Consider the following 83,372-nt stretch of genomic DNA (forward strand, 5'->3'; position numbering starts at 1 on the left):
ACAATGCCTTGTTGAAACAATCCCAGCACACACTCAACAACCCAAAGGTCGGAGCGTGATACTCAAAGAAACCACCAACCACCATCTCCGAAGAGACAACTGGTCAGGGGCATAAAAGAACACTAACCAAAACAGTCCACTGTTGAGTTCTCAAAGAACACACCCACACCATCGCCACAACCCATTCTCAGGGCCGTGAACTCCGGGGAGTCATTTCCTCGTTCGCGCTTTCGCTGCAGTGAAGACTAGCAGGCCCTTTTTTCGGTCTCACCGGGGGGGTTAACCCTTATCCGGTGCCGCCGAATTCGGCTCGCTATTCTGCCCGGCAGCTTACCAAGCGCTATTTTCAATCAAAGAACAGGGTGGAAAACCGCGTCCGCATCCCCAAGCCGATTGGCTTGCTTTTACTTTCTCGATTTCCCGGTCGGGGCGCCCACTCTACCATCCGGAGACAGGAGCTTGGTTCGCAACCCCGCATCAGGCCCGGCCCGGTCTTCCCGGCCCGTGTCGCTCTGACTTGGAATAAGTTACACGGTCCGTTTCGCGGGGGTCAAACCGGGGGGTGTTAAAGCGAAACGGGGCGCGAACCCGCAGGTCAGCGCCCCGTTCCAGTGCTCGTGTCAGCTCAGGACCTCGGCCCCCGCGGTGTGGCGCTTGCCGCGACGGACGACCAGCCAGCGACCGTGCAGCAGGTCCTCCTGGCTCGGAGCCCAGTCCTCGTCCGCGATCTTGACGTTGTTGACGTACGCGCCGCCCTCCTTGATGGTGCGTCGCGCAGCGCCCTTGCCGTTGACCAGACCGGTTTCGACGAGCAGGTCGACGATCGTGGGCCCGTCCGCCAGGCGCAGCTCGGCCTGCGGGACGGCGGCCATGGCGGAGTCCAGGGTCGCCTCGTCGAGCTCGGCGATCTCCCCGCGCCCGAACAGCGCCTGGCTGGCGGCGATCACCTTGCGGGTCTGGTCCTCGCCGTGCACCAGCGTGGTCAGCTCCTCAGCGAGCCGCTTCTGCCCCGCGCGCAGCTGCGGGCGCTCGGCCGTGGTCTTCTCCAGCTCCTCGATCTCCTCGCGGTCGAGGAAGGTGAACAGCCGCAGGTAGTTGGGCACGTCGGCATCGGCGGCGTTCACGAAGTACTGGTACCAGGCGTAGGGCGAGGTCAGCGACGGGTCGAGCCAGACGTTCCCGCCACCCGTGGACTTGCCGAACTTGCGGCCCTCGGAGTCGGTGACCAGCGGCAGCGTCAGCGCGTGCGCCGCCGCGCTCTCCTGCTTCCGGATCAGGTCCACCCCGGCGATGATGTTGCCCCACTGGTCGGACCCGCCGAGCTGCAACCTGGTGCCGTGCTTGCGGTAGAGCTGCACGAAGTCGTTGGCCTGCAACAGCATGTAGCTGAACTCGGTGTAGGAGATGCCGTCGGTCTCCAGCCGGCGCCTGACCGTCTCCCGCGCCAGCATCGTGTTCACCGAGAAGTGCTTGCCGACGTCGCGCAGGAACGCGGTGACCGACAGGTCAGCGGTCCAGTCCGCGTTGTTGGCCATGACCGCGCCGGTCGGCGAGTCGTCGAAGTCGACGAACGTCGACAGCTGGCCGTGGATCTTCCCGGTCCACTCGGCGACCGTGCTCTCGTCGTGCAGGTTGCGCTCGCCGACGTCGCGCGGATCACCGATCAGACCGGTCGCCCCGCCCGCCAGCACGACGGGCCGGTGGCCCGCCTGCTGGAACCGGCGCAACGTCAGCATCGGGATCAGGTGGCCGGCGTGCAGGCTCGGCGCGGTCGGGTCGAAACCCGCATAGAGAGTGAGCGGCCCGGTGTCCAGGTCTCGGCGCAGCGCGTCGAGGTCGGTGGATTGCGCGATCAGTCCGCGCCAGGCCAGCTCGTCAAGGATGTGCTCACTCACGCAGTCCAGTTTCGCTCATCCCCGCAAACCGGTTTACGTCCGGGCTCGGGTCCGGCGTCGGCCGCCACGCCGGTAGGCGCTGACGGACTCCGAACCGTCGACCCACGAGCGCCACGGCAGGTCCATGGCGGCGGCGACGCCGACGCGGGGTCCGCTGCGGATGTCGTCCTCGGCGACCTGCGTGCCGTTGTAGAGGCGGACCGGCGAATCCGGCGAGGTCAGGTCGACGCCGTTGTGCTCGCGGGTGATGCCCAGAACGCCCGCGAGCCGGGCCGGACCGCTGGCCAGCTGGGCGTCCTTGCGAGCGGCGGGCTTTCGGCTGCGAGCGAGCTCGCCGCCGGTGGTGATCTCCCCGGCGCGCAGCAGAACCGCGCCGGGGACACCGTCTGTCATGCACACCACGTTGATGCAGAAGTGCATCCCGTAGACGAAGTAGACGTAGAGGTGGCCGGCGGGGCCGAACATGACCGAGTTGCGCTCGGTCCGGCCCCGGTAGCAGTGCGACGCCGGATCGTCGGTGCCCCGGTAGGCCTCCACCTCGACCAGGCGCACGCCGACCTCGCCCTCGGGGCTGCTGGACCGCAGTTCGCAGCCCAGCAGCCGACGCGCGACCCACAGCGGGTCGCGTGCCAGCTCGTCGCTCGTCACCTGGTCCACGTTCAGCACCCTACCGGGCGTGCGCTGCCGTTGATCACTCCGACAGCCACCCGCGGTGCTCGTCGACGGCCGCCACGACCTGCTTGCGCTGCTCGGCTACCCGGCTCGGCGCGGTCCCGCCGTGCGAATCGCGGGACTCGATGGAGCCCGAGACCGTCAGCACCTCGCGGACCTGCGGGGTCAGCGCCGGGTGAGCTGCGGTCAGTTCGGCGTCGGTGAGCTCGTCCAGGCCGACTCCGCGGGTCTCGGCGGTGCGCACGCACTCCCCCGACGCCTCGTGGGCGACGCGGAACGGGACTCCCTGGCGCACCAGCCACTCCGCGATGTCGGTGGCGAGGGTGAACCCGGCGGGCGCGAGCTCGGCCATCCGCTCGGTGTGGAAGGTCAGCGTGCCGAGCATGCCGCTCATCGCCGGCAGCAGCAGGTCCAGCTGCTCGACGGAGTCGAAGACCGGCTCCTTGTCCTCCTGCAGATCCCTGTTGTACGCCAGCGGGAGGGCCTTGAGGGTGCTCAGCAGGCCCGAGAGGTTGCCGATGAGCCGACCGGACTTGCCCCGGGCGAGCTCGGCGACGTCGGGGTTCTTCTTCTGCGGCATGATCGAGCTGCCGGTGGCCCAGGCGTCGTCGAGGGTGATGTAGCCGAACTCGGCGGTGTTCCAGATGATCACCTCTTCGGCGATCCGGGAGAGGTTGACCCCCAGCATGGCCAGGCAGAACGCGGCCTCGGCGGCGAAGTCGCGGGACGCGGTGCCGTCGATGGAGTTGTCGGTGGCGCCGCGGAAGCCCAGGTCGGTGGCGATGGCCTGCGGGTCCAGGCTCAGCGAGGACCCGGCCAGCGCACCCGAGCCGTAGGGCGAGTAGGCGGTGCGGGCGTCCCAGTCGCGGATGCGGGAGACGTCGCGCAGCAGCGCCTGGCAGTGCGCGAGCAGGTGGTGCCCGAGCAGCACCGGCTGGGCGTGCTGCAGGTGGGTGCGGCCCGGCAGCACCGCGTCCGGGTGCGCGGCGGCCTGCCCGGCGAGCGCGTCGACGACGTCGAGGACGCCTGCGGCGATGCGCCGGCTGGCGTCGCGCAGCCACATCCGGAACAGGGTGGCGACCTGGTCGTTGCGGGAGCGACCGGCGCGCAGCTTGCCGCCGAGGTCGGCGCCGACGCGTTCCAGCAGGCCGCGTTCGAGGGCGGTGTGCACGTCCTCGTCGTCGATGACCGGGGTGAAGGCTCCGGATTCGACGTCGGCGGCGAGGGTGTCGAGCCCGGCGAGCATCGCGTCGAGCTCGTCCTGGGTCAGCAGCCCGGCGCGGTGGAGGACGCGGGCGTGGGCGCGCGATCCGGCGATGTCGTAGGGCGCCAGTCGCCAGTCGAAGTGCGTCGACAGGCTCAGTGCGGCCATCGCCTCGGCCGGGCCGGAGGCGAACCGGCCGCCCCAGAGCTTCGTGGGCTCACTGCCTTGCTGCGTCACGTTCGGTTCCTCGGTGCTTTCTCGGTTGGCTTCCGGGCGGCTCTCCTGCCGAACCGCCCGCGTTCGATGTCCCTCGTGCCCGGACAGCTCGGACCAGACTGCCCTACGCCTCATCCTCGACGTGGAGGCCGCCCGCTGCCATCGCGGTGAAGCGCTCGGCGAGCTCGTGCCCGGTCAGCGGCTCGCGGGCGACGATCATGACCGTGTCGTCGCCCGCTATCGAGCCCACGACCTCGGTGAGCGCCGCGCGATCGATGGCGCTGGCCAGGAACTGGGCAGCGCCCGGCGGGGTGCGCAGGACGGTGAGGTTGCCCGCTCCGTCGGCACCGGCCAGCAGCTCGCCGAGCAGCCGGCTCAGGCGCGAGGTGCCGCCCTGGACACCTCGGACCGGGCTGCCGTCCTCCGGGATGACGTAGACCGCCGCCCCGCCGTCCGGGCCGCGCAGCTTGACGGCGCCGAGCTCGTCGAGGTCCCTGGACAGCGTGGCCTGGGTGACCTCGATGCCAGCGTCGCCGAGCAGCTTGGCCAGCTCGGTCTGGCTGCGGATGTCCATCGAGGACACGAGTTCGACGATGCGCGCCTGCCGCGCGACCCGGGTCGTGCTCACGATCGTCGCACCAGCCAGGACAGCAGGGCCTTCTGGGCGTGCAGCCGGTTCTCGGCCTCGTCGAACACCGCGCTGGCGGGTCCGTCGAGCACCTCGTCGGTGATCTCCAGGCCGCGGTGCGCGGGCAGGCAGTGCAGCACGCTCGTGTCGGACTTGCCGGTGGCGCCCAGCAGCTCGGCGTTGACCTGGTACGGGCGGAACGGGCTCACCCGGTCCTTGCCGTCGTTCTCCTGGCCCATCGAGGTCCACGCGTCGGTGACGAGCACGTCGGCGCCCTCGACGGAGCCCTGCGGGGTGTTGTGCAGCTCGACGGAACCGCCGGTCTCGGCTGCGCGCTTGCGGGCCGCTTCCAGCACCCACTCGGCGGGCCGGAAGCCCTCGGGGGCGCCGATCCGCACGTGCATGCCCGCGGTGACGCCACCGACCAGCAGCGAGTGCGCCATGTTGTTGGCGCCATCGCCGAGGTAGGTCAGGGTCAGCCCGGCGAGCTTGCCGTGGCGTTCGCGGATGGTCTGCAGGTCGGCGAGCACCTGGCAGGGGTGGAACTCGTCGGTGAGCGCGTTGATCACCGGTCCGCGCGAGACCGAGGCCATGGCGTCGATGCGCGCCTGGGCGAAGGTCCGCCACACGACGGCGTCGACGTAGCGGGACAGCACGCGCGAGGTGTCCTCGATGGTCTCCTCGCGACCGAGCTGCATCATCCGCCCGTCCACCACGATCGGCTGTCCGCCGAGCTGGTGGATGCCGACCTCGAAGGAGAGGCGGGTCCGGGTGGAGTTCTTCTCGAAGAGCACCGCGATCGACTTGCCCTTGAGCACGTCGGAGCCGAGCGGATCGGCCTTGAGCTCGTCGGCGAGGTCGAGGACCTCGGCCTGCTCGTCGGGCGTGAGGTCGTCGTCGCGGAGGAAGTGCCGGGACATCTCAGTTCTCCTTGGCAGCGTTGAGCAGTTCGGGGAGGTCGGTGAGCAGTCGCTGCACCTGCTCACCGCGCACCACCAGCGGCGGGCACAGCCGGATGGCGTCCGGCTGGATGGGGTTGACCAGGTATCCGCGTTCCTGCGCGGCGGCCGCGACCTTGGCGGCGACGGCTTCGGTGAGCCCGATGGCGACCAGCAGCCCGGCCCCGCGGACCTCGCGGACCAGCGGGTGGCCGAGCCCCTGCACACCGCTGACGAGGTCCTTGCCGACCTGCTCGACGTGGTCGAGCAGCCCTTCGGCGGCGATGGTGTCGAGCACCGCCAGAGCCGCCGCACAAACGATCGGGTTACCGCCGAAGGTGGTGCCGTGCTGACCGGGGTGCAGCAGGTCGGCGGCGCTTCCGATGCCGATGCAGGCGCCGATCGGCAGACCGCCGCCGAGGCCCTTCGCCAGGGTGATCACATCGGGCGTGACGCCCTCGCGCTGGAAGGCGAACCACGAACCGGTGCGGCCGATGCCGGTCTGCACCTCGTCGAGGACCAGCAGCGCGCCGTTGCGGGACGCGATCTCGCGGGCGGCGCGCAGGTATCCCTCGGGCGGGACGACGACGCCGTTCTCGCCCTGGATCGGCTCCAGGAACACCGCGGCCGTGTTGTCGTCCACTTCGGACTCCAGCGCGGCGACGTCGCCGTAGGGCACGTGCACGACACCGGCGGGCATCGGCGCGAACGGCTCCTGCTTGGCGGGCTGGCCGGTCAGCGCGAGCGCGCCCATGGTGCGGCCGTGGAAGCCGCCCTGGGTGGCGACGATCTTGGGGCGTCCGGTGAGCCGGGCGATCTTGAACGCCGCCTCGTTGGCCTCCGCACCGGAGTTGCAGAACAGCACGCGCCCCTGGCCGGACACCCCGGCGAGCTCCAGCAGCCGCTCGGCCAGCGTCAGGCCGAGCTCGTGCACGTAGAGGTTGGAGACGTGGCCCAGCTTGGCGACCTGCTCGGACACCGCCTGAACGATCGCGGGGTGGGCGTGGCCGAGGGCGTTGACGGCGATCCCGCTGACGAAGTCCAGGTAGGTCTTGCCGTCGGCGTCGGTCAGCTCGGCACCGGAACCGCTGACGAAGGTCAGCTTCGGGGTGCCGTAGTTGTCCATCATGGACGCCTGCCAGCGCTGCATCCCGGTCGCGTTGGTGGTCATGCGTCCTCCGATTCGACGGGGAACACCATGGTTCCCACTCCGGCACTGGTGAAGACTTCGAGCAGGACGGAATGCGCCAGCCGCCCGTCGATGACGTGGGCGCGCGGCACTCCCCCGCGCACGGCGCGCAGGCAGGCCTCCATCTTGGGAACCATCCCGGAGGCCAGTCCCGGCAGCAGCTCCGCGAGCTGGCCCACGTCGAGCCTGCTGACCAGCGACGACTTGTCCGGCCAGTGGGTGTAGAGGCCTTCGACGTCGGTGAGCACCACGAGCTTCTCGGCGCCCAGCGCGACCGCCAGCGCACCGGCGGCGGTGTCGGCGTTGACGTTGTGCACCACGCCGTCGGCGTCGGGGGCCACCGTGGACACCACCGGGATGCGGCCAGCGTTGATCAGGTCCAGCACGGCGTCGGGGTTGACGTCGACGACGTCGCCGACCAGACCGACGTCGACCGCTTCGCCGTCGACGGTGGCGGTGCGGCGGGCCGCGGTGAACAGCCGCGCGTCCTCGCCGGACATGCCGACCGCGTAGGGCCCGTGCTGGTTGATCAGGCCGACGAGCTCGCGCCCGACCTGCCCGAACAGCACCATCCGGACGACGTCCATCGTCTCCGGCGAGGTCACGCGCAACCCGCCGCGGAACTCGCCCTCCATGCCGAGCCGGTCGAGCATCGAGGTGATCTGCGGACCGCCGCCGTGCACCACGACGGGGCGCAGGCCCGCGAGCCGCAGGAACACCATGTCCTGCGCGAACGCGGCCTTGAGCTCGTCGTCGATCATGGCGTTTCCGCCGTACTTGATCACCACGGTGGCGCCGTTGAAGCGCTGCAACCACGGGAGGGCTTCGACGAGGACGCTGGCCTTCTCGGCCGCGGTGGCCAGCCGATCGCTGGTGTCACTGGTCATGAGGAGTACGCGCTGTTCTCTTCGACGTAGTCGTGGGAGAGGTCGGTGGACAGGATCGTGGCGGCGTGCTCGCCGAGGTGCAGATCGATGACGATCTCGATCTGCCGCCCGGACAGGTCGGCCTCGCTGCGGTCGCGGGCGGTGGCGCCGTCGGCGTAGAGCGTGACACCGTTGGTGGCGATCTCGACCTTGTCCACGTCGATCTCGACCTGCGCGCGGCCCAGCGCCATCGCGATGCGGCCCCAGTTCGGGTCCGAACCGAACATCGCGGTCTTGACCAGGTTGTCCTCGGCGACGATGCGGCCGATGGTCACCGCGTCGGCTTCGCTGACGGCACCGCGCACGGTGATGTCGATGGTCTTGGTGGCGCCTTCGGCGTCGTCCTGCAGCTGGCGCACCAGGTCCTGGCAGACGGTGGTGAGCAGCGCGGTGAACTCCTCCTGGGAGGCTTCGACGCCCGAGGCGCCGGAGGCCATCACCAGCACGGTGTCGTTGGTGGAGGTGCCACCGTCGACGTCGAGCCGGTCGAAGGTGACCCGTGTCGCCGCCCGCAGCGCTTCGTCGAGGTCGGCGCCGCTGATCATCACGTCGGTGGTGATGACGCTGAGCATGGTGGCCATGTTCGGCGCGAGCATGCCCGCGCCCTTGGCGAACCCGCCGATCGACCAGCCGTTCTCGTGCGCGCGGTGGGCCTGCTTGGCCTTGCTGTCGGTGGTCAGCACGGCGGTCGCGGCGTCCAGACCGGACTGCTCACCCGCGTCGAGGGCCTTGGCGGCGGTGTCGACGCCGGGCAGCAGCGCGTCCATCGGCAGCCGCTCACCGATCAGGCCGGTCGAGCAGACCGCGACCTCGATCGCTCCGGTGCCGAGGACGTCGGCGACCTTCTCCGCGGTGGCGTGGGTGTCCTGGAAGCCGCCCGGACCGGTGCAGGCGTTGGCGCAACCGGAGTTGAGCACGATCGCGCGCAGCTTGCGCTCCTGCAGCACCTGCTGCGACCACAGCACCGGCGCGGCTTTGACCTTGTTGGTGGTGAACACGCCGGCCGCCGACTGCTGCGGACCGTCGTTGACCACGAGTGCGAGATCGCGCGCGCCCGCTGCCTTGATGCCTGCGGCGACCCCCGCCGCCCGGAAACCGGCGGGACCGGTCACGCTCATGTCTTCTCCTCGGTTCTGGTGGCGGGACTCACGGCGCGAGGCCGGCGGTGGGCAGTCCGGTGGTCTCGGGCAGGCCGAGGGCGAGGTTCATGCACTGCACGGCTCCGCCCGCGGTGCCCTTGGTGAGGTTGTCCTCGGCACCGACCACGACCAGCCGACCGGCGTCGGGATCGACGGTGACCTGCAGGTGCACGGTGTTGGCTCCGAGCGTCGCCGAGGTCTGCGGCCAGGCCCCCTCGGGCAGGACGTGGACGAACGGCTCGTCGCCGTAGGCGTCGAGGTAGACCTTGCGGGCGGCTGCGCTGTCGACGCCGCCGCGCAGCGGTGCCGAGCACGTGGCGAGGATGCCGCGCGCCATCGGGGCCAGCACGGGCGTGAAGGAGACCTTGGCCTTCTCGCCGGCCGCAGCGCTGAGGTTCTGGATCATCTCCGGGGTGTGCCGGTGGGCGCCGCCGACGCCGTAGACGCTGGCCGAGCCCATGACCTCGGCCGAGAGCAGGTGCGGCTTGAGCGCGCGTCCCGCACCGGAGGTGCCGGTGATCGCGGTGACCACGACGTCGGGTTCGACGATGCCCGCAGCCAACGCGGGCACGACGGCCAGCGACGAGACGGTCGGGAAGCAGCCGGCGACGGCGACGCGCTTGGCGCCGCGCAGCCGGTCGCGCGCGCCGGGGAGCTCGGGCACGCCGTAGGGCCAGGTGCCGGGGTGGTCGCCGCCGTACCAGCGGGTCCAGTCCTCGGCGTCGTTGAGGCGGTGGTCGGCACCGCAGTCGACGACCACGACGTCCTCGCCGAGCTCGGCGGCGATCGCCGCGGAGTGGCCGTGGGGCAGCGCGAGGAACACGACGTCGTGGCCGCGCAGCTGCTCGGCGGTGGTCTCGGTGAGCTCGCGGTCGGCCAGGGGCAGCAGGTTGGGGTGGTGCTGACCGAGCTTGCTGCCCGCGTTGCCTCCCGCCGTCAGCGCGCCGATCTCGACCTCGGGGTGCGCCAGGAGCAGGCGGAGCAGTTCTCCGCCCGCGTAGCCACTGGCACCCGCTACAGCAACCCTCACCGTCATACGGATGATTATGCACTGCTATGCAAAATCAATCAAACAGCTTTGCGGAGCCGAACCCAGTCTCCCACGTCACACCCCCGCCCGACCTGTGATGTCACGCCGGACTCGCACCCCGCCCAGCTGGGTTGACCGGATTTCCATTGAAGTCGGGGTTCTGATTTCCACTGAAATCCGATCGACCGGGTGCGGTGTCGGGGGCCGGTGGCAGGATCGGCGGGGTGGGTGAGGTCACGGGGTTCCGCGAGGCGGCGTCGCGGTTGCTCGAGCAGCACGCCGTGGCGGCGGACGCGCCGGCGATGCAGCGCTACATGAAGTCGGAGATGCCGTTCATCGGCGTGCGCAAGCCGGCGCGCGTGGGCATCGTCGACGAGCTGTGCCGGCGGTTCCCGTTCGCGACGCAGGAGGACCTCGTCGATTCCGCGCGAGCCCTCTGGCGGGAGGCCGGCTTCCGCGAGGAGCGCTACGTCGCGCTGTCGGTGACGGGACACCGGGCGCAGCGCCGCTTCCAGGACCCCGGGATGCTCGGGCTCTACGAGGAGTTCGCGGTCACCGGGGCGTGGTGGGACTTCGTCGACGAGATCGCCGGCCGACGCATCGGGCCGCTGCTGCTGAGCCACCCGGACGTCGTGCGCCCGCTGCTGCTGCGATGGTCCACCGACGAGGACCGCTGGCGCCGCCGCACGTCGATCATCGCCCAGCTGCGCGCCAAGGACCGCACCGACGTGGAACTGCTGCGGCGGAGCATCGAGGCGAACCTCGCCGATCCGGACTTCTTCCTCCGCAAGGCGATCGGCTGGGCGCTGCGCGAGCACGCCAAGACCGACCCCGGCTGGGTCCGGGAGTTCGCCGAGAACCACGAGCTGTCCCCGCTCTCCCGACGCGAAGCCCTCCGCAACATCGACCGCTGACCGATCGCGATCACCCGCACCCGCCGACACCGCGGAATCACCCTGAACGGCGACGTTTCCGGCTTCCGCGTTGACACCGGGTAACTCCCGGGTCATCGAAGTTTCACAGCGCTTGCACAAGGTCACACGACGTGGACCCCCCTGTGGATTCGGTCGGTCCGGGAGGGCATCATCGAGTTCGATGACGATGATCCCGCCGCACCCGAACCTGGGGGCCCGACACGGCCCGGCGCCGATCACGACGTCGTCCTGGGTCGGGCGGCAGGTGCTGTTACGTCGCGTCGCCGCCGCGGACAGGCGCATCCTGGCCGGTTTCGACCAGGACCCCACCCGCGCTCCGTACGTGCAGACCGACGGCTACCGGCACTGGGCCGCGCACCGCGCGAACCACCCGGACTCGCCGGACGACTTCCAGCTCGCCATCGAAACCCGCCGGGACCAGGTGCTCGTCGGCTCGATGTGCACCAGCCAGGCGGACGAACCGGGCGTGTTCAGCTACGGCGTCGGCATCGGCCCGATGCACCGGCGCCACGGCTACGCCGACGACGCGATCATCACGCTGCTCGCGGTCATGTTCGGCCGCCGCAAGTTCCGCAAGTGCCAGGTCGGCATCTACCAGGAGAACGTCGCCTCGCTCTCGCTGCACAGCAAGCTCGGCTTCCGCGAAGAAGGCCGCGCCAGCGAACCGGACTCCCTCTCCGACGGGATGCTCCACCTCGTCATCATGGGCCTCACCGCCGAAGCCTTCACCACCAAGCACCTCCCCCGCAGCAACTGAGCACGCGAAAACGGCCCCGCCCGGAGGTTTCCGAGCGGGGCCGTTGTTTCGGGTGTCTCAGGCGCGGAGGGTGGCTCCGAGGCGGTCTGCTGCGGACTTGACCGCTGCGTCCCTGGCCTCGGTGGCCTCCTCCTGCTTGAGGGTGCGGTCGGGGGCTCGGAAGCGCAGGGCCAGGGCCAGCGACTTCTTGCCCTCGTCGAGCTGCTCGCCCGCGTAGACGTCGAAGAGGCGGACGTCCTCCAGCAGCTCGCCGCCGCCGGCGCGGACCGCCTCGACCACGTCGGAGGCCGCCGTCGACGAGTCGACGACCAGCGCCACGTCCATCAGCACCGGCGGGTAGGCCGAGATGTCCGGGGCCGCGCGGCGCTCGACCAGCGGCAGCGCGTCGAGGTCGAGCTCCATCGCGCTGGTGCGCTTGGGCAGGCCCAGGGTCTCGACGACCTTCGGGTGCAGCTCACCGGCGTGGCCCACGACCGTCTCGCCGACCAGCAGCTCGGCGCAGCGGCCCGGGTGCCACGGGGCGTGCTCGGCGTTGCGGACCGCCAGCTCGACACCGGCGGCGGAAGCCACCACGCGAGCCGCCTGGATCGCGTCCGCCCAGTCGGCGGCGCGGCCCTTGCCCCACCAGCCGGCCTGCTCGCGCTGACCGGCCAGCACCGTCGCGACCCGCGTGGGCTGCGCGGGCAGGGCCGCCAGCAGTCCGGCGAGCTGCTCGTCGGTGGGACGACCGTCGACACCGACCTCCGGCACCGCGGGCTGGTCCGCCGACGGCTGGCTGATCTGTCCGATGTGGAACAGCGCGACGTCGCGGTGGCCTCGGGAGACGTTGCGCTGCAAGGTGTCCAGCAGGCCCGTCAGCAGCGTCGTGGTCAGCTGCGACTTGTCGCTCTCCAGCGCGTTGAGCACGCTCACCGTGCGGCGGCGCTCGTCGTCCTCGGCGAGGCCGAAGGCGTCGAGCATCTCGTCACCGGTGAACGGGAAGGGCAGCACCTCGACGTAACCGGCACCGGCCAGGGCACGCGACACCGCGCGCTTGCGGCGCTGCGCCGCCGACAGGCCGCGACCGGGCGGCGCGGAGGGCAGCACCGACGGGATCGTGTGGTAGCCCTCCAGCCGCAGCACCTCCTCGACCAGGTCGAACGGCTGCGTCAGGTCCGGACGCCAGGACGGCGGGGTCGCGGTGATCAGCCCGACGCCCTCGTCTGAGGTGCTCAGGTCGATCTTACAGCCGATCTGGGTCAGCCTGCGCGCGGTCACGCCGCGCTCGTAGAGGACGCCGGCGACCTTGTCCGGCAGCGCCAGCGGCATCGTCACCGCAGCCGGGGCCTTCGGCTCGCCCACGTCGGTGCGACCGGGTGCGATCGTGCCGTCGCCGTAGCGGACCAGCAGCTGCGCGGCGAGCTCGGCCGCCACCGGCGCCACCGCCGGGTCCACCGTGCGCTCGAAGCGCTTGCCCGCCTCGCTCGGCAGCTTGTGGCGGCGGATGGTGCGGGCGATGTTCGCCGGGTCCCAGTTCGCCGCCTCGATCAGCACGTCGTGCGTGCCGTCGCCGATCTCGGTGCTCGCGCCACCCATGACACCGGCCAGCGACACCACGCCGGAGTCGTCGGCGATCACGATGTCGTCGGTGTCGAGCTCGCGGACCTGACCGTCCAGAGTGGTCAGCTTCTCGCCGCTCTCGGCGTGGCGGACCACCAGGTCGCCGGTCACCTTCGAGGTGTCGAAGGCGTGCAGCGGCTGCCCCAGCTCCAGCATCACGTAGTTGGTGACGTCCACCGACAGCGAGATCGAGCGGATGCCCGCCAGCGCCAGGCGGCGGCGCATCCACCACGGGCTCGGCGCCGTCGGGTCCACGCCGGTGACCCGGCGCAGCACGAACCGCGAGCACGCCTGCGCGTCGCGCAGCTCCACGCCGCGCGAGGGCTTGTCGTCCTCCGGGACCGGGCGGGTGCCCGGGTCGCCGAACGGCACGTCCAGCGCGTTGGACAGCTCGCGGGCCAGCCCGCGCACCGAGAAGCAGTAGCCGCGGTCGGGCGTGATGGCCAGCTCGATGATCGAGTCGTCGAGACCGACCAGCTGCACCGCGTCGTCACCGGGGTCGGCCGAACCGGGCGGCAGCACCAGGATGCCGTCGTGGTCCTCGCCGAGCCCCAGCTCCTTGGCGGAGCAGATCATGCCCTCGCTGAGCCTGCCGTAGGTCTTGCGGGAGCTGATCTCGAAGTCGCCGGGCAGCACCGTGCCGGGCAGCGCGACGACGACCAGATCGCCCTCGGAGAAGTTGCGAGCACCGCAGATGATGTTCTGCAGCTTCTGCTCGCCGTCTTCGGAGGCGCCGATCTCGACCTTGCAGTACCGGATCGGCTTCTTGAACTCGGTGAGTTCTTCGATCTCGGCGACTCGGCCGGCCACGAGCGGGCCGCGCACCTGCGTCAGGTGCTCGACCTCCTCGACCTCCAACCCGATCCGGATGAACGCCTCTGCCAGCGTCTCCGCGGTCGTCTCCTCGGGCAGCTCAAGGTGCTCGGCCAGCCAGGAAACCGGAATCCGCACTTGGTCAGGCCCTTCTCTCGTTCAGGTAAGTGATGTCGGGGACAGTCGTGATGGGTGCCTTTGAAGCGGCGGAGCCGCTCAACTCACCTGCGCAACTCGCACCGCCGCGGGTTCTCAGAGGCTTCCTGGCGAGGACGGCCCCTCCGCCGTGTATTGGACAGGCATGAGGAGGGGCACCCGCAGTCCGGGGAGCCTCTGAAGTTCCGCTACTTGCACCGCTACGCAGGTCGACCACGGCAAACTCTCTAAATGCCGAACGGCTCGGTGAAGCGGACGTCGCCTTCGACCATGTCGCGCATGTCCGGGATGCCGTTGCGGAACATCAGGGTCCGCTCGATCCCCATGCCGAAGGCGAAGCCGGTGTAGACCTCGGGGTCGACACCGCTGGCGCGCAGCACGTTGGGGTTGACCATGCCGCAGCCACCCCACTCGACCCAGCCGGCGCCGCCCTTCTTCTCCGGGAACCAGATGTCCATCTCGGCCGACGGCTCGGTGAAGGGGAAGTACGACGGCCGCAACCGGGTCGTGGACTCCGGGCCGAACATGGAGCGCGCGAAGGCGTCCAGGGTGCCCTTCAGGTGGGCCATGGTCAGGCCCTTGTCCACCGCCAGGCCCTCGACCTGGTGGAACACCGGGGTGTGGGTGGCGTCGAGCTCGTCGGTGCGGAACGTGCGCCCGGGGCAGACCACGTACACCGGCAGCTCGCGGTTGAGCAGCGCCCGGACCTGCGACGGCGAAGTGTGCGTGCGCAGCACCAGGCCGGAGTCCTCCGGCGCGACGTAGAAGGTGTCCTGCATGGTCCGCGCCGGGTGGTCCTTGCCGAAGTTCAACGCGTCGAAGTTGAACCACTCGGCCTCCAGCTCGGGGCCTTCGGCGACCTCCCAGCCCATGGCCACGAAGGTGTCCTCGATCTGCTCGGCGAGCTGCGTGATCGGGTGCCGGGCGCCGGTGGCCACGCGGTCCCACGGCAGCGTCACGTCGACGGACTCCTCGCGGAGCACTCGCTCGTCGCGCTCGGCCTGCAGAGCGGCGCGGCGCTCGTCGAAGGCGCCCTGGATGGCCTCGCGGGCCTGGTTGACGCGCTTGCCCGCCTCGGAACGCGCCTTGGGCGGCAGCGCTCCGATCTCGCGGCGCGCGGTCAGCAGCGGCGAGCGGTCACCGAGATGAGCGGGCTTGACCGACGCCAGCTCGTCCAGATCGGCGGCGGCGACGAAGGCCTTCTCGGCCTCCTCGACCGCGGCGTCCAGCGTCTCCGGCGACAGCGCGGCGACCTCTTTCGGGTCGTACGAGTCGTTGGCTCCAGACATCGTTAGTGCGTGACTCCCGTTGATCCCACAGGCATCAACGCCCAGGTCCCTGTTCTGCCAGGTGGCTGGGCTTGCGAACCTGCTGAGGTTGCATACGACTCTTCGGTGCGAAGCCGCAAGCTGACATGGGCGATTCTATGCGACTGCGTCCACGGCGTTTCGCGGTGATCCGTCCCGCCCGAGCTCAGCGGTGCTGCGCACGCGCCGAGGAGTAGAGGCAGACGGCGGCGGCCGTGGCCAGGTTCAGGCTCTCGGCCTGACCGTAGAGCGGCACCCGCAGCGTCGTGTCCAGCTGGGCCTTGACCTCGTCGGACAGGCCGTGGGCCTCGCTGCCGAAGACCCACGCGGTCGGCTCGGCGAGCTCCCCCGCGCGGTCGGCGGTGTCGAGGTCACCGGCGGCGTAGCCGTCGGCGCCGACCAGCCGCAGCCCGGCGTCCCGGCAGGCCGCCAGCACCGCGCTGACGTCGCGATCGCGAGCGATCGGCAGGTGGAACAGGCTGCCCGTCGAGGCGCGCACCGCTTTGCCGTTGTAGGCGTCGACGGTGTCACCGGCGAACAGCACCGCACCGGCCCCGGCCGCGTCGGACACGCGCACCACGGTTCCGGCGTTGCCCGGGTCGGCGATGCCGACCAGCACGGCGACCAGCTTCGGCCGCTGCGCCAAGGCCGCGACCGGGTCGGTGCGCGGCAGGTCGCAGACCGCCACGACGCCCTGCGGGGTGACCGTCTCCGACAGCGACGCGGCGGCCTTGTCGGTCACCTCGCGCACCGGTACGCCCGCCAGGACCGCCCGCTCGGCGAGCTCGGCGTGTCGCGGATGCTCGGTGACGAACAGCTCCCGCACCCGCAGCCGGTCGTCGGCGTGCGCGGTCAGCGCCTCACCCACGGCCTGCGCGCCCTCGGCGAGGAACGCGCCGGCCTTCTCCCGGCCTGCGCGGCGGGTGAGCTTACGAGCGACCGCGACCCGGGACGATCGCTCGGTGAGCGGGGTCCCGGGTCGCGAATCGGAAGTGCTTTCGGCGATCAGGCCGCACTCTCCGGCAGGTTCTTGCGCGCCACGTCGACCAGCGCCTCGAAGGCCTGCGGGTCGTTGACGGCGAGCTCCGCCAGGATCTTGCGGTCGACCTCGACCTCAGCGGCCTTCAGGCCCTGCACGAACTTGTTGTAGCTCAGGCCGTGCTGCCGGGTCGCGGCGTTGATGCGGGTGATCCACAGCTTCCGGAACTCGCCCTTGCGGGCGCGGCGGTCCCGGTAGGAGTAGGTCATCGAGTGGAGCATCTGCTCCTTGGCCTTGCGGTACAGCCGGGAGCGCTGACCGCGGTAACCACGGGCCGACTCGAGAACTGTGCGGCGCTTCTTCTGGGCGTTGACCGCCCGCTTGACGCGTGCCACGGGGTCCGTCCTGTTATCTCATCAGGGGCGGCGGATTGACCGCCCAATGCGGGTGGCTGGATGGCGTGATGCCGGACTGCTGCTCCCTCACGGGTGCAACGGGGAAGTCGGCGTCAGCGACCCAGCAGCTTGTTGATGCGCTTGACGTCGGCCTTGGCGACCGCTTCGGTGCCTTCGAGGCGACGGGTGACACGGCTGGACTTCTTCTCCAGGATGTGCCGGCGACCGGCCTGCTCGCGCCGCAGCTTGCCCGAACCGGTCACCTTGAAGCGCTTCGAGGTGCCCTTGTGGGTCTTGTTCTTCGGCATCTTCCGTCCTCGTTTCGTACTGGAGCCGGGAAGGGGCGCGGCCAGCGTCCCGACCCGGCCTCACATCACGAGCCCTGGCGGCGGCGTACGACTACGCGTTGGCCTTGGGCTTGGTCTTGTTGGTCTTGTGCGGCGCCAGAACCATGATCATGTTCCGACCGTCCTGCTTCGGGGTCGCTTCGATGAACCCGAGCTCGGAAACATCATCGGCCAGTCGCTGCAACAGGCGGAAGCCCAACTCGGGCCGCGACTGCTCGCGACCGCGGAACATGATCGTCACCTTGACCTTGTGCCCCTGACCGAGGAAGCGGGACACGTGGCCCTTCTTCGTCTCGTAGTCGTGCGGGTCGATCTTCGGCCGGAGCTTCTGCTCCTTGATGACGGTCTGCTGCTGGTTGCGACGCGATTCGCGAGCCTTCTGCGCGCTCTCGTACTTGAACTTGCCGTAGTCCATGAGCTTGCAGACCGGCGGGCGCGCCTGCGGGGCGACCTCGACAAGGTCCAGATCCGCTTCCTGGGCCAGGCGCAGGGCGTCCTCGATGCGGACGATCCCGACCTGCTCACCGTTGGGTCCGACGAGTCGGACTTCCGGAACCCGGATGCGGTCATTGATGCGCGTCTCGGAGCTGATGGGGCCTCCTCGGTTCGATGGCTGTGTGTACTGCACACCACGGCGTGTAGAGCTCACCCCGGAATGCAGAGGTCCCGCCGGCTTCCGCTCGTGCGGATACCGCGGGACCCTGACTCCAAACCGATCGAACCGGTATCAGCCGATACCGTTCGCACCACCGACGCCACACGGGACATCGACAGGACCGGAACCCGGCGGCCTCGGCGGCTGCTCGGGTGGGAGCGGGGCTCCACTTTGCCGCCCCCGCCGCAGCGGGGGCTGGTCGTGCGTGTCAGGGTAGCAGGCGTGAGCGAACCGCAGCCAACCACACCCTCGAACGACACGACCGGTGCCGGTGAACCGGCACACGACGCGGATATGGAGCTCAACGTACGCGAGCTCTCCGATGTTCCCAGCGTCGAGGTCATCAGCCGCGCTGCGGTGATGCTCATGTCCGCCGCCGCGGAGAAGCTCGCGCTCGCCGACGAGGATCCCGACGCCACCCCGGTGCGCGACCTGGACGAGGCCCGCAGGCTGATCACCGGGCTCGCCGGCCTGATCACCGCCTCGGTCGAGTACCTCGGACCGCACGCCGGTCCGCTGCGCGAGGGACTGCAGTCCCTGCAGCGCGCGTTCCGCGAGTACTCCAGCCACCCGGACGCCCCGGGTCAGGGACCGGGCGAGAAGTACACCGGCCCCGTCTACTGACGGTTGCCCAGCTCCCGGGAGATCTCCGCCGCCGTGCGGCGGAGATCCGGGAGCCAGCCGAGCAGGTCCTCCCAGGAGAGCAGGACCTTCGGCACCGAGATCGACATCGCCGCCACGGCTTCCCCCCGGTGGTTGCGCACCGGCGCCGCGATGCAGTGGGTGAACTCCTCGTGCTCGCTGCGGTCCACCGAGTACCCCTGCGCGCGCACGCGCTCCAGCTCCGCGAGGTAGCGCTCGACCGAGTCGATGGTGTTCGCCGTGAGCTTCGGGTAGGCGATCCGCTGCGCCAGGCGTTCGCGGCGCTGCTGCGAGAGGTCGGCGACGAGGACCTTTCCCACCGCCGTGCAGTGCAGCGGGGCGCGTCGGCCGATGCGGGAGTACATCCGGACCGGGTGGATGCTGTCGACCTTGTCGACGTAGACGACCTGGTCCTCGTCGAGGGTCGCCAGGTGGATCGTGTGCCCGGTGCGCTCCCCCAGCGCGTCGAGGAACGGCCGGGCGACGTCGCGCGCGTCCAGGTCGTCCAGCGCCTGGTGGGCGAGCGCGAACACGGCGCTGCCCAGCCGGTAGCGGTGGAGGTCCTCGCGGCGGACGAAGCGACCGCTCTCCAGCGTGCGCAGCAGGCGCATCGCGGTCGTCTTGTGCACGCCGAGCCGCTGGGCGAGACCGTCGAGCGTCTGCGGTCCCTCGGCCAGCGCGGTGAGCGCGGCCAGTCCGCGTTCCAGGCTCTGACTCACCGGCGTCTCCGATCATCGTTGACTCGACGAAGCGGGCAATGCTACACACCGGAGTCGTTCTTCGCGCAACATTCGTTGCAACATGCGCAATAGGAGGCCGGCAGTGCCCGCAGCAGGGATCAACACCGAAGCGATCCGCGCGTTGCGCGACGAGACCATCGACTGGCGGTTCAAGGGCATGCCGCCGAACGCGTCCGGCAAGACCGCCGGGGAGTTCCTGGCCGAGCGGCCGATGCTGTGGGCAGCCGGTTTCACCGGGCCGCTGCTGACCCTCGACGACGCCGCGATGGAGCACAACCTGCGCACCATGGCCGCCTGGTGCGACGAGCACGGCCTGCGGATCGCGCCGCACGGCAAGACCACGATGGCGCCCCGGCTCTTCGAGCGGCAGCTGGAGCACGGCGCGTGGGGCATCACCGCGGCCAACATCGGTCAGCTGCGCGTGTACCGGGCGTTCGGGGTCCAGCGGATCCTGCTCGCCAACGAGCTCGTCGACCCGCAGGGGCTGGCCTGGCTGTCGGCCGAGCTCGACGCCGACCCGGACTTCTCGTTCTGCTGCTACGCGGACTCGCTGCGCGGGGTCGAGCAGATGGCCTCCGCGCTGGCCGCGCACGGCGGGACCCGGCCGGTGGACGTGCTGGTGGAGTTCGGCGTCTCGGGCGGCCGGACCGGTGCGCGGACGGTGTCGCAGGCGCGAGCGGTCGCCGCGGCGGTGGCCGCCGAGCACCGGCTGCGCCTGGTCGGCGTGTCGGGCTACGAGGGCGAGGTGGCGCACGACATCGAGGAGTCCTCGCTGTCGGCCATCGACGACTACCTGGGCGAATTTCGCTCGCTGGTGCTGGAATTCGCCGAGGCCGGCTACTTCGACGGGCTGGACGAGGTCATCGTCAGCGCGGGCGGCAGCGCCTACTTCGACCAGGTCGCCGAGGCGCTGACCCAGCCGTGGCCGGAAGGGCTGCCGGTGGTGCCGGTGCTGCGCAGCGGCGGATACCTGCTGCACGACGACGGCTTCTACCGGGTGCGCTCGCCGTTCGGCCGCCGGCACCGGCTGGCCGGTGCGGAGTCGCCGTTCCGGCCCGCGATGCGGATCTGGGCGCAGGTCGTGTCGCAGCCGGAGGCCGACCTGGCGCTGCTGACGATGGGGCGCCGCGACGTCTCGTTCGACCAGGGACTGCCGGAACCGCAGGTGATCCGGGGCGCGGACGGCGAGATCCGCGAGCTCGCCGACGGCTCCTGCCACGTGTCAGGTCTGGCGGATCAGCACGCGTTCCTCAGGTTCACCGGGGCGGAGGTGCGCGTCGGCGACTGGATCGGCTTCGGCCTGTCCCACCCCTGCACGGTCTTCGACAAGTGGACGCTGATCCCGGTGGTCGACGGCGATCGGGTCACCGACCTGGTGCGCACCTACTTCTGACCCGCGCGGCGGGTGGCGGTCCCGGTGGGAACCGCCACCCGCTCCAGGTCAGTCCAGGACTGCGAGGGCGTCGATCTCGCACAGCAGGCCGGCCGGGAGGCCGACGTAGACGGTCGTGCGAGCCGGGAAGGGCTCGCCGACGACGCGGGCGTAGACCTCGTTCATCTCGGCGAACTGCGAGGTGTCGGTGAGGTAGACGCGCAGCATCAGCACGTCCTGCAGCGATCCGCCCTCGGCCTCGATGATCGCGATGACGTTGCGCAGGCACTGCTCGGTCTGCTCGGCGACACCGCCGTCGACGACCTTGCCGGTCGCCGGGTCGACCGCGGTCTGACCGGAGACCTGCAGGATGTTGCCCTTGCGCACGCCCTGCGACAGCGGGATGTTCGCCGGCGGCTTCGGTGCGGCGTCGGTGCTCACCACGGTCCTGCTCATGTCGGTGTCCTTCCACGGATTTCGGCGTCGTGAAGCGGAATTTCAGCCGGAGCCGATCTTCATTGCTTTCACCGGGAATGGTACTTACCATTCCACCACCCGGTGCAGACCAAGTGCCCGGCGTGTGACCGGAGGAACGACTCCACCATGGACATCGTCTATCGCGGCGCGCGAGTCGTCGACGGCGACGGCGGTCCGGGGTTCGTCGCCGACGTCGGAGTCGACGAAGGACGCATCGCCGAGATCGCCGACGCGGGAACGCTGAGCGGACGCCGACGCATCGACGCCGACGGGCTCGTGCTGGCACCCGGATTCGTCGACATGCACGCGCATTCGGACCTGCAGCTGCTGGCCGAACCGGACCACACCGCGAAGGTCTCCCAAGGCGTGACGCTGGAGGTCATCGGCCAGGACGGGCTGTCCTACGCCCCGGTCGACGACGCCACGCTGGAGACCCTGCGCGCGCAGCTGGCCGGCTGGAACGACGATCCGCCCGGTTTCGACTGGAACTGGCGCAGCGTCGCCGAGTACCTCGACCGGCTCGACACCGGCATCGCCGCCAACGCCGCCTACCTCGTCCCGCAGGGCACGCTGCGACTGCTGTGCGCGGGCTACGACGACCGGCCGGCCACCGAGGACGAGCTGAACCGGATGCGCGAGGTCCTCGCCGATTCCCTCGCCGAAGGCGCTTTCGGCATGTCGTCCGGGCTGACCTACACGCCCGGGATGTACGCCGACACGGCGGAACTGGCCGCGCTGTGCGAGGTCGTGGCCTCCCGCGGCGGCTACTACAGCCCGCACCACCGCAGCTACGGCGCCGGTGCGCTCGCGGCCTACGAGGAGATGATCGAGGTCAGCCGGACCTCCGGGTGCCCGTTGCACCTGGCGCACGCGACGATGAACTTCGGCGTCAACGCCGGGAAGGCCGGCGAACTGCTGGCGATGCTCGACGCGGCGCTCGACGACGGCTGCGACATCACCCTCGACACCTACCCGTACCTGCCGGGCAGCACCTCGCTGCACGCGCTGCTGCCGAGCTGGGCGATGGCGGGCGGCGTCACCGCGACCCTGGAGCGGTTGCGGGATCCCGTCCAGCGGCAGCGGATTCGCCAGGTCCTGGAGATCGAGGGCTCCGACGGCTGCCACGGCGTTGCCGTCGAGTGGGACACCATCGAGATCAACGGCGTCCGCGAACCGGGCAACGCTCACCTCGTGGGTCGCAGCGTCGCCGAATCGGCGCTGGCCGCCGGGGCGCAGCCGACCGAGTTCTACTTCGACGTGCTCATCAGCGAGCAGCTGGGCGCGTCCTGCCTGATGCACGTCGGCCACGAGGACAACGTGCGGGCCATCATGCGCCACCGCACCCACACCGCGGGCAGCGACGGACTGCTGGTCGGCGCGCGCCCGCACCCGCGCGCCTGGGGCACCTTCCCCCGCTATCTCGGCCACTACGTGCGCGAACTCGGGGTGCTGGGGCTGGAGGAGTGCGTGCGGAACATGACCTCGCGCCCCGCCGACCGGCTCGGGCTCACCGACCGGGGACGCGTCCGGGAAGGCCACGTCGCCGACCTGGTGCTGTTCGATCCCGGCACCGTCCGCGACACCGCGACCTTCGACGAGCCCCGGCAGCAGGCGGTCGGCATCCCGCACGTGCTGGTCAACGGCGTTCCGGTGATCGACGACGGCGACCGCACCGACGCCCTGCCCGGGCGCGCGCTGCGCAAGACCCGCTAGGAGCCGCCGGGAGATGCGGCGCAGCTGAGCAGAGCAGTTCCTGAAAGCCCCCAGGAGGCCACGTGTTCTTGAACTGGTTGCAGCACGAGACGTCGGGGTTGCTCACGTTGTGCGCGGTGGGAATCGCGGTGCTGCTGGTGATGATCATCCGCTTCCGGATCGAGCCGTTCATCGCGCTGCTGGTGACGGGGCTGCTCATCGCGCTGGCCGCCGGGCTGCCCGTGGAGGACATCGTCGGCACCGCGCAGAAGAGCAGCGATTCCCTGCTCGAAGGCGGTTTCGCCAGCATCCTCGGGCACATCACCGCCATCATCGGGCTCGGCACGATCCTCGGGTCCATGCTGGAGGCATCAGGTGGCGCGCAGCTGCTGACCCGCAAGCTCCTCGGGGCGTTCGGCGAGAACCGGGCTCCGCTGGCGATGGGGTTGTCCGGGCTGATCTTCGGGATCCCGGTGTTCTTCGACATCGGCATCTTCGTGCTCGCGCCGCTGGTCTACGTGGTGGCTCGGCAGGGCAAGCGCTCGATCCTGCTGTACTGCCTGCCGCTGGTGGCCGGGCTGTCGATGACCCACGCCTTCCTGCCGCCGCACCCCGGTCCGGTCGTGGCCGCGGGACTGCTGGGCGTGGACCTCGGGTGGATCATCCTGATGGGACTGGCCTGCGGGCTCCCGGCGTTCGTCGTGGCCGGCCTGCTCTACCCGGTGTGGATCGGCAAGCGGATCACCCTCCCGGTGCCCGCCGACATGCTCGCCACCGCCGACGAGCTCGCCGCCAAGCGCGAGGGCCAGCGCGATCCTTCGCTCGGCGTGGTCGCGCTGATCATCGGCTTACCGATGGTGCTGATCCTCGGCGCCACCTTCGGCAGCATCACGCTGCCCGAGGGCAGCGGCGCGCTGTCGGTGCTGACGTTCCTCGGGAACCCGACCGTGGCGCTGACGATCGCCGTCCTGCTGTCGTTCTGGCTGCTGGGGACCCGGCGCGGGATGACCGGGCGGGACCTGTCCGAGCTGACCAGCGGCGCGCTGCGCCCGCTGGGCATGCTGCTGCTGGTCGTCGGCGCGGGCGGCTTCTTCGGCAAGGTGCTCGCCGAGACGGGCGTCGGGGACGCCCTGGCCGGGTCGTTGCAGGGCGTGGGGTTGCCGATGATCGTGTCGGCCTACGTGATCAGCAGCGGGCTGCGGATAGCGCAGGGTTCGGCGACCGTGGCGATCGTGACCACCGGTGGGATCGTGGCCCCGCTGGTCGGTTCGGCCGGGCTGTCGCAGGCCCAGCTCGCGCTGATCGCCGTGGCGATCGCCGCCGGGTCGATCATCGCCTCGCACGTCAACGACGGCGGGTTCTGGATCATCTCGCGGTACTTCGGGATTCCCGTGAGCGACATGCTCAAGACCTGGACCGTCCTGGAGACCCTGCTGTCGCTGGTGGCCTTCGGCATGGCGGCCGGGATCTCACTCCTGGTCGGGTGAGAGCACCCCGTTTCCGTTCCCCGGGAGGCGATTTCGCGAAATCGCCACGGATGGTGAACCGTTTCGGGCCTTAGCGCCTATGGCGGCGGTCCGGTTAGGCCATTTTGGTCTGGTCCACCTGTGGCCACTGCGACAGACTTCGCTTCTGCCGTGTCGTCTAGCTGGGAGAACGTCGTGGGTGACAGCTCGTTTTCGCGTCGTGGGTTCTTGAGCGCGGTCGGAGCTCTGGGCATTGCCGGAGCGACCGTCGGCTGCGCCACCGCCGCCGGCAGGCAGGGCGCGGCCGCGCCGCACCAGGTGCACGAGGGCCTGATGACCTTCATCGGCAGCTACACCAGCTCGCAACCCGCCGGCCGAGGCGTGGACATCGCGATGCGCGACATGAACGGGGTCCTCTCCCCCTCCGGGACCCTCGGCGGGATCGCCGACGCCTCGTTCTTCGCCTGGTCCCCCGACCACGAGTTCCTGTACGTGACCAACGAGCAGGAGCAGGGCTCGATCACCGCGATCGACGTCAGCACCCACGAACCCAAGGTGATCAACACCGCGCCCAGCGGTGGGAGCTCGCCGACCCACCTGTCGGTTCACCCGAGCGGCGAGTTCCTGCTCACCGCCCACTACGGGGACGGCACCGTAGCGGTGCACCGGCGCAACCCCGACGGCGCCATCGGCGAGCAGACCTCGCTGGTCAAGCACCCCGGGGCCGAGCCGCACGCGCACCAGGTCGTCGTCGACCCCAGCGGGAAGTGGGTCGTGACCGTCGACCTCGGCGCCGACTCGGTGTTCGTCCACGCCTTCGACGCCGGGAAGCTCACCCAGCACCAGCAGCTCCCGCTGCCCGCGGGCACCGGACCGCGGCACCTGGTGTTCAAGGGCACCACCGCCTACCTGCTGGCCGAGCTGAACTCCACGATCACCGTGCTCGCCTGGGACCCCGAGGCCGGGGCGCTGACCGCCGGGCAGGTCATCAGCAGCCGCGCGCCCGAGGCGACCGGGGAGAACTTCCCCGCCGAGATCGCGATCTCCCGGGACGGCCAGTTCGTCTACGCCTCCAACCGCGGCGACGACACCATCGCCACCTTCGGCGTGGAGAACGGATCGCTGGTGTTCAAGGCCGTCACGCCCACCGGCGGCAACTGGCCCCGGCACTTCGCCCTGGACCCCGAGGAGACCTCGCTGTTCGTGGCCAACCAGCGCGCGGGCACGATCACCCGCTTGGCTCGCGACACCGAGACCGGCGCGCTGACCCCCACCCCGGACAGCTACGCGTGCCCCTCGGTCGCGGTCATCACCTTCCACGGCTGATCCGTCCACAACGGACCGTCCCCCGCTCTTCCCGCCCGAATCCGCCAGTTCCACAACGCTCCCCACGGCCTCGGGTCGGCAAGGGCCTCGCTCCGGCGAGACCCCAACATCCCCGTTCCCCCGGGCCCACAAGAGAACAACACCGATTCCAGTGGAGATCGGGGTACCGAATTCCACTGAAATCCGGTTCCTGATTTCCACTGACATCGTTCAGCACATCGGAGACCAGCCATGCGCGCAGGAAAAGCCGTCATCGTCGCCGCCGTCGCTGCGCTGCTCACGGCCTGCGGACCACCGCAGGTGCAGCAGACCGGCTCCGCGGTCGACGAACGCACCGGAACGCTGCGGGTCTGGCTGTTCGACGAGGCCAACCGCGCGCCCAAGCAGGCCACCGTGGACGAAGCGGTGGCGCGGTTCGAGCGCGAGCACCCCGGCGTCGAGGTCGACGTGCAGTACATCGCGGTGGAGACGAGGTCCGAGCGCTTCACCGGGGCCTTCAACGATCCCGCCAGCGCACCCGACGTCGCCGAGGTCGGCAACACCGACCTCGCGGGCTACGTCGCCGCAGGCGGACTGGCCGACGTGACCGAGAAGCTGCCGCAGTGGCCGGAATCCGCCGACCTGTCTCCCTCCGCGCTGGACACCGCGCGAGTCGAGGGCAAGGTCTTCGGCGTGCCCTGGTACACCGGGGTGCGCGCGTTGTACTACCGCACCGACGTGTTCGACGAGCTCGGCCTGCAGCCACCGCGCACCACCGCCGAGCTGCTGGCCACCGCGCAGCGCATCCGCTCCGAACGTCCCGACCTCTACGGCATCGCCACCGGCGGCAAGTACCACTACGCGTTGATGCCGTTCATCTGGGCGGCGGGCGGCGACCTGGCTCGCCAGGAGGGCCAGCGCTGGGTGTCCACCATCGACAGTCCCGAAGCGCAGCGCGGCATCGAGACCTACGCCGAGATGATCACCAGCGGCGCGTGCCCGCCCGAGCAGTGCTCCGACATGACCGGCAGCCAGAGCGTGCAGGCGTTCGCCTCCGGCAAGGCCGCGATGACCATCGGCGGCGACTTCAACCGCAAGGCCGTCGACGCGGGTGTGGGAGGCAAGTACGGCGTCGTGCCGCTGCCGGGCGACGCGATCGGCTCCACCGCCCCGGCCTTCGCCGGCGGGAACCTGCTGTCGGTGCTCAAGTCCTCGCAGCGGGCGACCCTGGCGCGCGAGTTCGTGCAGCTGCTCGCGGGCAAGGAGTACCAGCGCAAGATGTACGGGGCGATGGGCAACCTGCCGACGTTCATCGACGTCCAGGGCGAGGTGGCCGAGCACGACCCGGCCGCGGCCCCGTTCGTGATGACGCTGCGCGGCGGAACGCACTTCGTGCCCGCCACCGAGGCGTGGTCGAAGATCGACGCGCAGGGCGTGCTCCCGACGATGGTGCAGCAGATCGTGCGCGGCACCCCCGTTGCCGAGGCATCGGCGCAGGCGGCGGCGCAGATGAACGCGGCCTTCGAAGGCCGATGATGGCGCTGCTCTACCTGGCACCGGCGGCGCTGCTGCTCGTCGGCATGATGGGCTACCCGCTGTACCAGCTGGTGCAGATCTCGCTGTACGAGTACGGCCAGGCGCAGGCCTCCGGCGGTGCGCCGCTGGAGTTCCTGGGCGCCGGCAACTACCTGGCGCTGCTCGGCGACGCGCAGTTCTGGACGATCCTGCTGCAGACCTGCGTTTTCGCCGCGATCTGCGTGCTCGGCAGCCTCGTGGTCGGCATCGGTCTGGCGGTGCTGGCCACGAAGGTCTCGCCGCTGCCCCGGATCCTGCTGTTCCTGGCGGCCATCGGCGCCTGGGCCACGCCCGCGGTGGCCGGGTCGACGGTGTGGCTGTTCCTGTTCGACCAGGACTTCGGGCTGATCAACGAGGCGCTGACCGGAATCGGCATCAGCGGCGCCGAAGGCATGTCGTGGACCTACGACAAGTACCTCGCCTTCGGCCTGGTGGCCGCCGAGGTGATCTGGTGCTCGTTCCCGTTCGTGCTGGTCACCACCTACGCGGGACTCATCGGGATTCCGGGCGAGGTGGTGGAGGCGGCCGCGCTGGACGGGGCTTCGACGTGGCGGACCACGCGCAGCGTGCTGCTGCCGATGCTGCGCCCGGTGCTGATCATCGCCACCATCCAGTCGATCATCTGGGACTTCAAGGTGTTCACGCAGATCTACGTGATGACCAACGGCGGCGGCGTCGCCGGGCAGAACATGGTGCTCAACGTCTACGCCTACCAAGAGGCGTTCGCGGCCTCGAACTACGGGCTGGGCTCGGCGATCGGCGTGGTGATGACCGCGCTGCTGCTGGTGATCACGCTGCTCTACCTGCGCGCTCAGCGCGGGAACGGGGTTCTGGCATGAGACGTTCCCGCGCCGTCGCCAACACCGCCGCGGTCGTGATCGCGGTGCTGGTCGCGTTTCCGCTGTACTGGATGGTGCTCTCGGCGTTCAAGCCGGAAGCCGAGCTTCAGTCCACCGATCCGCGCCCCTGGACCACCGCGCCGACCCTGGACGGGTTCCGCCGGGTCCTCACCGTCGACGGGCTGGGCGGCTACTTCCTCAACAGCCTCCTCGTGGCGGGCGCGGTGGTGCTGCTGTCGCTGCTGATGTCGTTCCTGGCGGCCGTGGCGCTGACCCGGTTCCGGATCAAGGGCCGCGCCGTGCTGCTGCTCATGCTGCTGGTGGCGCAGATGGTCCCGGTGGAGGCCCTGACCATCCCGCTGTTCTTCCTGATGCGCCAGGTCGGTTCGGCCGCACCGGCTTTCGGGCTCAACCACCTGGGATCGCTCGTGCTGGTGCACCTGGCGTTCAGCCTGCCCCTGGCGATCTGGATGCTGCGCGGGTTCGTCGCCGCCGTCCCCGTCGAGCTGGAGGAGGCCGCCACGCTCGACGGCGCGAGCCGCACGCGGTTCGTCTGGCAGGTGCTGTTCCCGCTCGTGGCCCCGGGACTCGTTGCCACCAGCGTGTTGTCGTTCATCCACGCGTGGAACGACTTCCTGTTCGCCAAGACCTTCATCATCTCGGCGACGGAGAACCAGACGCTGCCGATGGCGATCCTGGTATTCTTCAGCCCGCAGGGAAACGACTGGGGCGCGATCATGGCAGGCTCCACGCTGATGACCATTCCGGTGCTGATCTTCTTCGTGCTCGTCCAGCGGAATCTGGTGTCGGGGCTCTCCGGTGCGGTGAAGGGATGAGCTTTCACTCGCTGCTGCCGCGTCCGCGGCGGGTCGAGTACGCCAGCGGCCAGCTGCCGCTGGACATCCGCACCAGCGTCGGCGGTGAACCGAGCGTGGCGCGGTGGTTCCGCAGGCACGTCGGTGCCGCGACAGGACTTCCGCTGCCGCTGGCCGCCAAGCCCACCATCGAGTTCCGCATCGATCCCCACATCAACGGCCACCGCCTGGAGATCAGCCCCGACCAGGCGCTGGTGACCGCGCAGCACACCGCCGCCGCGCACCACGCGGCGCAGACGCTGCGGCAGCTGCTCCCACCGGACGCGTTCCGCCGCGCCCCCATCCACGACGAGCCGATGTCGTTGCCGTGCGGGGTGATCGAGGACCACCCCCGGTTCGGCTGGCGCGGCTGCCACCTCGACGTCGCCCGGCACTTCGTGGCCAAGCGGGAGGTCCTGCGGTTCGTCGACCTGCTGGCGATGCACAAGCTCAACGTCCTGCACCTGCACCTCACTGACGACCAGGGCTGGCGCATCGAGGTCCCGCAGTACCCGGAGCTGACCCGCATCGGTTCGTGGCGCGAGCGCTCCATGATCGGTCGAGGCGAGGTCCCGGAGTTCGACCGGCAGCCGCACGGCGGCTACTACACCACCGAAGACCTGCTGGAGATCGTCTCCTACGCCGCCGAGCACCACATCACGGTGGTTCCCGAGATCGACGTCCCCGGGCACAGCCAAGCCGCCATCGCCGCCTACCCCGAACTGGGAACCGGTGGGCCCGTGGCCGTGTGGGACTCGTGGGGCGTCAGCGAACGGATCCTGGCGCCCCGGCGGACCACCGTGGACTTCTTCCGCGACGTGCTGGACCACGTGATGTCCCTCTTCCCGTCGCCGGTGATCTGCCTCGGCGGCGACGAGGTCCCGGGCGCCACACCGGCGCACGGCGCGCTGCTGCGGCGGTTGATGGAGCACGTGCACAACCACGGCCGCCGGACCTCGGCGTGGGACGACGCCACGCACCTGGTCTCGCTGCCGGCGGAGACCATCGTGCTGAGCTGGCAGGACGCGCAGGCGGTCTCCCGCGCCGCCGAAGCGGGCAACGACGTGCTGCTGTGCCCGGAAACGCACTTCTACCTGGACCACCGGCAATCCGACGAGCCCGACGAGCCGGTCCCGGTCGGGTTCCTCAACACCCTGGAGAACGTCTACGCCTACGAGCCGCCGACCGAACGCGTTCTCGGTCTTCAGGCGCAGGTGTGGACCGAGCAGCTCGACTCCCCGGCCCGCATCGACTACGCCACGTTCCCCCGGCTGTGCGCGTTCGCCGAGGTCGCCTGGAGCAGCGAGCGGGACCCGGCGGAGTTCCACCACCGCCTGGCCCACCACCACCTGCCGCGCCTGGACGCCTTCGGCGTCGAGTACCGGCCGCTCGACGGGCCGTACCCCTGGCAGCTGCGCCCGGGTGTCGAAGGTCGACCCCGCTGAAACGACGCGGGTGGGGTCCGGACCGATCCCGACCCCACCCGCCGCTTCTCCCCTAGGATTCGGCCTTGACCGGCTCCCGGGGCTCCCAGCACTCGACACCGGTCAGCTCCGGCAGGCGGTCCCGGGTGAAGACCGGGTCGAGGCCCTGCCTGCGCTGATCGTTGTAGTCGCGCAGGAGCTTCAGCGCGACCGCGCTCAGCGGAGCGATGGCGGCGAGGTTGACCAGGGCCATGACGCCCATCGTGGTGTCGGCGAGATTCCAGATCAGGTCCGAGGAGCCGATCGCGCCCAGGAACACCACGACCAGCACGCCCCACTTGTAGCCGGTCTGCATCGCCTTGCTGCGGGTCAGGAAGCCCACGTTGGACTCGCCGTAGTAGTAGTTGCCCAGCACCGAGGTGAACGCGACCAGCAGGATGATCAGCGTCATCAGGTGCAGCGACCAGTCGCCGAGGTTGGTCTGCAGCGCCGTCTGCGTCATCGAGGCGCCGCGGTCCTCGTCACCGAAGGTCGGGTTGGACAGCAGCACGATGAACGCCGTGGTCGAGCACACCAGCAGCGTGTCCACGTAGACGCCGAGGGTCTGCACGAGGCCCTGCTTGACCGGGTGGCTCACCGAGGCGGTGGCGCCGGCGTTCGGGGCCGAGCCCAGACCGGCCTCGTTGGAGAACATGCCGCGCCGCACGCCCTGCACGATCGCCGCACCGATGCCGCCGCCCGCGACCGCCTCGAAACCGAAGGCGTGCGAGAAGATCTGCGCGATGACGCCCGGCAGCGCGTCGATGTTGAGCACCACGATGACCAAGCCGAGCAGCATGTAGAGGCCGGCCATGAACGGCACCAGCAGCTCGGCGGTCTGCGCGATCCGGCGCACGCCGCCGAAGATGATCAGCGCGGTCAGCGCGACCAGCGCCACGCCCAGGACCGGCTGCATCCAGCCGTTCGAGCTCATGCCGGTGGCCTCGGCCGAGGTGACGACGGCGTCGACGATCGTGTTGGCCTGCACGGCGGTGAACACGAAGCCGAACGTCACCGTGATGACCACGGCGAAGAGCACGCCCATCCAGCGCGCCCGCAGGCCGTGCAGCATGTAGTAGGCCGGACCGCCGCGGAAACCGGACTTGTCCCGCACCTTGTAGAGCTGCGCCAGGGTGGATTCCACGAAGCTGGCCGCGCCCACGACCAGACCCATCGTCCACATCCAGAACACCGCGCCCGGACCGCCCAGCGCGATGGCGGTGGCCACGCCGGCGATGTTGCCGGTTCCGATGCGGGCGGCGGCGGAGATCGCGAACGCCTGGAACGACGAGATCGCCTTCCCACCGTCCTCGGCGATCTCGGCCTTGCCGCCCATCGCGCGGACCATCTCCGGGATCATCCGGATCTGCACGGCTTTCGAGCGAACGGTGAAGTACAGGCTCAGCACCGCGAGCACGGGGATGATGATGTAAAGCCAGAACGTGTCGTTCAGCGCGACGATCGCGTCGTTGAGCGCTTCCACGGGCACTCCCTTTCCGCTGGTGGCGCGGGAAATCGCGTCAGCGGACGCCAGGAGTGCGGCGCCCGATGACGTTCACCGCGGGCAGTCCAAGCGCGGGCCGCCATGTGGTGGCGACCCGCGCGTTGGCGGAAAGGTTACAAACACGCTGGAATCGGGCTCCTGGTGGGTGCCCGACTGGCATTCAGCCCAGCACTTCGGCGAGGAACCGCCCGGTGTGGCTGTCCTCGATCTCCGCGATGTCCTCGGGCATGCCCTCGGCCAGCAGCAGACCGCCGCCGTTGCCGCCCTCGGGACCCATGTCCAGGATCCAGTCGGCGGTCTTGACGACGTCGAGGTTGTGCTCGATGACGATCACCGTGTTGCCCTTGTCGACCAGGCCGTTGATCACGCCGAGCAGCTTGCGGATGTCCTCGAAGTGCAGACCCGTGGTCGGCTCGTCGAGGATGTAGACCGTCTTGCCGGTGGAGCGCTTCTGCAGCTCGCTGGCGAGCTTGACGCGCTGCGCCTCACCGCCCGACAGCGTCGGGGCCGGCTGCCCCAGCCGCACGTAGCCCAGGCCGACGTCCACCAGCGTCTTGAGGTGCCGGTGGATGGCGTTGATCGGCTCGAAGAACTCCGCGGCCTGCTCGATCGGCATGTCGAGGACTTCGGCGATCGTCTTGCCCTTGTAGTGCACCTCCAGGGTCTCCCGGTTGTACCGGGCGCCCTTGCACACCTCGCACGGGACGTAGACGTCCGGCAGGAAGTTCATCTCGATCTTCAACGTGCCGTCGCCCGCGCACGACTCGCAGCGACCGCCCTTGATGTTGAACGAGAACCGGCCCGGCTGGTATCCGCGCACCTTCGCCTCGGTGGTGGCCGCGAACAGCTTGCGGATGTGGTCGAACACGCCGGTGTAGGTGGCCGCGTTGGACCGCGGCGTGCGACCGATCGGCGACTGGTCGACCTGCACCAGCTTGTCGACGTGCTCCAGGCCCTTGACCCGGGTGTGCCTGCCCGGGACCTGCCGCGCGCCGTTGAGCTTGTTCGCCAGCACCGACGCGAGGATGTCGTTGACCAGGGTCGACTTCCCCGAACCGGACACGCCCGTCACCGCGGTCAGCAGACCCAGCGGGAAGGAGACGTCGATCTTGCGCAGGTTGTGCTCGCGCGCGCCGACCACGGTCAGCTGCCGCTTGCGGTCCGGGACCCGGCGCTCGGTCGGCACCGGGATCTCCTTGCGCCGCGCCAGGTACGCGCCGGTCAGCGACTCCTTGTTCTTCAGCAGCTCCTTGTAGGGACCGCTGTGCACGACCTTGCCGCCGTGCTCACCGGCACCGGGGCCGATGTCGACCACCCAGTCGGCGGTGCGCACGGTGTCCTCGTCGTGCTCGACGACGATGAGCGTGTTGCCGAGGTCGCGCAGCCGGCTCAGCGTCTCCAGCAGGCGGTGGTTGTCGCGCTGGTGCAGCCCGATCGAGGGCTCGTCGAGCACGTAGAGCACACCGACCAGGCCGGAACCGATCTGCGTGGCCAGCCGGATGCGCTGCGCCTCACCGCCGGAGAGGGTACCCGCCGCGCGGTCCAGCGACAGGTAGTCCAGGCCGACGTCGAGCAGGAAGCCCAACCGGGCCTGGATCTCCTTGAGCACGGCACCGGCGATCATCTGCTCGCGCGGCCCCAGGACCAGCGCGTTGAGGAACTCCGCGCAATCGGCCACGCTCAGCGCGCTGACGTCGGCGATGGAGAGCTCGTCGTTCTCGTTCTCCATGGTCACGGCCAGGATCTCGGGCTTGAGGCGGGTGCCCTCGCAGGCCGGGCACGGCACGTCGCGCATGTAGCCCTCGTACTTCTCGCGCGCGTAGTCCGACTCGGTCTGCTCCAGCCGCCGCTCCAGGAACGGGATGACGCCCTCGTAGCTGGCGTAGTAGGAGCGGGTGCGGCCGTAGCGGTTGCGGTAGCGGACGTGCACCTGGTCGTCGGTGCCGTGCAGCACAGCCTTCTTGACCTTGGTGGGCAGCTGCCGCCACGGGGTGTCCATCCGGAACCCGATGGCCTCGGACAGGGAGGTCAGCAACCGGGAGAAGTACTCGGCGGTGTGCCCGCCGGCCCACGGCGCGATCGCCCCGTCGCCCAGCGAGAGGTCCTCGTCGGGCACGACCAGCTCGGGGTCGACCTCCTTGCGGATGCCCAGGCCCGCGCACTCGGGGCAGGCGCCGTAGGGCGAGTTGAACGAGAAGGAGCGGGGTTCGAGCTCGTCGACGCCCAGCGCGTGCCCGTTCGGGCAGGCCAGGTTCTCGGAGAACTTGCGCTCGCGGGCGGGGTCGGACTCGTCGAGGTCGATGAACTCGACAAGCACCAGCCCGTCGGCCAGCCGCAGCGCGGTCTCGACCGAGTCGGTGAGCCGCTGCTTGGCGCTCGCCTTGACGGTGAGCCGGTCGATGACGACCGCGATGTCGTGCTTCTCCTGCTTCTTGAGCTTCGGCGGCTCGTCGAGCGGGTGCACGACGCCGTCCACGCGGGCGCGGGCGTAGCCGGAGGAGCGCAGCTGCTCGAAGAGGTCGACGTACTCGCCCTTGCGCCCGCGCACCACCGGCGCCAGCACCTGGAACTTGGCCCGCTCGGGCATCTCCAGGACTTGGTCGACGATCTGCTGCGGGGTCTGCTTGCTGATCGCCTCACCGCAGGTCGGGCAGTGCGCCTTGCCGGCGCGGGCGTAGAGCAGCCGCAGGTAGTCGTAGACCTCGGTGATGGTGCCCACCGTGGACCGCGGGTTGCGGCTGGTGGACTTCTGGTCGATCGACACCGCCGGGGACAGGCCCTCGATGAAGTCCACGTCGGGCTTGTCCATCTGACCGAGGAACTGCCGGGCGTAGGCGGACAGCGACTCCACGTAGCGGCGCTGCCCCTCCGCGAAGATGGTGTCGAAGGCCAAGCTCGACTTGCCCGAGCCGGAAAGCCCGGTGAACACGATCAGGCTGTCCCGGGGCAGGTCGAGGTCGATCCCGCGCAGGTTGTGCTCACGGGCGCCGCGAACGACGAGGCGGTCAGCCACGGTGATCCCTTCGAAAAAGTTCTGGTGTTGCGCGAGCGCGCGCCGACTGCGAGCGGCCGCCTGCTTCAGGCAGCGGGACCGCCGGCGCGGCATCGGGTCGCGACGTTGCGACGTCCATGCTATTCGGGGCCACCGACAGTCTCGGACCGACGGCTTCCGGTACCGAGCACCTTCCCCAGCCGTCACCCCAACGTGTGAGATGTTGCGTGATCCGGCGGTGGCTGCCCCCTCACGACGATACGCAAAGTCGCCCGCATCGGGCACTGTCCCCGATGTGTCCTGCACCTTTACGCTCGAGTCTTCACGTTCTCCGCAATTCGACTCCCCTCTCCCCCACGTGAGGTAGAGCCATGGCTGACATCGTTCTCGGTACCGGCCGATGGTCCGCTGCCGCCCTGGCAGACGAGGTCGCGAACCGGCGAGCCGCCGTCCAGCACGCCACCGAGGTCCTGGTGCGCTCCGCGTCCGGCCTCGACGAGATCTCGGTCCGACAACCCAGCCTGCTGCCGGGCTGGAGCCGCTCGCACGTGCTCACCCACCTGGCCCGCAACGCCGATGCCTGCTGCAACCTCCTGCTCTGGGCTCGGACCGGCATCGAGCACCCGATGTACGCCAGCCGCGACGACCGCGACCAGGCCATCGAGGAAGGCGCCTCGCGCAGCCACCAGCTGCTGATGGAGGACCTGGTGGCCTCCAGCGACCGGTTCGCCGTGGCGGCGCGGGACCTGCCCGACTCCGACTGGACGGCCGAGGTCTCCCTCTCCGGAGGCGACGTCATCCCCGCGCTGCACGTCCTGCGGCTGCGGCTGCTGGAGGTCTGGGTGCACCTGGTCGACCTCGACCACGACGTGGATTTCACCGACATCCCCCTCGAGGACGCCGAGATGGTGCTAGAGGACGTGGTCCAGTTCTTCGGCGGGCGACCGGACGTGCCCGCGCTGACGCTGGAGGTCGACTTCGGCGACCACCGCCGCGGCTGGGACCTGCGCGGCACCACGTCGCGACCGGCGGCCGTCTCCGGCGAACCCGGTCCGATGCTGGGCTGGTTGCTCGGCCGCACGGGCCCCGGTGAGCTGCGCGGCGACGCGCCCGAACTGCCCGAATGGCTGTGAGCCCGATCTTGCGGCCGATGCCGGGGCGCGGGCGTTAGGCTCACGGGCGTGGAGCTTCAAGCTGAGTACACCGGACACGTGGAGCCCGGCGGCGCGGCCGCGCGCCGGGACCTGGACGCGCTGACCATCACCAAGATCTCGGTCGGCCCGATGGACAACAACGCCTACCTGCTGGTGTGCAAGAGCACCGGGGACGCGTTGCTGGTGGACGCGGCCAACGACCCCGAACGGCTGAGCGACCTGCTCGGTCACGACGAGCGGCGTCCCCGGCTGCGCACCATCGTCACCACCCACCAGCACGGCGACCACTGGCAGGCGCTGGGCGCGGTGGCCGGCGCGACCGGCTGCTTCACCGTGGCGCACCCCGCCGACGCCGACGAGCTGCCGGTGCCGCCGGACCGCCTGGTCGAGCACGGCGACACCATCGCGGTCGGCGACTCGGAGCTGTCGGTGATCCACCTGCGCGGGCACACCCCGGGCTCGATCGCCCTGGTCTACCGGGACCCGGCGGGCCACCCGCACCTGTTCACCGGCGACTCGCTGTTCCCGGGCGGAGTGGGCCGCACCACCACGCCGGAGGACTTCAAGTCGCTGGTCGACGACGTGGAGACCCGGGTGTTCGGCGAACTGCCGGACGACACCTGGTTCTACCCGGGCCACGGCGACGACTCCACCCTCGGCGCGGAGCGTCCCAAGCTCGCCGAGTGGCGCGAACGCGGCTGGTGATCGGCAGCGGGGGAAGTTCCCGGCGGGAGCTTCCCCCGAGCCCTGCGCGCGCACCGATGTGGCTGCGGTCGTCGGAGCCCCCGCCTACTCTGACTCCCGGGAGCGCGAGCACCGGAGGTCGTCGTGAGCGAGGCCGTGAAGCTGGACATCGGGGGCACCGAGGTGTCGGTGTCGCATCCGGACAAGGTGTTCTTCAAGATCCGCGGTGAGACCAAGCTGGACCTCGTGGACTACTACCGTGCGGTCGCCGGTCCGCTCCTGAGCACCCTGGGCGGTCGCCCGCTGCTGATGGAGCGCCACCCCGACGGGGCGAGCGGCAAGTCGTTCTTCCAGAAGCGGGTGCCCGCCTCGGCGCCGGAGTGGCTGCGCACGACGGTGGTCGAAACTCCGAACGGGACGACCAGCCACGCCCTCGTGGCCGCCGACCTGGCGCACGTCGTCTGGGCGGTCAACATGGGCTGCCTGGGCTTCCACGTGTGGCCCTACCAGGCCGGGCAGCCGGAGATCATCGACGAGCTGCGCATCGATCTCGACCCCTCGCCCGGAGTCGGCTTCGCCGAGGTGTGCGAGACGGCCGCGCTCACCCGCGACTTCCTCCGCGAGGACGGCATCGACGTGCGGCTGAAGACCTCCGGCTCACGCGGCCTGCACCTCTACGTCCCGCTGCACCCGGAGTGGGACAGCTACCGGGTCCGGGCCGCGGCCGTGGCGCTGGCGCGCGAGCTCGAACGCCGCCACCCCGATCTCGTCACCGCCCAGTGGTGGAAGGAGGAGCGGGGCCGGCGGGTTTTCGTCGATTTCAACCAGAATGCCCCGCACAAAACGGTTTTCGGCGCCTGGTGCGCCCGGCCCCGGGTGGGCGGGCAGGTGTCGACACCGATCGCGTGGGACGAGCTGGACGGCGTCGACCCGGACCAGCTGACCATCGCCACGGTGCCCGGCCGGCTCGCCGAGCGCGGTGACCCGTGGGCCGACACCCGGCCGCAGTCGATCCAACCGCTGCTGGAACGCTACGACCGGGACATCGCCGCCGGAGCGCTGGACGCGCCCTGGCCGCCGGTGTACCCGAAGCAGCCCAACGAGCCGCCCCGGGTGGCACCGAGCCGAGCCAAGCGCGACTGACCGAGAACCGTTTCCTTGCACCAGATTTCGCTAGACGGACATGCGCGGGACCTCGCGGACCGCGGCAGCCACGCGGTGGGCCTCGGTATGGCAGTCACCGCAGGTCTGCCACAGCCACGCCTCCTTGGTCGCGTCGGCCACGACCTCCTGGCTGCACAAGGTGCTGACGAGCATGCCGCTCGGATAGGCGTTGCCCCACGGCCGCTTGTCCAGGCTCGCGTGCCGTCTTCCGTCCGCCGGCACCCAGTGAAACGGATACATCGCTGCGCACTTCCCCCTCTTGCCTGTTCCGGTCGGCGATTCCGCGTTGCGGAACGAGAATCGCGACGGAACCCCTCAAAGTTCCGAAGCGACCTCGATCAAGACGAGCCCAATGCTCGTGGTCTCGGGACCACTGCGGCAATTCCCCGAACGGATGACGCCATTCAGCGCACACGCCTGTGCGTGATCGGCTAGTCACGCGAACGCCGACCCAGGGTGCCGTGCAGTTCCGCACCTGAAATAAGCTGTGGTGCATGAGCGAGACCACTCCGGCACCGCGGGCGTACGTTCTCGGTGCGGAAATCCGGGACGCGAGGTCGCGTTCCGGTCTCGGGCTGCGCCAATTAGCAGGACGTCTCGACGTTTCGCACTCCGTCGTGGTCCGCTGGGAGCGCGGTGAACGAGTGCCGTCGACCGAATCCGTGTCCGCCGTGTGCGCGGTGCTGGGCCTGTCCAGCCCGGCTCGCGATCGGCTGCTGCGGCTCACCCGCGAGGCGCAGGCCGAACCGCCCAACTCGGTGTCGGTCGGGTCAGTCGGTGAGGCCGATCAGCTCACCGCGCTGCTGGAGTTCGAGCGGATCGCCACGGCGATCACCGACGTCTCCCCGATCCTCATCCCCGGTCTGCTGCAGACCACCGACTACGCGCGCGCGATCATGGGCACCGGCATCCCGGAGCACGAGGTCTCCACCCGCGTGGCGGTCCGGCTCGGCCGGCGCGAGGTCATCACCCGCCACCAAGAACCCGTGCGGTACACGGCTTTCCTGCTCGAATCGGTGCTGCACCAGCCCATAGGCGGCAGGGCGGTGCTGATCGACCAGCTGCGGCACGTCCGCGACATGAGCGCCCGCGACAACATCGACATCCGGATCATCCCGCTGTCCGCGGGATGGACCCCCGCGCACGCCGGACCCTTCGTGCTCCTCGAGTTCGCCAAGGCATCTCCCGTCGTGCACCTCGAACACCACAGGTCCAGTGCATTCCTGCGCGATCCCGGCGACGTGACGGCTTTCGTCAAGGCCGGGAAGGACCTGGGGCAATTCGCGATGAGCAGCGACGACTCGGTTCGCCTCGTCGACGAGATCATCCACCGAGAGGAGACAACACCGTGACGTTGCTGCAGTCGCCGGTCGGTTGGCGCAAGTCCAGCCGGAGCAGCCAGGAGACCAATTGCGTCGAGGTCGGCCGCGTCATCGGCGGGGCCGCCGTGCGCGACACCAAGGACCGCGCCGGGGGCCTCTTAACCGCCAATTCCGCTCAGTGGCGCTATTTCGTCAGAGCGATCAAAACGGGTCGCTTCGACAGATAGACCACCACCTCGATTCGCCCTCTGGAAGACGAAAACCGGGAGCGTTCCGCCGCGGGCGGAGCGCTCCCGATGCGTGCTCGCCGGTCAGACCAGCCGCTCGACCACCAGGCGGGCGGCGTCGGCCAGCAGCGCGTTGTTCGCGGTGTCGTGCTCGCGGGGACGTCCGGTGAGCAGCGAGATGACGATCGGCGTTCCGGTGTCGGTCCAGGTCACGGCGATGTCGTTGGCCACCCCGTAGGCAATGCCGCCGCCGGTCTTGTCCGCCGTGCGCCAGCTGCTCGGAACCCCGGCGCGGATCCGGGCGGCGCCGGTGGCGCTGCCGAGCATCCAGCCGGTGAGCCGGTCGCGTTCCGCCGGGCCGAGCGCGTCGCCGAGCAGCAGGTGCTGCAGGCCTTCGCCCAGCGCCCTGGGCGTGGAGGTGTCGCGCTCGTCTCCGGGGATGGCGGTGTTGAGCTCGACCTCCCAGCGGTCCAGGCGGGTCATCGGGTCGCCGATGCCGCGGGCGAACTCCGTGATGGCCTGCGGGCCACCGAGTTCGCGCAGCATCAGGTTGGCGGCGGTGTTGTCGGAGTGCTGCACCGCGGCCGCGCACAGCTCGCCGACGGTCATGCCGGTGTCCACCCGGGTCTCGGTGATCGGCGAGTTCTTCACGAGCTGGCCGGCGTCGTAGCGGATGACGCGGTCGAAGTAGCCGCTGGCGAGCCCGTGGGCGCGCAGCAGCGCCGCCGACGCGTAGACCTTGAAGGTCGAGCACAGCGCGACGCGCTCGTCGGCGCGGTGGGCGATGGTCCGGCCGGTGGCGACGTTGCGCGCGAACAACCCCAGGCGCGCGTCGTAACGACGTTCCAGCTCGGCCCACACCGGGTCGGGCCGAGGAGCCGGTGCGACCGGCGTGGCGGACGGCGCGCTCGGCGCGCAAGCGGCCACCGGCGCGGCCAGCAACGCCGCTAGAACCGCCCGGCGACCTACGCGGATGTCATTGTGCTGCAACTGATTTCCCTCCAGTAGTGCTGATGCCTCCAATCAAGCAGCCGACCGCCGATAGCGCCAATAAGAACTCGAACGGTTCCCGATAGCGCTTCGATATCACCCCAGCGCGAACCGCCGTCGAAGCCGGCAGAACACCCGAAAAATTCTTCCGACGCCCACCGTTCAGGAGCAGCTCCGAGTCCGAATCGACCGGACGAAGGGGACGTCCTGGGGTGCGCCGAAGTCCTCCCGCTCTAGAGGCGGCCGGAGCGCAGGTCCGTCACCGCGATCCGAGCGCACTCGGCGATCGCGGCGTCCACCCGCGGCAGCGACGGGTCGGCGCGCGCCGCGAGGGTGAAGACCGCCACCGCCACCGGCGCCTCGCCGTCGAACTCCACGACCGACACCTCGTTGCGAACGGCACCGATCGTGCCCGTCTTCCCCGAGACCTGAACCCCCTGGAACGGGAACCCGGCCCGGACCCGGTGCATCCACGCCTGCTGTCCGAGCAGCCTGCGGACGAACGCGCACTGCTGCGGTGAGGCGACCTCATCGGCCCAGATCAACTCCATCAGCCGGGTCATCTCGCGGGGCGTGGTGGCGCTGGCGTAGGACGGGTCGTAGGCGCGGAGGGTGCGCGCCTCATCGTTGTCGGCCAGCAGGGCGAACGCCTCGGAGGCGCTGGTGGTGCCCATCTCGCGGGCCAGCGCGGCGTGCGCGTCGGCGGTGCCGCCGACGACCCGGGTGCGTTCCAGGCCGAGGTCGTCGAGCGCGGCGGCCAGGGAGTCGAGGCCGATCGCGCCCAGGATGACGTCCGCGGCGGCGTTGTCCGAGACCGCGATCATCGAGGCCGCGAGGTCGCGCCAGGACATCCGCACCGGGTCCTGGAAGGTCGACACGCCGGTGGGGCCGGGCGTGCAGGAACCGGGGTCGAGCCGGATGGCCTCGCGCGGGTCGAGGGTTCCCGCGTCGAAGGCGCGGGCCAGCGCGACCAGCAGCGGGAGCTTGTAGACCGAGGCGGTGACCACGAGCTCGTCGGCGCCGAAGCCTAGTTCGTGACCACCTCCGCCGAGCCGGACCGCGTGCACCCAGCCCTGCGCGCCCGCGTCGGCGAGCACGTCCCGGATGCGCTGCTCGGCGTTCACGCCAGATCCCGGAGCGCGGCTTCGAGCGCCTCGCACACGTCGGGCTGCGGGGCCGGGTCGGGCCAGACCACCCGGACCCGCAACGCGAGCTCGTCACCTGCGGCGACGACGGCCACGCCGGGTGCGCGCACCTCGGGGTCGGTGCTGAGCGCGAACGCGCGCCCGGCGGCGACGGCGCTGAGCGCGTCGCGATCACCGGGCGCCGGCAGGAATTCGGGGTCGAGACCGCGTTCCCGGAGGGTGTCCACGAGCAGGTCGAAGGCTGCGGTGCCGTGGGCGCGCGGCGCGGTGGCGCAGACCAGCCCGCGCAGCGCGCGGGTCGAGGACTTCGTGGCCGCCGGGTGGTCGGCGGGCACGAGCAGTCGGCGCGGGATCTTGACCACCGAGGAGGTCTGCAGGTCGCCGAGCAGCGCCGGGTGGTGCACGACCGCGCAGTCCAACCGGCCGCCGGCCACGGCGTCGACCAGGTCGATGGTCGGGGCGGTGCTGACGATGACGGTGCGCGCCGACGGCTCCGGTGCCGCGTCGCGCAGGGCGGCGACCAGACCGGCGACCTGGCGATCTCCGAGGGCGGCGATGACGCCGATGCGCACCGCTCCCCTGTTCTCCCGCTGCCTGCGGGCCGCTTCGGCGAACTCGTCGGCCCCGGCGAGCAGCGTCCGCGCTCGGGGCAGCAGGTCGGCGCCGGCGGTGGTCAGCCGCACACCCCGGGAACCCCTGGTCAGCAGGGTGACTCCGAGCCGGTTCTCCAGCCGCTGCACTCCTTGGGACAGCGGTGGCTGGGTCATGCCGAGGCGGTCGGCGGCGTGCCCGAAGTGCCCTTCCTCGGCGACCGCGACGAAGAACCGGAGATGACGCAGGAGGTCCACACCACCGATCCAAGCACAGGGCCCGGAACGCGGTTTGCGCTCCGGGCCCTGCTGCGTCCTCTTCTCATTCCGCCCGAACGACCGGCACCGCCGCTCAAGGGGAGTGGAACAGGGCGCTGCCCTTGACGTACTCCTCCCACGGGACGGTCCAGTCCCAGATGTCGCCGTCGGCCGGGGTGAGCGGTTTGGTCGACCCGACGATCTCCACCGGGTCTCCGATCTGCGTGAACTCCAGGAACCACCTGCCGTCGGTGCTGGAGAGGTTGACGCAGCCGTGGGTTACGTTGCTCGACCCCTGCGCGCCCGTGCTCGCCGTGTTGGTGTGCACGTACTCGCCGTTGTTGGAGATCCGGACCGCGTTGGGCAGCACCTCGTCGTAGGCGCCCGGGCTCCCCTGGGCCGGCCCGCCCCAGCTCCAGGAGTTCATCCGCACCGAGTCGTGCCGTTCGGTGGCGACGTGGATGCCGTGCTGCGTCGGGTACGCCGGCCGCCCGTAGGAGGCGTCCATCTTCCTGATCTCCTGGCCGTCCTGGTAGACGGTGAAGGTGTGGGCGTTGACGTCGCCGACGGAGCGCTGGTCGCGGCCGATGGTGAAGTTCGATTCGAAGTTCTTGTCGCCCATCACCCCGGCGCCGGTGTCGATGCCGTAGAGGTCGGCGCGCACCTTGACCTGGGTGCCGGCCTTCCAGTAGTCCTTGGGCCGCCAGTTGACCTGGTCGTCGGAGTACCAGTTGAACGAACCCTCGGTGGGCACGGAGGTTTCGATCTTCAGGCGGCGTTCGACGGCGGCGCGGTCCTTGACCGGCTTGTCGAAGTAGATCGAGACCGGCATCGCGATGCCGACGGTGTCCCCGTCGGTGGGCCGGGTCCGTTCGACGTTGACGATGTCGGTGGGTGTGGCGGTGGTGAACGAGGAGTTCAGCGGGATCGACGGAACGCCGTCCTGGTCGTGGGCGACGGCGTGCACCTGGTAGGTGGTGCCGAATGCCAGTGGCGAGTCGATCGTCCACTTGTGACCGCTGCGGTCGATCTTCCCCGGAACCGGTGCGCCGTTGGCCGTCACGTTGACCGAGGTCAGCACCCCGCGCTGCGCGGTGAGCTCCAGCGGTTCACTCGGTGACAGCGATGTCGTCCTGTCTGGAACCGAGGTCGTCACAGACGCCTCGGAAACGTCTGGCCCGCACGCCGTCAACGCGCACGCGACCAGGCTCGCGATGACTAGTTGGCACGCAACTGCCCCCCGCATACCGGCCTCCCCAAGAACCCTGCACCGTCTCGTTGGTAATCAGTAACTGTCCGTGCGGTGAGCGGGGTTCTCAACACGATCAAGCGGCGTTAGGTGGACGATCCACTGCTTCGTTTCTGGCTCTGTTGACCAGCGCAGACCTACGGCTGGCCGATGAACGCTCCATCGTGTGGATTGAAATCGGCGGCGGTCCTATATCGACTACTTGCCGTCGCTGCAAGCGCGACACTCCAAGATCATGTAATCCGATCGGTGGAGATCACATCTCGTCGTCAAAACCGGTGGCACCCATCCGGGTCACCACCGAGGCGCGCGAGGACACCACCGCAGCAGAGCTCCGGCCGAGCCTGAGGCGATGCCGAGGGCCAGGAAGTGGGCGCCGACGCCGAGCCCGGCGGCCGGAAGCAGGCCCCGACCTGCGGCGCGACCACGGCACCGATGCGACCCAGGCCCATCACCCGGCCCAGAGCGGTGCCGCGCAGCCGGGCCGGGTGGTGGCGGGCGAGGGCGGCGATGATCAGGCATCGGGTGCCGACCGCTCGCGAAGGCTCGCACGACCGGATCCGCCACGATCGCACCTGCCGTGAGGCGGACTCGGCTGAGGACGAGGGAGCCCCCGGGAGATCGGCTCGACAGGTGGAGCCGTCGGTGGTCAGTTCTTGTCGTTCTTGTCGTTCTTGTCGTCCTCGTCGATGATCTCGGCGTCCACCACGTCGTCTTCCCGCTCGGACCCCGGTGGCCCCGCGTCCGATGCTGCGGAAGTGCCCGGACCTGCGGTCCGCTGGCCGTAGATCGCTTCACCGACGGCTTGGGACTTCGCTGCGAGGGTGTCGGCCGCGGTTCTGATGCGGTCGATGTCGTCGCCCTTCAGCGCCTCGGTGAGGTCGTTGATGGCTTCCCGCACCTGGCTCCGGGTTTCCTCCGGGATCTTGTCGGTGTTGTCGGTGAGGACCTTCTCCGTTTGGTAGACGAGGGTTTCGGCCTGGTTGCGGGTCTCGGCCTCCTCGCGGCGCTTGCGGTCCTCGTCGGCGTGGGCCTCGGCGTCGGAGACCATCCGCTCGATGTCGTCCTTCGGCAGCGCCGAACCGCCGCTGATCTTGATGGACTGCTCGCGGCCGGTGCCGAGGTCCTTGGCGGAGACGTGCACGATGCCGTTGGCGTCGATGTCGAAGGTGACCTCGATCTGCGGGACCCCGCGCGGCGCCGGCGGCAGGCCGGTCAGCTCGAACATGCCGAGCTTCTTGTTGTGCACGGCCATCTCCCGCTCGCCCTGGAAGACCTGGACCATCACCGACGGCTGGTTGTCGTCAGCGGTCGTGAACGTCTCGGAGCGCTTGGTCGGGATCGTGGTGTTGCGCTCGATCAGCTTGGTCATGATGCCGCCCTTGGTCTCGATGCCCAGGGACAGCGGGGTGACGTCGAGCAGCAGGACGTCCTTGACCTCACCGCGCAGCACACCGGCCTGCAGCGAGGCACCGACGGCGACGACCTCGTCCGGGTTGACGCCCTTGTTCGGCTCCTTGCCGCTGGTGAGCTCGCGCACCAGCTCGGTCACCGACGGCATCCGCGTCGAACCGCCCACCAGCACCACGTGGTCGATGTCGCCGACCTTGATGCCGGCGTCCTTGATCGCGTTGCTGAACGGTTTGCGGCAACGTTCCAGCAGGTCGGAGGTGATGCGCTCGAACTCGGCGCGGGAGAGGTTCTCGTCCAGGAACAGCGGGTTCTTCTCCGCGTCGACGGTGATGTACGGAAGGTTGATGTTGGTCTGCGAGGAGGACGACAGCTCGATCTTGGCCTTCTCAGCGGCTTCCTTGATCCGCTGCATCGCCATCGGGTCGCGGTTGAGGTCCACGCCCGCGCTGGTCCGGAACCGCTCCACCAGCCACTCGACGATGCGCTCGTCCCAGTCGTCACCGCCGAGGTGGGTGTCCCCGGAAGTCGCCTTGACCTCCACCAGCCCTTCCCCGACGTCGAGCAGCGACACGTCGAACGTGCCACCGCCCAGGTCGAACACCAGGATGGTCTGCTCCTTCTCGCCCTTGTCCAGCCCGTAGGCCAGCGCGGCGGCGGTCGGCTCGTTGATGATGCGCAGCACGTTGAGGCCGGCGATCTGACCGGCTTCCTTGGTGGTCTGCCGCTGCGCGTCGTCGAAGTAGGCGGGGACGGTGATGACCGCGTCGGTCACGTCCTCGCCCAGGTACGCCTCGGCGTCGCGCTTGAGCTTCATCAGGACTCGCGCGGAGATCTCCTGCGGCGTGTAGTCCTTCTCGTCGATGCCGACCTTCCAGTCGGTGCCCATGTGGCGCTTGACCGACCGGATGGTGCGGTCAACGTTGGTGACCGCCTGGTTCTTCGCAGGCTGACCGGTCAGCAGCTCACCGTTCTTCGCGAAGGCCACCACCGAGGGAGTCGTCCTCGACCCCTCGGAGTTGGCGATGACGGTGGCCTCGCCACCCTCCAGGACCGAGACCACGGAGTTGGTCGTGCCCAGATCGATCCCGACAGCGCGCCCCATTTGCGCACACCTCCCGACCGCTACCTGCGGATTCTCGAGGCGGAACACCCCAAGTATGCGAACCGGGCGGTGACGCGTCCACCTCGCTCAGGGCGCAGGCGGGGAAACCGGAGCCGGGACCGGGTAGCGGATCGCGTGCTGCGAGCCGCGCACCCCGGTGGGGCTGCCCTTGGGCTCGGTGCATGCGAGGTCGTAGTTGGTGGGGCCGTCGGTGGTGTCGGACCCGTGCTTGCGCGGAGTGCCCTCGTACCCCGCGGTGCACGCCGGCGGGTTGAACATGTTGAGCACCAGACCGAGGTGACCGGTGCCGTCCGGCGAGAGGGTGTGGGTGAAGGCCGAGATCATCGGCAGCGCGACCAGCGTCTGCTCCAGCGCGGGACCGCGGACGCTGGTCAGCTGCATGGTGGTGAGCAGGTTCGCGGCCACGATGCCGAAGTCGGTGCCCATCGAGCGCGTGAGCTCCTGCACCTCGGTGGCGGGGCCCGGCGCCTCCTGGATGGTCTTGCGCAGATCGGGGTCGGACTGCTTGAGCTGCCCGGAGATCTGCCGCAGCCCGGTGCTGAACTCGGTGAGGTTCTGCGCCTGCTCCTGCTGGGTGCGCAGCACGACGTCGCTGTTGTCCAGCAACCCCGTGGTCTGCGGCAGGTTCTGCTGCGCGGCGGTGGTGAACGAGCTGGTGGTGTCGAGCAGCTTCTGCAGGTGGGAGCCGGTTCCGTCGAAGGCGGTCCCGACCTCGGTGACCACCGTCCGCAGCTTGTCGGTCGGCACTCCTGCCACCAGCCGGTCCACGTTGACCAGCAGCGATTCGGGGGCCGGTGGGATGGAGGTGCGCTCGATCGGGATGACCGAGCCCTCCTGGAGGAAGGGGCCTCCGCGGTGCTGCGGCTGCAGGTCGATGTACTGCTCGCCGACCGCCGAGCGGTTGGCCACCACGGCGCGGGCATCGGCGGGGATCTGCGGTGCGCCGTCGTTGATGTGCAGGTCGGCGGCGATGCCCTCGTGGGTCAGCCGCAGCGCGGTGACCCGGCCGACGGCCACGCCGCGGTAGCTGACCTCGGAGTTGGTGAACAGCCCGCCGGATTCGGGCAGCTGCACCGACACCGGGTAGCCGTTGGAGCCGAACAGCCGGTCCAGCCCGGCGTAGCGACCGCCGACGAAACCCACGCCGACCACCGCGATGACCAGGAACAGCGCCAGCTGCACCTTCACCTTGCGCGCCATCATCGGGAACCTCCTCCGGGCAGTCCCGGCAGCAACCCGCCGTCCGGCTGCGTCCCGGGGATCGGCAGCGGCGGCAGCGCTGGTGCGCCGGGCGGCAGCGGGATGTTGGCACCGGACTGGCCGGAATCGGAGAGGCCCGGGATCGGGATCGGCGGCCCGGAGGACCGCGCGAAGTTCTCGTAGAGCGCGGACAGGTCCAGGTCGATGAGCACGTCGGTGTTCACGAAGTCGCCCTTGAGCGGGACCATCGCGTACTCCGGAAACGGGTAGGTCGACAGGAACGCCATCGCCTTGGGCAGATCGGTGCCGGTCTTGGCGAGCTGCTGGAGCGTCGGCGCGAGCGCGTGCAGGTCGGCCACCAGGTCCTCCCGGCTGGCCTCGACGGTGCGGGTCGCCGTGCCGGAGAGCTTGTCCAGCGACTGCAGCATCCCGACCAGCTGACCCCGCTGGGCCTCGATCTCGCGCAGGCCCGGGGAGAGCCCGTCAAGGGCGGTGTTGATGTTGCCGGTCTGCTCGCGCAGGTTCGCCGAGAGCCGGTTGAGCCCGTCGAGGGCCCTGGTGATCTCGCCGCGCTGGCCGTCGAGCCGGATGACCACGTCGTTGACGTTGCCCAGCAGCGAGCGGATCTCCTCCTCGTTGCCGGTGAACGCCTTGTTGAGCTCCTGCACGATGGTCTGCAGCTGCTCGATGCCACCACCGTTGAGCAGCAGCGACACCGCGCCGAGCACCTCTTCGATCTGCGGGTTGCGGTTGGTGCGGTCCAGCGGAATCACCGCTCCGTCGGCGAGCTTGCCGGCGGCGTTGTCGGGCGGTGGTGCGAGTTCGACGAACTTCTCCCCCAGCAGGCTCGACTGCCGCAGCCGCGCGTAGGCGTTGGCGGGCAACCGCACGTCGCCGTTGACCCGCAGGGTCACCATCGCGGTCGTGTTGTCGGCGCTGAGGTCGATGCGGTCGATGCGCCCGACCGCCACGTCGTTGACCTTCACGCTGGCCTGCGGCACCAGGTCCAGCACGTCGTGGAAGTGCACGGTCACCGCGTAGGGGTGGTCGCCGAGCTCGGCTCCCCCGGGCAGCGGCGTGTTGTAGAGGCCGGTGAAACCGGCTGGGCCGCAACCGGACACCAGCAGCAGCGACAGGGATCCTGCCAGCAGCGCGCACCGTCGGGCCGTCATGGCGTCCCCGCCCCTCGCTTCATCGCGTCCACCAGCGGCAGCGGCACCGGGTTCTCGCCCTTGCCGAGCTGGTCCGGGACGTCGCCCGCACCGGTCTGGAGCTTGCCGAGCACGTCGGCGACCGACGGCAGCGGCGCCAGGCCCTCGACGACGGGGTTGAGCTTCTCGCAGGTGTCGCGCAGCGACTGCGGGATGGGCTCGGGAAGCGGCGTGACGTTGGCGATCAGCCTGCACACCAGCAGGATCGGCGGCTGCGCGAGCTCCTGCGGGTTCCAGCGGGAGGCCACGCTGCCCGAGGCCGAGTCGTAGGCGTTGATGAAGTTGGTCGTGGCCAGCGGCATCAGGTCCAGCACCTCGGCCAGCGCTTCCCGCTGGTCGACCAGCGCCTGGGTGACGCCGGTGAGGTTGCGGACGTTGGAGGACATGTGGTCGCGGTTGTCGTGGACGAACCGCTGGACGTCGTCGAGCGCGATCGCGAGCGAGTGCAGCGAGGTGCCCAGCTGCTCGCGCTCGGAGGCGAGGTAGCCGGTGGTGTCGGCCATCCGCCCGTAGAGCTCGCGGATCTGCGCGTCGCTCTGGGCCAGCGTGCCGGTGAACTGGTTGAGGTTGTCCACCGTGGCGAACAGGTCGTCCTGGTTCTCCGACAAGGTCGTCGAGAGCTCGCCGAGCCGCTTGATCGTGGTGTTGAGGTCCTGGCCGTTGCCGTCCACTGTGGCCGCTGTGGTGTTGAGGACGTCGTTGAGCGCGCCTTCGCGGTTGGCCCCGTCCGGGCCGAGCGCGGTGGACAGGGCGTTGACGCTCTTGTAGAGCTCGTCGAGCTCGGCGGGGGTGGCGGTGCGCTTGCGGTCGAGGACCGCGCCGGAGGCCATCACCTCGCCCTGCGTGTAGGCCGGGGTGAGCTGCACGTAGCGGTCGCTGACCAGGCTGGGCGCGACGACCACGGCGTTGGCGTCGGCGGGGATGCTCACCCCGTCGTCGACCTGCATGTCGACCCGCACCACCGGCCCTTCGGGCGTCACGGTGTCGATCTGGCCGACCTTGACGCCGAGCACTCGCACGCTGGAACCGGCGTAGAGGCCGACGGCCTTGTCGAAGTAGGCGGTGATGGTGGTGCCGCTGGCGGACAGCGTCCACCAGAGCGCTCCGGCGGTGACCAGGGCCAGCGCGCACAGCACGGCGATCATGCGGGTGAGCCTGCTCATCGGCCGCCTCCCTCGGGAACCGGGAGCTCGCACTCGGGGGTGTTGGTCTGGATCGGGCCGGCGTGGATCGGCGGCGGCAGCAGACCGCAGAAGTAGCCCTCGAACCAGCGGCCGTTGCTGATGGTGTTGTTGAAGCCGCGCACGTAGGGCTGGAGCGCGCCGATGGCCCTGTTCAGGTTGTCCTGGTTGCGCTTGAGCATCGCGGTGAGCTGGTCGAGCTGGTCGAGGGCGGGCTTCATCTGCTCCTGGTTGTCGGCCACCAGGCCGCGCAGCTGGTTCGAGAGGTTCTCGGTGCCGACCAGCAGCCCGCTGATCGCCTGCTTGCGGGCCTGCACCTCCGACAGCAGCAGGTTCCCGTCGGAGACGAGCTTGCTGACCCGCTGGTCGCGGTCGGCGACGATGCCCGAGACGTTGCTGGCGTTGCGCATCAGGTCGGCGAGCTGCTGGTCCCGGGAGGCGATGGTCTGCGAGAGCTGGGACAGGCCGTTGACGGCCTGGTCCATGTGCTGCGGCGCGCCGCGCATGGTGTCGGACATGACCCGGAAGCTCTCGGCGAGCTTGCCGCTGTCGAGCTGCCCGGTGGTCTGCGTCAGCTGGTCGATGGCGTCGGGGATGTCGAACGGAGAACTGGTGTTGCGCACCGGGATCGGCTCGGACAGCTCCTCGTCACCGGCCGGTCGCAGGCCGACGAACTTCTCGCCGAGCAGCGTCTTGATCTGGATGTCGGCGCTGGTGCGGTCGCCGATCTCGCGTCCGTCCACCGTGAACGACACCAGAACCCGGTTGCCCTCCAGCGACACGTCGTCGACCTCGCCGACCTTCACCCCGGCGATCTGCACCTCGTTCCCCGGCTCCAGCCCGGCGGATTCGGCGAAGTAGGCCGAGTAGGAGTTGCCGGAGCCGATCAGCGGCAGGTCCTTGGCGGAGAACGCCGTCAGCGTCCCGAGCACCATCAGCGCGATCGTGACGAGGCCGACGGTGACCTGGTTGCGGGCCCGTAGCGGTTTCATCGGCATCTCTCCGGCAACTGGGTCGTCGGCACGGGCAGGAGCGGGACGTTGATGTTGAGCTGGTCGATGCGGATGTTGCCGGTGACCTGGCACGAGTAGTAGTTGAACCAGCCGCCGTAGCTGACGGTCCGGGTGAGCCGGTCCAGCCGTCCGGGCATGGTCTGCAGCGTGTGCTCCAGCAGCGGCAGGTCCTTGTTGAGCAGCCCGGTGACGTCGCGCAGAGCCGCGATGTCCTGCTGCAGCGGTGGTCTGGCCTGCTCGACGAGCCCGGCGGTGGTGTTGGTCAGCTCGTCGAGGGCGCCGATGGCCTCGCCGACCGGCTCGCGCTGCTCGGCGAGGCCGGTGGTCAGCCGTTGCAGGGCGTCGATGAGCTCGGCCAGTTGCGGGCCGCGTTCGTTGACGTTGCCCAGCACGGCGTTGAGGTTGTCGATGACCTGACCGATGACCTCGTCCTTCTTCGCCAGCGTCCCGGTCAGCGACGCGGTGTGCGCCAGCAGGCTGTCGACGGTGCCGCCCTCGCCCTGCAGCACCTTCACCAGCTCGCCGGAGAGCTGGTTGACGTCCTCCGGGTTGAGGGCCTGGAACAGCGGTTTGAAGCCGTTGAACAGGGCGGTGAGGTTCAGCGCCGGGTGGGTGCGCTCCAGCGGGATCTCGTCGCCGGGCCGCAGCACGTCGGCCGGGTCGCGCAGCGGCGCGTCCAGCGCGAGGTAGCGCTGGCCCGCGATGTTGCGGAACTTCACGGTGGCCTGGGCGTCGCGCGGCAGCTTCCGGGCGCTGTCGACGTCGAAGCGCACCAGGGCGTGGTCGTCGGCGTCGACTTCGAGCTCGATGACCCTGCCGACCTTGACCCCGGCGATGCGCACGTCGTCGCCCTCGCCGAGCCCGGAGGCGTCGGCGAAGCGCGCGGTGTACTCGTGGGCGTCGCCGGAGGAGTTGGCGGCGATGGTGGACACCAGGATCCCGGTCAGGGTCAGCGTGACCGCCACGAAGACGATCAGCTTGATCAGCGGTGCGGTGATCGACCTCATCGCACGGTCACCTCCGCGTTCCGGAACAGCGGCCCGACCAGCAGGCTCGTCCAGTCGGGGACGGCCTTGGGCTGGACCTGCAGGCGCGGGGCCATCAGGGCGGCGAGCAGGTCGCGCTCGGGCTGGGAGTTGGCCACCGACGAGCTCGCCGACTGCGGCGAGGTCGACGCCGGCGCCCCGCCGGACTTCTTCCACGGGAACACCGCGTCGCGGTCTAGCGGCGGCTCGGGCTTGAACGAGCCGTCGTTGAGCGGGCCGCCCGGCGGGTACTGCGGGAACGTCTCCGGCGCCTCGACGAACGGGTAGCAACGGGGACCGCGGTGCTCCAGGTTCTTCGGATCATCCCGGCCCGGCAGGTACTTGCCGCGGCTGCCGGTGATCTCCAGCGTCATCCGCGCCATGTTCGGGGTGTCGGTCCCCTTGCCGAAGGTGAGATCGGCGTTCTTGGTGCCGGCCTGGAACTGCTGGAGCATGCAGGGGTACTGCGGCGAGTACTTCGCCAGCAGCTCCAAAGTGGACCGCGAGGTGCCCGCCAGCCGGATGAAGTTGTTGCCGTTGGCCGACAGGAACCGGTCCATCTCACCGCTGGCGCTGGTCAGCGCGCCGGTCATCTGCTGGAGCTGACCGCGCTGCTCGACGATGGTGCGGCTGGTGGCGGTGAGGTCGTTGACCGCCTGCATCAGGTCGGGTGCCGCGTCGGCGTAGTTCTCGGCGACGTCGTCGACCCGGCTGATCACCGATTCCATCTTCGGCAGCGACGGGTCGAAGTCCTGCAGGTAGCGGTCGAGCTGCACCAGCGTGTCGCCGAGCTGCTCGCCGCGCCCTTCCAGCGCCTGGGAGACGGCGTTGAGGGTGGTGGAGACCTGCTGCGGCTGCACCGCCTGCAGCACGGGCATCAGGTCGCCGAGCACCTTCTCGATCTCCATCGCCGAGGCGCTGCGGTCCTGCGGGATGACGTCCCCCGCGCTCAACGTCGCCGAGGCCGCCGCCTTCGGGATGTCCAGGGCCACGTAGCGCTCTCCGAAGAGGGTCTTCGGCAGCAGCCGCGCGGAGGCGTTGGCCGGGATCATGTCCGCCTTCTCCGGTTGCAGCGCCAGCCTCAGGTCGGCGTGGCCGTTGCCCGCGTCGATGGCCCGCACCTCGCCGACCACGACACCCCGCACCTTGACGTCGGCGCCCGGCATCATCTGGTTGCCCGCGGTGTCGGCGCGCACGGTCACCGCGACGAAGCGGGTGAACGCCTTGTTGTACATCCCGATCGTGCCCGCCAGGAACAGCCCGGCGACGACCAGGAACGCGATGCCCATCGCCTGGTAGCGGCGTCTGCTGCGCGCTTCGATCATCCGGCGATCCGAACCGTCGTGGTCGATCCCCAGATCGCCAGGCTGCAGAAGAAGTCGAGCACGGTCACCAGCACGATGGAGGTCCGCACCGCGCGGCCGACGGCGATGCCCACCCCGGCCGGACCGCCGCTGGCGGTGTAGCCGTAGTAGCAGTGGGTCAGGATCACCGCGACGCTGAAGACCATGACCTTGCCGAAGGACCACAACACGTCCTCCGGGGGTAAGAACAGGTGGAAGTAGTGGTCGTAGGTGCCCGCCGACTGCCCGTAGACCCACACCGTGATCTGCCGCGACGCCAGGTAGGAGCCCAGCAGCCCCACCACGTAGAGCGGGATGACGGCGGCGACACCGGCCAGCACCCGGCTGGTGACCAGGTACGGAACGCTGCGCACACCCATGACTTCCAGCGCGTCGATCTCGTCGGAGATGCGCATCGCGCCCAGCTGCGCGGTGAACCCGCAGCCGACGGTGGCCGACAGCGCCAGACCGGCCGACAGCGGCGCCACCTCGCGGGTGTCGAAGTAGGCGGCGATGAACCCGGTGAGCGCGGCGGTCCCGAGCTGGTTCAGCGAGGAGTAGCCCTGCAGGCCGACGACCGCACCGGTGGCCATGGTCATGCCTACCATCACGCCGAGCGTGCCGCCGATGATGGCCAGCGCACCGCTGCCGAAGACGACTTCGGTGAGCAGCCGCATCGTCTCCTTGCGGTACTTGGTCAGCGTGACCGGTACCAGCGCCAGGGCGCGCACGTAGAACGAGAGCTGCCAGCCGAGGTTGGCCAGCACGTCACCGGGCCGGGAGGCGGCCTTGGCGATGCGGCGCTGAACCGGGGCCGGTGTCGGCGGGGGTGTCGTTTCCAGGACTGCCATCTCACAAGCCCTTCGGCGGCACGAGTTGCAGGTAGATGCCCGTGACCAGCAGGTTGATCATGAACAGCAGCAGGAACGTGATGACCACGGCCTGGTTGACCGCGTCCCCGACGCCCTTGGGCCCGCCGGTGGGGTTGAGCCCCCGGTAGGCGGCGACGACTCCGGCGACGAACCCGTAGATGGCGGCCTTGATCTCGCTGACCCAGATGTCGGGGAGCGAGGCCAGCGCGTTGAAGCTGGCCAGGTAGGCGCCTGGCGTGCCGCCCTGCAGGATCACGTTGAAGAAGTAGCCGCCGAGCACGCCGACGACGCTGACCAGGCCGTTGAGCAGCAGCGACACCAGCACGGCGCCGAGCACCCTGGGCACGATCAGCCGGTGGATCGGCGAGATCCCCAGCACCTCCATGGCGTCGATCTCCTCGCGGATGGACCGGGCGCCGATGTCGGCGCACACCGCCGAACCGCCCGCACCGGCCACCAGCAGCGCGGTGATCAGCGGGCTGGCCTGCTGCAGGATCGCCAGGGCGCTGGCCGCGCCGGTGAACGACTGGGCACCGATCTGCTGGGTCAGCGAACCCAGCTGCATGGCGATCACCGCGCCGAACGGGATGGCCACCATGGCGGTCGGCAGGATCGTCACGCTGGCGAAGAACCACGCCTGCTGGATCCACTCGCGCACCGCGAACGGCCGACGTGGCGTGAGGCGCACGACTTCCCAGGCCAGCGTCGCGATCTTGCCCACGTGGCCGAGGGCCGTCGAGACCCCGGCGATCGGCGCGCTCATGGCCGCCGCTCCTGGATACCCATGCTTCCTCCCGGCCTCGTTGACGGAATCGTTCTGCGTGCCGCCTGTGAGCCCGGCGGGTGGGCGACGCGCGCTACGGGATCGAGAGGACGTCGTTGGCGGAGAAGGACTTCTCGGGGTCGCGGTCGGCGAAGTAGGCGCCGAGGCCGGATTCCAGGTCTTCCTGGGTCCAGAGCTCGCCGGGTGCGGTGAACTTCTGCTCGATGGTGGGCGGCGCGAGCAGGGCGACGGTGCCGCTGTGCACCACGAAGACCTGCCCGCTGATGTCCTTCGCGGACGGTCCCGCGAGGTAGGCCACCAGCGGGGCGACGTGCTCGACCGACATCGGGTCCACGCCCTCGTCGGGGGCGTCGCCGAAGGTCTGCTCGGTCATCGCGGTGCGGGCGCGGGGGCAGATCGCGTTGGCGCGCACGCCCATTCGCGACATCGCGCGGGCGGTGGAGACGGTCAGCGCGGCGATGCCGCCCTTGGCCGCGGCGTAGTTGGGCTGTCCCGCGGAGCCGAGCAGGAACGCCTCGGACGCGGTGTTGATGATGCTGCCGCAGGTCGCCCCGGTGTCCTTGTACTCCTGGCGCCAGTGCGCGGTCGCGTTGCGGGAGAGCAGGAAGTGGCCGCGCAGGTGCACCCGGAGCACGTCGTCCCACTCCTGGTCGCTCATCTTGAACAGCATCCGGTCGCGCAGCAGTCCGGCGTTGTTGACCACCACGTGCAGCCCGCCGAGGCGTTCGGTGGCGGCGGCCATCATCTGGGCGGAGACGTCGGAGTCGGAGACGTCGCCGACGACGGCGACCGCCTTGGTGCCGATCTCGTCGATCTCGGAGACCACGGCGTGCGCCGCGTCGGTGACGTCGTTGACCACGACGTTCGCCCCGGCCCGAGCGAGCGCGAGCGCTTCGGCCCGCCCCAGTCCCGCACCGGCTCCGGTGACGATCGCTACCTTTCCGTCCACACTCGACACGTGCGCCTCACCTCGGGTCGAAAGTGACGATCTGGCGCACCACCGCGTTGTCCCCGCTGCGCAGTGCGGCCAGCCCGTCGTTGATGTCCGCCAGCGGCAGCCGCCGGCTGATCATGCCTTCCAGGTCCAGCAATCCCGCCCGCCACAGCTCGACCATCCGGCCGGTGTCCCGGCGCGGATCGGCCGAACCGTAGAAGGAGGGGACGATGTTCTTCTCGTTGATGAACAGCTCCTGGGCGGAGAACTCGACCTTCTGCTCCTCGCCGCCCGCTCCGACGATCACCGCGGTGCCGCCGCGGCGAGCGGCGTCGTAGGCCGCGCGGATGGTCGTGGCCAGGCCCACGACCTCGAAGGCGTAGTCGAAACCGCGTCCGCCGGTGACCTCTTGGCGGACCTCGGCCAGCCCGTCCGGCGTGGTGGCGTGCGTGGCGCCGAAGCGCAGCGCCGCCTCGTGCTTAGCCACCGCGGGGTCGACCGCGACGATGCGCGAGGCACCGGCGATCCGAGCTCCCTGGATGACCGAGATCCCCACTCCCCCGCAGCCGATGACGACCACGGTGGACCCGGGCTCGACCTGCGCGGTGTTGAGCACCGCGCCGACTCCGGTCAGCACGCCGCAGCCGATCAGCGCGGCGGCCTCGTAGGGCACGTCGTCGTCGACCTTCACCGCGGCGTCGGCCGGGATCACGATCTCCTCGGCGAAGGTCCCGCACCCGGCGAAGCCGAAGGCGGACTCGCCGCCGACCTCGAAGCGGGGTGAGACGAAGGCGTTGACGGTGTGCACCTCGCACAGGTGCGGCTGCCCGTTCAGGCAGACCGCGCAGCGGCTGCACGGCGGCACGAAGGAGAGCACCACGCGGTCGCCCTCGCGGAGGTGCGAGACCCGCTCACCTGCGGCGATCACGTCACCGGCGCCCTCATGTCCCATGATCCCGGGGGCGAGCGCGGGCAGTCCGCCGCTCATGGCCGACAGGTCGCTGTGGCAGATGCCCGACGCCCGGACCCGCACGCGCACCTCGTCGGGACCCACCTCGGTGGTGGCCACGTCCGAGCGCACGTCGAGTTCGGGGTCGCCGATCTGCTTCAGCACGGCTGCCCTCATCGGCACGCTCCTCACCGGATCGAACCCCGCCACGGCGCGGGGATGTGTTAGCCAACACACACTAGAATGTGTTCTCGCTCAGTATCAAGTGCCACGTTCAGATGCGCGGATTCCGCAGAAGATTCAGACACGAGGCCAGCCATCAGAAATGGAAACTCGTTCTAGCGAATGGGACCTTTCGGTCACATTCGGGCCACGGGATCGCGAGTGCGCCACCCCTCAGGCCTTCAACGAGCGAAGCCGGAGCCCGGTCACTGCTCCATTCGGACGCGACCTCGGGTCGTGATCCTTGCTTTTAGAACACGTTACACCTTTGATGACGAGACGGTGACCGCCTGGTCTCGACCAGATCGTGACCGCCGGTCTATGATTTTAGAAACGTGTTTCACAAGCGCGTACCACCCCGGGAGGATGCATGCGCATCGCCTACACGCCCGAGCACGAGAAGCTGCGGGAGGAGTTGCGCGCCTACTTCGCCGATCTGATGACGCCCGAGCTCCGCCAGGAGCTGTCGCAGGGCGATTACGGCGACGGCGGCGCCTACAAGCAGCTGGTGCGGCAGATGGGGGCCGACGGCTGGCTGGCACTGGGCTGGCCCGAGGAGTACGGCGGGCAGAACCGCAGCATGCTGGAGCAGCTGATCTTCACCGACGAGGCGGCCATCGCCGGCGCCCCGGTCCCGTTCCTGACGCTCAACAGCATCGCGCCGACCATCATGCGGTTCGGCACCGACGAGCAGAAGTCCCACTTCCTGCCCAAGATCGCGGCCGGTGAGATCCACTTCGCCATCGGCTACTCCGAGCCCGAAGCGGGCACCGACCTGGCCTCGCTGCGCACCACCGCCGTCCGCGACGGCGAGGACTACGTGATCAACGGCCAGAAGATGTGGACCAGTCTCATCCAGTACGCCGACTACGTCTGGCTGGCCTGCCGCACCGACCCCGAGGCGCGCAAGCACCGCGGGCTCAGCGTGCTCGTCGTGCCCACCTCCTCCCCCGGCTTCTCCTGGACCCCGGTGCACACCGTGTCCGGACCGACGACCAGCGCGACCTACTACTCCGACGTGCGGGTTCCGACGTCGTCGCTGGTGGGGACCGAGAACGAGGGCTGGCCGCTGGTGACCAACCAGCTCAACCACGAGCGCGTCGCGCTCACCTCCGCCGCCCCGCTGCAGCTGGCGCTGTCCGAGGTCCGGGACTGGGCGGCGCAGACCCGGTTGTCCGACGGGCGGCGGGTGATCGACCAGGAGTGGGTGCAGCAGCACCTCGCGCGGGTGCACACCGGCGCGGAGTTCCTGAAGCTGATGAACTGGAAGATCGCCACCACCGCCGAGAAGCACCCCGCCCCGGCCGCGGCGTCGGCGACGAAGGTCTTCGGCACCGAGTTCGCCACCGAGGCCTACCGGCTGCTCATGGAGGTGCTGGGCACCTCGGGCTACGTCCGCTCCGGTTCGAAGGGCGCGGTGCTGGCCGGGCGGATCGAGCGGATGCACCGCTCGGCGCTGATCCTCACCTTCGGCGGCGGCACGAACGAGGTGCAGCGCGACATCATCGCCGCCGTCGGACTCGGCCTTCCCCCCGCGAAGCGTTGACCGCGAACCGTCCGGACGAAGAGGACTTTCGATCGTGGACGGTTCGGACCACGACCGCCCGCACCCGCACACCACCTCCCAGGAGGCGACATGGATTTCACCTTGACCGAGGGCCAGGAGGACCTGGCCGGGCTGGTCGGGCGCATCCTCGGTGACAAGGTCACCAACGAGCGGCTGCGCGAGATCGACGCGCAGGACGACCGCTTCGACCGCGCGCTGTGGACCGAGCTGGCCAAGGCCGACGTGCTCACCGCGGCGCTGCCCGACGGCGGTTTCGGGCTGCTGGAGCAGTGCAGCGTCCTGATCGAGATCGGCCACGCGGTGGCCCCCGTGCCCTACCTGCCGTCGATCACCATGGGTGCCACGACGCTGGCCGAGTTCGGCACCGACGAGCACCGGCAGCGCTGGGTCGAACCCGCCGCTCGCGGCGAGGTCGTGCTCACCGCCGCGCTGACCGAGGACGGCGGCGCCGCACCGGACTCCCCCGCCACCCGCGCCGAGCGCGACGGCGACCAGTGGGTTCTCACCGGCACCAAGGTGACCGTGCCCGCCGGCCCCATCGCCGACCTCGTGCTCGTCCCGGCCGCCACCGCCGACGGACCGCGCATCTTCCTGGTCCGGCCCGGCGACCCGGGTGCGCGGATGCAGCGCCAGGAGATCGTCGACGGCGACAGCGAGGGCTGGCTGGAGCTCTCCGGCGTCCGCATCAGCAACGCCGACGTGCTCGGTTCCGAGGCGCTGCACCAGCTCATCGTCCGAGCGACGATCGGTGTGTGCGCGGTGCAGGTCGGCGTGCTCTCCGGCGCGCTGGAGCGCACCAGCGCCTACGCCGGGGAGCGGGTGCAGTTCGGCCGCCCGATCGGCACCTTCCAGGCCGTGGCGCAGCGGCTGGCCGACGGCTTCATCGACGTGGAGGCCGCGCGGCTGACCCTCTGGCAGGCCGCCTGGATGGCCTCCGAGGGCATGCCGTGCGCGGAAGAGGCGGCCACCGCGAAGTTCTGGGCCGCCGAAGCCGGGCACCGGTTGGCGCACACCGCAGTTCACGTGCACGGCGGCGTCGGCATCGACGTCGACCACGAGCTGCACCGCTACTTCGTGGCCGCCAAGCGCGGCGAGTTCGCGCTGGGCGGGGCGACCGCGCAGCTGCGCCGGATCGGCGCGGGCCTGGCGGCGCGATGAGCTCCGCGCTGTCGCGGCCGGAGGTGATGCCGACGGTCACCGAACTGCTGCTGGCCAGGGCCGACGACCGCAGGCCGGGACTGCGCACCGAGGACGGCGAGTGGACCTGGGCCGAGCACGTCCGGCACAGCGCCGAGCGCGCCGCGCTGCTGCGGGAGCTGCTGCCCTCCGGCGAGCCGCCGCACATCGGCGTGCTGCTGGACAACGTCCCGGAGTTCTCCTTCCTCCTCGGCGGTGCCGCGCTGTCGGGTTCGGTGGTGGTCGGCCTCAACCCGACCCGCAGGGGTGCGGCGCTGGAGCGCGACATCCGGCTGGCCGACTGCCGGGTCCTGCTCACCGACGCCGCCTACGCGCCGCTGCTGGAGGACCTGGACCTCGACGGGATCGAGGTCGTCACGCTGGATTCCTGGCACCGCGAGCTCGACCGGCACGTCGGTGCACCCCTGAACCCGGTGCCCGCCCACGGCGACGACCTGCTGGTCCTGGTGTTCACCTCGGGCACCGGTGGCGATCCGAAGGCGGTGCGCTGCACCCACGCCAAGATCGCCTACCCGGGCCGGATGCTGGCCGAGCGCTTCGGCCTCGGCGGCGAGGACGTCGCCTACATCTCGATGCCGCTGTTCCACTCCAACGCCCTCATGGCGGGCTGGTCGGTCGGGCTGGCAGCGGGCGCGGCCCTGGCCCTGCGGCCGAAGTTCTCGGCCTCCGGATTCCTGCCGGACGTGCGCCGCTACGGAGCGACCTACGCCAACTACGTCGGCACGCCGCTGTCCTACGTGCTGGCCACCCCGGCGAGACCGGACGACACCGACAACCCGCTGCGCGTCGTCTACGGCAACGAGGGCAACCAGCGCGACATCGCGCGTTTCGCGGAGCGCTTCGGCTGCCACGTCGTCGACGGTTTCGGCTCCTCGGAGGGCGGCATCGCGGTCACCCGCACCCCGGACACCCCTCCGGGCGCGCTGGGCAAGGCCACGGACGGAGTCGCGGTCTTCGACCCGGACACCGGAAAGCCCTGCCCTCCGGCGGAGTTCGACGACTCCGGCCTGCTGCTCAACGGCGAGGCGGCGATCGGCGAGCTGGTCAACACCACCGGACCCGGCTCGTTCGCCGGCTACTACGGGGCGCCGGAGGCCGACGCGGAGCGGATGCGCGACGGCATGTACTGGAGCGGCGACCTCGGCTACCTCGACGCGGACGGCTTCTGCTACTTCGCGGGGCGTTCGAGCGACTGGCTCCGGGTGGACGGCGAGAACCTGGGCGCAGCGCCGATCGAGCGAATCCTGCTGCGTCACCCCCAGATCCAGGAGGCCGCGGTCTACGCGGGACCGGCGGAGGTGGGTGATTCGGTGATGGCGGCGATCACCACCACCGACGGGTTCGACCCGGCGTCGCTGGACGACTTCCTGACGGCTCAGGCGGATCTGGGACCCAAGCAGTGGCCGAGCTACGTCCGGCTGGTGTCCGAGCTGCCCCGGACCTCCACGCACAAGGTGCTCAAGCGCGAGCTCGCGGCCGAGGGCGTCCGGACGCGCGATCCGGTGTGGCGCCGCGTCGATGCCACCTACCATCCTCAAAATCTATAACTTGTTCTAATTTCCTCCAATCGAGCAACGTCTACAGATGGCGTGTTCGACACTGATTCCTATAACCTGTTTCACATACAACACGTGACTGATGGAGGGACGCGATGAGCGGGACGGAGCGTGAGCACGGGGTGCGCACGATCGATGCCGGTGCCCCGCCACAACGGTTCGCCCGGGGGTGGCACTGCCTGGGCCCCGTCGAGGAGTTCCAGGACGGCAAGCCGCACGCGGTGCACGCGTTCGGCACCAAGCTCGTGGTCTTCGCCGACAGCCAGGGCGAGCTGCACGTGCTCGACGGCTACTGCAGGCACATGGGCGGCGACCTCACCCAGGGCGAGATCAAGGGCGACTCGGTGGCCTGCCCCTTCCACGACTGGCGCTGGGGTGGCAACGGCCGCTGCACCTCCATCCCCTACGCCAAGCGGGTTCCCGGCCGCGCACGCACGCGCTCGTGGCTGACGTTGCAGGAGAACAAGCAGCTGTTCGTCTACCACGACCCGCAGGGCAACCCGCCGCCGGCGGAGGTCACGATCCCGCGGATCGACGAGGTCTTCACCGACGAGTGGTCGAACTGGACCTGGGACCGCGTCCAGATCGACAACTCCAACTGCCGCGAGATCATCGACAACGTCGTGGACATGGCGCACTTCTTCTACGTGCACTTCGCCTTCCCGACGTACTTCAAGAACATCTTCGAAGGTCACGTCGCCACCCAGCACCTGCACTCGCGCGGACGTCCCGACGTCGGCGCCTCGCAGGGCAACTACGCCGGCGACGACACCACGCTGCGCTCGGAGGCCAGCTACTACGGGCCTTCGTACATGATCAACCGGCTGTGGACCGAGTTCAAGGGCACGCCGATCGACGCCTACCTCATCAACTGCCACTACCCGATCTCACCGACGAGCTTCGTCCTCCAGTGGGGCGTTTCGGTCAAGAAGCTGCCCGGCCTCGACGACGAGCAGGCCGACATGGTGGCGGGCAAGTTCGCCAAGTCCTTCGGCGTCGGGTTCCTCCAGGACGTGGAGATCTGGCGGAACAAGTCCCGGATCGACAACCCGCTGCTGGTCGAGGAGGACGGGCCGGTCTACCAGCTCCGCCGCTGGTACGACCAGTTCTACGTGGACGTCGAGGACGTCAGCGAGGAGATGACCTCCCGCTTCGAGTTCGAGGTGGACACCACGCGCGCCGTGCAGGCGTGGGAGGCCGAGGTCGCCGAGAACCTGGCCCGGCGCGAAGCAGAGGGGGCCGGCACGTCATGACGGCCGCCCGCACCGACGTCCCGGCCAGCACGACCGCCGACCAGCGGCTCTACCTGGAGGGAGGACTGCGCCCGCTGCCCTGCGCCACGTGCGGGGTGCGGGTGCTGGTCAAGAAGCTCAGCCCGGAGCAGACCAGCATCCAGTGGACCACCTCGACCGGCGACTGCCCGGAGATCGCCGCCCGCATCGCCGAGGGCGAGCACCCGGCGCTCGTGGACACCTGCCCCCGGTTGCGCGCCACCATCGAGCACGCGCTCCGAGAAGGAGTTCTGGAAGTTCCCGAAATCAAGGAGTGATTTCCGAGAACACCGGTGGAACGGGTTACCGATCACACCGTGTTAACGTGATCTTGCGGTTGGCGCGCCAACGCCTTTCCGCCGATGCGCTAGGGGGCGTTGCGTCGATGAGTTCTGCCGCCAACCGGAACGGCCAGGGCGGACACGCGCTCAACGCGATGGCCGACGACGAGCTCACCGCCACCGCCCAGCGCGATCGCCGCAAGCGGATCCTCGACGCGACCGTCGCCCTGGCCGACAAGGGCGGTTTCGACGCGGTGCAGATGCGCGCCGTCGCCGAGCGCGCCGACGTCGCCCTGGGCACGCTGTACCGCTACTTCCCGTCCAAGATCCACCTGCTGGTGGCGAGCCTGGTCCGCGAGCTGGAGCGCATCCAGGAACGCCTGGACCGCGCGCCGATCCGCGGCGATTCGCCCTACGAGCGGCTGCTGTTCGTGCTGAGCCGCCTCACCCGGGCGTTCCAGCGCAACCCGAACCTCTCCGAGGCGGTCACCCGCGCGCTGATGTCGGCGGACGCCTCGGCCGCCACCGAGGTCGACCTGGCCAACCGCATGATGGAGGCCATGTTCATCGCGGTGATGAGCGACGGAGAACCGAGCGACGAGCAGGTGGCCGTGGCCCGCGTCATCGGAGACGTCTGGCTGTCGAACCTGGTCGCCTGGGTGACCCGGCGAGCCTCCGCCACCGACGTCTCCAACCGCCTCGAACTCACAGTCCGACTCCTCCTCCGATGAATTCCAGGCACGTAGAACACGTTATCGATTCAAGGACGGAAATCAACACAATCGGCGAAGCCGCTTTCTCTTTCACCACCCCCGCAATTCGCACCGCCGCGGGTTCTGAGCGGCTTCGTGGCGAGTACGCCGCGACGCCGCGTATTCGACATACTCAAGGAGTGGCACACGGAGTCCACGGAGCCGCTCAGGTTCCGCTACCCGCACCGTCACGCAAAGAGACCACGTTAGGCTCATCGCATGACCGAGCCCGTCCGTCAGTTCTTGGAAGGCAAACGCGCCGAGACCGTTCGCCGGTTGCTGGACGCCACGGTCGAAGAGCTGGAGGAGCGCGGCTTCGGAGCCTTGACCGTGCGGTCGGTGGCCGAGCGCGCCGAGGTCTCCCGCGCCACCGCCTACTCCTACTTCTCCTCCAAGGAACACCTGGTCACGGCCGTGTTCTGGAAGCGCGTCCAGGCGTTGCCGCCCAGCGGCGAGGACCGCACCGGCAAGCCCGGCGCGGACGTCGCGCAGGTGGTAAACACGATCGCTCGGATGCTGGCCTCCGAACCGGCGCTGGTGCGGGCCTGCACCACGGCGCTGCTGGCCGATCAGCAGGAGGTCAAGCGGCTGCGCGACGAGATCGGCCAGGAGGTCTACCGGCGGTTGAACGACGCGGTCGGCGAGGCCGATCCGTCGGCGCTGGATGCCGTGATGACGGCGTTCGTAGGCTCGCTGGTGCTGGCGGGCAGCGGATACCTGCCGATGGAGGAGATGGCCTCGCACCTGGCGGGCATCACCGACCGGGTGTTGCCGCCGGCTGATCGTTGATGCTGCGCAGGACGCTGTCCTGGGCGGCGGGCGGAAGCTGGTCGAGCATGCCCATGACGCGGTTCTTCCGCCGCTGCACGGCCTGACGTTCCGGCAGCCCGGCGCTGACGGGCAGCTGCGGCGGCACGCCGACCACCCGCTGCTCGGCGGCGATCTGCCCGCTGGCCAGCCACTGGCGCTCGCGGTCGATGCTCGCCTGGTCCTTCTCCTCGCTCATCCCGATCGGGCCGGTCTTGTCACCGCTGAGGAACTGCGCCACCACCGGGTCTTCGCTGGTGAGCAGGACTTCGCGCGGTCCGAACAGGACGAGTTCGCGGCGGAAGAGCATGCCCAGGTTGTCCGGCACGGTCCGGGCGAGGTTGATGTTGTGGGTGACGATCAGGATCGTGGCGTCCAGGTGCGCGTTGATGTCGATGAGCAGCTGCGAGAGGTAGGCGGTGCGCACCGGGTCCAGTCCGGAGTCCGGTTCGTCGCAGAGGATGATCTGCGGGTCGAGCACCAGCGCGCGGGCGAGCCCTGCGCGCTTGCGCATCCCGCCGGAGATCTCCCCCGGCAGCTTGTCCTCGGCTCCGGACAGGCCGACCATCTCCATGCGTTCGAGCACGATACGGCGGATCTCGGCCTCGGTCTTGCGGGTGTGCTCGCGCAGCGGGAACGCGACGTTGTCGAACAGGTCCATGGACCCGAACAGCGCCCCGTCCTGGAACAGCACGCCGAAGAGCTTGCGGATCTCGTAGAGCTCGTGCTCGCTGCACGAGCAGATGTCCACGCCGTTGACCAGGCAGCGCCCGTTCTCCGGCTTGAGCAGCCCGATCATGGACTTGAGGAACACCGACTTGCCGGTCCCGGACGGGCCGAGCAGCGCCGAGACCTCGCCCTGCGGCAGCGTGAACCCCACGTCCCGCCAGATCGTCTGCGGCCCGAAGGACTTGCTCAACCCCTCGATGACGACTTCAGCGCCCACACCCACTCCTCACGTCGACGTCGCAGAACTCGTCAGGCGATCATCGGAACCGCTGTCGCGGCACCGCGTTTCAGCGCCGGTAGTAGGCGTGGGTGGCGGTGGCTCCGCCGTCCGCCACGAATTCGGCGCCCGTGCAGTAGGTGCTCTCCTCGCTGGCGAGGAACACCACGAGACCGACGATGTCCTCGGGCTGGCCGATGCGGCCGAGCGGGACCATCTCGCCGATCGGGCTGAGGTCGGTGCCCTCGCCGGTGAACTCCCGGGTCATGCCGGTGTCGAACATGCCGGGGTGCACGGAGTTGACGCGGATGTTGCGCGGCCCGAGCTCCATGGCCGCGGCCTTGGTCATGCCCCGGATGGCGAACTTGCTCGCGGTGTAGGCGACCAGGTGCGGCATGCCGCCGAGGCCTTCGACGGAGGAGAAGTTCACGATCGAACCGCCGCCGGCCTCGGTGAGCGCGGGTGCCGCAGCGCGCATCCCGAGGAAGGTGCCGAACTGGTTGACCCGCACGATGCGCTCGTAGTCGGCCAGCGAGGTGTCCTCCAGCGCGGAGAACATGAGCACACCGGCGTTGTTGACCAGGACGTCGAGCCGGCCGAAACCGTCGGTGGCCTGGGCGACGGCGTCGCTCCAGTCGTCCTCCTGGGAGACGTCGAGGTGCGCGTAGCTGGCGGATTCGCCGAGCTCGTCGGCGAGTTCCTTGCCCGGAGCGTCGAGGATGTCGGCGATGACCACCGAGGCGCCTTCGGCGACGAAGCCGCGCGCGATGGCCGCGCCCTGCCCCCGCGCCGCGCCCGTGACCAGTGCGACCTTTCCCGCGAGCCGTCCCATGCGCCGCCCTCCCTGCCGAGCCGAAGCCGTCCGCATCCGAGACTAGAACACGTTCTCGACAAAAGGGAACCCACCTCGCAGCACGGCCTTGAAAGCGGATGAACTTGTTCTCGATTCAGCCTTCGGCGGGCTTGCCGGAGCGAACCGAGTCGTACTAGCGTCTGGACACATGTCCAGTGGTGTCGTGTTCAGCCCGTACGACTACGCCGTGCACGCCGACCCCTACCCGATCTACGCGAGGCTGCGCGACGAAGCGCCGGTCTACCGGAACGACGAGCTCGATTTCTGGGCGCTGTCACGGCATTCCGACGTCGCCGCGCTGTTCCGCGACAACACCCGGCTGTCCAACGCCAACGGCGTCTCGCTGGACCCGGCTGCCTGGGGCCCCTACGCGCACAAGACGATGTCGTTCCTCGCGCTCGACGACCCCCGGCACAACCGGTTGCGCTCGCTGGTCTCCCGCGGCTTCACCCCGCGCCGGGTCCGCGACCTGCAACCCCGCATCCTCGAACTCGCCCGCCATCACCTGCATCCCGCGCTGGAATCGGGCGAGTTCGACTTCGTGGCGGACTTCGCGGGCAAGTTCCCGATGGACGTGATCTCCGAGCTGATGGGCGTCCCGGAAGCCGACCGCGACCGCCTGCGGGAGCTCGCCGACACCGTGATGCACCGCGACGAAGGGGTTTTCGACGTCCCGCAGGCGGCGATGGAGGCCTCGCTGAACCTGGTCGGCTACTACGCGGACATGCTCGCCGAGCGCCGCCGCGAACGCACCGACGACCTCACCTCCGCGCTGCTGGACGCCGAGATCGACGGCGACCGGCTCAGCGACGAGGAGATCATCGCGTTCCTGTTCCTGATGGTCGTCGCCGGCAACGAGACGACCACGAAGCTGCTGGCCAACGCCGTGCACTGGGCTCACCTCAACCCCGGCGAGCAGGCGAAGCCCTTCGGAGACCCGGGCCGGGTGAGCGACTGGATCGAGGAGACGCTGCGCTACGACACCTCCAGCCAGATGGTCGCGCGGACCACCACCGAGGACATCCGCCTGCACGGCACCACGATCCCCGCGGGCGCGCGGGTGCTGCTGCTGGTCGGCTCGGCGAACCGGGATCCGCGAGCATTCGCCGACGCCGACCACTACGACCTCGACCGCCGCACCGACACCCAGATCGTCAGCTTCGGCGGCGGAACCCACTTCTGCCTCGGCGCGCACCTCGCGCGGCTGGAGGCGCGGATCGCGCTGACCGAGTTCGTCGAGCTGGTGAAGTCCTACGACGTCGACACCGACCGCGCGCAGCGGGTGCACTCCAGCAACGTGCGCGGCTTCGCGACCCTGCCCGTTCGCGTGGAAAGCAGGTAGCCATGCCCAGATTCGAACCGAACCCGCAACGCCGACCCACCGCGATCGCCGGTGCGTCGGCCGGGATCGGCGCGGCGACCGCCCAGGCCCTGGCCGCCTCCGGTCACCCGGTGGCGCTCGGCGCGCGCCGCGTCGACAAGTGCCAGGAGCTGGCGGAGAAGATCCGCGCCGACGGCGGTCAGGCCGTCGCCGTGCCGCTGGACGTCACCGACGAGGACTCGGTGACGGCGTTCGTGACCAGGACGACCGAGGAGCTCGGCGACATCGAGGTCCTGGTCTACGGCGCGGGCGACCTCGACGCCGACCTGGTGCACGAGATGGAGGGATCGCGCTTCCAGGGCCAGCTCGACGTGCACCTCGGCGGAGCTCACCGCCTCACCTCGCGGATCGTGCCCGGCATGGTCGACCGCCGGCGCGGTGACGTGGTGTTCATCGGCTCCGACGTGGTCCCCAAACCCCGGCCGCGGATGGGCGCCTACGTGCCCGCGAAGGCCGGGCTGGAGGCCATGGCCCGGACGATGCGCATGGAGCTGGAGGGCACCGGGGTGCGCGCGAGCATCGTCCGGCCCGGACCCACCTCCACCTCGATGGGCATGCAATGGGACGAGAAGACCACCGAGGCCGTGCTCAACGACTGGGTGAAGTGGGGCCTGGCGCGGCACCCGTACTTCCTGCGCGCGTCCGACATCGCCGACGCCGTGCACCACGTAATCTCCGCGCCGCGCGGCGTGCACCTGAGCTTGATCGAGGTCGAACCCGAAGCACCGCTGGAGGAGAGATGACGCTGCTCGCGCCGAAACAGGTCTCCGGTGGCCAGGACGAGCACGGCCACCTCGAAGAGCTGCGCACCGATCCGATCGCGCTGATGCGCCGAGTGCGCGAGGAGTGCGGCGACGTCGGCACCTTCGACCTGGCCGGGCGCCGGGTGGTGCTGCTGTCGGGAGCCGAGGCCAACGAGTTCTTCTTCCGCGCCTCCGACGACGACCTGGACCAGGCCGCCGCGTACCCGTTCATGACGCCGATCTTCGGGCAGGGCGTGGTCTTCGACGCCCCGCCGGAGCGGCGCAAGGAGATGCTGCACAACCAAGCGCTGCGCGGCGAGCAGATGCGCGGCCACGCCCAGACCATCGACGCCGAGATCGCCCGGACGGTGGCCGAGTGGGGCGATGAGGGCGAGATCGACCTGCTGGACTTCTTCGCCGAGCTGACGATCTACACGTCCTCAGCCTGCCTCATCGGCAAGCGGTTCCGCGACCAGCTCGACCACCGCTTCGCCGAGCTCTACCACGAGCTGGAGCGCGGAACCGACGCGCTGGCCTACGTCGACCCCTACGCGCCGATCGAGAGCTTCCGGCGTCGGGACGAGGCGCGGGCCGGTCTGGTGCGGCTGGTGCAGGAGATCATGGACGGCCGGGCCGCGGCCGGGAAACCGCCGCGCGACGAGCGGGACATGCTCGACGTGCTGATGTCGGTCAAGGACGAGGCCGGTAAGCTGCGGTTCAGCGCCGACGAGATCACCGGGATGTTCATCTCGATGATGTTCGCCGGGCACCACACCAGCTCCGGCACGGCCGCGTGGACGCTCATCGAGCTGCTCCGCAATCCCGGCGTGATGGACGGGGTCGTCTCCGAGCTCGACGAGCTCTACTCCGACGGTTCGGAGGTGAGCTTCCGCTCGTTGCGGGCGATCCCGCGGCTGGAGGGCGCGATCAAGGAAGCGCTGCGGCTGCACCCGCCGCTGATCCTGCTGCTGCGCGTCGCTCAGGACGACTTCGAGGTGCGCGGGCAGCGGATCGAGCGCGGTGGCTTCGTGGCCGCCACTCCCGCGATCTCCAACCGGATCCCGGATGACTTCCCCGATCCCGATTCGTTCCACCCGGAGCGCTACGCCGAGGCGCGCCAGGAGGACCTGGTCAACCGCTGGACGTGGATCCCCTTCGGTGCCGGGCGGCACCGGTGCGTGGGAGCGGCGTTCGCGATGATGCAGCTCAAGGCGATCTTCTCGGTCCTGCTGCGGGACTTCAGCTTCGAGCTCGCGCAGCCTCCGGAGTCCTACCGCAACGACCACTCGAAGATGGTCGTCCAGCTCGCCCAGCCGTGCCGGGTGACCTACCGCCGCCGGAAGGAGTCCTGATGCGAGTCGTGTGCGATCTCGACCTGTGCCAGGGGCACGCGATGTGCGAGGTCGAGGCGCCGGAGGTGTTCTCGGTCCCCAAGCGCGGCACGGTCGACGTGCTGATCAGCGAGCCGCCGGCGGATCTGCGCGCCGAGGTGGAACGTGCCGTGCAGGAATGCCCCACGCAGGCCCTGAGCATCGAGGAGGCTTGACATGCCCGCATACCCTCGGGAAGAACTGGAACGCATGGTCCAGCACTGGCTGGACGAGAACGAGCGCTGCGAAGGGCTCGGCGACTGGAAGCCGCTCGCGCAGCTCTACACCGAAGACGCCACCTACGGCTGGAACACCGGGCCCAACGAGGACTTCATGACGGTGGGGCGCGACGAGATCCGCGACATCGCCCTCGGCGTGGAGATGGAGGGCCTGCGCGGTTGGAGCTACCCGTACCAGCGGGTGCTCATCGACGACGTCAAGGGCGAGGTGATCGGCTTGTGGAAGCAGATCGCCGACGCGAAGCGGCCCGACGGAAGTCCGTACCAGGTCGCCGGCATCGGCGGCAGCTGGTTCCGCTACGGCGGGAACATGCGGTGGTCGTGGCAGCGGGACTTCTTCGACTTCGGCAACGCCGCGCACCTCTTCCTGGAGATGATCAAAGCGGACGCGCTCTCGCCCGGGATGAAGCAGCGCATGGAGGTCGCCGCGTCCGGCCTGCCGCAACCCGGCCACTACCGCAAGGGCACGGCACCGGTCGAGCTGTGGTGACCTGCGAACAACGGGAGGAACCATGAAGATCGTGGTCGACTTCGACCTGTGCGAGGCCAACGGCATGTGCGAGGCCGTCGCACCGGACGTCTTCGAGATCGACGATGACGACAACCTCAACATCATCGCCGAGCCCACGCCCGAGCTGCGGGATTCGATCGAGCAGGCGGTGCACTCCTGCCCGAAGGCCGCCCTGTCGTTGGAAGACTGAGATCATGCCGAAAGCACGTCCCCCGCAGTTGGATTCGCCGATCGTGGGCAAGGTCATCAAGGTGGCCTCGCGGGCCAACACCCGGTTGTACCGCGCCACCGGCGGGCGGTTGGGCGGCAACTGGCGCATCGGCGCCGGCTTCCGCAAGAGCGTCCCGATCTGCCTGCTGACCACCACCGGCCGTCGCAGCGGCCGGCCCCGCACCGCTCCCCTGCTGCACATGCCCGACGGCGACCGGGTCATCCTGGTCGCCTCGCAGGGCGGCCTGCCCGAGCACCCGGCCTGGTACCACAACATCACGGCGAACCCGGAGGTGACGGTCCAGGTCAAGCGCGACATCCGCCGCATGCGCGCCCGCACGGCGAGCCCGGAGGAGCGGGCCGAGCTCTGGCCCCGCTTGCTGGAGGTCTACGCGGACTTCGACGACTACCAGTCCTGGACCGAACGCGAGATCCCAGTGGTCATCTGCGACCCCGCCTGACCGGCCACCTTCGAATTTCGCGCGAAATTCGAGTCGAAAGTTCTGGACTCGAATTTCGCGCGAAATTCGAAAACCCTAGTCCTGTCGGGTGATGTTGAGCTTGGTTGCGAGGCGGTGGAAGTACTCCGCGATCCACTGCTCGCCCTTCTCCGGGAACCCGAAGAGGACTTCGGTGACGCCGAGCTCTTCCCAGCGGGCCAGCGCGTCGAAGTCGGGCTTGCCCGACAGCGCCACGATCTGGGGCTCGCCCTCGCGGCCCGCTTCCTTCCAGGTGCGCTGGAGGAGGGCGACCTTGTCGTCGATCTCGCCCTCGGTGGGGGTGGTGATCCAGCCGTCGGCGGAGCGGGCGATCCAGCCGAACGTCCTCTCGGTCCCGCCCGCACCGATGAGGACCGGCGGCCTCGGCTGCTGGACCGGCTTCGGCCAGGCCCAGCTGGGACCGAAATCGACGTGCTCACCGTGGTATTCGGCTTCCTGCTCCGACCACAGCTGCTCCATGGCCTCCAGGTACTCGCGCAGCACGGTGCGGCGCTGGGCCTTGGGCACGCCGTGGTGGGTCAGCTCGTCGATGTTCCAGCCGAACCCGGCTCCCAGGCTCACCCGACCGCCGGAGAGGTGGTCCAGCGTGGCGATGGTCTTGGCGAGGGTGATCGGGTCGTGCTCCACCGGCAGCGCCACGGCGGTGGCGAGCCGGATCCGCGAGGTCACCGCCGCGACCATCGACAGCGCCACCCACGGGTCCAGGGTTCGCAGGTAGCGGTCGTCGGGGAGTTCCCCGGTGCCGGTGCCCGGGTGCGCGGCCTCGCGCTTGATCGGGATGTGGGTGTGCTCGGGCACCCAGAAGGAGTCGAAACCCGCCTCTTCAGCGGCTTTCGCGGCAACCGCGGGTGCGAGACCGCGGTCGCTGGTGAACTGCACGATGCCGTACTTCATGAGCGGTCCTTTTCGCCGAGGATCTTCTCGATGCGCATGGTGAACTTCGTGCCCAGCGGCCAGCCGACGTAGTGCGTCATGAACAACCCGATCTCGCGCAGCTGCTCGGCGTCCAGCTCCTCGTTGCCCAGCGCCGCCCGCACCTGGATGTCGGCGACGTCGTCGAGCCCCTGAGCGGCCAGCGCCCCCAGCAGCAGCAACCGCCGATCGCGGAGGCTCAGCCCGGGCCGGGACCAGATCTCGGCGAAGAGGTGGTCGACGGTGACGGCGAAGAAGTCACCCGGCCCGTCGGAGACCTCCCAGCCGTAGACCTCGCCCATCTTGGCCAGGCCGCGTTGTCGCTGCTCGTCGCTCATGCGTCCTCCTTCGCCACGCCGAGTCCGGCCGCCAGGTCGCGCAGCGCCCGCTCCCCCAGCGGCAGCTCGACGCCGAGCCGCTCACCGAGCCGCAGGGCCAGCGCGAGGTCCTTCTCGCCGAGTTCGCTGACGTTGCGCAAGATCGGGTACCAGTTGTCCGAGGGGTCCAGCTGCGCGGTGTCGCCGCGCAGCATGATCGCTCCGGGCCCGCCGGTGATGGCGTCGGTGTGCCGGACGATCTCGCCGAGCTCGCGCAGGTCGATCCCGGCGGCTTCGGCGAGCCGCTGGGCCTCCGCGGCGGCGGTGAAGGCCACGAAGTGCACCAGGTTGCGGGCCAGCTTGCAGCGGGTTCCGGCGCCGACCTCGCCGGCGTGCACGACGAGTCCGGCCCAGTGCTCGAAAACGGCTTCGCAGCGCTTGAACGCGTCCGCCGAGCCGCCGACCATGACGGCCAGGCCCGCCCGATCGGCACCGACAGCACCGCCGCTGACCGGCGCGTCCACCACCGACACCCGGTGCAGCGCGGCCAGTTCCGCGAGCCGGGGCGCGGTGTCCTCGCCGATCGTGGAGTGGATGGCCAGGACCGTCCCCTCGGCGGCCCCGGCGAGCAGCCCGTCCGGGCCGCACACCACCTCCTCGACCTGCGCGTCGTCGCGCACCATCACCGAGATGACGTCGGCCTGGCGGGCGACCTCCTTCGGAGAGGTGGCCCCCCGCGCACCTCCTTCGACGAACGTCGCGACGACCTCCGGGCGGACGTCGTGGACGACGAGGCCGTCCGGCCAGGTCAGCAGCTTGCGGGCCATCGGAGCACCGATCTGTCCGAGCCCGACGAATCCGACCGCGCTCACGAGCGGATCACCTGCCCGCCGTCGACGTTGAAGATCTGCCCGGTGACCCAGCCCGCTTCCTCCGACAGCAGGAACAGGCACATCCCCACCAGGTCCTCGGGCTGCCCCATGCGCTTGAGCGCCATGCCCTTGACGATCGCCTTGACCATCTCCGGCGGGGTGGTCTCGCGGGTGGCCTCGGTGTCGATCGGGCCGGGCGCGATGGCGTTGATCCGCACTCCCATGCCGCCGATCTCGTGCGCGAGCTGCTGGGTGAGCCCGTTGACCGCGACCTTGGCCAGCCCGTAGAAGCCGGAGTAGACCCAGGCGGCTGTGGAGGACTGATTGACGATGGAACCGCCGCCGCGTTCCTGCATGTGCGGCAGGCAGGCCCTGGTGCACAACAGCGCGCCGTCCACGTTCACGCCCAGGAACTTCTTGTAGTAGTCCCAGTCCACCGTGCACAGCAGGTCCAGCTTCATGCCGCCGTAGATGGCGGCGTTGTTCACCAGGTGGTCGATGCCGCCGAACCGCTCGACGGCGAAAGCCGCCATCGCGGCGGTGGATTCCGGTGAGGAGACGTCGACCTCCACGAACGCGGCGGTGCCGCCCTCGGCGTTGATCTCCTGAGCGACCTTCTCACCGGAGGTCGTGTTGAGGTCGGCGACCACGACGCTCGCGCCCTCGGCCGCCAGCGCTCGCGCGTAGGCCTCACCGATGCCTTGCGCGGCCCCGGTGACCACCGCGACCTTGCCTTCGAAACGCCCCATTGCGTCCTCCTGGGAATGGTTGAGGAATCGCGCTGCTCGGCGGTGCGGGTGGCCGAGACCCCCGAGGGGAACGACTCCTGGCCTGCCTAGGCCGGTTCGGCGATCAGCTTCGTCTCCAGGTACTCCTCGAACCCGGCCACGCCCATCTCGCGGCCGATGCCCGACTGCTTGTAGCCGCCGAACGGGGCGTCGGCGCCGTACCAGACACCGCCGTTGATGCCGACCGTCCCGGTGCGGATGCGCGCGGCCACTCCGCGCGCCCGCTCCAGGTCCTGGCCGTGCACCGCGCCGGAGAGCCCGTAGGGCGAGTCGTTGGCGATGCGCACGGCGTCGTCGTCGCCGTCGTGCGGCAGGATCACCAGCACCGGGCCGAAGATCTCCTCGCGCGCCACCCGGGATTCGTTGCTCAGCCCGGTGATCAGCGTGGGTTCGACGAAGAAGCCGCGGTCGCGCTCGGCCCGGCCACCGCCGCAGGCGAACTCGCCGCCTTCTTCCTCGGCGAGTGCCAGGTAGCTCTCCACCCGGTCGCGCTGGCGGGCGGAGATCAGCGGCCCGCACACGGTTCCGGGATCGTCGGGGTCCCCGACCCCGACGCCGCGCAGCGCCTTGGCCGTCAGCGCCACCGCTTCGTCGTAGTGGGCGCGGGGCACGAGCAGTCGCGTGGTCAGCGCGCAGCCCTGCCCGGCGTGGGTGCAGACGGTGAAGGCCGCGAGTCCGCAGGCCGCGCCCAGGTCGGCATCGTCGAGCACGACGAACGCCGACTTCCCGCCGAGTTCGAGGAAGGTCCGCTTGATCCCGGGAGCACCGGCGGCCATCACGGCACGTCCGGTGGCGGTCGATCCGGTGAACGACACCAGGTCGACCCGGTCGTCGGAGGACAGCTGCGCGCCGAGGGCGTGGTCGTCGGAGGTGACGATGTTGACCACGCCGGGCGGGATGTCGGTCTCGTTCAGCAGGATCTCGCCGACCGCGGCCGCGCACCACGGGGTGTCCGGCGCGGGTTTGAGGACCACGGTGTTGCCGGCGGCCAGCGCAGGTCCGAGCTTGGCGAGGTTGATCTGGTGCGGGAAGTTCCACGGCGTGATCGCCCCGACGACACCGACGGCTTCGCGCCGGGTCCAGCGCCTGCTGGGCATCCCCATCGGTTCGGCGACGCCGAGGTCGTGGGTCCACTCGTACCCGGCGGCGATGCCGGCGAAGTGGGCGACGTCGGCGATCGGGGCGTCGAGCTGGGCGCCGTGGGTGAGGAAGCGCGGTGCTCCGACCTCGGCGATGGTGAGTTCGCGCAGCTCGTCGGCGTGCTCACGCAGGGACCGGCTGAGCTGTTCGAGGCAGTGGACGCGCAGGTCGAGGTCGCGCGACCACTCGGTTTCGTCGAAGGCCCTGCGCGCCGCGCCGATGGCGCGGTCCATGTCGGCGGCGGTGGCGTTGGCCGCGGTGCCGAGCACCTCTTCGGTGGCGGGGTTGGCGGTGTCGAACCGCCCCCCTGATCCGGGGGCGGGTTCGCCGTCGACCAGCAGGGTCGAGGCCTTGTCGGTCCAGACGCTCATCGGCAACACATCCGGTTTCTAGACACGTGTCAAGACTAAGGTCCACGTTTCCGGCCCACAAGGTCCGCGCCCAATAGAACCGGTTTCCTCCTCCCTGCGAAGCTCCCGTTGACACAGCATAATCGAGCCGTAGAACATGTTCTAGATATACGGCGCACGAGGGGACCACCGGATGACCGACGAGAGACCAGGCACGACCTCCCCACCGGCGGCTGGACACGCCCCGGTCCTCCCGGCGATCCCGGCCGAGACGACCCTGCTGGCCGCGCGGATCCGCGAGCTCGTCGAGGCCGGCGTGCACACCGACGTCGCAGCTGAGGACCTGCGCGCCGCCGCCGAGCACGTCACCGCGGCCACCGAGCTGCTGCGCGAGCGCACCCGCGAGGAGCCGCTGCTGCTGTCCTACCTGGACGGCAACCAGGTCAGCGTGCACAACCCGGTCGAGGGCCCCGGCAACCCGCTCGCGCCGCCCATGGTGGGCTTGGAGATCGACGAGTCCGGGGCGACTTCCTCGACCGCGCTGCTCGGCGCGGCCTACGAGGGACCGCCCGGGCGCGTGCACGGCGGCTGGGTGGCCTCGCTGCTCGACCACGCCGTGGGCCGGGCGGTGGCGGTGGCGGGCCATCCGGCGATGACGGTGTCGCTGACCGTGGACTACCGGCGCGGCACCCCGCACGGCGTGCCGCTGACCATCAACGCCCGGTTCACCGGCAAGGAAGGCCGCAAGGTCTTCGCCACCGGCGAGATCGTCGCCGACGGCGAGACCACCGCCGAGGCCAGCGCGATCCTGGTGACCTACTGACCAGCGAGGAGACTTGCGATGCCTGAGTTCCACCGGCTGCGGGTGGCCGAGGTCGTCGAGGAGACGGCCGACGCCCGCTCAGTGGTCTTCGACGTCGACACCACCCGCTTGCCCTACCGGCCGGGTCAGTTCCTGACGCTGCGGATCCCCAGCGACCGCTGCGGTTCGGTGGCCCGCGCCTACTCCTTGTCGAGCTCACCGGTCACCGACGGACGGCTGGCCGTCACGGTCAAGCGCACCGAAGACGGCTACGCCTCGAACTGGATCTGCGACAACGTCGCCGCGGGCACCGAGATCGACGTGCTGGAACCGGCCGGGGTGTTCACCCCGAAGTCGCTGGAGGACGACCTGCTGCTGTTCGCGGCGGGCAGCGGCGTCACGCCGATCATGTCGATCCTGAAGTCGGCGCTGGCCACCGGGACCGGCCGGGTCGTGCTCGTCTACGCCAACCGCGACGAGAAGTCGGTCATCTTCGCCCGCGAGCTCACCGAGCTCACCGCCGCGCACCCCGGACGCCTGCTGGTGCTGCACTGGCTGGAATCCGTGCAGGGGCTGCCGAATCAGGACGCGTTGCAGTCGCTGGCCGGCGCGTTCCCGGAGCACGACGCGTTCATCTGCGGACCGAAGCCGTTCATGGACGCCACGCGGAAGGCGCTGCGCGAAGCCGGGTTCCCGAAGTCGGCCATCCACCTGGAGCGCTTCGCCTCGCTGGCCGGAAACCCCTTCGACACCGCGACCCCGGCCGAGCCCGCCGAGGCGCAGACCCAGCCGGAGGACTCGGTCGTGGAGGTGACGCTCGACGGCGAGGACCACACGTTCACCTGGCCCGCCGACAAGCGGCTGCTCGACCTCCTCAAGGAGAACGGGCTCCCGGCGCCGTCCTCCTGCTCCGAGGGCATCTGCGCGGCGTGCGAGTGCCGGGTGACCGAAGGCGAGGTCACCATGGTGAACAACCAGGTCCTGGAGCAGGAAGACCTCGACGAGGGCTACGTCCTGGCCTGCCAGTCCCTCCCGAGAACCCCCAAGGTCAAGGTCGACTACGACTGACGATCGGGTGCGGAGCGGCCCGGTCACCGCCGCAACCCGCAACCTCATTACGGCGGTGACCGGGACCGAAACCCGGATTACCGCCGTAATCGTGGACCCGATTACCGGAGTATTCGGGTCACCCCCGTCGCGTCAGGAGGCCTTCGCGGCGGCGAAGTGGCCCGCGCGGCGGCCGGAGTACACGCAGTCGGCGATGGACAGGCCGCTGACGCAGGACTCCGAGCAGATGCCGGAGGCGTTGCGCCCGGCCGCCTTCTGGTGCGAGGTGCCGCCGGCGAGGACGTCGACCTCCTCGTCCCACTGCCCAGACCTCCGCAGCCTCCAGGTACATGCAACAAGTTCTCACTGTCGCACCGCCGTTGTGATGACGGAAATCGCGCGGAACCGTAGCATCGGGGCCATCAAAACTATAACCTGTTTCAGTATCGCGAGGCCCACATGGAGGTGCCATGACAGAAGCGACCTTCGATGTCGTCGTGGTCGGCTCCGGCGCCGCCGGGATGACCGCCGCGCTCACCGCGGCGGACCGGGGGTTGTCGGTGCTGGTCGTGGAGAAGGACCGCTACTTCGGCGGCTCCACCGCGCGTTCCGGCGGCGCCGTCTGGGCCCCGCACAACGAGGTGCTGCAGCGCGCGAAATCCGGGGACAGCCCGGAGAAGGCCGCGACCTACCTGCGGCACCTGATCGGCGACGAGATCGCCGCCGATCGGCGCGAAGCGCTGCTGTCGCACGGTCCCGACATGGTCTCGCTGGTGCTGCGCCGGACCCCGCTGAAGCTGAAGTGGATCCCCGGCTACTCCGACTACTACCCGGAGACCCCCGGCGGCATCCCCGAGGGCCGCACGCTGGAACCCAAGCCGTTCAACGGCAAGCTGCTCGGCGACGAGCTGGCCAACCTGCAACCCCCGTACCTGCCCGCGCCGGCCGGGATCACGGTCACCGCGGCCGAGTACAAGTGGATGAACCTCATCGCCCGCCACCCGCGCGGCATGTTCACCTCCGCCAAGGTCGGCCTGCGCCGGGTGGTCTCGCTGGCCACCAAGCGCCCGCTGCTCGCGCTGGGCCAGGCCCTGGCCGCCGGCCTGCGCGCCGGACTGCTGCGCGCGGACGTGCCGGTGTGGCTCAACAGCCCGCTGACCGAACTGCACGTCGAGGAGGGCGCGGTCACCGGTGTGCGCGTGCAGCGCGGCGACGAGGAGGTGCTCGTCCGCGCCCGGTGCGGCGTGATCATGGCGGCGGGCGGTTTCGAGAAGAACGAGCGGATGCGCAAGCAGTTCCAGCGCGAGCCGATCGGCACCGACTGGACCGTGGGCGCCGAGTCCAACACCGGCGACGGCATCGAGGCCGGTCAACGGCTCGGCGCGGACGTGGACCTGATGGACGACGCGTGGTGGGGCCCGTCGATCCCGCTCCCCCGCGGCCCGTACTTCTGCCTGTCCGAGCGCAACCTGCCCGGCTGCATCCTGGTCAACGCCGCGGGTCAGCGGTACGTCAACGAGGCGACGCCGTACGTCGACGCGGTGCACGCGATGTACCGCGGGCACGAGACCGGGGTGTCGCACATCCCGTCGTGGCTCGTCGCCGACCAGCGCTACCGCAACAACTACACCTTCGCCGGACTGCCGCCGCGCCAGCGCTTCCCCGGTCGCTGGTACAAGGCCGGGATCGTGCACACCGCGCGGACCCTCGACGAGCTGGCGGCCAAGATCGAGGTGCCCGCCGACCAGCTGCGCGCGACCGTGCAGCGGTTCAACGGCTTCGCGGAGAAGGGCACCGACGAGGACTTCCGCCGCGGTGAGAGCGCCTACGACCGGTACTACGGCGACCCCCGGTTGCCCAACCCGAGCCTGGCTCCGCTGGAGGTCGAGCCGTTCCACGCGATCAAGATCGTGCCCGGAGACCTGGGCACGAAGGGCGGGCTGCGCACCGACGCCCGCGCCCGGGTGCTGCGGGAGGACGGCTCGCCCATCCCCGGCCTCTACGCCGCGGGCAACGCGAGCGCGGCGGTGATGGGCTCCACCTACGCAGGAGCCGGAGCGACGATCGGCCCGGCCATGACCTTCGGCTACGTGGCCGCCTTGGACCTCGTGGCCGAAGCCGAGAACTGACCGGACGCACAAGCACGGGCAGTTCCGGCGAGGACTGCCCCGTAAGGAGGCGGGATGACCGCGACGGAGACCGAGCAGCCGCATTGCCTCGTGGAGCAGCGCGGGGGCGTGCTGGTGGTGACCATGAACCGCCCGAGCGCCAAGAACGCGCTGTCCGGCGAGATGATCAAGATCATGATCGAGGCGTGGGACCGGGTCGACGACGACCCCTCGATCCGGGCCTGCGTGCTCACGGGTGCGGGCGGCGCCTTCTGCGCCGGTGCCGACCTCAAGAGCATGAGCAACAACCACCCCGGCGACCAGCACGCGCAGGGCGCGTTCAACCCCGCCAAGATCGAGGGCCTGCTCAAGGGCCGCCGGCTGACCAAGCCGCTCATCGCCGCGGTGGAGGGGCCCGCCATCGCGGGCGGCACCGAGATCCTGCAGGCCACCGACATCCGCGTGGCCGGTGAGAGCGCGCGCTTCGGCGTCTCCGAACCGCGCTGGGGCCTGTTCCCGCTGGGCGGCTCGGCCGTACGGCTGACCCGGCAGATCCCCTACACGGTGGCCGCCGACCTGCTGCTGACCGGACGCCACATCAAGGCGCCCGAAGCCAAGGAGCTCGGGCTGATCGGCCACGTCGTGCCGGACGGAACAGCTTTGGACAAGGCGCTCGAACTCGGCGAGATGATCACCGCCAACGGCCCGCTGGCCGTGCAGGCGATCCTGCGCACCATCCGGGAGACCGAGGCGATCCCCGAGGAGGAGGCCTTCGCCATCGAAGCCCAGCACGGCATCGGCGTCTTCATGAGCGAGGACGCCAAGGAAGGCCCGAAGGCCTTCGCGGAGAAGCGCAAGCCCGACTTCCAGGGCAAGTGAGCCGACGAGGGGCGTCTGAAATCCAGGACGCCCCTCGTGATCGGTTCAGCAGCACCGGTTCGCGACATCCGTCGTTGCAGAGTCAAACGTCCCCGCACTGGCGCGAGGTGCACGTATGCAGAGTCGCTACGCAACGCTGACCCGACCACGTCTGGCAGCGCTGCTGCCGGAACTGCTGCTGGCCGGGCAGTTGATCGACCGATCGGCCATGGCCTGGTGCATCTCGTCGTTCGGCCGCGAGGAGATGACGCGCATCGCCATCGAGGAGTGGATGGCGGCCAGCCCGATCTACACCCGCCGGATGCAGCGGGCGCTGGACTACTCCGGCGACGACGTCGTCACCATCTTCAAGGGGCTCCAGCTCGACATCGGTGCTCCGCCGCAGTTCATGGACTTCCGCTACACCGTGCACGACCCGTGGTACGGCGAGTTCCAGCTCGACCACTGCGGTGCGCTGATGGACGTCGAGCCGATGGGCGAGCGCTACGTGCGCGCGATGTGCCACGACATCGAAGACCCCACCTTCGACGCCACGGCCGTGGCCACCAACCCGAAGGCCCAGGTCCGGCCGCTGCACCGGCCACCCAGGACACCCGCCGACCGGCGGCCGCACTGCGCGTGGACGGTGATCATCGACGACGCGCACCCGCCGGTCTCCCCCAGCCAGGACTGCCTGGCGCTGCGGGAATCCCGGGCCGCGAACCTGGAACTGTCGGCCATCGACCCGGCCGAGGACGGGCGCGGTGACTACACCGGGCCGCTGCTCAGCGACCTGGACTTCGCCGATTTCAGCACCTCGGCCCTGGTGCGCATGGCCGACGAGGTGTGCCTGCAGATGCACCTGCTCAACCTCGGTTTCGTCCGCGCGGTGGCGAGGCGGACCGATGATCCGCGGGAGATCTGCACCAAGCAGCTGGTGGGCATCGCCGGGCTGGCCGCCGAGCGGATCCACCGGGCCCTGGACCTGCCCGGCGGCGTCGAAGGCGCGCTGCGGGTGCTGGAGCTGCATCCGCTGCTCAACCCGGCGAACTACGTCGTGGCGTCCCAGGACTCCGAGTCGATCACCGTGCGGCCCGGCCCCGCGCACGCCGACGGCGCGTGGATCTCGTTGTGCGGTCCCGGTTCCACCGCCCCGCTGCAGGCCGTGGTGCGCGCGGTGGACCCCCGGCTGGACGTGGTGGTCGAGGGCACCGAGGACTCCTGGACCGCGCGCATCATCCGCGGCGAGGAACCCGCCGCTGAGTTCGACGAGGTGGCCGTGACCCGGATCAGCACCGGGTCGAACTTCACCTTCCAGCCCCGAAAGTCCATTCCGATCATGCCTGTTCGGTGAGGAGCGGCTTCAGATGACGGGAACGAGCTTCAACCTGTCCGCGGTCTTCCAGACGGTCGCCGAGGCGGTCCCGGACCAGGAGGTGCTGGTCTGGGGCGAGAAGCGGTTCAGCTACGCCGATCTCAACGCGCGCGTCGACGGGGTCGCGCACTACCTGACCCGGCAGGGCTTCGGCTGCCACACCCCGCGCGAACAGCTCCCCGGGCACGAGTCCGGGCAGCACCACGTCGGCCTCTACCTGCACAACGGCAACGTGTACTTGGAGGCGCTGATCGGCGCGCTGCGCGCCCGCGCGGTGCCGTTCAACGTCAACTACCGGTACGTGGCCGAAGAACTGCTGTACCTGTTCCAGGACGCCGGGGCCGAGGCGCTGGTGTTCCACTCCGCGTTCGCGCCGCAGGTCGCCGAGATCCGGGACCGGTTACCGGGTGTGCGCCTGCTGATCCAGGTCGACGACGACAGCGGGAACCCGCTGCTCCCGGGCGCCGTGCCGTACGAGTCCATCGTGGACGCACCGGCTCCCGAGGTGCTGCCGGAGCCCTGCGGCGACGACCTGTACCTGCTCTACACCGGTGGCACCACCGGGATGCCCAAGGGCGTGATGTGGCGGCAGCACGACGCCTACGTCGGTGCCATGGGCGGCACGCCGTTCGGCAGCTCCGAGCCCTACCGCTCCTACGAGCAGATCGCCGAGGCTGCCAGGCAGGGCGGCGGCGGTATGCGGCTGATCATGACCGCGCCGTTCATGCACGGCGCCGCGCAGTGGTCGACCTTCCACATGATCACCCAGGGCGGTGCGATCGTGCTGCCCTCCGACGCGAGAACCCTGGACTGGCCGGACGTCCTGCGCACCGTGCAGCGGGAGCGGGTGGTCAGCGTCCCGGTCGTCGGCGATGCGATGGCCCGGCCGATGGTCGCCGAGCTGGAACGCGGCGACTACGATCTCTCCGGCGTGTTCGCGGTGCAGAACGGCGGGGCTCCGCTGACCCCGACGGTGCGCGCGCGGTTGCAGGCGCAGCTGCCGAACGTGCTGTTCGTCGACACGGTCGGATCGTCGGAGACCGGCATCCAGATGAGCCAGGTCGCCGACGGCAACGGCACCGAGACCGGCGTTTTCACGCCGGACGGCGACACCACGGTCCTCGACGACGACCTCACCCGCGAGCTCGCCCCCGGCGAGGGCCAGGGCTGGCTCGCCCGCCACGGCCTGGTTCCGCTGGGCTACCTCGGCGACGCCGACAAGACCGCCCGCACGTTCCCGGTCATCGACGGCCGGCGTTTCAGCGTCCCCGGGGACCGGGCGATCCGCCTGGAGGACAGGCGAATCCAGCTGCTCGGGCGGCAGAGCATCACCATCAACTCCGGCGGGGAGAAGATCTTCGTCGAGGAGGTCGAACGCGCCATCGCCGCCCACCCGGCCATCGCCGACGTCGTCGTCACCGGACGCCCCTCGGAGCGCTGGGGCAGCGAGGTGGTGGCCATCGTGGAACTCCTGGAGGACCACGAGGCCTCGGACGAGGCCCTCCTCGCCGAAGCCGCCCACCACGTGGCCCGCTACAAGCTCCCCAAAGCCATCATCAGAGTCCCCCAGATCCAACGCTCCCCCAGCGGCAAAGCCGACTACCGCTGGGCCCGCCAACAAGCCACCACCGCGGCTCCCACCCCCTGACCACCCGACCAGGCGACCCATTCGAACTTCGCGCGAAATTCGAACGCGAACTTCGCGACTCCAATTTCGCGCGAAATTCGAATCCCCACCACGCGCGGGCGCGTATGCCCTGTTCAGGGCGTTGTGTTCGAATTTCGCGCGAAGTTTGAATCGGGGGTTTGGGCTCGGATTTCGGGTGAAGTTGGGATCATCGGGGTTTCGGGGGTCACCCGGGTGG

At 69.8% G+C, this 83,372-nt stretch carries 78 protein-coding genes; 36 read left to right on the forward strand and 42 right to left on the reverse strand.

Features of this window, described 5'->3' with window-relative positions:
* Nucleotides 1-620 precede the first annotated feature (620 nt).
* The 9 genes from tyrS to argC form a co-directional block, all read right to left on the reverse strand.
* Entirely contained in the window at nucleotides 621-1,895 is a 1,275-nt protein-coding gene (gene tyrS / locus E1181_RS14920) for a tyrosine--tRNA ligase (RefSeq protein ID WP_132675184.1), read from the reverse strand.
* A 33-nt stretch (nucleotides 1,896-1,928) separates the two neighbouring features.
* On the reverse strand, nucleotides 1,929-2,552 hold the full coding sequence (locus E1181_RS14925) for a DNA-3-methyladenine glycosylase (RefSeq protein ID WP_132675186.1): 624 nt from the start codon (nucleotides 2,550-2,552) through the stop codon (nucleotides 1,929-1,931).
* A 34-nt stretch (nucleotides 2,553-2,586) separates the two neighbouring features.
* A complete protein-coding gene (gene argH / locus E1181_RS14930; RefSeq protein WP_268952465.1) occupies nucleotides 2,587-4,008 on the reverse strand; it encodes an argininosuccinate lyase in 1,422 nt (473 codons plus the stop codon).
* Between the two features lie 103 nt (nucleotides 4,009-4,111).
* Nucleotides 4,112-4,615, reverse strand: a complete 504-nt coding sequence (locus E1181_RS14935; protein ID WP_132675190.1) for an arginine repressor — start codon at nucleotides 4,613-4,615, stop codon at nucleotides 4,112-4,114.
* Complete coding sequence (gene argF, locus E1181_RS14940) at nucleotides 4,612-5,535, reverse strand: ornithine carbamoyltransferase (RefSeq protein WP_132675192.1); 924 nt, start codon at nucleotides 5,533-5,535, stop codon at nucleotides 4,612-4,614. Before argF ends, E1181_RS14935 begins: the two co-directional genes overlap by 4 nt.
* A gap of 1 nt (nucleotide 5,536) precedes the next feature.
* Nucleotides 5,537-6,724 (reverse strand): acetylornithine transaminase, encoded by a 1,188-nt coding sequence (locus tag E1181_RS14945; RefSeq protein WP_132675194.1) that lies wholly within the window; start codon nucleotides 6,722-6,724, stop codon nucleotides 5,537-5,539.
* A complete protein-coding gene (gene argB, locus E1181_RS14950) occupies nucleotides 6,721-7,629 on the reverse strand; it encodes an acetylglutamate kinase (protein ID WP_132675196.1) in 909 nt (302 codons plus the stop codon). The genes E1181_RS14945 and argB overlap by 4 nt, the downstream gene beginning before the upstream one ends.
* Nucleotides 7,626-8,786, reverse strand: coding sequence for a bifunctional glutamate N-acetyltransferase/amino-acid acetyltransferase ArgJ (argJ, locus tag E1181_RS14955; protein ID WP_132675198.1), 1,161 nt, complete (start codon nucleotides 8,784-8,786; stop codon nucleotides 7,626-7,628). Before argJ ends, argB begins: the two co-directional genes overlap by 4 nt.
* Before the next feature lie 28 nt (nucleotides 8,787-8,814).
* Nucleotides 8,815-9,843 carry an N-acetyl-gamma-glutamyl-phosphate reductase gene (gene argC / locus E1181_RS14960; RefSeq protein WP_132675201.1) on the reverse strand — a complete coding sequence of 343 codons (1,029 nt, stop codon included), beginning with the start codon at nucleotides 9,841-9,843 and terminating at the stop codon, nucleotides 8,815-8,817.
* A 218-nt stretch (nucleotides 9,844-10,061) separates the two neighbouring features.
* Between argC and E1181_RS14965 the strand changes: the two genes are divergently transcribed.
* Both E1181_RS14965 and E1181_RS14970 read left to right on the forward strand, forming a co-directional pair.
* Complete coding sequence (locus E1181_RS14965) at nucleotides 10,062-10,751, forward strand: DNA alkylation repair protein (RefSeq protein ID WP_235876786.1); 690 nt, start codon at nucleotides 10,062-10,064, stop codon at nucleotides 10,749-10,751.
* Nucleotides 10,752-10,932: 181 nt separating this feature from the next.
* Nucleotides 10,933-11,529 carry a GNAT family N-acetyltransferase gene (locus E1181_RS14970; RefSeq protein WP_235876787.1) on the forward strand — a complete coding sequence of 199 codons (597 nt, stop codon included), beginning with the start codon at nucleotides 10,933-10,935 and terminating at the stop codon, nucleotides 11,527-11,529.
* A gap of 57 nt (nucleotides 11,530-11,586) precedes the next feature.
* On the opposite strand, the gene pheT is transcribed toward E1181_RS14970, so the two are convergent.
* From pheT to infC, 6 genes are all read right to left on the reverse strand, one after another.
* Nucleotides 11,587-14,079 (reverse strand): phenylalanine--tRNA ligase subunit beta, encoded by a 2,493-nt coding sequence (gene pheT, locus E1181_RS14975; protein ID WP_132675203.1) that lies wholly within the window; start codon nucleotides 14,077-14,079, stop codon nucleotides 11,587-11,589.
* Between the two features lie 245 nt (nucleotides 14,080-14,324).
* The gene (gene pheS, locus E1181_RS14980; protein WP_132675205.1) at nucleotides 14,325-15,386 is read right to left on the reverse strand and encodes a phenylalanine--tRNA ligase subunit alpha; all 1,062 of its coding nucleotides are present in this window, start codon (nucleotides 15,384-15,386) and stop codon (nucleotides 14,325-14,327) included.
* A gap of 184 nt (nucleotides 15,387-15,570) precedes the next feature.
* Complete coding sequence (locus E1181_RS14985) at nucleotides 15,571-16,410, reverse strand: TrmH family RNA methyltransferase (RefSeq protein ID WP_132675207.1); 840 nt, start codon at nucleotides 16,408-16,410, stop codon at nucleotides 15,571-15,573.
* Complete coding sequence (gene rplT / locus E1181_RS14990; RefSeq protein WP_093415812.1) at nucleotides 16,410-16,778, reverse strand: 50S ribosomal protein L20; 369 nt, start codon at nucleotides 16,776-16,778, stop codon at nucleotides 16,410-16,412. The genes E1181_RS14985 and rplT overlap by 1 nt, the downstream gene beginning before the upstream one ends.
* A gap of 113 nt (nucleotides 16,779-16,891) precedes the next feature.
* Nucleotides 16,892-17,086 (reverse strand): 50S ribosomal protein L35, encoded by a 195-nt coding sequence (gene rpmI, locus E1181_RS14995; protein WP_093415814.1) that lies wholly within the window; start codon nucleotides 17,084-17,086, stop codon nucleotides 16,892-16,894.
* A gap of 91 nt (nucleotides 17,087-17,177) precedes the next feature.
* Nucleotides 17,178-17,753, reverse strand: coding sequence for a translation initiation factor IF-3 (infC, locus tag E1181_RS15000; protein ID WP_132625053.1), 576 nt, complete (start codon nucleotides 17,751-17,753; stop codon nucleotides 17,178-17,180).
* Nucleotides 17,754-18,074: 321 nt separating this feature from the next.
* On the opposite strand from infC, the gene E1181_RS15005 reads away from it, so the two are divergent.
* Nucleotides 18,075-18,404, forward strand: a complete 330-nt coding sequence (locus E1181_RS15005; protein ID WP_132675209.1) for a DUF1844 domain-containing protein — start codon at nucleotides 18,075-18,077, stop codon at nucleotides 18,402-18,404.
* Here E1181_RS15005 and E1181_RS15010 read toward each other — a convergent pair.
* Nucleotides 18,398-19,141 (reverse strand): IclR family transcriptional regulator, encoded by a 744-nt coding sequence (locus tag E1181_RS15010; RefSeq protein WP_132675211.1) that lies wholly within the window; start codon nucleotides 19,139-19,141, stop codon nucleotides 18,398-18,400. The genes E1181_RS15005 and E1181_RS15010 overlap by 7 nt on opposite strands.
* A gap of 178 nt (nucleotides 19,142-19,319) precedes the next feature.
* Here E1181_RS15010 and E1181_RS15015 point away from each other — a divergent pair, with 178 nt between their 5' ends.
* Entirely contained in the window at nucleotides 19,320-20,555 is a 1,236-nt protein-coding gene (locus E1181_RS15015; RefSeq protein ID WP_408009921.1) for an amino acid deaminase, read from the forward strand.
* A gap of 48 nt (nucleotides 20,556-20,603) precedes the next feature.
* On the opposite strand, the gene E1181_RS15020 is transcribed toward E1181_RS15015, so the two are convergent.
* Nucleotides 20,604-20,990 carry a RidA family protein gene (locus E1181_RS15020; protein ID WP_132675215.1) on the reverse strand — a complete coding sequence of 129 codons (387 nt, stop codon included), beginning with the start codon at nucleotides 20,988-20,990 and terminating at the stop codon, nucleotides 20,604-20,606.
* 147 nt (nucleotides 20,991-21,137) lie between these two features.
* On the opposite strand from E1181_RS15020, the gene E1181_RS15025 reads away from it, so the two are divergent.
* The 7 genes from E1181_RS15025 to E1181_RS15055 all read left to right on the forward strand — a co-directional run bounded on the left by E1181_RS15025 (nucleotide 21,138) and on the right by E1181_RS15055 (nucleotide 30,187).
* Entirely contained in the window at nucleotides 21,138-22,724 is a 1,587-nt protein-coding gene (locus tag E1181_RS15025; protein WP_132675217.1) for an N-acyl-D-amino-acid deacylase family protein, read from the forward strand.
* A 62-nt stretch (nucleotides 22,725-22,786) separates the two neighbouring features.
* The gene (locus E1181_RS15030) at nucleotides 22,787-24,190 is read left to right on the forward strand and encodes a GntP family permease (RefSeq protein ID WP_132675219.1); all 1,404 of its coding nucleotides are present in this window, start codon (nucleotides 22,787-22,789) and stop codon (nucleotides 24,188-24,190) included.
* A 207-nt stretch (nucleotides 24,191-24,397) separates the two neighbouring features.
* Nucleotides 24,398-25,495: a lactonase family protein gene (locus tag E1181_RS15035; protein ID WP_132675221.1), complete on the forward strand. Its 1,098-nt coding sequence runs from the start codon at nucleotides 24,398-24,400 to the stop codon at nucleotides 25,493-25,495.
* A gap of 231 nt (nucleotides 25,496-25,726) precedes the next feature.
* Entirely contained in the window at nucleotides 25,727-27,010 is a 1,284-nt protein-coding gene (locus tag E1181_RS15040; protein ID WP_132675223.1) for an extracellular solute-binding protein, read from the forward strand.
* Nucleotides 27,007-27,888 carry a carbohydrate ABC transporter permease gene (locus E1181_RS15045; protein ID WP_132675225.1) on the forward strand — a complete coding sequence of 294 codons (882 nt, stop codon included), beginning with the start codon at nucleotides 27,007-27,009 and terminating at the stop codon, nucleotides 27,886-27,888. Before E1181_RS15040 ends, E1181_RS15045 begins: the two co-directional genes overlap by 4 nt.
* A complete protein-coding gene (locus E1181_RS15050; protein ID WP_132675227.1) occupies nucleotides 27,885-28,724 on the forward strand; it encodes a carbohydrate ABC transporter permease in 840 nt (279 codons plus the stop codon). The genes E1181_RS15045 and E1181_RS15050 overlap by 4 nt, the downstream gene beginning before the upstream one ends.
* Nucleotides 28,721-30,187, forward strand: a complete 1,467-nt coding sequence (locus E1181_RS15055) for a beta-N-acetylhexosaminidase (RefSeq protein WP_132675229.1) — start codon at nucleotides 28,721-28,723, stop codon at nucleotides 30,185-30,187. The genes E1181_RS15050 and E1181_RS15055 overlap by 4 nt, the downstream gene beginning before the upstream one ends.
* A 52-nt stretch (nucleotides 30,188-30,239) precedes the next feature.
* Here E1181_RS15055 and E1181_RS15060 read toward each other — a convergent pair whose 3' ends face one another.
* Complete coding sequence (locus E1181_RS15060; RefSeq protein WP_132675231.1) at nucleotides 30,240-31,688, reverse strand: alanine/glycine:cation symporter family protein; 1,449 nt, start codon at nucleotides 31,686-31,688, stop codon at nucleotides 30,240-30,242.
* Between the two features lie 181 nt (nucleotides 31,689-31,869).
* Nucleotides 31,870-34,722, reverse strand: coding sequence for an excinuclease ABC subunit UvrA (gene uvrA, locus E1181_RS15065; protein ID WP_132675233.1), 2,853 nt, complete (start codon nucleotides 34,720-34,722; stop codon nucleotides 31,870-31,872).
* Between the two features lie 350 nt (nucleotides 34,723-35,072).
* Between uvrA and E1181_RS15070 the strand changes: the two genes are divergently transcribed.
* The 3 genes from E1181_RS15070 (at nucleotide 35,073) to ligD (ending at nucleotide 37,682) form a co-directional block, all read left to right on the forward strand.
* A complete protein-coding gene (locus E1181_RS15070; protein ID WP_132675235.1) occupies nucleotides 35,073-35,834 on the forward strand; it encodes a maleylpyruvate isomerase family mycothiol-dependent enzyme in 762 nt (253 codons plus the stop codon).
* Between the two features lie 48 nt (nucleotides 35,835-35,882).
* Nucleotides 35,883-36,560: an MBL fold metallo-hydrolase gene (locus E1181_RS15075; protein WP_132675237.1), complete on the forward strand. Its 678-nt coding sequence runs from the start codon at nucleotides 35,883-35,885 to the stop codon at nucleotides 36,558-36,560.
* A 123-nt stretch (nucleotides 36,561-36,683) separates the two neighbouring features.
* Complete coding sequence (ligD, locus tag E1181_RS15080) at nucleotides 36,684-37,682, forward strand: non-homologous end-joining DNA ligase (RefSeq protein ID WP_132675238.1); 999 nt, start codon at nucleotides 36,684-36,686, stop codon at nucleotides 37,680-37,682.
* A gap of 30 nt (nucleotides 37,683-37,712) precedes the next feature.
* On the opposite strand, the gene E1181_RS15085 is transcribed toward ligD, so the two are convergent.
* Nucleotides 37,713-37,943, reverse strand: coding sequence for a zinc finger protein (locus E1181_RS15085; protein ID WP_132675240.1), 231 nt, complete (start codon nucleotides 37,941-37,943; stop codon nucleotides 37,713-37,715).
* A 254-nt stretch (nucleotides 37,944-38,197) separates the two neighbouring features.
* Between E1181_RS15085 and E1181_RS15090 the strand changes: the two genes are divergently transcribed.
* A complete protein-coding gene (locus E1181_RS15090) occupies nucleotides 38,198-39,055 on the forward strand; it encodes a helix-turn-helix domain-containing protein (RefSeq protein ID WP_132675242.1) in 858 nt (285 codons plus the stop codon).
* A gap of 2 nt (nucleotides 39,056-39,057) precedes the next feature.
* Entirely contained in the window at nucleotides 39,058-39,252 is a 195-nt protein-coding gene (locus E1181_RS15095; RefSeq protein WP_132675331.1) for a DUF397 domain-containing protein, read from the forward strand.
* An 84-nt stretch (nucleotides 39,253-39,336) separates the two neighbouring features.
* Here E1181_RS15095 and bla read toward each other — a convergent pair whose 3' ends face one another.
* The 15 genes from bla to E1181_RS15175 form a co-directional block, all read right to left on the reverse strand.
* On the reverse strand, nucleotides 39,337-40,242 hold the full coding sequence (bla, locus tag E1181_RS15100; protein WP_132675244.1) for a class A beta-lactamase: 906 nt from the start codon (nucleotides 40,240-40,242) through the stop codon (nucleotides 39,337-39,339).
* Nucleotides 40,243-40,475: 233 nt separating this feature from the next.
* Nucleotides 40,476-41,366, reverse strand: coding sequence for a serine hydrolase (locus E1181_RS15105; RefSeq protein ID WP_132675246.1), 891 nt, complete (start codon nucleotides 41,364-41,366; stop codon nucleotides 40,476-40,478).
* On the reverse strand, nucleotides 41,363-42,235 hold the full coding sequence (locus E1181_RS15110) for a LysR family transcriptional regulator (protein WP_132675248.1): 873 nt from the start codon (nucleotides 42,233-42,235) through the stop codon (nucleotides 41,363-41,365). The genes E1181_RS15105 and E1181_RS15110 overlap by 4 nt, the downstream gene beginning before the upstream one ends.
* A 94-nt stretch (nucleotides 42,236-42,329) precedes the next feature.
* On the reverse strand, nucleotides 42,330-43,391 hold the full coding sequence (locus E1181_RS15115) for a L,D-transpeptidase (protein WP_235876789.1): 1,062 nt from the start codon (nucleotides 43,389-43,391) through the stop codon (nucleotides 42,330-42,332).
* 742 nt (nucleotides 43,392-44,133) lie between these two features.
* On the reverse strand, nucleotides 44,134-45,999 hold the full coding sequence (gene dnaK, locus E1181_RS15125; RefSeq protein WP_132675252.1) for a molecular chaperone DnaK: 1,866 nt from the start codon (nucleotides 45,997-45,999) through the stop codon (nucleotides 44,134-44,136).
* An 87-nt stretch (nucleotides 46,000-46,086) separates the two neighbouring features.
* Nucleotides 46,087-47,223: an MCE family protein gene (locus E1181_RS15130; RefSeq protein ID WP_132675254.1), complete on the reverse strand. Its 1,137-nt coding sequence runs from the start codon at nucleotides 47,221-47,223 to the stop codon at nucleotides 46,087-46,089.
* Nucleotides 47,220-48,392, reverse strand: coding sequence for an MCE family protein (locus tag E1181_RS15135; protein WP_132675256.1), 1,173 nt, complete (start codon nucleotides 48,390-48,392; stop codon nucleotides 47,220-47,222). Before E1181_RS15135 ends, E1181_RS15130 begins: the two co-directional genes overlap by 4 nt.
* Nucleotides 48,389-49,594, reverse strand: a complete 1,206-nt coding sequence (locus tag E1181_RS15140; protein ID WP_132675258.1) for an MCE family protein — start codon at nucleotides 49,592-49,594, stop codon at nucleotides 48,389-48,391. Before E1181_RS15140 ends, E1181_RS15135 begins: the two co-directional genes overlap by 4 nt.
* Complete coding sequence (locus E1181_RS15145) at nucleotides 49,591-50,604, reverse strand: MCE family protein (protein ID WP_132675260.1); 1,014 nt, start codon at nucleotides 50,602-50,604, stop codon at nucleotides 49,591-49,593. The genes E1181_RS15140 and E1181_RS15145 overlap by 4 nt, the downstream gene beginning before the upstream one ends.
* Nucleotides 50,601-51,632: an MCE family protein gene (locus E1181_RS15150; RefSeq protein WP_132675262.1), complete on the reverse strand. Its 1,032-nt coding sequence runs from the start codon at nucleotides 51,630-51,632 to the stop codon at nucleotides 50,601-50,603. Before E1181_RS15150 ends, E1181_RS15145 begins: the two co-directional genes overlap by 4 nt.
* Nucleotides 51,629-52,975 carry an MCE family protein gene (locus E1181_RS15155; protein ID WP_132675264.1) on the reverse strand — a complete coding sequence of 449 codons (1,347 nt, stop codon included), beginning with the start codon at nucleotides 52,973-52,975 and terminating at the stop codon, nucleotides 51,629-51,631. The genes E1181_RS15150 and E1181_RS15155 overlap by 4 nt, the downstream gene beginning before the upstream one ends.
* On the reverse strand, nucleotides 52,972-53,844 hold the full coding sequence (locus tag E1181_RS15160; RefSeq protein ID WP_132675266.1) for an MlaE family ABC transporter permease: 873 nt from the start codon (nucleotides 53,842-53,844) through the stop codon (nucleotides 52,972-52,974). The genes E1181_RS15155 and E1181_RS15160 overlap by 4 nt, the downstream gene beginning before the upstream one ends.
* A gap of 1 nt (nucleotide 53,845) precedes the next feature.
* On the reverse strand, nucleotides 53,846-54,628 hold the full coding sequence (locus E1181_RS15165) for an MlaE family ABC transporter permease (protein WP_132675268.1): 783 nt from the start codon (nucleotides 54,626-54,628) through the stop codon (nucleotides 53,846-53,848).
* 94 nt (nucleotides 54,629-54,722) lie between these two features.
* On the reverse strand, nucleotides 54,723-55,607 hold the full coding sequence (locus tag E1181_RS15170; RefSeq protein WP_132675270.1) for a 3-oxoacyl-ACP reductase: 885 nt from the start codon (nucleotides 55,605-55,607) through the stop codon (nucleotides 54,723-54,725).
* 7 nt (nucleotides 55,608-55,614) lie between these two features.
* Nucleotides 55,615-56,709 (reverse strand): Zn-dependent alcohol dehydrogenase, encoded by a 1,095-nt coding sequence (locus E1181_RS15175; RefSeq protein ID WP_132675272.1) that lies wholly within the window; start codon nucleotides 56,707-56,709, stop codon nucleotides 55,615-55,617.
* A gap of 415 nt (nucleotides 56,710-57,124) precedes the next feature.
* On the opposite strand from E1181_RS15175, the gene E1181_RS15180 reads away from it, so the two are divergent.
* The 7 genes from E1181_RS15180 to E1181_RS15210 all read left to right on the forward strand — a co-directional run bounded on the left by E1181_RS15180 (nucleotide 57,125) and on the right by E1181_RS15210 (nucleotide 64,167).
* The gene (locus tag E1181_RS15180) at nucleotides 57,125-58,300 is read left to right on the forward strand and encodes an acyl-CoA dehydrogenase family protein (protein WP_132675274.1); all 1,176 of its coding nucleotides are present in this window, start codon (nucleotides 57,125-57,127) and stop codon (nucleotides 58,298-58,300) included.
* Nucleotides 58,301-58,390: 90 nt separating this feature from the next.
* Complete coding sequence (locus E1181_RS15185; RefSeq protein WP_132675276.1) at nucleotides 58,391-59,479, forward strand: acyl-CoA dehydrogenase family protein; 1,089 nt, start codon at nucleotides 58,391-58,393, stop codon at nucleotides 59,477-59,479.
* On the forward strand, nucleotides 59,476-61,065 hold the full coding sequence (locus E1181_RS15190; protein WP_132675277.1) for a long-chain-fatty-acid--CoA ligase: 1,590 nt from the start codon (nucleotides 59,476-59,478) through the stop codon (nucleotides 61,063-61,065). Before E1181_RS15185 ends, E1181_RS15190 begins: the two co-directional genes overlap by 4 nt.
* Before the next feature lie 104 nt (nucleotides 61,066-61,169).
* Nucleotides 61,170-62,327: a Rieske 2Fe-2S domain-containing protein gene (locus tag E1181_RS15195; protein WP_132675279.1), complete on the forward strand. Its 1,158-nt coding sequence runs from the start codon at nucleotides 61,170-61,172 to the stop codon at nucleotides 62,325-62,327.
* Nucleotides 62,324-62,623, forward strand: a complete 300-nt coding sequence (locus tag E1181_RS15200) for a hypothetical protein (RefSeq protein WP_132675281.1) — start codon at nucleotides 62,324-62,326, stop codon at nucleotides 62,621-62,623. Before E1181_RS15195 ends, E1181_RS15200 begins: the two co-directional genes overlap by 4 nt.
* A gap of 107 nt (nucleotides 62,624-62,730) precedes the next feature.
* On the forward strand, nucleotides 62,731-63,357 hold the full coding sequence (gene kstR, locus E1181_RS15205) for a cholesterol catabolism transcriptional regulator KstR (RefSeq protein ID WP_132675283.1): 627 nt from the start codon (nucleotides 62,731-62,733) through the stop codon (nucleotides 63,355-63,357).
* A gap of 240 nt (nucleotides 63,358-63,597) precedes the next feature.
* On the forward strand, nucleotides 63,598-64,167 hold the full coding sequence (locus tag E1181_RS15210) for a TetR/AcrR family transcriptional regulator (RefSeq protein ID WP_132675285.1): 570 nt from the start codon (nucleotides 63,598-63,600) through the stop codon (nucleotides 64,165-64,167).
* On the opposite strand, the gene E1181_RS15215 is transcribed toward E1181_RS15210, so the two are convergent.
* Complete coding sequence (locus E1181_RS15215) at nucleotides 64,133-65,131, reverse strand: ABC transporter ATP-binding protein (RefSeq protein ID WP_132675287.1); 999 nt, start codon at nucleotides 65,129-65,131, stop codon at nucleotides 64,133-64,135. The two genes, E1181_RS15210 and E1181_RS15215, sit on opposite strands and share 35 nt — an antisense overlap.
* A 70-nt stretch (nucleotides 65,132-65,201) precedes the next feature.
* The gene (locus E1181_RS15220; protein ID WP_132675289.1) at nucleotides 65,202-65,963 is read right to left on the reverse strand and encodes a glucose 1-dehydrogenase; all 762 of its coding nucleotides are present in this window, start codon (nucleotides 65,961-65,963) and stop codon (nucleotides 65,202-65,204) included.
* A 169-nt stretch (nucleotides 65,964-66,132) separates the two neighbouring features.
* Here E1181_RS15220 and E1181_RS15225 point away from each other — a divergent pair, with 169 nt between their 5' ends.
* The 7 genes from E1181_RS15225 to E1181_RS15255 are packed head-to-tail and all read left to right on the forward strand — an operon-like array spanning nucleotide 66,133 to nucleotide 70,899.
* Entirely contained in the window at nucleotides 66,133-67,326 is a 1,194-nt protein-coding gene (locus tag E1181_RS15225; protein WP_132675291.1) for a cytochrome P450, read from the forward strand.
* Between the two features lie 2 nt (nucleotides 67,327-67,328).
* Nucleotides 67,329-68,108 carry an SDR family oxidoreductase gene (locus E1181_RS15230; protein WP_132675293.1) on the forward strand — a complete coding sequence of 260 codons (780 nt, stop codon included), beginning with the start codon at nucleotides 67,329-67,331 and terminating at the stop codon, nucleotides 68,106-68,108.
* Nucleotides 68,105-69,460 carry a cytochrome P450 gene (locus tag E1181_RS15235; protein WP_132675295.1) on the forward strand — a complete coding sequence of 452 codons (1,356 nt, stop codon included), beginning with the start codon at nucleotides 68,105-68,107 and terminating at the stop codon, nucleotides 69,458-69,460. Before E1181_RS15230 ends, E1181_RS15235 begins: the two co-directional genes overlap by 4 nt.
* Nucleotides 69,460-69,654 (forward strand): ferredoxin, encoded by a 195-nt coding sequence (locus tag E1181_RS15240; protein ID WP_132675297.1) that lies wholly within the window; start codon nucleotides 69,460-69,462, stop codon nucleotides 69,652-69,654. The genes E1181_RS15235 and E1181_RS15240 overlap by 1 nt, the downstream gene beginning before the upstream one ends.
* A 1-nt stretch (nucleotide 69,655) precedes the next feature.
* The gene (locus tag E1181_RS15245; protein WP_132675299.1) at nucleotides 69,656-70,207 is read left to right on the forward strand and encodes a Cif family virulence factor; all 552 of its coding nucleotides are present in this window, start codon (nucleotides 69,656-69,658) and stop codon (nucleotides 70,205-70,207) included.
* Nucleotides 70,208-70,229: 22 nt separating this feature from the next.
* Nucleotides 70,230-70,418 (forward strand): ferredoxin, encoded by a 189-nt coding sequence (locus E1181_RS15250; RefSeq protein ID WP_132675301.1) that lies wholly within the window; start codon nucleotides 70,230-70,232, stop codon nucleotides 70,416-70,418.
* A 4-nt stretch (nucleotides 70,419-70,422) separates the two neighbouring features.
* On the forward strand, nucleotides 70,423-70,899 hold the full coding sequence (locus tag E1181_RS15255) for a nitroreductase family deazaflavin-dependent oxidoreductase (RefSeq protein WP_132675303.1): 477 nt from the start codon (nucleotides 70,423-70,425) through the stop codon (nucleotides 70,897-70,899).
* Nucleotides 70,900-70,974: 75 nt separating this feature from the next.
* On the opposite strand, the gene E1181_RS15260 is transcribed toward E1181_RS15255, so the two are convergent.
* From E1181_RS15260 to E1181_RS15280, 5 genes are all read right to left on the reverse strand, one after another.
* Nucleotides 70,975-71,832 carry an LLM class F420-dependent oxidoreductase gene (locus E1181_RS15260; RefSeq protein WP_132675305.1) on the reverse strand — a complete coding sequence of 286 codons (858 nt, stop codon included), beginning with the start codon at nucleotides 71,830-71,832 and terminating at the stop codon, nucleotides 70,975-70,977.
* Nucleotides 71,829-72,188 carry a carboxymuconolactone decarboxylase family protein gene (locus E1181_RS15265; protein ID WP_132675307.1) on the reverse strand — a complete coding sequence of 120 codons (360 nt, stop codon included), beginning with the start codon at nucleotides 72,186-72,188 and terminating at the stop codon, nucleotides 71,829-71,831. Before E1181_RS15265 ends, E1181_RS15260 begins: the two co-directional genes overlap by 4 nt.
* A complete protein-coding gene (locus tag E1181_RS15270; RefSeq protein ID WP_132675309.1) occupies nucleotides 72,185-73,039 on the reverse strand; it encodes an NAD(P)-dependent oxidoreductase in 855 nt (284 codons plus the stop codon). The genes E1181_RS15265 and E1181_RS15270 overlap by 4 nt, the downstream gene beginning before the upstream one ends.
* Nucleotides 73,036-73,788, reverse strand: a complete 753-nt coding sequence (locus E1181_RS15275; RefSeq protein WP_132675311.1) for an SDR family oxidoreductase — start codon at nucleotides 73,786-73,788, stop codon at nucleotides 73,036-73,038. Before E1181_RS15275 ends, E1181_RS15270 begins: the two co-directional genes overlap by 4 nt.
* A gap of 86 nt (nucleotides 73,789-73,874) precedes the next feature.
* Complete coding sequence (locus E1181_RS15280) at nucleotides 73,875-75,338, reverse strand: aldehyde dehydrogenase (RefSeq protein ID WP_132675313.1); 1,464 nt, start codon at nucleotides 75,336-75,338, stop codon at nucleotides 73,875-73,877.
* 172 nt (nucleotides 75,339-75,510) lie between these two features.
* Here E1181_RS15280 and E1181_RS15285 point away from each other — a divergent pair, with 172 nt between their 5' ends.
* The 6 genes from E1181_RS15285 to E1181_RS15310 all read left to right on the forward strand — a co-directional run bounded on the left by E1181_RS15285 (nucleotide 75,511) and on the right by E1181_RS15310 (nucleotide 83,155).
* On the forward strand, nucleotides 75,511-76,140 hold the full coding sequence (locus tag E1181_RS15285) for a PaaI family thioesterase (RefSeq protein ID WP_132675315.1): 630 nt from the start codon (nucleotides 75,511-75,513) through the stop codon (nucleotides 76,138-76,140).
* An 18-nt stretch (nucleotides 76,141-76,158) separates the two neighbouring features.
* Nucleotides 76,159-77,187 carry a ferredoxin--NADP reductase gene (locus E1181_RS15290; protein ID WP_132675317.1) on the forward strand — a complete coding sequence of 343 codons (1,029 nt, stop codon included), beginning with the start codon at nucleotides 76,159-76,161 and terminating at the stop codon, nucleotides 77,185-77,187.
* A 449-nt stretch (nucleotides 77,188-77,636) separates the two neighbouring features.
* Nucleotides 77,637-79,295 carry a 3-oxosteroid 1-dehydrogenase gene (gene kstD / locus E1181_RS15295; RefSeq protein ID WP_132675319.1) on the forward strand — a complete coding sequence of 553 codons (1,659 nt, stop codon included), beginning with the start codon at nucleotides 77,637-77,639 and terminating at the stop codon, nucleotides 79,293-79,295.
* A gap of 54 nt (nucleotides 79,296-79,349) precedes the next feature.
* The gene (locus E1181_RS15300; protein ID WP_132675321.1) at nucleotides 79,350-80,153 is read left to right on the forward strand and encodes a crotonase/enoyl-CoA hydratase family protein; all 804 of its coding nucleotides are present in this window, start codon (nucleotides 79,350-79,352) and stop codon (nucleotides 80,151-80,153) included.
* Between the two features lie 115 nt (nucleotides 80,154-80,268).
* Entirely contained in the window at nucleotides 80,269-81,486 is a 1,218-nt protein-coding gene (locus tag E1181_RS15305) for a hypothetical protein (RefSeq protein WP_132675323.1), read from the forward strand.
* A 13-nt stretch (nucleotides 81,487-81,499) separates the two neighbouring features.
* A complete protein-coding gene (locus E1181_RS15310; RefSeq protein ID WP_132675325.1) occupies nucleotides 81,500-83,155 on the forward strand; it encodes an acyl-CoA synthetase in 1,656 nt (551 codons plus the stop codon).
* Nucleotides 83,156-83,372: the final 217 nt, after the last annotated feature.

It is taken from the genome of Saccharopolyspora terrae (assembly GCF_004348435.1).
Classification (GTDB): domain Bacteria; phylum Actinomycetota; class Actinomycetes; order Mycobacteriales; family Pseudonocardiaceae; genus Saccharopolyspora; species Saccharopolyspora endophytica.

Bases quoted from the DNA above. Each gene is read 5' to 3' on its own strand.
- argF (WP_132675192.1), bottom strand. From the start codon at position 5,535: ATGTCCCGGCACTTCCTCCGCGACGACGACCTCACGCCCGACGAGCAG.
- E1181_RS14945 (WP_132675194.1), bottom strand. From the start codon at position 6,724: ATGACCACCAACGCGACCGGGATGCAGCGCTGGCAGGCGTCCATGATG.
- argB (WP_132675196.1), bottom strand. From the start codon at position 7,629: ATGACCAGTGACACCAGCGATCGGCTGGCCACCGCGGCCGAGAAGGCC.
- argJ (WP_132675198.1), bottom strand. From the start codon at position 8,786: ATGAGCGTGACCGGTCCCGCCGGTTTCCGGGCGGCGGGGGTCGCCGCA.
- argC (WP_132675201.1), bottom strand. From the start codon at position 9,843: ATGACGGTGAGGGTTGCTGTAGCGGGTGCCAGTGGCTACGCGGGCGGA.
- E1181_RS14970 (WP_235876787.1), top strand. From the start codon at position 10,933: ATGACGATGATCCCGCCGCACCCGAACCTGGGGGCCCGACACGGCCCG.
- pheS (WP_132675205.1), bottom strand. From the start codon at position 15,386: ATGTCTGGAGCCAACGACTCGTACGACCCGAAAGAGGTCGCCGCGCTG.
- rpmI (WP_093415814.1), bottom strand. From the start codon at position 17,086: ATGCCGAAGAACAAGACCCACAAGGGCACCTCGAAGCGCTTCAAGGTG.
- E1181_RS15005 (WP_132675209.1), top strand. From the start codon at position 18,075: ATGGAGCTCAACGTACGCGAGCTCTCCGATGTTCCCAGCGTCGAGGTC.
- E1181_RS15015 (WP_408009921.1), top strand. From the start codon at position 19,320: ATGCCGCCGAACGCGTCCGGCAAGACCGCCGGGGAGTTCCTGGCCGAG.
- E1181_RS15020 (WP_132675215.1), bottom strand. From the start codon at position 20,990: ATGAGCAGGACCGTGGTGAGCACCGACGCCGCACCGAAGCCGCCGGCG.
- E1181_RS15025 (WP_132675217.1), top strand. From the start codon at position 21,138: ATGGACATCGTCTATCGCGGCGCGCGAGTCGTCGACGGCGACGGCGGT.
- E1181_RS15040 (WP_132675223.1), top strand. From the start codon at position 25,727: ATGCGCGCAGGAAAAGCCGTCATCGTCGCCGCCGTCGCTGCGCTGCTC.
- E1181_RS15045 (WP_132675225.1), top strand. From the start codon at position 27,007: ATGATGGCGCTGCTCTACCTGGCACCGGCGGCGCTGCTGCTCGTCGGC.
- E1181_RS15050 (WP_132675227.1), top strand. From the start codon at position 27,885: ATGAGACGTTCCCGCGCCGTCGCCAACACCGCCGCGGTCGTGATCGCG.
- E1181_RS15055 (WP_132675229.1), top strand. From the start codon at position 28,721: ATGAGCTTTCACTCGCTGCTGCCGCGTCCGCGGCGGGTCGAGTACGCC.
- E1181_RS15070 (WP_132675235.1), top strand. From the start codon at position 35,073: ATGGCTGACATCGTTCTCGGTACCGGCCGATGGTCCGCTGCCGCCCTG.
- E1181_RS15085 (WP_132675240.1), bottom strand. From the start codon at position 37,943: ATGTATCCGTTTCACTGGGTGCCGGCGGACGGAAGACGGCACGCGAGC.
- E1181_RS15090 (WP_132675242.1), top strand. From the start codon at position 38,198: ATGAGCGAGACCACTCCGGCACCGCGGGCGTACGTTCTCGGTGCGGAA.
- dnaK (WP_132675252.1), bottom strand. From the start codon at position 45,999: ATGGGGCGCGCTGTCGGGATCGATCTGGGCACGACCAACTCCGTGGTC.
- E1181_RS15130 (WP_132675254.1), bottom strand. From the start codon at position 47,223: ATGATGGCGCGCAAGGTGAAGGTGCAGCTGGCGCTGTTCCTGGTCATC.
- E1181_RS15135 (WP_132675256.1), bottom strand. From the start codon at position 48,392: ATGACGGCCCGACGGTGCGCGCTGCTGGCAGGATCCCTGTCGCTGCTG.
- E1181_RS15140 (WP_132675258.1), bottom strand. From the start codon at position 49,594: ATGAGCAGGCTCACCCGCATGATCGCCGTGCTGTGCGCGCTGGCCCTG.
- E1181_RS15145 (WP_132675260.1), bottom strand. From the start codon at position 50,604: ATGAAACCGCTACGGGCCCGCAACCAGGTCACCGTCGGCCTCGTCACG.
- E1181_RS15150 (WP_132675262.1), bottom strand. From the start codon at position 51,632: ATGAGGTCGATCACCGCACCGCTGATCAAGCTGATCGTCTTCGTGGCG.
- E1181_RS15155 (WP_132675264.1), bottom strand. From the start codon at position 52,975: ATGATCGAAGCGCGCAGCAGACGCCGCTACCAGGCGATGGGCATCGCG.
- E1181_RS15160 (WP_132675266.1), bottom strand. From the start codon at position 53,844: ATGGCAGTCCTGGAAACGACACCCCCGCCGACACCGGCCCCGGTTCAG.
- E1181_RS15165 (WP_132675268.1), bottom strand. From the start codon at position 54,628: ATGAGCGCGCCGATCGCCGGGGTCTCGACGGCCCTCGGCCACGTGGGC.
- E1181_RS15175 (WP_132675272.1), bottom strand. From the start codon at position 56,709: ATGAGGGCAGCCGTGCTGAAGCAGATCGGCGACCCCGAACTCGACGTG.
- E1181_RS15180 (WP_132675274.1), top strand. From the start codon at position 57,125: ATGCGCATCGCCTACACGCCCGAGCACGAGAAGCTGCGGGAGGAGTTG.
- E1181_RS15185 (WP_132675276.1), top strand. From the start codon at position 58,391: ATGGATTTCACCTTGACCGAGGGCCAGGAGGACCTGGCCGGGCTGGTC.
- E1181_RS15190 (WP_132675277.1), top strand. From the start codon at position 59,476: ATGAGCTCCGCGCTGTCGCGGCCGGAGGTGATGCCGACGGTCACCGAA.
- E1181_RS15195 (WP_132675279.1), top strand. From the start codon at position 61,170: ATGAGCGGGACGGAGCGTGAGCACGGGGTGCGCACGATCGATGCCGGT.
- E1181_RS15200 (WP_132675281.1), top strand. From the start codon at position 62,324: ATGACGGCCGCCCGCACCGACGTCCCGGCCAGCACGACCGCCGACCAG.
- kstR (WP_132675283.1), top strand. From the start codon at position 62,731: ATGAGTTCTGCCGCCAACCGGAACGGCCAGGGCGGACACGCGCTCAAC.
- E1181_RS15210 (WP_132675285.1), top strand. From the start codon at position 63,598: ATGACCGAGCCCGTCCGTCAGTTCTTGGAAGGCAAACGCGCCGAGACC.
- E1181_RS15220 (WP_132675289.1), bottom strand. From the start codon at position 65,963: ATGGGACGGCTCGCGGGAAAGGTCGCACTGGTCACGGGCGCGGCGCGG.
- E1181_RS15225 (WP_132675291.1), top strand. From the start codon at position 66,133: ATGTCCAGTGGTGTCGTGTTCAGCCCGTACGACTACGCCGTGCACGCC.
- E1181_RS15230 (WP_132675293.1), top strand. From the start codon at position 67,329: ATGCCCAGATTCGAACCGAACCCGCAACGCCGACCCACCGCGATCGCC.
- E1181_RS15235 (WP_132675295.1), top strand. From the start codon at position 68,105: ATGACGCTGCTCGCGCCGAAACAGGTCTCCGGTGGCCAGGACGAGCAC.
- E1181_RS15240 (WP_132675297.1), top strand. From the start codon at position 69,460: ATGCGAGTCGTGTGCGATCTCGACCTGTGCCAGGGGCACGCGATGTGC.
- E1181_RS15245 (WP_132675299.1), top strand. From the start codon at position 69,656: ATGCCCGCATACCCTCGGGAAGAACTGGAACGCATGGTCCAGCACTGG.
- E1181_RS15250 (WP_132675301.1), top strand. From the start codon at position 70,230: ATGAAGATCGTGGTCGACTTCGACCTGTGCGAGGCCAACGGCATGTGC.
- E1181_RS15255 (WP_132675303.1), top strand. From the start codon at position 70,423: ATGCCGAAAGCACGTCCCCCGCAGTTGGATTCGCCGATCGTGGGCAAG.
- E1181_RS15260 (WP_132675305.1), bottom strand. From the start codon at position 71,832: ATGAAGTACGGCATCGTGCAGTTCACCAGCGACCGCGGTCTCGCACCC.
- E1181_RS15265 (WP_132675307.1), bottom strand. From the start codon at position 72,188: ATGAGCGACGAGCAGCGACAACGCGGCCTGGCCAAGATGGGCGAGGTC.
- E1181_RS15275 (WP_132675311.1), bottom strand. From the start codon at position 73,788: ATGGGGCGTTTCGAAGGCAAGGTCGCGGTGGTCACCGGGGCCGCGCAA.
- E1181_RS15280 (WP_132675313.1), bottom strand. From the start codon at position 75,338: ATGAGCGTCTGGACCGACAAGGCCTCGACCCTGCTGGTCGACGGCGAA.
- E1181_RS15285 (WP_132675315.1), top strand. From the start codon at position 75,511: ATGACCGACGAGAGACCAGGCACGACCTCCCCACCGGCGGCTGGACAC.
- E1181_RS15290 (WP_132675317.1), top strand. From the start codon at position 76,159: ATGCCTGAGTTCCACCGGCTGCGGGTGGCCGAGGTCGTCGAGGAGACG.
- kstD (WP_132675319.1), top strand. From the start codon at position 77,637: ATGACAGAAGCGACCTTCGATGTCGTCGTGGTCGGCTCCGGCGCCGCC.
- E1181_RS15300 (WP_132675321.1), top strand. From the start codon at position 79,350: ATGACCGCGACGGAGACCGAGCAGCCGCATTGCCTCGTGGAGCAGCGC.
- E1181_RS15305 (WP_132675323.1), top strand. From the start codon at position 80,269: ATGCAGAGTCGCTACGCAACGCTGACCCGACCACGTCTGGCAGCGCTG.
- E1181_RS15310 (WP_132675325.1), top strand. From the start codon at position 81,500: ATGACGGGAACGAGCTTCAACCTGTCCGCGGTCTTCCAGACGGTCGCC.